Annotated in this window: 92 protein-coding genes (1 of these 92 cut by a window edge); 47 read left to right on the forward strand and 45 right to left on the reverse strand. The window is 62.6% G+C overall.

Features of this window, described 5'->3' with window-relative positions; all coding sequences use genetic code 11:
- From addA to J7392_RS07150, 7 genes are all read right to left on the reverse strand, one after another.
- Positions 1–3,344, reverse strand: partial view of a double-strand break repair helicase AddA gene (gene addA, locus J7392_RS07120; RefSeq protein ID WP_209216916.1) — the 5' portion only. It extends 28 nt beyond the left edge of the window; only the first 3,344 of its 3,372 coding nucleotides appear in the window; it begins with the start codon at positions 3,342–3,344; the stop codon falls past the left edge of the window.
- Positions 3,341–6,298, reverse strand: coding sequence for a double-strand break repair protein AddB (addB, locus tag J7392_RS07125; protein WP_209216917.1), 2,958 nt, complete (start codon positions 6,296–6,298; stop codon positions 3,341–3,343). The genes addA and addB overlap by 4 nt, the downstream gene beginning before the upstream one ends.
- Positions 6,291–6,983, reverse strand: a complete 693-nt coding sequence (locus J7392_RS07130) for a nucleotidyltransferase family protein (RefSeq protein WP_209216918.1) — start codon at positions 6,981–6,983, stop codon at positions 6,291–6,293. The genes addB and J7392_RS07130 overlap by 8 nt, the downstream gene beginning before the upstream one ends.
- Positions 6,956–7,969, reverse strand: a complete 1,014-nt coding sequence (locus tag J7392_RS07135) for a phosphotransferase (RefSeq protein ID WP_209216919.1) — start codon at positions 7,967–7,969, stop codon at positions 6,956–6,958. Before J7392_RS07135 ends, J7392_RS07130 begins: the two co-directional genes overlap by 28 nt.
- Positions 7,966–8,439, reverse strand: a complete 474-nt coding sequence (gene tsaE, locus J7392_RS07140) for a tRNA (adenosine(37)-N6)-threonylcarbamoyltransferase complex ATPase subunit type 1 TsaE (RefSeq protein WP_209216920.1) — start codon at positions 8,437–8,439, stop codon at positions 7,966–7,968. The genes J7392_RS07135 and tsaE overlap by 4 nt, the downstream gene beginning before the upstream one ends.
- Positions 8,440–8,495: 56 nt before the next feature.
- A complete protein-coding gene (locus J7392_RS07145; protein ID WP_209216921.1) occupies positions 8,496–10,022 on the reverse strand; it encodes a PAS-domain containing protein in 1,527 nt (508 codons plus the stop codon).
- Positions 10,023–10,107: 85 nt separating this feature from the next.
- Positions 10,108–11,499 (reverse strand): sensor histidine kinase RegB, encoded by a 1,392-nt coding sequence (locus J7392_RS07150; protein ID WP_209216922.1) that lies wholly within the window; start codon positions 11,497–11,499, stop codon positions 10,108–10,110.
- A gap of 99 nt (positions 11,500–11,598) precedes the next feature.
- Here J7392_RS07150 and J7392_RS07155 point away from each other — a divergent pair, with 99 nt between their 5' ends.
- A complete protein-coding gene (locus J7392_RS07155) occupies positions 11,599–12,213 on the forward strand; it encodes an SCO family protein (protein WP_209216923.1) in 615 nt (204 codons plus the stop codon).
- Between the two features lie 46 nt (positions 12,214–12,259).
- Positions 12,260–12,814 (forward strand): ActR/PrrA/RegA family redox response regulator transcription factor, encoded by a 555-nt coding sequence (locus J7392_RS07160; RefSeq protein ID WP_067268317.1) that lies wholly within the window; start codon positions 12,260–12,262, stop codon positions 12,812–12,814.
- Here J7392_RS07160 and J7392_RS07165 read toward each other — a convergent pair.
- The gene (locus J7392_RS07165; RefSeq protein ID WP_209216924.1) at positions 12,811–13,290 is read right to left on the reverse strand and encodes a GNAT family N-acetyltransferase; all 480 of its coding nucleotides are present in this window, start codon (positions 13,288–13,290) and stop codon (positions 12,811–12,813) included. The genes J7392_RS07160 and J7392_RS07165 overlap by 4 nt on opposite strands.
- A complete protein-coding gene (locus J7392_RS07170; protein WP_209216925.1) occupies positions 13,287–13,883 on the reverse strand; it encodes an HD family hydrolase in 597 nt (198 codons plus the stop codon). The genes J7392_RS07165 and J7392_RS07170 overlap by 4 nt, the downstream gene beginning before the upstream one ends.
- A gap of 75 nt (positions 13,884–13,958) precedes the next feature.
- Here J7392_RS07170 and J7392_RS07175 point away from each other — a divergent pair, with 75 nt between their 5' ends.
- The 4 genes from J7392_RS07175 (at position 13,959) to J7392_RS07190 (ending at position 17,369) form a co-directional block, all read left to right on the forward strand.
- Positions 13,959–14,261 carry an S-adenosyl-L-homocysteine hydrolase gene (locus J7392_RS07175; RefSeq protein ID WP_247744479.1) on the forward strand — a complete coding sequence of 101 codons (303 nt, stop codon included), beginning with the start codon at positions 13,959–13,961 and terminating at the stop codon, positions 14,259–14,261.
- A gap of 84 nt (positions 14,262–14,345) precedes the next feature.
- Positions 14,346–15,737: an adenosylhomocysteinase gene (gene ahcY, locus J7392_RS07180; RefSeq protein ID WP_209216926.1), complete on the forward strand. Its 1,392-nt coding sequence runs from the start codon at positions 14,346–14,348 to the stop codon at positions 15,735–15,737.
- A 206-nt stretch (positions 15,738–15,943) separates the two neighbouring features.
- A complete protein-coding gene (locus J7392_RS07185) occupies positions 15,944–16,855 on the forward strand; it encodes a PRC-barrel domain-containing protein (protein WP_209216927.1) in 912 nt (303 codons plus the stop codon).
- 172 nt (positions 16,856–17,027) lie between these two features.
- A complete protein-coding gene (locus tag J7392_RS07190; RefSeq protein WP_209216928.1) occupies positions 17,028–17,369 on the forward strand; it encodes a DUF2853 family protein in 342 nt (113 codons plus the stop codon).
- A 251-nt stretch (positions 17,370–17,620) separates the two neighbouring features.
- Here J7392_RS07190 and J7392_RS07195 read toward each other — a convergent pair whose 3' ends face one another.
- The 4 genes from J7392_RS07195 to tsaD are packed head-to-tail and all read right to left on the reverse strand — an operon-like array spanning position 17,621 to position 20,367.
- A complete protein-coding gene (locus J7392_RS07195) occupies positions 17,621–18,040 on the reverse strand; it encodes an EVE domain-containing protein (RefSeq protein ID WP_209216929.1) in 420 nt (139 codons plus the stop codon).
- Positions 18,040–18,312, reverse strand: coding sequence for a YciI family protein (locus tag J7392_RS07200; protein ID WP_067268301.1), 273 nt, complete (start codon positions 18,310–18,312; stop codon positions 18,040–18,042). The genes J7392_RS07195 and J7392_RS07200 overlap by 1 nt, the downstream gene beginning before the upstream one ends.
- 1 nt (position 18,313) lies before the next feature.
- Complete coding sequence (locus tag J7392_RS07205) at positions 18,314–19,267, reverse strand: NAD(P)H-dependent glycerol-3-phosphate dehydrogenase (RefSeq protein WP_209216930.1); 954 nt, start codon at positions 19,265–19,267, stop codon at positions 18,314–18,316.
- Positions 19,264–20,367, reverse strand: a complete 1,104-nt coding sequence (gene tsaD, locus J7392_RS07210; RefSeq protein WP_209216931.1) for a tRNA (adenosine(37)-N6)-threonylcarbamoyltransferase complex transferase subunit TsaD — start codon at positions 20,365–20,367, stop codon at positions 19,264–19,266. Before tsaD ends, J7392_RS07205 begins: the two co-directional genes overlap by 4 nt.
- 75 nt (positions 20,368–20,442) lie before the next feature.
- On the opposite strand from tsaD, the gene J7392_RS07215 reads away from it, so the two are divergent.
- The 3 genes from J7392_RS07215 (at position 20,443) to J7392_RS07225 (ending at position 24,309) form a co-directional block, all read left to right on the forward strand.
- Complete coding sequence (locus J7392_RS07215; RefSeq protein WP_209216932.1) at positions 20,443–21,141, forward strand: uroporphyrinogen-III synthase; 699 nt, start codon at positions 20,443–20,445, stop codon at positions 21,139–21,141.
- A 71-nt stretch (positions 21,142–21,212) separates the two neighbouring features.
- Entirely contained in the window at positions 21,213–22,793 is a 1,581-nt protein-coding gene (locus tag J7392_RS24190) for a hypothetical protein (protein ID WP_247744480.1), read from the forward strand.
- A gap of 10 nt (positions 22,794–22,803) precedes the next feature.
- Positions 22,804–24,309, forward strand: coding sequence for a heme biosynthesis HemY N-terminal domain-containing protein (locus tag J7392_RS07225; protein ID WP_209216933.1), 1,506 nt, complete (start codon positions 22,804–22,806; stop codon positions 24,307–24,309).
- On the opposite strand, the gene J7392_RS07230 is transcribed toward J7392_RS07225, so the two are convergent.
- The 5 genes from J7392_RS07230 to J7392_RS07250 all read right to left on the reverse strand — a co-directional run bounded on the left by J7392_RS07230 (position 24,299) and on the right by J7392_RS07250 (position 29,269).
- A complete protein-coding gene (locus J7392_RS07230; RefSeq protein WP_067268284.1) occupies positions 24,299–24,748 on the reverse strand; it encodes a GNAT family N-acetyltransferase in 450 nt (149 codons plus the stop codon). The genes J7392_RS07225 and J7392_RS07230 overlap by 11 nt on opposite strands.
- Positions 24,749–24,792: 44 nt before the next feature.
- On the reverse strand, positions 24,793–25,638 hold the full coding sequence (nadC, locus tag J7392_RS07235; RefSeq protein ID WP_209216934.1) for a carboxylating nicotinate-nucleotide diphosphorylase: 846 nt from the start codon (positions 25,636–25,638) through the stop codon (positions 24,793–24,795).
- A gap of 2 nt (positions 25,639–25,640) precedes the next feature.
- Complete coding sequence (locus J7392_RS07240; RefSeq protein WP_209216935.1) at positions 25,641–27,197, reverse strand: L-aspartate oxidase; 1,557 nt, start codon at positions 27,195–27,197, stop codon at positions 25,641–25,643.
- Between the two features lie 11 nt (positions 27,198–27,208).
- Positions 27,209–28,261: a quinolinate synthase NadA gene (gene nadA / locus J7392_RS07245; RefSeq protein WP_067268281.1), complete on the reverse strand. Its 1,053-nt coding sequence runs from the start codon at positions 28,259–28,261 to the stop codon at positions 27,209–27,211.
- A gap of 135 nt (positions 28,262–28,396) precedes the next feature.
- Positions 28,397–29,269 (reverse strand): MurR/RpiR family transcriptional regulator, encoded by an 873-nt coding sequence (locus J7392_RS07250; RefSeq protein ID WP_067268280.1) that lies wholly within the window; start codon positions 29,267–29,269, stop codon positions 28,397–28,399.
- Positions 29,270–29,389: 120 nt separating this feature from the next.
- Between J7392_RS07250 and J7392_RS07255 the strand changes: the two genes are divergently transcribed.
- Genes J7392_RS07255 through J7392_RS07285 form a run of 7 tightly spaced genes read left to right on the forward strand, consistent with a single transcriptional unit; the run spans position 29,390 to position 37,082 of the window.
- On the forward strand, positions 29,390–30,157 hold the full coding sequence (locus J7392_RS07255) for an N-formylglutamate amidohydrolase (RefSeq protein WP_348540688.1): 768 nt from the start codon (positions 29,390–29,392) through the stop codon (positions 30,155–30,157).
- Positions 30,154–30,720: a TRAP transporter small permease subunit gene (locus J7392_RS07260; protein WP_067268278.1), complete on the forward strand. Its 567-nt coding sequence runs from the start codon at positions 30,154–30,156 to the stop codon at positions 30,718–30,720. The genes J7392_RS07255 and J7392_RS07260 overlap by 4 nt, the downstream gene beginning before the upstream one ends.
- Entirely contained in the window at positions 30,720–32,045 is a 1,326-nt protein-coding gene (locus J7392_RS07265) for a TRAP transporter large permease subunit (RefSeq protein ID WP_209216937.1), read from the forward strand. Before J7392_RS07260 ends, J7392_RS07265 begins: the two co-directional genes overlap by 1 nt.
- Positions 32,046–32,095: 50 nt before the next feature.
- Positions 32,096–33,133 (forward strand): TRAP transporter substrate-binding protein, encoded by a 1,038-nt coding sequence (locus J7392_RS07270; RefSeq protein ID WP_136720278.1) that lies wholly within the window; start codon positions 32,096–32,098, stop codon positions 33,131–33,133.
- A 59-nt stretch (positions 33,134–33,192) separates the two neighbouring features.
- On the forward strand, positions 33,193–34,557 hold the full coding sequence (locus J7392_RS07275; RefSeq protein ID WP_209216938.1) for a glutamine synthetase family protein: 1,365 nt from the start codon (positions 33,193–33,195) through the stop codon (positions 34,555–34,557).
- A gap of 2 nt (positions 34,558–34,559) precedes the next feature.
- Positions 34,560–35,933 carry an aldehyde dehydrogenase family protein gene (locus J7392_RS07280; RefSeq protein WP_209216939.1) on the forward strand — a complete coding sequence of 458 codons (1,374 nt, stop codon included), beginning with the start codon at positions 34,560–34,562 and terminating at the stop codon, positions 35,931–35,933.
- 3 nt (positions 35,934–35,936) lie between these two features.
- On the forward strand, positions 35,937–37,082 hold the full coding sequence (locus J7392_RS07285; protein WP_209216940.1) for an iron-containing alcohol dehydrogenase: 1,146 nt from the start codon (positions 35,937–35,939) through the stop codon (positions 37,080–37,082).
- 58 nt (positions 37,083–37,140) lie between these two features.
- On the opposite strand, the gene J7392_RS07290 is transcribed toward J7392_RS07285, so the two are convergent.
- A complete protein-coding gene (locus J7392_RS07290; RefSeq protein ID WP_209216941.1) occupies positions 37,141–37,611 on the reverse strand; it encodes a c-type cytochrome in 471 nt (156 codons plus the stop codon).
- A gap of 195 nt (positions 37,612–37,806) precedes the next feature.
- Between J7392_RS07290 and idi the strand changes: the two genes are divergently transcribed.
- Positions 37,807–38,337, forward strand: a complete 531-nt coding sequence (gene idi, locus J7392_RS07295; protein WP_209216942.1) for an isopentenyl-diphosphate Delta-isomerase — start codon at positions 37,807–37,809, stop codon at positions 38,335–38,337.
- 18 nt (positions 38,338–38,355) lie between these two features.
- The gene (gene hemF / locus J7392_RS07300; RefSeq protein WP_209216943.1) at positions 38,356–39,237 is read left to right on the forward strand and encodes an oxygen-dependent coproporphyrinogen oxidase; all 882 of its coding nucleotides are present in this window, start codon (positions 38,356–38,358) and stop codon (positions 39,235–39,237) included.
- Between the two features lie 246 nt (positions 39,238–39,483).
- Here hemF and hemE read toward each other — a convergent pair whose 3' ends face one another.
- Positions 39,484–40,524: a uroporphyrinogen decarboxylase gene (gene hemE / locus J7392_RS07305; protein ID WP_209216944.1), complete on the reverse strand. Its 1,041-nt coding sequence runs from the start codon at positions 40,522–40,524 to the stop codon at positions 39,484–39,486.
- 84 nt (positions 40,525–40,608) lie between these two features.
- Between hemE and hemC the strand changes: the two genes are divergently transcribed.
- From hemC to J7392_RS07330, 5 genes are all read left to right on the forward strand, one after another.
- The gene (hemC, locus tag J7392_RS07310) at positions 40,609–41,556 is read left to right on the forward strand and encodes a hydroxymethylbilane synthase (protein ID WP_209216945.1); all 948 of its coding nucleotides are present in this window, start codon (positions 40,609–40,611) and stop codon (positions 41,554–41,556) included.
- A complete protein-coding gene (locus tag J7392_RS07315; RefSeq protein ID WP_209216946.1) occupies positions 41,553–42,485 on the forward strand; it encodes a LysR family transcriptional regulator in 933 nt (310 codons plus the stop codon). The genes hemC and J7392_RS07315 overlap by 4 nt, the downstream gene beginning before the upstream one ends.
- Positions 42,486–42,547: 62 nt before the next feature.
- Positions 42,548–44,623, forward strand: a complete 2,076-nt coding sequence (locus J7392_RS07320; RefSeq protein ID WP_209216947.1) for a hydantoinase/oxoprolinase family protein — start codon at positions 42,548–42,550, stop codon at positions 44,621–44,623.
- Positions 44,624–44,627: 4 nt separating this feature from the next.
- Positions 44,628–46,337: a hydantoinase B/oxoprolinase family protein gene (locus J7392_RS07325; protein WP_209216948.1), complete on the forward strand. Its 1,710-nt coding sequence runs from the start codon at positions 44,628–44,630 to the stop codon at positions 46,335–46,337.
- A gap of 98 nt (positions 46,338–46,435) precedes the next feature.
- Positions 46,436–47,125, forward strand: a complete 690-nt coding sequence (locus J7392_RS07330; protein WP_067628082.1) for a fumarylacetoacetate hydrolase family protein — start codon at positions 46,436–46,438, stop codon at positions 47,123–47,125.
- Positions 47,126–47,140: 15 nt separating this feature from the next.
- Here J7392_RS07330 and J7392_RS07335 read toward each other — a convergent pair whose 3' ends face one another.
- The 4 genes from J7392_RS07335 to gabT form a co-directional block, all read right to left on the reverse strand.
- Complete coding sequence (locus J7392_RS07335) at positions 47,141–48,508, reverse strand: tetratricopeptide repeat protein (protein WP_209216949.1); 1,368 nt, start codon at positions 48,506–48,508, stop codon at positions 47,141–47,143.
- Positions 48,505–49,314, reverse strand: coding sequence for an alpha/beta hydrolase (locus tag J7392_RS07340; protein ID WP_209216950.1), 810 nt, complete (start codon positions 49,312–49,314; stop codon positions 48,505–48,507). Before J7392_RS07340 ends, J7392_RS07335 begins: the two co-directional genes overlap by 4 nt.
- Complete coding sequence (locus J7392_RS07345) at positions 49,307–50,296, reverse strand: P1 family peptidase (RefSeq protein WP_209217003.1); 990 nt, start codon at positions 50,294–50,296, stop codon at positions 49,307–49,309. Before J7392_RS07345 ends, J7392_RS07340 begins: the two co-directional genes overlap by 8 nt.
- Positions 50,297–50,528: 232 nt before the next feature.
- Positions 50,529–51,929 carry a 4-aminobutyrate--2-oxoglutarate transaminase gene (gene gabT, locus J7392_RS07350; RefSeq protein WP_209216951.1) on the reverse strand — a complete coding sequence of 467 codons (1,401 nt, stop codon included), beginning with the start codon at positions 51,927–51,929 and terminating at the stop codon, positions 50,529–50,531.
- Between the two features lie 179 nt (positions 51,930–52,108).
- Between gabT and J7392_RS07355 the strand changes: the two genes are divergently transcribed.
- Complete coding sequence (locus tag J7392_RS07355; RefSeq protein WP_209216952.1) at positions 52,109–52,660, forward strand: cupin domain-containing protein; 552 nt, start codon at positions 52,109–52,111, stop codon at positions 52,658–52,660.
- Positions 52,661–52,731: 71 nt separating this feature from the next.
- On the opposite strand, the gene J7392_RS07360 is transcribed toward J7392_RS07355, so the two are convergent.
- The 4 genes from J7392_RS07360 to J7392_RS07375 all read right to left on the reverse strand — a co-directional run bounded on the left by J7392_RS07360 (position 52,732) and on the right by J7392_RS07375 (position 55,493).
- On the reverse strand, positions 52,732–52,899 hold the full coding sequence (locus J7392_RS07360) for a hypothetical protein (protein ID WP_209216953.1): 168 nt from the start codon (positions 52,897–52,899) through the stop codon (positions 52,732–52,734).
- A gap of 139 nt (positions 52,900–53,038) precedes the next feature.
- Positions 53,039–54,733 (reverse strand): histidine kinase dimerization/phosphoacceptor domain -containing protein, encoded by a 1,695-nt coding sequence (locus tag J7392_RS07365; protein ID WP_247744481.1) that lies wholly within the window; start codon positions 54,731–54,733, stop codon positions 53,039–53,041.
- Positions 54,734–54,765: 32 nt separating this feature from the next.
- A complete protein-coding gene (locus tag J7392_RS07370) occupies positions 54,766–55,323 on the reverse strand; it encodes an RNA polymerase sigma factor (protein ID WP_067264157.1) in 558 nt (185 codons plus the stop codon).
- Positions 55,323–55,493: a NepR family anti-sigma factor gene (locus J7392_RS07375; RefSeq protein ID WP_197470876.1), complete on the reverse strand. Its 171-nt coding sequence runs from the start codon at positions 55,491–55,493 to the stop codon at positions 55,323–55,325. The genes J7392_RS07370 and J7392_RS07375 overlap by 1 nt, the downstream gene beginning before the upstream one ends.
- 93 nt (positions 55,494–55,586) lie before the next feature.
- On the opposite strand from J7392_RS07375, the gene J7392_RS07380 reads away from it, so the two are divergent.
- The 3 genes from J7392_RS07380 to J7392_RS07390 all read left to right on the forward strand — a co-directional run bounded on the left by J7392_RS07380 (position 55,587) and on the right by J7392_RS07390 (position 57,159).
- Entirely contained in the window at positions 55,587–56,396 is an 810-nt protein-coding gene (locus J7392_RS07380; RefSeq protein ID WP_067264155.1) for a response regulator, read from the forward strand.
- A gap of 106 nt (positions 56,397–56,502) precedes the next feature.
- On the forward strand, positions 56,503–56,808 hold the full coding sequence (locus J7392_RS07385; RefSeq protein WP_209216955.1) for a DUF883 family protein: 306 nt from the start codon (positions 56,503–56,505) through the stop codon (positions 56,806–56,808).
- A complete protein-coding gene (locus J7392_RS07390) occupies positions 56,809–57,159 on the forward strand; it encodes a phage holin family protein (protein ID WP_209216956.1) in 351 nt (116 codons plus the stop codon).
- On the opposite strand, the gene J7392_RS07395 is transcribed toward J7392_RS07390, so the two are convergent.
- Positions 57,110–57,481 (reverse strand): hypothetical protein, encoded by a 372-nt coding sequence (locus tag J7392_RS07395; RefSeq protein ID WP_209216957.1) that lies wholly within the window; start codon positions 57,479–57,481, stop codon positions 57,110–57,112. The two genes, J7392_RS07390 and J7392_RS07395, sit on opposite strands and share 50 nt — an antisense overlap.
- A 90-nt stretch (positions 57,482–57,571) precedes the next feature.
- Between J7392_RS07395 and J7392_RS07400 the strand changes: the two genes are divergently transcribed.
- Positions 57,572–58,300: a Crp/Fnr family transcriptional regulator gene (locus J7392_RS07400; RefSeq protein WP_209216958.1), complete on the forward strand. Its 729-nt coding sequence runs from the start codon at positions 57,572–57,574 to the stop codon at positions 58,298–58,300.
- Between the two features lie 3 nt (positions 58,301–58,303).
- Here J7392_RS07400 and J7392_RS07405 read toward each other — a convergent pair whose 3' ends face one another.
- The 3 genes from J7392_RS07405 to J7392_RS07415 all read right to left on the reverse strand — a co-directional run bounded on the left by J7392_RS07405 (position 58,304) and on the right by J7392_RS07415 (position 61,556).
- Positions 58,304–59,233, reverse strand: coding sequence for a YihY/virulence factor BrkB family protein (locus J7392_RS07405; RefSeq protein ID WP_209216959.1), 930 nt, complete (start codon positions 59,231–59,233; stop codon positions 58,304–58,306).
- A 48-nt stretch (positions 59,234–59,281) separates the two neighbouring features.
- On the reverse strand, positions 59,282–60,127 hold the full coding sequence (locus tag J7392_RS07410; protein WP_209216960.1) for a formate/nitrite transporter family protein: 846 nt from the start codon (positions 60,125–60,127) through the stop codon (positions 59,282–59,284).
- 154 nt (positions 60,128–60,281) lie between these two features.
- On the reverse strand, positions 60,282–61,556 hold the full coding sequence (locus J7392_RS07415) for an Hsp70 family protein (protein WP_209216961.1): 1,275 nt from the start codon (positions 61,554–61,556) through the stop codon (positions 60,282–60,284).
- 159 nt (positions 61,557–61,715) lie between these two features.
- On the opposite strand from J7392_RS07415, the gene J7392_RS07420 reads away from it, so the two are divergent.
- Positions 61,716–63,200 carry an ABC transporter substrate-binding protein gene (locus J7392_RS07420; protein ID WP_209216962.1) on the forward strand — a complete coding sequence of 495 codons (1,485 nt, stop codon included), beginning with the start codon at positions 61,716–61,718 and terminating at the stop codon, positions 63,198–63,200.
- Between the two features lie 76 nt (positions 63,201–63,276).
- On the opposite strand, the gene J7392_RS07425 is transcribed toward J7392_RS07420, so the two are convergent.
- Positions 63,277–63,714: an HdeA/HdeB family chaperone gene (locus J7392_RS07425; RefSeq protein WP_209216963.1), complete on the reverse strand. Its 438-nt coding sequence runs from the start codon at positions 63,712–63,714 to the stop codon at positions 63,277–63,279.
- Positions 63,715–63,965: 251 nt separating this feature from the next.
- Here J7392_RS07425 and J7392_RS07430 point away from each other — a divergent pair, with 251 nt between their 5' ends.
- From J7392_RS07430 to J7392_RS07480, 11 genes are all read left to right on the forward strand, one after another.
- Entirely contained in the window at positions 63,966–64,913 is a 948-nt protein-coding gene (locus J7392_RS07430) for an ABC transporter permease (RefSeq protein WP_209217004.1), read from the forward strand.
- Positions 64,910–65,725, forward strand: a complete 816-nt coding sequence (locus J7392_RS07435) for an ABC transporter permease (protein ID WP_209216964.1) — start codon at positions 64,910–64,912, stop codon at positions 65,723–65,725. The genes J7392_RS07430 and J7392_RS07435 overlap by 4 nt, the downstream gene beginning before the upstream one ends.
- Positions 65,722–67,323, forward strand: a complete 1,602-nt coding sequence (locus tag J7392_RS07440) for a dipeptide ABC transporter ATP-binding protein (RefSeq protein ID WP_209216965.1) — start codon at positions 65,722–65,724, stop codon at positions 67,321–67,323. The genes J7392_RS07435 and J7392_RS07440 overlap by 4 nt, the downstream gene beginning before the upstream one ends.
- 233 nt (positions 67,324–67,556) lie before the next feature.
- Entirely contained in the window at positions 67,557–68,516 is a 960-nt protein-coding gene (locus J7392_RS07445; RefSeq protein ID WP_067940950.1) for a TAXI family TRAP transporter solute-binding subunit, read from the forward strand.
- Positions 68,517–68,620: 104 nt separating this feature from the next.
- The gene (locus tag J7392_RS07450) at positions 68,621–71,374 is read left to right on the forward strand and encodes a TRAP transporter permease (RefSeq protein ID WP_209216966.1); all 2,754 of its coding nucleotides are present in this window, start codon (positions 68,621–68,623) and stop codon (positions 71,372–71,374) included.
- A 12-nt stretch (positions 71,375–71,386) separates the two neighbouring features.
- Positions 71,387–71,818 (forward strand): universal stress protein, encoded by a 432-nt coding sequence (locus J7392_RS07455; protein ID WP_067268202.1) that lies wholly within the window; start codon positions 71,387–71,389, stop codon positions 71,816–71,818.
- A 67-nt stretch (positions 71,819–71,885) separates the two neighbouring features.
- Positions 71,886–72,968: a carbon-nitrogen hydrolase family protein gene (locus J7392_RS07460; RefSeq protein ID WP_136720276.1), complete on the forward strand. Its 1,083-nt coding sequence runs from the start codon at positions 71,886–71,888 to the stop codon at positions 72,966–72,968.
- Positions 72,969–73,034: 66 nt separating this feature from the next.
- A complete protein-coding gene (locus J7392_RS07465; RefSeq protein WP_209216967.1) occupies positions 73,035–75,770 on the forward strand; it encodes an ornithine decarboxylase in 2,736 nt (911 codons plus the stop codon).
- A gap of 17 nt (positions 75,771–75,787) precedes the next feature.
- Positions 75,788–77,245 (forward strand): biotin carboxylase, encoded by a 1,458-nt coding sequence (locus J7392_RS07470; RefSeq protein WP_209216968.1) that lies wholly within the window; start codon positions 75,788–75,790, stop codon positions 77,243–77,245.
- Positions 77,246–77,262: 17 nt separating this feature from the next.
- Positions 77,263–78,234 carry a C45 family peptidase gene (locus tag J7392_RS07475; protein ID WP_209216969.1) on the forward strand — a complete coding sequence of 324 codons (972 nt, stop codon included), beginning with the start codon at positions 77,263–77,265 and terminating at the stop codon, positions 78,232–78,234.
- Positions 78,231–79,334: a CaiB/BaiF CoA-transferase family protein gene (locus J7392_RS07480; RefSeq protein WP_209216970.1), complete on the forward strand. Its 1,104-nt coding sequence runs from the start codon at positions 78,231–78,233 to the stop codon at positions 79,332–79,334. Before J7392_RS07475 ends, J7392_RS07480 begins: the two co-directional genes overlap by 4 nt.
- Before the next feature lie 49 nt (positions 79,335–79,383).
- On the opposite strand, the gene J7392_RS07485 is transcribed toward J7392_RS07480, so the two are convergent.
- The gene (locus tag J7392_RS07485) at positions 79,384–79,944 is read right to left on the reverse strand and encodes a type 1 glutamine amidotransferase domain-containing protein (protein ID WP_209216971.1); all 561 of its coding nucleotides are present in this window, start codon (positions 79,942–79,944) and stop codon (positions 79,384–79,386) included.
- A 157-nt stretch (positions 79,945–80,101) separates the two neighbouring features.
- On the opposite strand from J7392_RS07485, the gene J7392_RS07490 reads away from it, so the two are divergent.
- The 7 genes from J7392_RS07490 (at position 80,102) to J7392_RS07520 (ending at position 89,019) form a co-directional block, all read left to right on the forward strand.
- Positions 80,102–80,749 carry a paraquat-inducible protein A gene (locus tag J7392_RS07490; protein WP_067268191.1) on the forward strand — a complete coding sequence of 216 codons (648 nt, stop codon included), beginning with the start codon at positions 80,102–80,104 and terminating at the stop codon, positions 80,747–80,749.
- Positions 80,707–81,366, forward strand: coding sequence for a paraquat-inducible protein A (locus J7392_RS07495; protein WP_209217005.1), 660 nt, complete (start codon positions 80,707–80,709; stop codon positions 81,364–81,366). Before J7392_RS07490 ends, J7392_RS07495 begins: the two co-directional genes overlap by 43 nt.
- Entirely contained in the window at positions 81,359–83,443 is a 2,085-nt protein-coding gene (locus J7392_RS07500) for an MlaD family protein (RefSeq protein WP_209216972.1), read from the forward strand. Before J7392_RS07495 ends, J7392_RS07500 begins: the two co-directional genes overlap by 8 nt.
- Positions 83,444–83,446: 3 nt before the next feature.
- Positions 83,447–84,013: an ABC-type transport auxiliary lipoprotein family protein gene (locus J7392_RS07505; protein ID WP_209216973.1), complete on the forward strand. Its 567-nt coding sequence runs from the start codon at positions 83,447–83,449 to the stop codon at positions 84,011–84,013.
- Between the two features lie 120 nt (positions 84,014–84,133).
- Positions 84,134–84,607 (forward strand): MarR family transcriptional regulator, encoded by a 474-nt coding sequence (locus tag J7392_RS07510; protein WP_209216974.1) that lies wholly within the window; start codon positions 84,134–84,136, stop codon positions 84,605–84,607.
- Between the two features lie 42 nt (positions 84,608–84,649).
- Complete coding sequence (locus J7392_RS07515) at positions 84,650–85,891, forward strand: efflux RND transporter periplasmic adaptor subunit (RefSeq protein ID WP_209216975.1); 1,242 nt, start codon at positions 84,650–84,652, stop codon at positions 85,889–85,891.
- On the forward strand, positions 85,888–89,019 hold the full coding sequence (locus tag J7392_RS07520) for an efflux RND transporter permease subunit (RefSeq protein ID WP_209216976.1): 3,132 nt from the start codon (positions 85,888–85,890) through the stop codon (positions 89,017–89,019). The genes J7392_RS07515 and J7392_RS07520 overlap by 4 nt, the downstream gene beginning before the upstream one ends.
- 37 nt (positions 89,020–89,056) lie before the next feature.
- On the opposite strand, the gene J7392_RS07525 is transcribed toward J7392_RS07520, so the two are convergent.
- From J7392_RS07525 to paaD, 11 genes are all read right to left on the reverse strand, one after another.
- On the reverse strand, positions 89,057–89,521 hold the full coding sequence (locus J7392_RS07525) for a PTS sugar transporter subunit IIA (RefSeq protein ID WP_067630567.1): 465 nt from the start codon (positions 89,519–89,521) through the stop codon (positions 89,057–89,059).
- 40 nt (positions 89,522–89,561) lie between these two features.
- A complete protein-coding gene (raiA, locus tag J7392_RS07530; protein WP_067267651.1) occupies positions 89,562–90,128 on the reverse strand; it encodes a ribosome-associated translation inhibitor RaiA in 567 nt (188 codons plus the stop codon).
- Between the two features lie 308 nt (positions 90,129–90,436).
- Positions 90,437–91,195 carry an LPS export ABC transporter ATP-binding protein gene (gene lptB / locus J7392_RS07535; RefSeq protein ID WP_136720275.1) on the reverse strand — a complete coding sequence of 253 codons (759 nt, stop codon included), beginning with the start codon at positions 91,193–91,195 and terminating at the stop codon, positions 90,437–90,439.
- Positions 91,192–91,686, reverse strand: coding sequence for a lipopolysaccharide transport periplasmic protein LptA (gene lptA / locus J7392_RS07540; protein ID WP_209216977.1), 495 nt, complete (start codon positions 91,684–91,686; stop codon positions 91,192–91,194). The genes lptB and lptA overlap by 4 nt, the downstream gene beginning before the upstream one ends.
- 5 nt (positions 91,687–91,691) lie before the next feature.
- Positions 91,692–92,300, reverse strand: coding sequence for an LPS export ABC transporter periplasmic protein LptC (lptC, locus tag J7392_RS07545; RefSeq protein WP_209216978.1), 609 nt, complete (start codon positions 92,298–92,300; stop codon positions 91,692–91,694).
- A 6-nt stretch (positions 92,301–92,306) separates the two neighbouring features.
- A complete protein-coding gene (locus tag J7392_RS07550) occupies positions 92,307–93,275 on the reverse strand; it encodes a KpsF/GutQ family sugar-phosphate isomerase (RefSeq protein ID WP_209216979.1) in 969 nt (322 codons plus the stop codon).
- A complete protein-coding gene (locus tag J7392_RS07555; RefSeq protein ID WP_209216980.1) occupies positions 93,272–93,886 on the reverse strand; it encodes a ribonuclease D in 615 nt (204 codons plus the stop codon). Before J7392_RS07555 ends, J7392_RS07550 begins: the two co-directional genes overlap by 4 nt.
- Before the next feature lie 54 nt (positions 93,887–93,940).
- Entirely contained in the window at positions 93,941–94,720 is a 780-nt protein-coding gene (locus J7392_RS07560; protein WP_209216981.1) for a PaaX family transcriptional regulator C-terminal domain-containing protein, read from the reverse strand.
- Positions 94,710–96,734: a phenylacetic acid degradation bifunctional protein PaaZ gene (gene paaZ, locus J7392_RS07565; protein ID WP_209216982.1), complete on the reverse strand. Its 2,025-nt coding sequence runs from the start codon at positions 96,732–96,734 to the stop codon at positions 94,710–94,712. The genes J7392_RS07560 and paaZ overlap by 11 nt, the downstream gene beginning before the upstream one ends.
- Before the next feature lie 10 nt (positions 96,735–96,744).
- Positions 96,745–97,809 carry a 2Fe-2S iron-sulfur cluster-binding protein gene (locus J7392_RS07570; protein WP_209216983.1) on the reverse strand — a complete coding sequence of 355 codons (1,065 nt, stop codon included), beginning with the start codon at positions 97,807–97,809 and terminating at the stop codon, positions 96,745–96,747.
- Between the two features lie 7 nt (positions 97,810–97,816).
- Positions 97,817–98,365, reverse strand: coding sequence for a 1,2-phenylacetyl-CoA epoxidase subunit PaaD (paaD, locus tag J7392_RS07575; RefSeq protein ID WP_209217006.1), 549 nt, complete (start codon positions 98,363–98,365; stop codon positions 97,817–97,819).
- Between the last annotated feature and the right edge of the window lie 4 nt (positions 98,366–98,369).

Raw genomic sequence — 98,369 nt, forward strand, 5'->3', positions numbered from 1 at the left:
TATGGCAGGGCGCGCAGGGCATTTGTCACGATATCGTTGGGTAACACCATAAGCGCGGGGGTGGCAGTCCATAGAATAGCCGTCTCGATCCGCCGTTCCGGGTAGATCTGGCGCAGCATATGAGCATAGGCCCCCATCTGGCGCAGCAGCCCGTCGGGGGAGGCGTCAGCCGAGCCGGGGACCACGCGGTTGGTCTTGAAATCGACAGCAAGGATGCGATCCTCGGCGATCACCAAACGGTCGATCGTGCCATGCAGGCGCTGGTCTCCAAGGCTACCGGTCACGGGCACTTCGGCGAGGGTTGTCTCGGCAAACAGCGGGGCGAGGGCAGGGGTGTTCAGCACTGCTTCCGCCTCATCTTCCGCGCGGGCGATCATCTCGGCGGGGTGTGTGCGGGCCAACCGCTCAAGAAAGATCTCCCGGGCATCCGCGCCCATCAGCGGCAGATGTTCCAGCAGCTCATGGACCAGCGTGCCATAGCTCAGCGCAGTGTCCATATCGAGCCCGGCTTCACCGGCAAGCGCCTTGGCCCCGCCGAGATCCGAGGGCGACAGGGTCTTATCCTCTCCCTTGGGGGAGGGGGCGGAGCGGGTGAAAACAGGGTCTAACCTGTGCGTTGTGACGGTTTTCTCAGGCGTCTCTATGATGTCGAGCGCATCCCAATCGCCCTGTTGATAGCGCAGCGTGCCATCGTCGCCCAAAGGCTCGGCGCGGAGCCGGGCCAGAGCGGACGCGGTGATTTGATACCAAGAGGATTCATCTTTCGACAATTCTCCCGCCGCGGCCACGATCAGCCATTTCTCGGCCCGTGTCATGGCGACATAGAACAGCCGAAGCCGTTCTTGTAGCGCGGCCTTTTTCATCTCGTCCAGCCGCGCGCGCATGGGCTGGGGCATGTCATCCGCCGGGGCTTTCCAAACGGGGGTGCCGTCAACGGTGATGATCTCATCCTTGATCGTCACATCGCGCCGCCCGGTGTCGGGCAGGATCACGATCGGCGCTTCCAGACCCTTGGCGCCATGCACCGTCATCACCCGGATCTGGTTCGACGCGCTGTCGATCTGACGTTTGATTTCCAGATCATCGGTCTGCATCCATTGCAGGAACCCGGTCAGGCTGGGCACCGTGCCGCGCTCGTAAGACAGCGCTTGGCTCAGCATCGCGTTGATCCCATCCTCGGCCTCTGGCCCCAGCCGCGCGAGCAGTTTGCGGCGCCCATCGTGGCGGGTGAGAATGCGTTCGATCAGATCGTAGGGGCGCAGGTAATCGACCTGCCCGCGCAGGTCGCGCAGCACGGCGAGGGTGGCAGCGTGGGCCTCGGTCTGGTTGCGCAGGGCTTGCCAGAGGTGATCCTCTTTGCGGTAATGGGCGAGGGAGAAAAGCTCTTGTTCCGACCAGCCGAAAAGCGGCGATTTCAGCGCGGTAGCAAGCGATAGGTCGTCGTCCGGCGTCGCAAGGAACGACAGGATCGCCGCCAGATCGCGCACCGCCAGTTCGGCCCCGACCTTGAGCCTGTCGGCCCCGGCGATGGGCAGTTCCGCCGCCTTGCAGGCGCGGATGATCTCGGAAAACAGGGCCGAGCGGCGCTGCACGAGGATCAGAAAATCCCCCGGTTGGATGCGCCGCCGTGCCAAGCCGCCCTTGCTGTCGTCGGGGAGGTAATGCTCCTCGGTCGTCAGCTCCTTGATGCGCCGCGCGATGCGTTCGGCCAGTTGCACCGTGTGATGCCGCGCGCTGCGCCGGTCGACGGGGTCGGTCCAATCGCCTTCCTCGTCAGGGCCCGCCTTTTCGATGAAGGGCCAAAGATCGACGCGGCCGGGCAGGCGATCTTTGAAGGCCATATGGCCGTCATTGGCGAAACCGATCTGGATCGCGGGGTCGAAAACCCCATCGACCGCTTGCAAAATCGCCGAAGAGGAGCGGAAGGAATAGGCAAGACTGCGGCGCTGGAAGAACTGCCCGGCCTCACCGATCTTTTGTTCGAATGTCGTGCCTTTGCGGTCCAGCTCTTCAGGGTCCGCGCCTTGAAAAGAGTAGATCGACTGCTTCTTGTCGCCCACGACGAAGAGCGTGCGATCCACCTCATTCCGCGCCCCGGCGCCGGAGTAAAATTCATCTGTCAGCCGTTCGATCACGTCCCATTGCCGGGGCGAGGTGTCCTGCGCCTCGTCGACAAGGATATGGTCGATGCCGCCGTCGATGCGGAACAGCACCCAAGCGGCCACGGCCTTGTCGGTCAGCAAGGCGCGGGCTTTGAGGATCAGATCGTCAAAGTCGAGCCAGCCGCGCTTTTGCTTCTCGTCTGCGTAGCGTTCCAGAAAACGGGCCGCGAAACGGTGGAGCACATAGGATTTGCGCGCCGCCTTCAGCGCCAGCCGCGCTTCGCGGGCATCTTCGACGCGCTGCATCAATTGCTCAAGCTTCGGCATCTGTTCGGCAATGACCTTTTGCGTCGGCTTGGTCGGGAAACTGCCGATCTTGGCGGTAAAGGGCGCCTTGGCGCCGCTGCCGGTCAGGAGGATGTTTTCAAGCTGGGGCAGGGCGGACAGATCATAGCGGTCAATCTCTTGCAGCGCCGCGCCCGCCTTGCCGTCATTGCCGCCTTTCGCCAGCAGATGGGGGATGATCTCGGCCATCATCGCCGCTTCGCTGCCGAGGAAGACCGAGGCCGCGATCTTGTCTTCGGTGAGGTCTTCGGGCTGGGCGAAAAGCGCTAGGATCTCGGGCCAAGAGCGGGGGGTGCTGAAGGCATCGCGTTGGCCCACGATGCTGCGGGTGAGGCTGGCGAAATCTTCGCCCGTGTAGTGCCGCGCGATCTCGGCGACCAGCGGGGCGTCTTCGCCTTCGGCCATCTCATCGACAATCTCGGCCCGCAGCAGATCGGCGGCGCGGTCTTCGATCTCGGTGAATTGCGGGCTGACCTGTGCCTCTAGCGGGAAGCGGCGCAGAAGGGCCGCGCAGAAAGAGTGGATGGTCTGAATTTTCAGCCCGCCGGGCGTCTCGATCGCGCGGGCAAAAAGGGTGCGGGCATTGCGCAGTTGCTCGGGCGTCAATTCGCCCTGAACGCCAAGATCGGCCAAGGCGCTGCGCAGTGCCGCGTCTTTCAGCATCGCCCATTCGCCCAAGCGTTTGAACAGGCGGTTCTGCATCTCCGAGGCAGCGGCTTTGGTATAGGTCAGGCAAAGGATGTGCTGCGGCTCCACGTCGTCGAGCAGCAGCCGCGCCACGCGGTCGGTCAGCACGCGGGTCTTGCCAGAGCCCGCATTCGCGGTCAGCCAAGTGGAGGCATCGGGCCGCGCCGCTTCGATCTGGGCGCGGGTGGCATCGTTGAAATCACGCATCATTCCAGATCCTCCGGGCGGGCAGAGCTGGTGCCATCCCACTCCCCGAACCGCGCCAGTTGGTCAAAGTTTCCGGCAAAGGCATCGCTTTGTACCATCCGCCGCGCGGTAAAGCCCTGCCCCTCATCGAGGTAGCGCGAGAGCAGCGCGTGCAGACCGGCCAGCACCTCTTGCGGGTTTTCCTCCTCCAGCGGGGCGGGGACCTCGACGGGTTTCGACCCTAGACCGATAAAGGCGGCATGGGCCACATGGGCCACGCCCACCTCGGGAAAACCGCCCCGTTCGACCATCGCCGCTTCAATCAAGAGTTGTTTGTCAAACAGCCGCTGCTCCTTTTTGCCGGGCGGCGTGCCGGTTTTGTAGTCGTAGATCAGCACATCGCCGTTATCGGTCTGGTCGATCCGGTCGGCAAAGCCGCTGAGGGTAAAGCCGAGGTCGGCAAAGGTGTAGCTGCCCCGCGCGCCCTGTTCAAAAGCGACGGGGCTGGAGAACTCGGCGCGTTGGCTTTCGCGGGCGATGAACCAATCCGCGATCCGGTCGATACGGGCCAGCCACATGGCGCGGGCGGCGGGCCAGGGGGCTTCTTCCTCCAGCACCTCGGCGGCCACTTGCATCAGCGTGTCGCGGGTCAGGCGCGCAGGATCGCGGGCCACGAGTTTGACGAAATCTTCCATGATGCGGTGCAGGACGATGCCGCGCACCGGCGCGTCGGGCGATTGCACCAGCGGGTTGATCGGGCGCAGTTTCAGGCTGTGTTTGGCATAGATCGCGTAAGGATCGCGGATCAGCGTCTTGATCTCGGTCACCGACAGCTTGCGGGGGCGCGCCGCGCGCGGTGGGCGGGGCGAGGGGCGCGTGGCCGGGGCGGTGCGCTCCACCGCTTCCAAGGCGCGCACCTGATCCAGCCAGCGGTTGCCGCGCTGCTGCATGGCCTTCCACGCCTCCGGCCCGCCGGTGTCGCTCAAGCCGCCCAGCAGGTTGCCCAAGCGGTTCAGCCAGCGTGATGGCACCATCTCGGCCTCGTCCGAGCGGATCGCGCGGGTGATCCAAACCTCGGGGCTGGCGATGGCCTGTTGATAGTCATGTGCCGACAGGCCGATGCGCCGTTCGGGCAGCAGCAGCCCGGCCTTCTCGCGCATTTGACGGTTGAGCCATGGATCGGGCGGCGGCGCTTCGGGCCATGTGCCTTCGTTCAAACCGCCAAGGATGACCAACTCGGCCCCCTGCACCCGCGCCTCCATCGTGCCCCAGATCATAATGTCGGGATGGGGGGTATCGGCCTCGCGCACCTCTTCTTGGGCCAAGAGCGCGCCCAAGAGATCAGAATAATCGGCGGCGTTCATCGCCCCGCCGTGGGCTGCATGTTCCGTGAGGTTCGCCATCACCGCCTCGGCCGCGATGCCCGCGCCTTGCTGCCAAAGCAGGTGGTCGGGATCGGCGGATTGCCCGGCGGCGATCCTTTCGGCCAGCGCCAGATGCGCGGCGACGCATTCGGGCAGGGGCCGCTCTCCGGGGGTGTCATGGCCGGGGAAAACCTCGCCCAGCCAAGCGACCCAATCGCGGAACCCGCTGGGGTCTTCCATCCGTTTCGCGGCGCGCTCTGCAATCTCGGCCAAGCCTTCGGCGTCGGGGTAGGGCAGCCCGTGGCGGCGGATCTCAGCCTCCAAGCGCTGGGTATAGAGCTGGTGGAAATTCCGCCCCGCGCCGCTGTGTGTTAGCGGGTGTTTCAGCAAGGTCAGCAGCGCTTCGGCATCCAGTTTCCGGACAAACAGCGCCGCCACATGGCGCAAGAACCGCCCCGGCGGGGAGAGTTGCAGCGGCATCCCGGCGCTGTCGTCGGGCAGAATGCCCCACCGGTCGAGCGCTGCGGTGACCTGCCGGGTGAGCATCCGGTCGGGGGTGATCAAGGCGGCTTTCACGCCATCCTCGGCAGCTTGGCGCAGGCGCAGCGCGATGGCCAACGCCTCAACCCGCGGGGTGGGCGCTTCGATCAGGGTAATGTCAGCGGTGGCATCTTGCAGGTCTTCCAGCTTCGGCCCTTCGTTCAGCCAAGCATGGGTGACGGGCGCAGGTCTAAGCGAGAGCGACACCAGCTTGTTGCGGGCGGTCGATACCGGGGGCATCTCGCACCACGGCGCGACCGCGCCACGCGCCACGCCGAGCATATTCATCAGCTTGCGGAAGCGGTATTGCGGGTGATCCTCGGCCAGAAGCGCTTGGTCCAACTCGTTCCAAACGGCGGTTGGCATCTCGAAATCGAATCCCGGCAGGATGATCGCGCCTTGCGGCAGGCGGGCCACGGCCTCCATCAACAGCGCGGTTGTCCCGCGCGACCCGGTGGACCCGGCAAGGATCACCGGGTGCTGCGGTGGCGCGTCTTGCCAGCGGGCGATGATCCGGGCGACCAGCTGCCGTCGCCGTGCCTCGGCATCCGGGTGGGTGGTGGTTTGGCCCAGATAGTCATGCGCGATGGCGAGGAACCGCTGCGCCCGCTCCCAATGGGCCGAGAGGTTGCCAACGTCCAGCCCGGCCACCGTCTCGGGCGAGACGCCTTCGCCCTGCATTTCGTCGATCAGCCCCGCCAGACTGTCCGACAGCGCATAAAGCGAGGCGCGCGGCGCCAGATCGGGTGCGGCATCCAGCAGGCGGGACACCAGTTGAATGAGTTCCAGCCGCCGTTGCAGCGGCGGTGTCGGGGCGGGCAGCGCGATGCCGGGGGCCAATGCATCAAGGTCGGTGATCAGCCGAATGCGCGGTAGAAATCCTGCCGGGCCCGCGTCGAAATCATGGCGCAGCCGACGCGCCATGCGGTTGGTGTTCACCAGCAACTCGACACGGGCCATCGCCTCGGGCGGGCCATTCTCCAACCGGTCGCACAGCCCGCGCACCAATCCGCGCGGGAAATCTACGCCGGGAGCAAGGCCAAAGACCCGGGGGCTGTCCTGCGGCTCAAACATTGGCACCTGCCAAAAGGCTTTCGGCAAGGGGGATGCCGCCCGGGTGCCCCACATCGCACCAGCGCCCGCTATAGGGCAGGCCAAACAGCGTCCCGCGTGCCAGCATCATGTCCCACAACAGGTTGAGCGAGAATGCCTTGGCTTCGATATCGGCCAACAGGTCGGTCTTGATGATCTGCACCCCGCCATAGACCTCGCCCGGCCCCCGTTGCAGGCGGCCATCCGCGGCGCGGGTAAAGTCGCCCGTGCCGCCATGGCCAAGGGTGTTTCCCAACGGCACGGTCATCAAAAGCGCGTCCATCCGCGCCGGATCCCATGCGTCGCGGAGCATTTCGAGCGGGTTCGCCCCGGCCCAAATTGCGTCACTGTTCATGGTGAAAACGGGCCCCGCGCCCAACAGCGGCAACGCGTTGCGCAGCCCGCCGCCGGTGTCGAGGATCTGGGGCGTTTCGATCACCGTTTGCACATCCTGCGCTTTCAGATGTGCCTCCAGCTGGTCGGGGAGGTAATGCAGGTTTGCCACGATCCGCGCAGGGGATAACCCGCGGGCAAGGTCGAGCGCATGGTCAATCAACGGGCGGCCCGCGACTGGCACCATGGGCTTCGGTTGGTTCTGGGTGAGATGTTTCATACGCGTGCCGAACCCGGCCGCGAACATCATGATGGCGTCGGGATTGTCGCGCATTGGCTTTTCAGTTGCTCCAGAAATTCGGGGGTCGGCGGGGGCAGCACGCTTGCGATTGCCTCTGCCACATCGGCAAGCGCGGGATGGCGCAGGTTATGTTGCAGATGCTGCCAGACGCGGGGGATCAGATCGACGTAATGCGGTTTGCCGTCGCGCAGACAGAGGCGCGCAAAGATCCCCAAGATGCGCAGATTGCGCTGGGCGCCAAGCAGTGCATAGGCGCGGCGGAAGGGGGTTTCCGCCTGTCCGGTTTGGGCAAGGTAATCATCAATGATCTGCGCCTCCACCGCCCGGGGCACATCGCGGCGGGCGTCTTGCAGGATCGAGACGAGATCATAGGCCGGGTGGCCCAGCAGCGCGTCTTGAAAATCCAGCAAACCGACCCGCGCCGCCCCTTCGCGCTCTGGCAGCCAAAGCAGGTTCTCGGCGTGATAATCGCGCAGTATCACGACCTTTAGGCTGTCATCTAACGCTGCGGCGAGGGGGCGGAAAACTTGCGCGAAAGCGGCGTTTGCGCTCTGCCCGCCTGTGGGCGCGTAAAAGTCGAAGGCGGGGGAGGCCATATCAGCCAGCCAATCGGCATCGCAAATCGGAAGATCCGGCAGGGGGGCGGCGTGCAGTTTGACCAATACGTCAGCAGCCGCGCGGTAGAGGGGGAGTTCCCGAGCCGGATCCGCCGCCATGAGCCGCGCAAAGAGGTCATCGCCAAGGTCTTCGATCAGCAGCAGACCATTGTCATTGTCCGCATGGTAAATCTCGGGCGCGCTGAGGCCACAGCCCGCCAGATGCGCGGCGACATGACGGAAGGGTCGCACGTCTTCACCGCGTTCCGGTGGGGCGTCCATCAGGATGGCGCGATCTCCCTCGGCTTTGCGCAGCCGGTCATAGCGCCGGTTAGAGGCATCGCCTGCCAGCAGCTTGCGGGAGGCTTCGGCCCAGCCCGCGGTTTGCAAAAAACCTTTGATCAATGCGGCGCGTTCGGTCATTTGCGCCACGCCGCCAGCTTCTCGGCCCAATCGCCGCCGGACCATTCTGCGGTCAGCCTGCGGCTGTCTTCTTCGGTGCCGGGGCTAAGGCTGATCTCTAGGGCATCGGCTGGGGCGAGCGGGCCCAGCCGATCCGGCCATTCCACCAAACAGATCGCATCGTGAAAGGCGTCGATCAGCCCGAGCTCTTCAATCTCATGGGTGGAAGTCAGCCGGTAGAGATCGGCGTGCCAGATCGCGCTGCTTGCCGTGTCATAGGTCTGCACCAAGGTGAAGGTGGGCGAGGGGATATCCTCGGGGTGGTCGAGCAATTCGGTGATCAGCGCGCGGGCGAAATGGGTCTTGCCCGCGCCGACATCGCCGCTAAGCAGGATGACATCGCCGGGAGACAGGCGCCGGGCCAGTTGCCGGGCGCGCCCAGCGGTGTCATCGGGGCCGCTGAGCAGGAAGGAAAGGGTATCGTCGGACATGCCCCATGCTTAGCGTCCCGACGCGCAGCCGCAAGATTAAAGCGGCTGGGAGCGACCTAGTTGGAGGGTTGCCGCCGGTCGCCCGCCGAAGGGGCGTTGGAAGGCTCCGACCGGCCCGCGCCGACGGGGATCGGGCGAAAGCGTATGAGCGTGGCACCGGATGCGATGGCCGAGACCTCGCAAGAAAGCGGCGCGCCCTGATGCGGGTAGATGGGCATGTTCCAGCCCGCGCGGTCGCCCCTGCCCATGACGAATTCCACAACATCGGGCCAGAGCGGATTGGCCGCCGACATTTCCTGCCAGACCCGGATCGTATCGTTGACGGTGATTTCGGCAAAGCTTTTGTCCGGGTCTTGTTTCCACCGGTCGCGATAGGCGGCGTTGCAGAAGGTCAGCACGCCGGAGGGGGAGAAGACGGCGAAACCATCTTCGAGCGTGTCGAGCAGGCTTTGGCTCTGTTCAAGTTCGGCCCGGAAATTGCGGGTTAGGGTCACCTCGGCGGTGATGTCTTCGATCAGAAAAGCGGTGGCGCCATCGGGGTGGGGCCGGCCCCGGATGCTGTAGGTCTGGCCGTTCTCCAGCGACCAAGTCTCTTGATAGCGGCCATCGGTTGCGGCGGCGATAACTTCGGCGATTTCGTGACGCCAATTCTTGTAATTCTTCGGCTCCGGCATGCGGCGGCTTTCGCGCAATTGGTCAAAGAAAGAGACCATCGTAGGCCGGGCGCTGAGAAAGGGGGCAGGCAGATCGGTCAGGTCGACCAGCGCGGGGTTGAACAGGGCCAATTGCCCGTTGCGGTCAAAAATCGCGAGCCCGATGGACAAATGCGCAAAGGTTTTGGCGAGGGTTTGGACAAAGTTGCGCTGCGCCTCTTCGGCGGCGACCACGGCGTTGATGCAGGTGGCGTGGTAGACCTGCACATTATCCTCGGTCGTGGTGGTGAGCGCGTACCAATCGGGCTTTTCCCCATCGCTACGCCGCAAGCAGACGCGGTTGGGATGGTCGGGCGAGGGGGTGCTGAACAAGGCGGCGCCGCCACAGTCCGGGTCAGGTTGGGCCTTGCGCTTCAGGGCCCCATAGGCCCGGTTGTGCCAGATGATCCGCCCGCCCGCGTCGGTCTGCCACACGGGGTTCGGGCTGGTTTCGCTGGCGCGGCGCAGGGCGGCGAGTTTCTGAAACGTCTCTTCCGTGATCTCTTCGGTCGCGCGGGTTTGGGGCAGGTGCAGCCAGCAGAGCGCGTCGCGCCAAGTGATGCGCAGCTCCGACGGGCTGTCGCCATCCTCTGCCCTGAGGGTCAGCTTGCCGTTGGCCCCATGCCGGGGCGTGCGGGGGAATTCGGGAAACCGTGACAGCAGCGCATCGCGAATATCCTCCCACTGGTGGTAGCCGGGGGCGAGGGCAAAGCGGGTCAGCGCATTGTCGGAGCCATGAACCAACTGCCCCTCTTCGAACAGCAGGCTCATGTCGTCGATGCCGGGGGGTGCCGCCGCCGGTCGCCCCGCAGGCGAGCCGAGCCACCAAAGAGCGGCCAGCGCGGTGACGGAGGCGGCGGCAAGCACGATGATGACATCCGGCAATGCCATGACGGAGACCCCTTTCGGCAAATGCGACGCCCTATTTTGAGCCCCAGTGGTTAACGGTGGGTTAACAAACGCGCCAATCCCGCCGTCAGGCCGTCAGACGCTGGTTCTCGCCCATCACGCTGTCATCGGGGCCAAGGTCCAGCAGGCGGCGTGGCCAGACGACTTCGACCACAGCGCCGCTGCCAGCAGGGGGCAGCCCGCGCAGCCAACCGCTGTCGGACCCATTGGCAAAGCGCAACCGCGCGCCCGAGCGTTCGAGGAAGGTTTTGGCGATGAACAGCCCCAGCCCCATGCCCTCATATTCAGGCCGCGCCGTCTCGTTCGATGCACCTCCTCGGCGGCGCAAAAACGGGTCGCCGATCCGGCCCAGATGCTGCGGCGGGAAGCCCGGCCCGTTGTCGATGATCCGCACCGAGATATCCTCGGCGGACCATTCGGTTTCGATCCAAACCGTGGTTTCGGCAAAATCCACGGCGTTCTGCACCAGATTGCGCAGCCCGTGGATGATCTCGGGCTTGCGCGGGATCGTCGGGGCGCGGGCCGGGTCTCGGGCCATCGGGTTGTCGGAAAACATCACCGTCTTGCCGCGCTCCAGATGCGGCTCGGCGGCCTCTTTCACCACGGCGGTCAGCTGCGCGCGCTGCATGTGCAGATCGTCTTTCCCGATGCGGCCCATGTCGCGCAGGATATCCCGGCAGCGGTCCGCCTGATCACGGATCAGCGCGGCATCTTCGGCCAGATCGGGGCGGTCTTCCAGATCGCCCAGCAGCTCGGTGCTGGCCAGTTTGATCGTGGCAAGCGGCGTTCCCAATTCATGGGCGGCGGCGGCAACGACGCCGCTGAGGTCCGAGAGTTTCTGCTCTCGTGCCAGCACCATTTGCGTGGCCGAGAGCGCGTCGGCCATGGAGTGGACTTCGGTCGTGACGCGCCGCGAATAGGCACTGGTAAAGACGATGGCGATCAGCAGCGCCGCCCAATGGCCAAAGACGAAGATGCCGGGCTGGCGCAGCACATCGCCCGATTGCGTCACCAACGGCAGATGCCACAGCGCCAGCACCGAGGCCGCGATAATCGCGGTGCCGCCCAGAACCAGTGTCGAGCGCAGGCTGAGCGCGGTGGCCGAGATCGTCACCGGGGCCAGCAGCAGAAGTGCAAAGGGATTGTGTAGCCCGCCGGTCAGCGCCAAAAGCGCGGTCAGTTGCAGCAGGTCGAAGAGCACCATGGCGAGGTTCTCGCGCTCCGACAGGCGTTTGTTCTGCGGAAAGACGAAGGCCGCGACAAGGTTGCCCACCACTGAGGCCCCGATCGTCAGGTAACATAGGCCAAAGGCCAGCTGCAGCCCAAGCGCCCATTGCGCCACGGTGACGGCGGTCAACTGTCCGGCGATGGCGAACCAGCGCAGCAGGATCATCGTGCGCAGGCGGATCCAACTGGCGCGGGTGCGCCCATCGAGGGGCCGGATATTTGCCTGCGTCATCTTAGCCCCATCACTTTATTGCGTCTTGCATCACCTGCCATCTAGCGTAGGTCTGCGGCGAAACACGATCAAGACCGGCCAGCACGGCGGAGGACTGACATGAAACGAATGATTGCATTTGGCGCAGCTGGGGTTGCGGCGGTATTTCTGGCCGGGACGGCTTTCATGGTGCTGCGGGGCGAGGACGATCCCTATGCCACTTGCCGGTCGAGCCAAGTGGCGGGCGGCGATATCGGCGGGCCGTTCGAACTGGTCAACAGCGCGGGCGAGACCGTGACCGATGCCGATGTCATCACCGAGCCTGCCCTGCTTTATTTCGGCTATACCTCCTGCCCCGATGTCTGCCCGCTGGACGTGGACCGCAACGCGGCGGCGACCGAAATTCTGGATGAGCGCGGCCAGAGCATCACGCCGGTCTTCATCACCGTTGACCCTGCGCGCGACACGCCCGAAGTGGTCGGTGATTTTGCCGAGGTGATGCACCCGCGCATGGTCGGGCTGACCGGCTCGCCCGAGCAGGTCAAAGCCGCCAGCCAAGCGTACCGCACCTATTACAAGGTTCACCCCGAAGATGAGAATGGCGAATACCTCGTCGATCACTCGACCTTCAGCTATCTGGTCATGCCCGAAGAAGGCGTTGTCGACTTTTTCCGCCGCGAAGTACGCCCCGAAGAGATGGCCGACAGCATCGGTTGTTTTCTGGATCAACGCTGAAATTGACCCGCCGCCTTGGCCGCCCCATATTAGCCTTTGAGAGGGGATGTTGATGCAGGATATTTCTGACTTAGGCGCGGACCGCAGCTTGCTTTTGGTCGATGACGATGAGCCGTTTCTGCGCCGCTTGGCCAAGGCGATGGAGAAACGCGGTTTTGAGGTGGAAACCGCAGGTTCGGTCGCGGCGGGCAAAGCCATCGCCACCGCGCGCCCCCCGGCCTTTGCCGTGGTCGATCTGCGGCTTCAGGATGGCAATGGGCTCGACGTGGTCGAAGTGCTGCGCGACAAACGCGCCGATGCGCGGGTCGTCGTGCTGACGGGCTATGGTGCGATTGCCACGGCAGTGGCGGCGGTGAAATCCGGGGCCACGGATTACCTTTCGAAACCCGCCGACGCCAATGACATTGTGAATGCGCTTTTGGCCACCGGAGGGGATCTGCCCGAACCGCCGGAAAACCCGATGAGCGCGGATCGCGTGCGGTGGGAGCATATCCAGCGGGTCTATGAACTCTGTGATCGCAACGTCTCGGAAACCGCGCGGCGGCTGAACATGCACCGGCGGACCTTGCAGCGCATCTTGGCAAAACGCTCGCCGCGCTAAAGCTCGAACCGTTTCCAGATTTTATCAACGCGGGTGCCATCGGCCAATGTGCAGTTTGGCAGCCGTCTGAAATCCTCGAACCCGCGGCTTTGGTAATAGGCCAACCCGCCTAGATTGTCGGCGCGGATGATCGCGTGGATATGGGCATAGCCTAGATCACGCGCGGCAGTCTTCGTCTGCTCGAACAGCGCCGAGCCGATGCCGAACCCTGTCTCGCCCACCCGCACGAAGGTCGCGACATCCACACCGCCTTCGGGCAGGTCTGGATGGGGCTCTATGTACTGAAAGCCTTTGATCTCTCCCCGCCCGTCTTCGGCCAGATGCCATGCGCTGTCGGGCGCGGCCATCCAACCTTGCAACTCGCGCGGGGTGACGGGAGTGACCATGGCGGTGGTGCCGCCCTTGGCGATGATCGCGTTCAGCAAGTCGGCCAAGGCGCGGGTATCAAGCGCCCCGGCACGGCGGACATGGATCACGCCATCTCGCGCAGCAGCGCCTCATGGCGTTGGGTAAACTCGGCCCGTACCTCGACCGGTGGGCGCAGCAGGATGCTCAGCCCCTCCATCAGCGCCGCGTCGGGGCGGCCAAAAAAGCGCGTCGCCTCGGTTTCGGAAAAGCCTGCGATCTGGCTGGCCTCCATCCAAGCACTTATGCGATCCGCCTTTTTGATCTGTTGCTTGACGCGCGCCGGCAAGCTGGCAGGCAGGCCAAACCGAACATGCACGGCAGTGGTCAGCCGGTCATCCAAGGCGCGATAGTCCGGCCCCACGGCAGCCTTCACGGGCGAGATCATGTCCCCGATCACATATTCCGGCGCATCATGCAGCAGCGCGGCCAAGCGCCATTTCGCAGGCGCACGGGGGGCGATCCGGGCAAATATCGTTTCCACCAATAGCGAATGTTCGGCCACCGAATAGGCATAGTCGCCCCGCGTCTGACCGTTCCACCGCGCGACAAAGGCCAAGCCATGGGCGATGTCTTCGATCTCGACATCGACCGGGGTGGGGTCGAGCAGATCAAGCCGTCGACCTGACAGCATCCTTTGCCATGCACGTAGTTTCTGCGCCATCCGCCGGAGTCCTTACCTCGTGATCCTTGGGAACAAATCCCTGTCAAACCTGTTCATCCCACGAAGGAGATAATCATGAAACCCGTTTTTTCCGGTACGATAGTTGCAGTTACCTTGGCCACCCTCGCCGGTGCTGCACAGGCAGAAGAAGTCTGCATGCCCGCCAAGGAAATGAAGTCTGCCCTGATTGATTGGTACGGCGAAGAGCCGGTGCCGGATCAGCGTGAGGACAACAGCCAGCTTTGGGCATCGGATCAGTCGGGGACATGGACCTTGGTCAAGACTTTGGCCGATGGCAATGCCTGCGTGCTGGCCCAAGGCGACGATTGGATGGCGGGTCTTTCGGGCGATAAGCAACTGGCCGCTCTTCTGGACTGACCCGGCGCGGCTTTCCCCCATTCACGTTGAGAATTCGCGGCGAAGGTGCTAACCGCCCTGCAACACTTCAAACAGGAGCGCCGCATGGCCCACGACTATATTGTTAAGGATATCAATCTGGCGGCCTACGGGCGCAAAGAGCTGGACATCGCCGAGACCGAGATGCCGGGCCTGATGGCGCTGCGCGATGAATACGGTGATAGCAAGCCGCTGAAAGGCGCGCGGATCGTCGGCTCTTTGCATATGACCATCCAGACCGCCGTTCTGATCGAAACGCTGGTCGCCCTTGGCGCCGATGTGCGTTGGGCGTCTTGCAACATCTTCTCGACCCAAGACCACGCGGCGGCGGCCATCGCCGAAGCGGGCGTGCCGGTCTTCGCCATCAAAGGCCAGTCGTTGGTTGAGCATTGGGATTACCTCGATAAATCCTTCATGTTCGCCGAAGGGCCGAACCTGATCCTCGACGATGGCGGCGATGCGACGCTCTATATCCTTCTCGGCGCGCGCGTGGAAAATGGCGAAGACGAGCTGATCGCCGTGCCGAAGTCCGAGGAAGAAGAGGCGATTTTCGCTCAGATCAAAAAGCGTATGGCCGAAAGCCCCGGCTGGTTCACCAAGATGCGCGAGCAGATCAAAGGCGTTTCCGAAGAGACCACCACCGGCGTGCACCGTCTCTATGATCTGGTGAAACAGGGCCAACTGCCCTTCCCCGCGATCAATGTGAACGACTCTGTCACCAAGTCGAAGTTCGACAACAAATACGGCTGTAAAGAGAGCCTCGTCGACGGTATCCGCCGCGCCACCGACACGATGATGGCCGGTAAGGTCGCTGTTGTGATGGGCTATGGCGATGTGGGCAAAGGCTCTGCCGCAAGCTTGCGCGGTGCGGGTGCCCGTGTGAAGGTGACCGAGGTCGACCCGATCTGCGCGCTGCAAGCCGCGATGGACGGTTTCGAAGTCGTGCTGCTGGAAGATGTGGTTGGCACCGCCGATATCTTCATCACCACCACTGGCAACAAAGACGTGATCCGCATCGAGCATATGCGCGAGATGAAAGACATGGCGATTGTTGGCAACATCGGCCATTTCGACAATGAAATCCAAGTTGCCGCGCTGAAGAACCACAAGTGGACCAACATCAAAGAACAGGTGGACATGATCGAGATGCCGAACGGCAATCGTCTGATCCTGCTCTCCGAAGGCCGTCTGCTGAACCTCGGCAATGCCACCGGGCACCCGTCCTTCGTGATGTCTGCTTCCTTTACCAACCAAGTGCTGGCGCAGATCGAACTGTGGGAAAACACCGACAAATACGAGAATGACGTCTACATCCTGCCCAAGCATCTGGATGAAAAAGTTGCCCGTCTGCACCTCGACCGGATCGGCGTAAAACTGTCGAAGCTGAACCCGGAGCAGGCTGCCTATATCGGCGTGACGCCCGAGGGGCCGTTCAAGCCCGAGCATTACCGCTACTAAGCCGCGAAGAGTTCCCTCTTTCAGCACGTTTCAGCGCCGTCCCGGAGATCACCGGGGCGGCGTTTTTCTATCAAGCGACTACGATATATAGGAAAATCGGATCAATCGGCGGATTCAAGCACATATCTGCCAGCGGCGGAGGACGGACGGAACATAGTCATTCGGGCGGTGTTTCATCCCCAGACCATTCAAAAGGAGTATCGAAAATGAAACGTACATTCCTGAAGTCCACCGTCGCCGCCCTTGCACTGACTGCAGGCACCGCGTTCGCACAAACCGCCGACACCGAAGCCGGTGCCGCGGCAGAAGCCGAAGCCTCAGTTTCGAGCGAAAGCGTTACCAACACCGCCAACGATCTGACCGCCACTGTTGAAAAACAGGCCGAGCAGACCGCCGAAATGTCGCGCGAGAATTCCGACGACTATGAGGGGACGAACGACCCCAACACCGCCGACGAAATCTTGACCGCCCCGACAGAGAGCGCCGAGTTCGAAGGTGACACCGAAGTCGACAACGAAGCAGAGTTGACCGCCGAAACCGATGGCGTGACGCCCAGCACCGATGCCGAAGCGGATCTGGCTGGAAACGCCGATTCAGAGTCGAATTCGACCCTCAGCACCGACACCAGCGGCACCGTCACCACCGAGACTGACACCGATCTGGCAGCCGACGAAGATGCCGATTTCGACAATGAAACCACCGCCGAGATCGAAGGCGAAGCCGAAACCGATCTGGATGAGAATGTCGCTTCCAACACCGAAGCGGACATGGAAACAGACGTGACACGCACCGACACCGGCATGAGCAACGCATTCTCCGGCATGGTCGTGGGTGATCTGGTCGGCCTGACCGTGGTCGAAGCCGATGGCGAGAGCATTGGTGATGTCGACTATGTCATCAAGACCGACGATGGCTATGCCGCCGTTGTTGGCGTGGGCGGCTTCCTCGGCCTTGGCGAACACACCGTCGCCGTACCGCTTGAGGAAATCTCCATGGCAGCCGAGAACGACCTGAAGCTGAGCTCCTGGACCAAAGCCGAGCTGGAAGCCCAGCCGGAAGTCGATGAAGGCAACATCGAAGGGCTGGAAGACGACGTCCGCCTTGACGACGCCTCCTAAGCGACAGCCAATATCCTGACTGAGAGGCGCCCAATTCGGGCGCCTCTTTTTCTGGCCGCTCCGGGGTCAGCCCACCGCCCCCGAAATAAATCTTTTGCAATACAGGGATATGGCCTTAGGCTCCGGTCTCAGGAACCCCTGACGGGCCGAAGACACTATTGGGAGAGATTTTATGGGCAAGCGTGACGAATGGATCGCCAAATACGCCGAAGACCTGAAGAACAAATGCGGCATGGAGCCGGATATGGACCTTTTGACCAAGGTGACCATCGGCTGCGGTCCGTCGATCTATAACGCCGACGCGCAGACGGTGTCTTCCAGCGATACGGCTGAGTTGAACACCGTAAAGGACAACTTCCTGATCAAGAAACTCGGCCTGCCGGATGATGAGCATCTCATGGGCGGCATTCAAAAAGTGATCGAGACCTATGGCCGGTCCGAACGGAACAAGTACCGCGCGGTGGTCTATTACATGCTGGTCAAACACTTCGGCAAAGAGTCTGTCTACGCCTGAAGGGCGGCGGGAAACCCTACTAAAACCTTACCTCAGACGCGCGCTTGGTTAAGCGCGCGTTTCGTTTTTGCGCGGGCTTTGACACAGTCGAAAGTTGAGTAAATCACCGGTTTCCGCTATCTCTCTTATATCGGCCAGAGCGGCTGGTAATAGGTACGAACATGTGTGGTGGTTATGGGAGCACATGGGGTGAGAAGGGTTCTGGCGGGGTGCCGGAACCCTTTTTCGTTTTTCCGATGGCCGCGCCGGTATTAGGGCGCGGTCTTGCCCAAGGCGCAGATAAGCTGCCATTCCGCTTCGGTCACGGGCTGCACGGATAGGCGCGAATTCTTCACCAGAACCATGTCCTCCAGCCTTGGGTCCGCTTTGATCGTATCCAAACTGACCGGCTGGTTGAACGACCGCACCGCTTTGATGTCCACACATTCCCAACGCGGGTCATCGGTGCTGCTGTCGGGGTGAGCCTCGGCGCAGACTTCGACGATGCCGACAATCTCACGGTCTTTCTGCGAGTGGTAAAAGAACCCGAGGTCGCCAACCTTCATCTCACGCATGAAATTGCGCGCTTGATAGTTCCGCACGCCGTCCCATTCCTCGCCCGCGTCGCCCTTGGCCTTTTGGTCGGCCCAGCTCCAAGTTGCGGGTTCGGATTTGAACAACCAATAGGCCATCAGCCGATCACCCGGTTCCAATGGGTCAGGGTCACGCTTTGGAACAAGCCGGCCTTGGCATAGGGGTCATTCGCGGCCCAATCCTCGGCCGCGGCCATATCAGGCACGTCCAGAATGATGAGCGAACCGATCATGCCGCCTTCGGCATCCAAAAGCGGGCCAGCCTGCGCCACGGCATCGCTGGATTTCAGATAGGCCAGATGGTCGGGCCGGTTTTCCTGACGGATCGGCAGGCCATCGGCTTTGTCATGGGCGATCAGGGCAACAAACATATCATTCTTCCTTTAGGGGGCGGGTCAGCAAAGATTTCATGGCACCAGCCACATCTAACTGGTTGTCGAGCAATCCGGCAACCGCGCGGGTGATCGGCATATCAAGCGCCGCTTCGCGCGCCAGCGCATCGACGGCGCGGGCGGTCGCGGCCCCTTCGACCGTGGTCGACGGGTCAAAAGGGGTGCCTTGGCCCAGGGATTGCCCCAAACGGTAGTTGCGCGATTGCTCGGAGGTGCAGGTCAGCGTGAGATCACCAAAGCCCGAAAGCCCGGCCAGCGTTGTCGGCTCGGCCTTCAGATGGGCGGCGAGGCGCTGCATTTCGGCATAGCCGCGGGTCATCAGCGCGGCGCGGGCGCTTTCGCCCAATCCGGCCCCTATCGCGGCCCCGCTGGCGATGGCGACGACATTCTTCAGCGCCCCGCCCAATTCCGCGCCGGTGGTATCCGTGGTGCGGTAAAGCCGCAGGTTCGCCGTGGTGAGTTCCGCTTGCAGCTGTTCGCCCGCCGCAGGGTCTGCACAGGCCAAGGTTAGCGCGGTGGGCAGGCCCCGTGCGATATCGGCGGCAAAGCTCGGCCCCGTCAGGATCGCGGCGGTGGCTTCGGGAATGGTTTCTTCGATCACGCTGACCGGCCCCACGCCGCTGCTGAGTTCGATGCCTTTGCAGCAGGCGACCAAATGTTTCCCGTGAAGCGCCGCGCGATGTTCCTTTAACACGCTGCGCAGCTTTTGCATCGGCACGGCCAGCAGAAGGGTCCCGGCCTCAGCCGCTTGGGCGAGGCTTTCGGTCACGCTGAGCCTATCGGGGAAAGGGCAGCCGGGCAGGCGTTTGGCGTTCTCGCGCCGCGCGGCCATGTCCCCCGCGTCACGCGCCCAGAGTGTTACCGGCCCTTTGCCCGCAAGCGAAATGGCCAGCGCCGTGCCGAACGCCCCTGCGCCGAGGACGGAAACGCTCATGCCTTGGCCCCCTTCTTGCCACTGCCCAGCATCGACGGGCGCGCCGTGTCCAGCGGCCAGCGGGGCCGCGCGGCAAGGGTTAGGTCATCGGCATCCCGCAGGGCGGCCTGCTCTCCCGCCGCGAAGGCGATCATCGCGGCGTTGTCAGTGCAAAGCGCCAAGGGCGGCGCCACAAAGGTGGCCTCTTGCGCTGCCGCAACAGTCTCTAACGCGGCGCGGATGGACTTGTTTGCCGCCACGCCCCCCGCCACGCAAAGGCTCCGCGCGCCCTGTGCCGGGTACTCTGCAAAGGCGCGGCGCGTTTTATGGGCGAGCACATCAACCACGGCGGCTTGGAACCCAGCCGCGAGGTCTGCTTGATCCTGTCGCGTCAGCCCGCCACGCTCTGCCACGCATTTGTCGCGGGCGCGCAGCACGGCGGTTTTCAAACCCGAGAAGGACATGTCGCAGCCCTCGCGATCCAGCAGGGGGCGCGGCAGGGCAAAGCGTTTCGCATCGCCCTCTTGAGCGCATTTTTCGATCGACGGTCCGCCCGGCTGGGGCAGGCCCAACAGCCGCGCGACCTTGTCAAATGCCTCCCCCGGGGCATCGTCGATCGTACCGCCGAGACGGTCGAAACTTTCCGGCCCGCGCACCAGTAGAAACTGACAATGTCCGCCCGAGACCAGAAGCATCAGATAGGGATAGGGCACATCATCGGTCAGCCGCGGGGTCAACGCGTGACCTGCGAGGTGGTTCACCCCGTAAAGCGGTTTGCCCGTCGCCGCCGAAAGCCCCTTGGCGCACATCACGCCCGACACCACGCCGCCGATCAGCCCCGGCCCGGCGGTCACCGCGATGGCGTCAATCTGCGGCAGGCCGATCCCAGCTTCGGCCAAGGCATCCTCGACACAGTGGTCCAATTTCTCGGCATGGGCGCGGGCGGCGATTTCGGGAACAACACCGCCAAAGTCGGCGTGCAGCTCGGTCTGGCCCGCCACGACCGAGGCCAGCACCCTGCCGCGCCCGTCCTCCTCCATGCGCACCACGGCGGCGGCGGTATCGTCGCAACTGCTTTCCAAACCAAGGATCAAGCGGGTCTGAGACTGGGTAGAGGGCATGGGGGCTTTCCGTTGCAAGGCACCTGTACCGCAGGTAACACCGCTCTCACGCGCAAACAATGCCGGAGCCTTGCGATGCCGCAGCCAAGATTGCTTCTGACACGACCCCAGCCCGGTGCCGCGCAGTTTCTGGATCGGCTCTCGCCTGCGCTGCGCGACGGGGCCGTGATCTCTCCGCTGATCGAGATTACCGCGACGGGTGAGCCTGTCGATCTTTCGCCCTATGCCGGGGTGATCTTTACCTCGGCCAATGCCGTGGCCCATGCGCCTCTGGGGGAGGGGCGGCCTGCCTATTGTGTCGGCCCGCAGACCACGGCGGCGGCGGGCAAAGCGGGCTGGCAGGCGCAGATGGTCGGGCTGGATGCCGAGGCGCTGATCGCGACCCTGTCGGAACGCCCTCGGATCGGCCCGCTCTTGCACCTTGCCGGGCGGCACCGGCGGGCAGATATTGCCGGAATTTTAAGCGCCGCAGGTCTGAAAGTGGAAACCGCCACGGTCTATGACCAGACCCTTCTGCCGCTCTCAACCGCCGCGCAGACCCTTCTAAAGGGCCCTAACCCTGTCATCGTGCCGCTGTTTTCCCCGCGCAGCGCACAGCATTTCGCCCGCGAAGCTCGCTCGACGGAACGGGTCATCGCCCTGTCGATCAGCCGCGCCGCCGCTCTGGCGCTTGAAGCTCTGCCGCTCTATGCGCATGATGTCGCCGCAGAACCCACCGGCGAGGCCATGGCAGAGGCCGTTGAAAAACTATTCCGCTGCACCACCTTGCCTTGAGGGGCATAGGTATGCCGGGTAAGCTCGCCATTGCGAGTGAATGACAGGTTCAGAATCGAAAGGCGTGAGGCGTGGCAAAACCCAAGAAGACGGTCAGCAAAAGCGAAGCGGACAAGACCACAGCCGATCAGACGCCTCCCGCGGCGGATAAGGCGACCACGGCAGAGAAGGCCGAGGCCGCGAAACCCAGCCAGACCGATGGTAAGGGGGCGGAGACGGCAAAACCCGATGCGCCGAAAACCGAGGATGCCAAGCCCGACGCGGCGAAAACCGAAACGGTCAAGGCCGACCTGTCGAAGACATCCAGCACCACGCCCACAACGGATAAAGCAACGGCGAAGCCCGCCGCAGCGGCCAAGCCGGACGACAAAGCCCCGGCCAAGTCCGAAAGCACTACACCGGCTAAAGACAAGCCCGAGAGTGCCACACCGGCGAAAGAGACGAAGCCCCAGACGGCTTCGCCCAAGGACGATCCCAAGACAAGCGCCACCAGCGCTGCACCCAAGGACAAACCGGCACCCAAAGACAAACCGGCCGCTGATCCCGCGCCCTCACGCGCCTCGGCGGCCGCGTCTAAGCCGAGCGGTAGCTCATCCAAACCCGCGCCGGAAAAGGCCGAAAAGCCAAGCGCTGCCACGTCCAAACCGACGTCCCCACCTGCATCGACCCCGGCCCCTGAGCCTGCCCCGAAAGAGCGCAAGCGCAGCGTGTTCTTCCCCATGCTGCTCGGCGGTGCCATCGCTGCGGGCCTCGGCTTTGCCGCATCGGAATATGACGTCTTGGGCACCCGCGCACAAAGCGCGGCGGAATTACAGAGTGCGATGGAAGCGCAGCAGGCCCGCATCGCAGAACTGGAAGCCCGCGTCGAAGCGCCTGCCACCCTGCCGGAAAGCCTGCCGCAGGTCGATGCGCTGCGCGAGGAACTGACCGGCAGCCGCGAGGCCCTCTCGGCGCTGCAAAGCCAATTGGCCGAGATCGACAGCCGCCTCACCACGGTTGAAAAGCAGCCCGCCACCGGCGGTGACAATCAAGTCGCGGTCGCGGCTTTTGAGCGTGAGATGGAAGCCCTGCGTGCCTCTGTCGCCGAACAGCGCAGCGAGATCGAGAGCCTGCTGGAAAACGCACAAACCGCTGAAGAGGCTACCGCCGCCGCCGCGGAAGCGGCCCGTGCCCAGACCGCGATGACCCAGATGAACGCTGCAATCAGCGCCGGTCGCCCCTTCGAAGCGCCGCTGGCCGAGTTGCAGCAGGCCGGGGTCGAGGACATACCCGAAACCCTGCGTGAAAGCGCCGCCGGCGGTGTTGTCACCCTCGCCAATCTCCAAGCGCGCTACCCCGATGCCGCGCGGCAGGCGCTGGCCACCGCCCGTGCCGCCGTGCCGGAAGAGGGTGAAGGCGGCTTTGGCAACTTCCTGAAACGCCAGCTCGGGGCCCGCTCGGTCGCGCCGCGCGAAGGGACGGATGCCGATGCTGTCCTGTCTCGCGCCGAAGCGGCGGTGCGCGATGGCCGTTTGACCGATGCGCTGGCCGAGATCGACACGCTGCCGGCCCCCGCGCAGGATGCGATGGCGGAATGGCTCGCCGATGCCCGCGCGCGTCAGGCGGCTGAAACCGCCGCCAATGAACTCTCCCAACGCCTGACGGCCAACTGAGGAACGAAAAATGCTCTGGTCTCTTATTAAAATCGTTCTTTTCGTCGTGCTGGTCGCCGCTCTGGCTTGGGGCGCAGGCTTTCTGTTGGAAAGCGAAGGTGGCATTCAACTGACCGTGGCGGGCACGGAATATACCCTCGGGCCGCTGCAATCGGTGATCGCCGTTTTGCTGCTGATGCTGGCGGTCTGGGTGCTGCTCAAGATCGTGTCGCTGCTCTCGGCGGTCTGGCATTTCCTGAATGGCGATGAGACGGCGCTGTCGCGCTACTTTGACCGCAACCGTGAGCGTAAGGGCTATGAAGCACTGTCGGACGGGTTGATGGCGCTGGCCAGCGGCGAGGGTCAGGTCGCGATGGCCAAGGCGGCCAAGGCCGACCGCTATCTCAAACGCCCGGCACTGACCAACCTGCTGACCGCGCAGGCGGCGGAGCTGGCGGGGGACCGTCGCAAGGCCGAACGGACCTATCGCAAGCTGGTCGAAGACGAAAAGACCCGTTTCGTCGGTGTGCGCGGCATCATGAAGCAGAAGCTGGCTGACGGAGATACCGAAACGGCGCTGAAACTGGCCGAGAAAGCCTTCGCGCTGAAGCCCAAACATGAGGAAACCGGCGACACCCTGCTGAAGTTGCAGGCCGAGAAACATGATTGGACCGGTGCGCGTGGCACTCTGCAGGCCAAGTATAAAAACGGCCATCTGCCGCGCGATGTGCACAAACGCCGCGACGCGGTTCTGGCGCTCTCCGAGGCGCGCGAGGTCATCGACGAGGGCAACAGTGTCGAAGCCCGCGAGGCCGCGATTGAAGCGAACCGCCTGTCGCCTGATCTGGTGCCCGCCGCCGTGATGGCCGCGCGCAGCTATATCGCGCAGGACAAGCCGCGCAATGCTTCCAAAGTGCTGCAAAAAGCGTGGAGCGTGCAACCGCACCCCGATCTTGCCGCCGCCTTTGCCGAGATTCAGCCGGATGAGACACCGCCCCAGCGGATCAAACGGTTCCGCGCGCTGACCAAATCTCAGCCAGACCATCCCGAGACCAAGATGCTTCTGGCCGAATTGCACATCGCCAACGAAGACTTCCCCGAAGCGCGCCGTGCGCTTGGGAATCTGGTCGAGACCGATCCCTCGGCCCGGTCCGTCACCCTGATGGCGGCGATCGAGCGGGGCGAGGGCGCGCCGGACACCGTGGTCAAAGGCTGGCTGACACGCGCACTGAACGTCTCACGCGGGCCGCAGTGGATTTGCGAGAACTGCCACCACATCCATGCCGAATGGGTGCCGATCTGCGAAAACTGCAAGAGCTTCGACACGCTGGAATGGAAGACGCCGCCGCTGTCGGAGGTGGCCATGCCGAGCGGTGTTCAGATGCTGCCGCTGATCGTGGGCGCGCCGGAAACGACCCCGACGGAAGGGGCGCTGAGCACGCGGACGGAGGATATCGAAGAAGCGGAACTGGTGACCGAACCGGAGAAGCCGACCGAGCCCGAGACGCCCAAGAAAGCGCCGGACCCTACAGCTTGATGTCGTAGGTGACCCAGTTGGTCCGGGTGGCCAGCCTGTCATAAACACCACGGCCGCGGTAGTTATCCTCGGCCGTGATCCAGCGGACGAGGCTCCAACCGCGTTTCTGGGCGATCTTCTTCACCTCTCCGATCAGCGCATCGGCAGCCCCACTGCCGCGGGCTTCAGGGGCCACGAAAAGATCGTCGAGGAAACAGCCCGTCGCCGCAGCAAGCGGGCGGGCGAAATGCCGGAAATGGGTCAGTCCGATCACCCGCCCTTCGGCATCTTCGCAGACCAGTCCTTCGACCTCGGTCAGCGGGTCATGCAGCCAAGACCAGACCCGCGCACGCATCTCCGGGGTCTGCTCGACTTTGTAGAATTCGGCATAGCCTTGATAAAGCCGCTCCCAATCGGCGCGGTCATGGTCTCTCACGGTTCGGATGGTAAGGTCGGACATGGCGGGCTCCCTTCGCTGGCTGCGCGATCTTTGCCCCAGTTGGTTCAGAAATCCAGCCCAAGGTCCAGCGTTGTCGCAGAATGTGTCAGCGCGCCCATAGAGATATAGTGCACCCCCGTTGCCGCGACCTCGGCAATGCGCGGCAGGGTCATGTTGCCCGAGGCCTCCAGCACGATGCGCCCCTGTGCCATGTCGACCGCCTGCGTGAGCGTCGGCGTGTCCATATTATCCAACAGAACCACATCCGCGCCGCCTTCGTCCAAGACCTCTTGAAGCTGCGCCAGCGTGTCGACCTCGATCTCGACTCGGATCATATGCGAGGCATTGGCCTTCACCGCCTGCAACACGGGCCGGATGCCCCCGGCGGCAGCGATGTGGTTGTCCTTGATCAGGATCGCGTCGGAGAGGGAGAAACGGTGGTTGAAGCCACCGCCATGCAGCACCGCCTGTTTCTCGACCATGCGCAGCCCCGGCGTGGTCTTGCGGGTGCAGGTGATCCGGGTCTCGGTCCCCTTCGTCTCGGCCACGCAGGCCGCTGTCAGGGTGGCGATGCCCGAGAGCCGCCCGGCAAAGTTCAGCGCCACACGTTCCGCCGAGAGGATCGCGGCGGCGGAGCCTTCGATCTCCATCAGCGTGTCGCCTTTGGCGATTTTGCTACCGTCCTCTTTCAGCGTGCGCACCTCAAGCGTCGGGTCGACAAGGTGGAAGGCCAGCCGCGCGATTTGCATGCCAGAAACGACCCCCTCGACGCGGGCGCGCAGCCGGGCGGTATAGGTCGTGCCCTCGGGGATCACGCTGCGGGTCGTGACGTCGCCATAGGTGCCGAGGTCTTCCATCAAGGCGGCACGGACCAACGGCTCAAGGATCAGGTCGGGCAGGGCGGTGGTCATCTTCAGGCGTCCTCGGGGTTGGAGCGGCGGGCGGTGGCCTCGGCCAATGTCATGAAACTGCGGGCGGCTTCGGGGAGCGTTTCGGGATAGTCCGTGCGGCAATGCGCGCCTCGGCTTTCGCGGCGGGCGAGGGCGGCGGCGGCGATCAGCGTCGCGGTGGCGGTCATGTTTTGCAACTGGGCGCAATCGGGTTGCGCCGCTTCAATCTCGGCGATGGCCGTTAAGGCGCGGTGCAAGCCTGCCGCATCCCGCAGCACGCCGACCTCTGCGGTCATGGTTTGGCGCAGGCGGGTGACGAGGGTCTCGTTCGGTGTCTCACCAGCAGGCAAATCCGGCAGCTGTACGGCGTCATCTTCGCCCGCTCCGCATTCCTCAATCATGTCCTGCGCCGCCCGGCGGGCAAAGACCAGCGCTTCGAGCAGCCCGTTTGATGCCAGACGGTTCGCGCCGTGCAGCCCGGTTGAAGACGCCTCTCCGCAGACCCAGAGCCCGGCGAGGCTAGAGCGGCCATGCGCATCCGTCGCGACGCCGCCCATATGGTAGTGCGCCGCGGCGGCGACGGGGATCGGTTGGATCACAGGGGCGATGCCGTTACGCGCACAGGCGGCTGCGACGGCGGGGTAGTCGGTCAGCACCGCCACGCCCAAGGCCGCGCGGGTGTCCAGCATGGGGCGCAGCCCCTCTTGGGTCTGGGCAAAGATGGCGCGGGCCACGACATCGCGCGGGGCAAGCTCGGCAAGGGGGTGAACCGCCTCCATAAAACGCGCGCCTTCGCGGTTGATCAGATGCGCCCCGGCCCCGCGCAGCGCTTCGGTCGCCAGGGGGGCGGGGTCTTCGCCGCAGTCGATGGCGGTGGGGTGAAACTGCACGAATTCCGCATCGGCGATGAGCGCGCCCGCCCGGGCGGCCATGCCGATCACCTGCCCGCGAATGCGGGCCGGGTTGGTGGTCAGCGCATAAAGCCCGCCAGACCCGCCGCCCGCCAGCAAGACCCCCGCGCCGCGCAGCATCACGGGGGCGGAGCCTTTGGGCCGTGCCAGTTCGATCTCGACCCCGGTGACCTTGGTACCGTCACTTTCCAAACCGCGGGCCAGCACCCCTTCGAGCACTTGGATCGACGGTGTTTCGCGCACCTTTTCGATCAGGGCGCGCATGATCTCGGCCCCCGCTTGATCGCCCTGCACGCGCACGACGCGGGCAAAGCTATGTGCGGCCTCGCGCGACATGACATAGCCGCCATCGGCGCTGCGGTCGAAGGCGGTGCCGAAATCGGTCAGGGCGAGGATATGGGTCCGGGCCTCATCCGTTACGGTGGCGGCGACGCGCGGCTCAACCGTGCCCGCCCCGGCTTTGATGGTGTCGAGCGCATGGGCCTCGGGGCTGTCGGCCTGCGCCATCGCGGCGGCCACGCCGCCCTGCGCCCAAGCGGAACTGGCCCCTGACCCCAAAGGATCGGGCGAGATCAGCAAAACCGGACGCGGCGAAAGACAAAGCGCGGCATAGAGCGCGCCCAGACCGGCCCCAACGATAATGATCCTGCCGGTTGTGATCTGCTCCACGCCCGCGCCCTTCAGAGGCCGAGTTCGCGGGAGAGGTCGATCATCCGTTGCACGGCCACCCGCGCCTTGCTGGCAACCTCGGCCTCTACTTCGACGGCGCCGGACATCGTGTGCAGCGACCAGAGCACCTTTTCCAGCGTGATCTTCTTCATGTAGGGGCACATGTTGCAAGGGCCGACGAAATCGACCTCGGGCAATTCGTCGGCGATGTTCGACGCCATGGAGCATTCGGTGACCAGCATCGCCTTGGCCGGTTTTTCGCGGTGCACATAGTCAAGGATCCCGCTGGTCGAGCCGGAGAAATCCGCCTCCGCCACCACGTCGGGCGGGCATTCGGGATGCGCGATGATGCGGGTGTCGGGGTTCCACTCGCGGTAGTCGGCGATGTCTTTCGCGGTATAGCGTTCGTGCACGATGCACGCGCCGTCCCACCAGACGATGCGCTTTTGCGGCACCTGTTTGGCGATGTTCTGCGCGAGGTATTTGTCCGGCGTCATGATGATCGTCTCGGCCTCAAGCGCAGCCACGATCTGCGCCGCGTTCGACGAGGTGCAGCAGATGTCCGACGCCGCCTTCACCTCAGCCGTAGTGTTGACGTAAGTGACAACCGGCGCGCCGGGGTACTGCGCGCGCATCTGTGCCACGCCCTCGGCGGTGATGCTTTCGGCCAGCGAGCAACCCGCTTCCATGTCGGGGATCAGCACGGTTTTCGCGGGGTTCAGGATTTTCGAGGTCTCGGCCATGAAATGCACGCCGCATTGAACGATGACATCGGCCTCAACCTCGGTCGCCTTGATGGCGAGTTGCAGGCTGTCGCCGACGAAATCCGCGATGCCATGGTAGATGTCGGGCGTCATGTAGTTATGCGCGAGGATGACCGCGTTGCGCTCTTTCTTGAGCTTGTTGATCGCGGCGACATAGGGCGCATGAATGGCCCAATCGGGGGGCGAGACGACACGGTCCATCTTGGCGTAGATATCGGCCATTTCAGCCGCCAGCGCTGGCGATGGCGCGAGGTCATAATGGCGCTCAAGCTCGCTGGGCGAAAAGATTTCATCACGCATGGTCGGTCCCCCTCCGGCCTTGGCGCGTGTCACGGCACCGCGCTGGACACCACACCCGGCGTGCTGGCCATAGACGACTGGCGGGGTTTGGGCAAGCCAATACCCTTTATGACAAGGCGTTGCTTGCTGGGGGCGTTAGGTGAATTTGCGGAACAAACGGGTCTGGTCGAACATGTCCTCCAGCCGTTCGGCCCGGTCCTTCGTATCGGCCCAGTTGATGTCCTGCATGGCCGAGATCACGCTTTCTACCAGTAGCAGCGTGGCCGCCGCGCTGTCCCAAGCTGAGGGCGCGACGATCCGGCTGGAGAAACAGATATCGGCAAGGCTATGCACCGGAGAGCGCCATTGATCGGTGAAGAGGATGATCTTGGCCCCCCGTGCATGGGCCATCTCCGCCAGTTTCAGCGTGTTGTTCTCATAGCGGCGCACGTCGAAAATGACGAAGACATCGCCTTCGCCCACGTCCAATAGGTAATGCGGCCAAGCGTTTGATGTAGATTGGATATGTGTCACCCGGGGGCGGATGATCTGGGCGTGGAGGAACAGATATTCGGCCATCACATGGGTAATGCGCCCGCCCACGATATAGAGCGGATGCGCAGTATCGGCGATCATGGCACAGGCGCGGTCGAAGGTGGCAGGCTCGATCTGGCCCAACGTGTGGCGGATGTTGTCAATCACCGCGTCGGTGAACCGGTTCAACACATGGCCCGAGGGCGCGCCTTCGGTCCAGTTGTCATGTTTGGCGATGGGGTTCTTGGCCTTGGCCTTGAGCTCTTCGCGCAGCTCGTTCTGAAACTCGGGATAGCCCTTGAAGCCCAGCTTTTGCACCATCCGCGCCACGGTAGGGGTCGAGACATTGGCATCCTTCGCCAGCGCCGTCAGCGGGCCGAGGCCGGAGGCGGGGTAGTTTTCCAGAATCGAATGGGCAAGTTGCCGTTCCGCACGGGTCAGCCGGTCCAACTCTTGCTGTATACGGTCGGAAATGGTCAGCGTCGGTTCAGCCATGGATGCCCCTCTTTTGACGAGTAATAACACAAACTGAACGGCGTTGTAATAAATTTGACATTATTCTGTTGACAGAAGCCCCCCGCCCGAATGAGGTTTGATCTAATTGAGGGGGACAGGGTGTCAGAACAGTCAGATCTTTCGAATGAAGCCGTCGAGGTGATCAATGCCGGGGCCAAGGCCCCGCTGGTGTTGGTCTGCGAACATGCGGCGCGTGAGATACCGGCCTGCTACGACGGTCTGGGGCTGGATGCCGCGGCCCGCGAAAGCCATGTGGCTTGGGATCCCGGTGCCTTGGGCGTGGCCCGGGCCATGGCGCAGGATCTGGATGCGGTGCTGGTGGCGGGGCGCGTCTCGCGGCTGGTCTACGACTGCAACCGCCCGCCCGAAGCCCCGGGCGCGATGCCAGCGCAGAGCGAGATTTTCGCGATCCCCGGCAATGCCACGCTTGATGAGGCTGGCCGGGCCGAGCGGGTGGCGCGCTATTACGAGCCATTCCGCAAGACTTTGGCGGCAACGATCAAACGGGTCGATGCGCCTGCGATTGTCACGGTGCATAGTTTTACGCCGATTTACCACGGCAAACCGCGCAGCGTTGAGATCGGCATTCTGCATGACAGCGACACGCGTCTTGCCGATGCGATGCTCGCGGTGGCGTCGGAGTTCACGGACCTCAATGTCGAGCGCAACGCGCCCTACGGCCCGCAGGACGGGGTGACCCATACACTGAAGGAGCATGGGCTTGCCCATGGTCATCCCCATGTCATGCTAGAGATCCGTAATGACCTCATCACGACCGAAGCCGAACAGCGGCAGATGGCCGAGATAATCAGCAATTGGCTCCGTGCCGCCATGGCTCGGCCCGAGATGGAGGAGGTCAAGCCATGAGGTTCATCCGGGGCTATATCCGAGGCATCGACGCGATGAACCGGCGGATCGGGCGGATCATGATGTATGGCATATTTGTCCTGATGGGAGTGCTGTTGTGGTCCACCGTCAGCAAAGCCTTCTTCGTCCCCTCGCTTTGGACGCTGGAAATGGCGCAGTTTGTCATGGTGGGCTATTACATCTTGGGCGGTCCCTATTCGATCCAACTGGGGTCGAACGTGCGGATGGACCTGCTCTACGGCGATTGGTCGCTGCGCCGCAAAGCGTGGTTTGACCTCTTTACCGTGTTCTTCCTGATCTTCTATCTCTGCGTGCTGCTCTATGGGGCGGTAAGCTCTACCGCCTATTCGCTGGGCTACTGGGGGACCGAGCCGTTCAGCTTTTTCGGTGGCTTGATCACCGGCAGCGAAGAGGTTGGCCATATGGAGCAATCCAGCTCCGCATGGCGCCCCTATCTCTGGCCGATCAAGGTCGTGATGATCGTCGGCATCTTTCTGATGCTGCTGCAATGTCTGTCCGAGCTCGCGAAAGACGTGCTGCGGCTCAAGGGTGAGGCCATCTGATGTCCTATGAAATGATTGCGACATTGATGTTCTCGTCAATGATGCTGATGCTACTGACCGGCCAGCGGGTGTTTGGCGCCATCGGCTTTATCGCCGTGGTTTCGGCGCTGCTGCTCTGGGGCGACAAGGGCGGCTATGACATCGGTTTCGCCGCCGCGATGAAGCTGATGAAATGGTATCCGCTGCTGACGCTGCCGATGTTCATCTTCATGGGCTATGTCCTCAGCGAAAGCCGCATCGCCGATGACCTTTACCGCATGTTCCACGTCTGGATGGGCGGGGTGCGCGGCGGGCTGGCGATTGGCACGATTGGCCTGATGGTGCTGATCTCGGCGATGAATGGGCTTAGCGTGGCGGGCATGGCGATCGGCTCGACCATCGCGCTGCCGGAACTGCTGAAACGCGGCTATGACAAAAGGATGGTCACGGGGGTGATCCAGGCGGGGTCGAGCCTTGGCATCCTCGTGCCGCCTTCGGTGGTGCTGGTGCTCTACGCGATGATCGCGCGGCAGCCGGTGGGGCAGTTGTGGCTTGCCGGGGTCATCCCGGGGTTGATGATGGCAGCGATGTTCATCGCCTATATCGTCATCCGCTGCCGGATGAATCCCGAACTTGGTCCCATACTCTCAGCCGAGGATCGCGACATTCCCCGTGCCGAGAAGCTGCGCCTTCTGCGGGCGGGCATCTTGCCGCTGGTGATCTTTGCGGTGATGATGGTGCCCTTCGTCAACGGTTGGACAAGCTTGGTCGAAAGCTCGGCCATCGGTGCTGCGGCGGCGTTCTTTGCTGCCGTTCTCAAGGGCCGCATGACCCGCGAGGTTTTCGAGAACTCCGTGCGCAACACCTTGGGCATCACCTGCATGTTCATGTGGATCATCCTCGCCGCCCTCGCCTTTGGCGCGGTCTTTGACGGGCTGGGCGCGGTGAAAGCGATTGAGAGCCTGTTCACCGAGAAGATGAACCTGAGCCCTTGGATGATCCTGATCATGATGCAACTCAGCTTCATCATCATGGGGACCTTTCTTGATGACACCGCGATGCTGGTCATCGTGGCGCCGCTCTATGTGCCACTCGTCGGTGCGCTGGGCTTTGATCTGATCTGGTATGGTATCCTGTACACGATCACCACGCAGATCGCCTATATGACCCCGCCGTTTGGCTATAACCTGTTCCTGATGCGCGCCATGGCTCCGCCGGAGATTACCCTGCGCGACATCTATGCTTCGATCACGCCCTTCGTGCTGGTGATGGTCTTGGCGCTGATACTTGTCATGGTCTTCCCGCAGATCGCGACCTGGCTGCCTGATTACATCTACGACAAATAACAACGAGAGCCGCGCAAAGACGGCCTGATATTTCAACAAAGGAGAGACGTATGACCACTCGCAGAAAGTTTCTATCCGGGGCCGCCGTCGCCGCCCCAGCGGCCCTTGCCGCGCCGTCCATTGTCCATGCCCAAGCGCCGATCAAATGGCGCATGCAGACCTATGCCGGTGCTGCCTTGGGTGAGCAGGTGACCAAACCTGCCGTCGATTACATCAACGCCGCCGCCAATGGCGAGATGGAGATCGAACTGTTCTACGCCGACCAGATCGTCCCCACCGGTGAGCTGTTCCAAGCCATGCAGCGCGGCACCATCGACATGGTGCATTCCGATGACGACTCCATGGCCTCGCCCACGCCGCTGCAGCAGTTCGGCGGCTACTTCCCCTTCGCCACCAAGCACATCCTCGACGTGCCGGTGCTGTTCAACCAGTACGGCTTGGCCGAAATCTGGAAAGAGGAATATGCCAAGGTCGGTGTTGAATGGCTGTCGGCTGCGGGCCAAGACCCCTGCAACTTCAACACCACCAAAGAGATCAAATCGGTCGCCGATCTGGACGGTCTGAAGCTCTACACCTTCCCCACCGCGGGCCGCTTCCTGTCGAAGTTCGGCGTGGTGCCGGTGAACATTCCCTACGAGGACGCTGAAGTCGCCGTGCAAACAGGCGAGCTCGACGGCATGGCGTGGTCCGGCATCACCGAGGACTACACCGTCGGCTGGGCCGATGTGACCGACTACTTCCTGACCAACAACATCTCGGGTGCTTGGATCGGGTCGTTCTTCGTCAACCAGCAGCAGTGGGCCGATCTGCCGGATCACCTCAAGCAGCTGGTCATGGCGGGGATCGAAGCGGGCCACACCTACCGCAACCAGTGGTACTGGGGCGGCGAGGCGCGTCTGCGGGCGCAGGGCGACAAGCTTAAGCTCAGCACCGTGCCTGCCGACGAATGGGCCGAGGTTGAAAACGCGGCCAAGGACTTCTGGACAGAGATCGCCGAAGAAGGCGAAGTGCACGCCAAGATCGTGCAAATCTTCCGTGACTATAACGAAGTCATCAACAAAGCCGGTCCGCCCTACACCAACGGCTGAACCGACAACCGGGGGCGCGCTGCCTGCGCCCCCGCCTTACCCCCTGAAGTGGACAGAACATGCCCGGCACACTGACATTCGACGCGCTGAAAAAACTGGTCAAAGAAGGATCCGTCGATACGGTTCTTGCGTGCCTTGTGGACATGCAAGGCCGGTTGATGGGCAAGCGCTTCCATGCCGTCAACTTCGTCGAGACCTCTTATAAAGAAACCCATTGCTGCAACTACCTGCTGGCTACCGACCTTGAGATGGCCACGCCCGAAGGCTTTGCCTCGACCTCGTGGGAGACGGGTTACGGCGACTATGTGATGCAGCCCGACCTCGACACGATCCGCCCGGTGCCGTGGCTGGAGGGAACGGTGATGGTGCTTTGCGACGTGCTGGATCACGACACGCATTCCCCGGTGCCGCATTCCCCGCGCGCCATGCTGAAGAAACAAATCGCCCGGCTGAAGGAACTGGGTTTCGACGCCATGATGGCGACCGAGCTGGAGTTCTTCCTTTTCGAGCAGAGCTTTGACGCGATCCGCAAGGGCGGCTACCGCGACCTCACGCCGATCAGCGGCTATAACGAGGACTACAACATCCTCCAGACCACCAAGGAAGAGAACGTCATGCGCCCGCTGCGCAACCATCTCTTCGCCGCCGGTCTGCCGATCGAGAACTCCAAGGGCGAGGCCGAAGCCGGTCAGGAAGAGCTCAACATCCGCTATTCAGAGGCGCTCGATTGCGCCGATTATCACACGATTGCCAAACATGCGGTCAAGGAGATCGCGTGGCAGCAGGGCCATGCGGCAAGCTTCCTGCCCAAGTGGCACAAGGACCGCGTCGGCTCTTCCAGCCACGTCCATCAGTCGCTGTGGAAAGACGGCGAAGCGGCTTTCTTTGACAGCGAGGGTGAGTTGGGCATGTCCGATCTGATGCGCCACTATATGGCCGGTCTGATCGCCTATGCGCCGGAATATACCTATTTCCTCGCCCCCTATGTGAACAGCTACAAGCGCTTCGCCAAAGGCACCTTCGCCCCGACCAAGACCGTCTGGTCCGTCGACAACCGCACCGCGGGGTTCCGCCTCTGCGGGGCAGGGACAAAGGGCGTGCGGGTCGAATGCCGTATTGGCGGATCGGACCTAAACCCTTATCTGGCGCAGACGGTCATGCTGGCTGCCGGAATCAAAGGGATCGAAGACAAGATGGAGCTTGCCCCGCCCACACGCGGCGATGCTTATGGCGAGTCCGACGCTGTCGATATCCCCCAGACCCTGCGGGCAGCAACCGAGACCCTGCGCGGCTCGACGTTCCTGCGCGAGGTCTTGGGCGACGATGTAGTGACCCATTACACCCGCGCGGCGGAATGGGAGCAGGAAGAATATGACCGGGTGGTGACCGATTGGGAAATCGCCCGCGGCTTTGAAAGGGCCTGAGAATGACGACGGTAAAATGTATCTCTCCGATTGACGGTTCGGTCTATGCGGAACGCGAAACCCTGAGCACGGAAGCAGCGCAAGACGCTGTCGCCCGCGCCCGCCGCGCGCAAAAGGCATGGGCCGCGCGCCCCTTGCAGGAGCGTGTCGATCTGGTGATGGCCGCGCTGAAAGAGATTGAGAATTCCACCGACCGGATGACCGAGGAACTGGCCCATCAGATGGGCCGCCCGGTGCGCTACGGCGGTGAGTTCGGCGGCTTGCAAGAACGCACCAGCCACATGGCCAAGATCGCCGCCGATGCGCTGGCGCCCAAGGTGATCGAGGACAGCGCCGCCTTCAGCCGCAAGATTATGCGTGAGCCGCACGGCGTGGTTTTCGTCGTGGCACCGTGGAACTACCCCTATATGACCGCGAACAACACCATCGCGCCTGCGTTGATCGCGGGCAATTCGGTGATCCTGAAGCACGCCTCGCAGACCATTCTGGTCGGTGAACACCTCGCCGATGCCTACCGCGCCGCGGGCGTGCCCGAGGATGTGTTTCAAAACGTCGTGCTGAGCCATGACACAACCTCGGCGTTGATCGCCGACAACGCCTTTGATTTCGTCAACTTCACCGGCTCTGTCGGCGGTGGTCAGGCGATGGAACGCGCCGCGGCGGGCACCTTTACAGGCGTGGCGACCGAACTGGGCGGCAAAGACCCCGCCTATGTCCGGGCCGATGCCAATCTCGACGCGGCAGTCGATGGTGTGATGGACGGCGCGATGTTCAACGCGGGCCAATGCTGCTGCGGGATCGAGCGGATCTATGTGCACGAAAGCCTCTATGACGCCTTTGTCGAAAAGGCCGTGGCATGGGTGAATAACCTCAACCTCGGCAATCCGCTGGATCAGGCCACGACGCTTGGGCCGATGGCCAACGTGCGTTTCGCCAATGAGGTCCGCGCGCAGATCGATGAGGCCGTGGCGGCAGGTGCCAAGGCGCACATCGATAGAATGCCCGCCGATGATGGCGGTGCCTATCTGACGCCGCAGGTGCTGACCGATGTGACCCATGAGATGCGCGTCATGCGTGACGAAAGCTTCGGCCCCGTTGTCGGCATCATGCCGGTCAAGGACGATGAAGAAGCCATTGCGTTGATGAACGACAGCCAATTCGGTCTGACCGCCGCGATCTTTACCGCCGATGCCGAGGCCGCCGAGGCCATCGGCCAGCGGTTGGAAACCGGCACCGTCTTCATGAACCGTGCCGACTATCTGGACCCGGCGCTGTGCTGGACCGGCTGCAAGCAAACCGGGCGCGGCGCGGGCCTGTCTGAACTGGGCTATCACGCGCTGACACGCCCCAAATCCTACCACCTCAAGAAAGCCTAAGACATGTCCCTGACTGCCAATTGGTCTTACCCCACCGCCATCCGCTTCGGCGCGGGCCGGATTAAAGAGATTGCCGAGGCCTGCGCCGCTGCGGGCATCAAGAAGCCGCTGTTGGTCACCGACAAGGGGCTGGCCTATCTGCCCATCACCCAGTCCACGCTGGACCTGATGGAGGCCGAAGGTCTGGGCCGCGCGATGTTCTCGGACGTGGACCCGAACCCGACCGAGATGAACGCCGAGGCGGGCATCAAGGTTTACCGCGACGGCGGCCATGACGGCGTGATCGCCTTTGGCGGTGGCTCCGGTCTCGATCTGGGCAAGGTCATCGCCTTCATGGCGGGCCAAACCCGCCCCCTGTGGGATTTCGAGGATATCGGCGATTGGTGGACCCGCGCCGATGCGGATGGCATCGCGCCCATCGTGGCCGTGCCGACGACCGCCGGCACAGGCTCGGAAGTGGGGCGTGCCAGCGTCATCACCAATTCCCAGACCCATGAGAAAAAGATCATCTTCCACCCCAAGATGCTCCCCGCTGTCGTGATCTGCGACCCAGAACTGACCGTCGGCATGCCGCCGATGATCACGGCAGGCACCGGGATGGACGCGTTCGCCCATTGTCTGGAAGCCTTCTGCTCGCCGCATTACCACCCGATGAGCCAAGGCATGGCGCTGGAAGGGATGCGTCTGGTCAAGGAATACCTGCCCCGCGCCTATGCCGATGGCAGCGACCTTGAGGCGCGCGGCCATATGATGTCCGCCGCTGCCATGGGCGCCACAGCGTTCCAAAAGGGTCTGGGCGCCATCCATGCCATCAGCCACCCGATCGGGGCGGTGCATCACACCCATCACGGCACCACCAACGCCGTGGTCATGCAGCCGGTTCTGCGCATGAACCGCCCCGCAATCGAAGAGCGGCTGGCCAAGGCGGCGGCCTATCTCGATATCGTGGGCGGCTTTGACGGGTTCTACGATTTCGTCGGCAAGCTGAACGAAGAGTTGAACATCCCCAGCTCGCTGACTGCCCTTGGGGTGACTGACCCGGACATTGAAGCGCTGGTGGCCTCGGCCCTGCAAGACCCCAGCTGCGGCGGCAACCCCATTGAGCTTACCAAAGAGAACGTCACGCAGCTGCTGCGCGACTGCTTCTGATCCGAAACAAAAAGGGGGGCCAGATGGCCCCCCTTTCGCATTGCGCTGAATGCGCGAATTACTCGGTCGCCTCTGCCGCCTCTTCGGTCTCGGTCACTTCCGGCCCGACGGAGACCAGATAGGCCCAAACGTCTTTCGCGTCTTCTTCGTCTCTCAGACGGTAAGACATTTTCGACTTGGCCCGTTTCGTATCAAGATACTCGGCCAAAAACCCCTTGGGGTCGGCGACGTAGCCTGTGAAACTCTCTTCGTCCCATGTCAGCCCGGCTTCGCCCGCAGCCACGATGGAATCGCCATAGCGGTAGTCTTCGACGGAACCCGCCACGCGGTTGTAGATCCCATAAAGGTTCGGCCCCGTACGGCCCCCTTTTTGGATATCGTTGCCCTCATCATCCGAGATCATGTGGCAGCTTTTGCATTTACGAAAGACCTTTTCCCCGGCTTCGGCGTCACCGGAGGCATGGCTTTCCGCCCAAAGGGGCGTGGCCCCGAGGCAGATGGCGAAGATCGACGCGATACGCATGTTCATTCTGAGTTCCTTTGTCAGTCTGACTTGAAACTAGCGTTTGGGGCGAAGGGGTAAAGGATGTTCACTGCGCCAAAAGGTAGCACGGGCGCAGGGCGGGTCGGTTAGCGGTTGAGACTAGGGGGAAATCCCCCGATAACTGCCGGTGAATTTCTTCTGCGCCGAGGGTGAGATGAACACAACGGTAAGCCGCATCTGATGGAGATCATGGTCCCCGCCTGGGTCGACGGCACCCTGCAACCGGTCGAAAAGCTCGCCGCGCATGAACGCGGTTTGCGGCATATGGCGGTTTCGGTCTTTGTCATCTCCGACGGCAAGCTGCTGATGCAGCAGCGCGCGCTTGGCAAATATCACACCCCCGGTCTCTGGGCGAACACCTGCTGCACGCATCCGCATTGGGGCGAGCCGCCCGAGGAATGCGCCGCGCGGCGTTTGGACGAAGAGTTGGGGATCACCGGGCTGGCCTTGCAGCATCGGGGTCGGGTCGAATACCGCGCCGATGTCGGCGGAGGGCTGATCGAACATGAGGTGGTCGAGGTCTATCTCGCCCATGCCGCGCCGGATCTGACGATCACGGAAAACCCTGACGAAGTGATGGCGACGCGCTGGATCACCCTTGGCGATCTACATGCCGACCTCGCGCAGCATCCCGATGACTATACGCCTTGGCTGCGGATTTACATGGCCGAACACGAAGGTCTGATCCTTGGCGGCGGGGCGATGGAATAACAGAAAGGCGGGCCAGAGATGACCGACGACATGCAAGACCAAAAGACACGTGCGGCGGATTGGTTCCGCAAGCTTCGCGATGACATCGTTCAGGCGTTCCACGACATCGAAGCGCGTCATGTGGGCGAGGAAGAGGCCGGGCGTTTCGTGGTCAGCAACACCACCCGCACTGCCCCCGATGGATCGGACGCCGGTGGCGGTGAGATGTCCGTCATGCGCGGGGGCCGTGTGTTCGAGAAGGTGGGCGTGAATATCTCCACCGTCTACGGCGAGTTGGGCGAGCGGGCGCAGGCCGCCATGGCCGCGCGCAAAGGGTTGCCCGGCATGGCCGAAGATCCGCGTTTCTGGGCCTCGGGCATCAGTCTGGTCGCGCATATGCAAAACCCACATGTGCCTGCGGTGCATATGAACACCCGCATGTTCTGGACCCCGCATGCATGGTGGTTCGGTGGCGGCGCGGATTTGAACCCTTGTATCGAGTATGACGAGGACACCGACCATTTCCATGCCGAGATGAAGGCCGCCTGCGACCCGCATGGGGCCACGCTATACGATGAGTTGAAGGCTTGGGCGGATGAGTATTTCTACATCCCCCATCGCAAACGCGCGCGGGGTGTGGGTGGCATCTTTTACGATGACCGCAACAGCGGCGATTGGGAGGCGGATTTCGCGCTGACACAGGATGTGGGCCGCGCGTTCCTGCCCGCCTATGTGCCCGTGGTCGACAAACGGCGCGAGATGCCGTGGGACATGGACGACAAGGACGTGCAACTGCGGCACCGGGGGATCTATGCTGAGTATAACCTTGTCTACGACCGGGGGACGAAGTTCGGGTTGGAGACGGGGCATGATCCGGATGCGGTGCTGATGAGCCTGCCGCCGATGGCGAAGTGGGTTTGAGGTAGCCACCCCGGCCCGGAATCAAGCCGTAGGCGCCGGGCCATCGCCTGCCCGCCCGCCACGCCAAAGGCGTGCCGCAATATTGAGGGCGCACCTTCGGTGCGACCGGGTAGGCGATTTGATATGGCTTGGCGTGACCTCGAGGGCGCACATCAAGGCTGATAGATAAAGTGGCTATAACAGCCGTCAGATCGCCCACCCGCGGGCAGGCGATGGCCCTCGATCTAAACTTTGGGCGTTGGCTTGTTACCCCCGCGTCCCGCGAACGGTATCAATCATCAACTGCACATTCTCCGGATCCGCATCCGGCGTGATCCCATGCCCCAGATTAAAGATATGCGGCCCCTTCGACAGCGCATCGCAAATCGCCCGGGTCTCCTGCACCAGCGCATCCCCACCCGTCACCATATGCGAGGACTTCAGGTTGCCCTGCACACAGCCATGCGGCTGCACATGTTCGGCCACCCACTCGGCGCTCACCCCGTCATCGACGGCGATGCAATCGGCCCCCGTGGCGGCATGTAGATTGGCGAAACGCGCCCCGGCTCCACGCGGGAAGGCGATCACCGGCACGCCCGGATGACGCGCCTTCAGCGCGCTGATGATCTGGCGCAGCGGCTCTGTCGAATAGCGGTCGAAATCCGTGCCTTCCAGCGATCCGGCCCAACTGTCGAAGAGCTTGACCACCTCGGCCCCCGCCTTGATCTGCATGTCGAGGTATTCGATCGTCGCCAGCGTGATCCGCTCCATCAGCGCATCGAACACCTCGGGGTTCTCGTCCTTCAGCGCGTGGGCTGGCCCCTGATCCGGCGTGCCTTTGCCCGCGATCATATAGGTCGCCACCGTCCAAGGCGCGCCTGCGAAACCGATGAGCGTCGTCTCTTCGGGCAGTTCGCGCGACAGGATGCGCACGGTCTCGTAAATCGGGGCGAGGTGGTCGTGAATGGCGTCCGCCGGTTTCAGCGCTTCCATCTCGGCCTTGGTGGTGATCGTCGACAGACGCGGCCCCTCACCGGTGACGAACCACAGATCGGCACCAAGCGCCTGCGGTACCAGCAGGATGTCGGCGAAAAGGATCGAAGCGTCGAAACCATAGCGGCGGATCGGCTGCAACGTCACCTCGGCGGCCAGTTCCGGGTTGTAGCACAGCGACAGGAAATCGCCTGCCTCGGCCCGGGTTGCGCGATACTCAGGCAGGTAGCGCCCGGCTTGCCGCATCATCCAGATCGGCGGTGTCGGCAGGGTTTCGCCCGCAAGGGCGCGCAGGATGGTCTTATTCGCAGTCATTATGGCGTTCCTATTTGTGGCAAACCCGTAGGTAGCGCAGGTACAGCAGTTGTCAGTTCATGTCGACGGGGGTAGGGATGCGTCATGACGTATCAGCTTCCCACCCCGGCCCGGCCTCTCAACATCGGCACACGCGGATCGCTTCTGGCGCTCGCGCAGGCGAATGAGGTGCGCGACCGGCTCGCCGCCGCCTTCGATCTCCCGTTCGAGGCTTTCACCATCGTCGTGATCAAGACCACGGGCGACAAGATCATCGACCGCCCGCTGAAAGAGATCGGCGGCAAGGGGCTGTTCACCCGCGAGATCGAGGCCGCGCTGCTGGACGGCTCCATCGACATCGCGGTGCATTCGATGAAGGACATGCCGACGCTGCAACCCGAGGGGCTGTTGATCGACACCTATCTGCCGCGCGAGGATTGCCGTGATGCTTTCATCTCGCCGCATCTCAAGTCCATCGCCGAGTTGCCCGAAGGCGCGGTCGTCGGCACCTCCAGCCTGCGCCGCCGCGCGCAGGTGAAACTGCGCCGCCCCGATCTGGAAGTCGTCGAGTTCCGCGGCAACTTGCAGACTCGTTTGAAAAAACTCGATGACGGTGTGGCCGAAGCGACCTTCCTCGCCATGGCAGGGTTGAACCGCTTGCAAATGGACGACGTGCCGCAGGCCGCCGTGCACCCCGACGACATGCTTCCCGCCATCGCGCAGGGGGCCATCGGGGTTGAGCGGCGCGAGGACGACAGCCGCGCCGCCGAGATGCTTTCGGCGATCCATGACCGCAAGACCGGGGAACAGCTTGCCGCCGAACGCGCGTTCCTCGCCACCCTCGATGGCTCTTGCGAGACGCCAATCGCCGGTCTGGCCGAACTCAACGGCACCGAGATGCGCCTGCGCGGGCAGGTGCTGCGCCCCGACGGGTCTGATGCCATCGGCGATGACGTGACCTGCGCCATTTCCGACGGCGCCGCGGCGGGCGAGGCGATGGCCCGCAAGCTTCTGGCCGAGGCCGGACCGGGTTTCTTTGACTGGCGCGAATGATCGGCAATCTCTTCACGCTGAAACAGCTTGAAGCGCTGATCTGGGTCGCAGGCCTAGGCAGTTTCCGCCGCGCCGCCGCGTATCTGAACACGACACAGCCCAATATCTCGGCCCGGATTTCCGGGCTGGAGGCAACCTTGGGCGTCACCCTGATGCAGCGCGATGCCGGGTCGATCCGGCTCACCGAAAAGGGCAGCGCGCTGCTGGCCCAAGCGCGCCGCGTGCTGCGCGAGGCCGAAGCACTGGTCGAGACCGCTGCGCGGCCCGACCTGATCGACGACAGCCTCCGCCTTGGCGTGACCGAAGTGGTTGCCAGCACATGGCTGCGCCCCTTTCTGCGCGCGCTGGCCGAGGTCTATCCCAATCTCACTGTCGAACTTACCGTCGATCTGTCGCGCGATCTGGATCAGGAGCTTGCCGCCCATGCGCTCGACCTGACCCTGCAAACCGCACCCTTCTCGACCCCGGCGAGCGGGCAGCTGGATCTGGCGACCTATGACTACATCTGGGTCGCCGCGCCGGAATTGGCCGCCCAGATCGGCCCCGCGCCCGACTTCGACGCCATGCTGCGCCATCCGGTGCTAGGCCATGCGCGCCATACCCAGGCCCATTCCGATCTGATCGGCCATTTCGACGGCACGACCGCCCCCAAGGCCCGTTTGGTGCCCTCCAGCAGCCTGTCGGCGGCGATGAACATGGTGCTCGACGGGATGGGCGTGGCGGTGATGCCGCGTGTGATGGTGGCAGGCGCGTTGGCCGAGGGGGCGCTGCGGATTCTGCCCGCCACGTGGCACCCGCGCCCGCTGCAAGTTGCCGCGCGTTATCACGCGGATCGCACCCCCGCCTATGTCGCCCGCGCCGCCGAACTGGCCCGCGACTGCGCCCGGAGCTTCGATGTCGAGGATCGAAAAAACCTTTCACACCCATAGAATATAATAATTTGCAACAATGCTGCGCCCGCTCCTATCCTGCGCTCAAACAGGAGTGAGACATGGCATCAACCATCCGACTGGGCGTAGACATCGGCGGCACCTTCACCGACGTGGTGCTGGAAAAGGGCGGCGAGAGTTTCTCAACCAAGGTGCTGACCACCTATGCCGCGCCCGAGAACGCGATCATCGACGGGATGCATCAGGTCTGCGCCAAGGCCGGGATCACGCCCGCCGACCTCACCCAGATCATTCACGGCACCACGCTGGCGACCAACGCGCTGATCGAACGGCGCGGGGCCAAGACCGCGCTGATCACCACCCAAGGCTTCCGTGACGTGATCGAGATGCGGACCGAAAGCCGGTTTGAGCAGTATGATCTAAACCTCAACCTCCCCGAACCGCTGCTACCGCGCCAGATGCGCTACACGGTGGAGGAGCGTGTCGATGCCACCGGGGCGGTTCTGCACCCGCTCGACCGCGCCGAGGTCGAGGCGCTGGCGGACCGCATCGCCGAGGCGGGTTATGAAAGCGTCGCGGTCGGGCTGATCCATAGCTATCTGAACGACGCACATGAGCGCATGGTCCGCGAGGTGTTGGAAGAGAAGCTGCCCGGCGTTATGGTGTCGATCTCCTCCGAGGTCTCGCCGCAGATGCGCGAGTACGAGCGGTTCAACACCGTCGTCGCCAATGCCTATATCAAGCCGCTGATGAAGAGTTACCTCGGACGGCTCGAAGGGCGCCTGCAGGAGGAGGGTGTCTCCTGCAACATCTTCCTCATGCATTCGGGCGGCGGCATCATCTCGATTGAAAGCGCTGCCGAATTCCCGGTGCGGCTGGTGGAGTCGGGCCCGGCAGGCGGGGCGGTCTTTGCCGCCAATATCGCCGCGCGCTATGGGCTCGACAAAGTGCTGAGCTTTGACATGGGCGGCACCACAGCCAAGATTTGTCTGATCAAGAACCAGACGCCCAAGACCAGCCGGGTCTTTGAGGTGGCGCGGACCTATCGCTTCAAGAAAGGCTCCGGCATGCCGATCTCGATTCCGGTGATCGACATGGTCGAGATTGGCGCGGGCGGCGGCAGCCTCGCCCATGTGGATGCCATGCGGCAGATCCGGGTGGGGCCGGAAAGCGCGGGCTCCGAGCCTGGGCCGGCCTGTTACGGGCGCGGTGGGGAGAAGCCCGCGGTGACCGATGCCGACCTCGTACTGGGCAAGCTCGACCCCGACAATTTCGCGGGCGGTTCGATCCGGCTCGAAACAGCCAATTCCGAGACTGCATTGAGCCAAGTTATCGGGCAGGAGCTCGACATGGACGCTGCCACCGCCGCCTTCGGTCTGGCCGAGGTGGTGGACGAGAACATGGCCAATGCCGCGCGGGTGCATGCGGTGGAGAACGGCGAAGACCTCAGCGATTACACGATGATCGCCTTCGGCGGCGCGGCCCCGCTACATGCCGGGCGGCTCTGCGAGAAGCTGGGTGTCGAGCGTCTGTTGGTGCCGCCCGGTGCCGGGGTCGGCTCGGCCATCGGTTTCCTCCGCGCGCCCTTCAGCTTCGAGGCCAACCGCTCGGTCTATATGAAGCTGTCGGACTTCGACGCGACCCGCATCAAGGCGCTGCTGGCGGAACTGCGGGACGAGGCCACGGGCTTTGTCCGCAATTGCGATGCCGGGGCCGAGATCCTGTCGGAATACAAGGTCTACATGCGGTACAGCGGACAGGGCTGGGAGATCCCAATCGTGCTGGACGAAGCGGACGCGCTGAACCCCGATGCCGCGCGTTTCGAGGCCTTGTTCGAGGCCGATTACGCCAAGCTTTTCGGCCGTACCGTCGAGGGCTTGGACATCGAGATCACGGTTTGGTCGGTCAATGCTACCACTCCGCCCGAAGAGGTCGCGCGCACGGCGGAACAGTCCCCGGGTGCGGCGGCGGATGTGGCTCTAACACGGCGCATTTTCGACCCGGCGCTTTCTGAGTACTGCGAAGCCGACGTCGTGTTGCGCGGTCAGATGGCCCCGGGCCAGACCGCCGAAGGCCCCGCCGCCATCACCGAGGATGAGACGACAATCATCCTGCCCGCCTCGCGCCGGGCGATCTGCCAGCCCGACGGCTGCATCGACATCACCGTGAAAGGGTAAGCCCATGGCACAGACACATTCCAACGTCGCCTATCAGGTCATGTGGAACCGCCTTATCTCGGTGGTCGAAGAACAGGCGCAGGCTTTGGTGCGCACCGCCTTCTCGACCTCGGTGCGCGAGGCGGGGGACCTTTCGGCAGGCGTCTATGACACCGACGGTCAGATGCTGGCGCAGGCGGTCACCGGCACGCCGGGCCACGTCAACGCCATGGCCGACGCGGTGGCGCATTTCATCCGCCGCATCGGGCGGCAGAACATCCTCGAGGGCGACGTCTATATCACCAACGACCCTTGGGAAGGCACCGGGCATCTACACGACATCACCATGGTCACGCCGTCGTTTCACCGCGGCAAGCTGGTGGGGTTCTTTGCCTGCACCGCCCATATTGTCGACATTGGCGGCCGCGGGTTCGGCGCCGATGCGGCAAGTGTCTACGAGGAAGGGCTCTACCTGCCGATCATGAAATTCGCCGATGCGGGCAAGGTCGACGAGACGCTGGTGCGGATCATCCGCGGCAACGTGCGCGAGCCGGACCAGCTGATTGGCGACATCTACGCGCTGACCACCTGCAACGAGATCGGCCACCGCCGGCTGGTTAATATGATGGAGGAGTTCGCGCTCGACGATCTCACCGGCATCGCCGGTTTCATTTTAGACAATTCCCGCCGCGCCACCTTGGAACGCATCGCCGCCCTGCCGCGCCAGCAGGCAACCGGCGAGATGACCATTGACGGGTTCGACACGCCGATCACGCTGAAGGTCACCGTGAGCATTGCCGAGGATCACATCCTATCGGATTTCAACGGCACGTCAGGGATCGACAAGAAGGGCATCAACTGCCCGCTGGTCTATACCAAGGCCTATGCCTGCTACGCCTTGAAATGCGCCATCGCGCCGGAGATCCCGAACAACGCCGCTTCGCTGGAGCCGTTCCGGATCACCGCGCCCGAAGATACCATCGTCAACGCCGTGCACCCCGCCCCGGTGGCGCTGCGGCATATCGTGGGTCACTTCGTGCCCGACACGGTCTATGCGGCGCTGGATCAGATCCTGCCGAACCTCGTTCCAGCGGAGGGGGCGGGGTGTCTGTGTAACTTCCAGGTCAGCCTGCGGCCCCGCACCGATGCGAAAGCGCCCGCAGGCGCGCGCCGGGCCGAGGTTCTCACCTTCAACTCCGGCGGCTCGGGCGCGCGACCCGAACATGACGGGCTCAATGCCACGGCCTTCCCCTCGGGCGTGATGACCATGCCGGTGGAGGCCACGGAACACGCCGGTCCCGTCGTCATCTGGCGCAAGGAATTGCGCCCCGATAGCGGCGGCGCGGGCCGCCAGCGCGGCGGGCTGGGGCAATACATGGAGGTCGGTGCGCGCGAAGGGCATGAGTTCGACATGCAGGCGATGTTCGACCGCGTCGACCACCCGGCGCGCGGTCGGCAGGGCGGCAAGCCCGGCGCGCCCACCACCATCGCCCGCGATGACGGCACGCCGATGCGCGGCAAGGGCAAACAGTTCGTCCCGCATGGGGCGAAGGTGATGATGGCCTTCCCGGGTGGTGCCGGCTACGGCCCCGCCGAGGAACGCCCCAAGGAGTTGGTGAAACGCGACCTTCTGCGCGGCTACATCAGCGCCGAGGTGGCGGCGGCGGACTATGGTCTGAGCGCCGAGGACATAGCCGAGGTGCAAGAGGCCATCCGCAAAGGCGCCGAACTGTGAAAGAGTGGCCGCTCAAAGGCTTATAAGCGTGAGGGGTCATTGACTGTTACAAAGCGCGGGTGTTCCTTGGCGGCATTATGCCAAAAGGAACACCCGTGATGTATGTGATTGATCCCCCCAAGCAAAGCAGCCTTGCCGTTCAAGGCACCAGCGACCGTTTCCCGGTGCGCCGTGTCTTTTGCGTGGGCCGCAACTATGAGGCGCATGTGCTTGAGATGGGCAATGACATGCGCGACCCGCCGTTCTTTTTCACCAAACCCGCCGATGCCACGCTGGATACCCCCTGCACCGTGCCCTATCCGCCGCTGACGGAGGATTTCCACTTCGAGGCAGAGCTTGTCATCGCCATCGGCAAGGGCGGCGCGAATATCGCGGAGGCCGATGTGATGGATCACATTTGGGGCGCCTCGGTGGGCATTGATTTCACCCGCCGCGATCTTCAGGCGCAGGCCAAGAAGATGGGCCGCCCGTGGGACTGGTCCAAGGCCTTTGACAACTCCGCGCCCATCGCGCCGATCCTGCCCATAGCCGATGTCCCCTCGGTCGAGAAGGGCCGCCTTTGGCTTGCCGTGAATGGCGAGATGAAGCAGGAGGCCGATCTGTCGCAGATGATCTGGTCGGTGCGGGAGCATACCGCCACGCTGTCGCAGGCCGTGACCTTGGCACCGGGTGACATCATCATGACCGGCACGCCTGCCGGTGTCGCGGCGGTGCAGCCCGGCGATGTGATCACCGGGGGGGTCGACGGCATCTCCGAGTTCGAAGTCACCGTCGGCCCGCGCGCCTAAAGCGCGCGGCTCGGTCTAGGCCCCGGCCAGCGTGCGCTCTGCCCGCGCGCGGGCTTGGGCCGCCAGATCGGGCAGGCCGGTCTTTTCATAGACCTCGCCCAGCATCAGGTTCAGCGGCACGCCATCGGGGTCATAGGTCCGGCGCATCTCAAGCACCTGCTGCGCGGCAGAGGCCCGGCCATCGCGCACCAGCGCGTCGAGGTGGATTTGCTCGAACAGGTCCCGCTGCGCATGGCTGCCGCCACATTCGGCCATGCGGGGCAGGGCCGTGCCAAGCTCGCGGATCGCCGTGGCCCACTCCCACTTGGCATGGGCGGCGATGCCACGGGCGGCGGGCAGTGCGACTTCGGCCCATGCGGCGTGGTCATGGGCGGCAGTCTCACTCGCGCAGGCATTGATCGCGGTGAGCATCTCTGCCGCCTCGGGCCGCCCGGTGCGGCAAAGGGCATAGAGATATTGCAACGTCAGGAAGGGGCTCACCGTATCCGCCCCCCGCGCCGCCACATGGTCGGCCACATCGCCCCAACGGTCGCCCACATCGACGCCCGCGAATTCCATCCGCGCCAGCAGGGACACGGCGCCGACTTGGTCTTGGGAATAGTCCTTCTCCAGCCCCCAGATATGCTGGTCATAGGCGGCGCGCACATCGTTGTGACGGCCCTGCGAGAGGTAGAACAGCGCCAGATGCCACCAATTGTGGCTCCGCATGAAGGAGTTCAGATCGCTCCACGTCTCGGCCACGCTTTCCATGAAACGCGCGCCTTCGGCGACACGGCCTTGCGTTAGCATCACATGGGCCAGCGCGTGATGCGCCCAAGGCTCATCATGGCGCAATTCCATCGCCCGGCGGGCAGCAGCCTCGGCCCGGTCGAGCAGATGGCATTGCTCATAACCAAAGGCGATCATGCCGTGGGTATAGGCGATGTCTTCGGCCTCGGGCAGGGATTTTAACGCTAGGCGCAACATGCCTGCGGCATCGCCGGTGTTGAACAGGTGGTATTGCGCCAGCTTCAGCATTGCCAGATCGCGCGGCCATTTATCGGTGATGGCATCACAGGCGGCGACGAGGGCGGGCACATCGCCGTCGATCCAATGCCCAACGGCGCGGATCACTTCTTGTTCGCGAGCATTGGCGCCGGGGGCTGCCTTGGCGCGGTCCAGATAGGGGCGGGCCTTCTCAGGGGCGATGGGGTGTTCGAGGAACATCCACAAGAGCGCCGCATAGGCATTGACCAGCGGGCCATCGGGGTCGGCATCGGCGGCGGCAATGATGCCCGCGGCCTTGGGTTGGTAGGACAGGAAGCCGTGGATGAAGTCATTGACCGCCTGCAAGGTTTCCGGGCGGTCGGTAGAGGTTTCCAATCCGTAAAGGTCTTGTGTCATCTCGGGTCTCCGGCGGTGTCGTGGAATTGGCGCAGGTGGTGGGCGATGGCCTCGGCGGCGTCCCAATGGATCGAATGGCCCGCCTCGGGCAGGGTGGTCTGGGTCACATTTGGGATCTCCGCAAAAGCCTCCTCGGCGGCGGCGCGGGGGATCAGCAGGTCTTCGGCCCCGTGGAGCACTTGGGTCGGGCAGGTCAGATCAGCGGGCCGCACCGTGGGGCGGAACCCGCGCAGCGCTTCGAGTTGATGGGCCATGGCATCCGCGCTCTGCGCATGGGGATAGGCCAGTGCTGCGGCGAGGGCGGCCTCGGTATTGTCAGGATCAGTGAAGAAACCGGGGGCAAAAATCCAAGGGTAGAGCGCGCGCAGCCAAAGCTGCTCCCCTTCCGGCGCGCGGCGCACGGCGAGCAGCGCATCGAAGACTGCCATGGTCCGGGGGGCGCGAACCGGGGCGGAGGCGAGGATGCTCAACGCTTGGATGCGACCCGGCGCGAGGCCAAAAAGCTCCATCGCCATCAGCCCGCCCATCGAATGGCCGACGACGTGAAAGGTATCATGCCCCAGATGATCCATCAGCGGCAGCGCATCCCGCGCCATCTGCGCGACGGAGGTTTCGGCATCCCAAGGGGTCGTGCGCCCGGTGCTGCGGTTGTCGGGCCGGATCAGGGTGAAGTGATCGGAAAGCAAAGGGGCCAGTGCGCCCCAACTCGCGCTGTCGCTCAGCATCCCGGCCAGCATCAAAAGCGGCGGGCCGCGCCCGTCGACCTCATAATGAAGTGAAATATCGGAGAGGGGCAGATCAGGCATTCAGGGTGCTCCAACAAGGCAAAAGATCCCCATCGTCGGGGGTGGCCGCATAGATGGCGCGGGCGATGGCGCGCGACAGGCAGAGCGCCGCGGCATGGCCGATCATCGCCACATCCCCCGCAGGTCGCGCCGCGGTCGAGAGGGAGAAGACCAGATCGCCGTCATTGGGCATATGCGCAGGCACCACGGCGCGGGCGATGCCGTCATGGGCCGCCACGGCGACGCGCTGGCATTCGGCCTTGGTCAGCGTGGCATCGGTGGCGACGATGGCGATGGTGGTATTGGCGCGGGCCGACATGGCCGCCATCTTGCGGCTCTCGAAGCTCAGCCCCAACCCGGTGGATGGGTCCGGCCCCAGCCCGCCGAACTCTCCGTCGATCTCAAAGGGGGCGGCGTGGAAGTAGCGGTCACCGGGGGTGGTGACGGCGCCCACCGGATTGGCCCCGACAAGCGCGCCGACCGTGCTGCCATCGGGCAATTGCAAACTGGCGGAGCCGAGGCCCCCTTTGACCATCGCGCTTAGCGCGCCGGTGCCCGCACCGACCGAGCCGATTTGAAAATCTTCGCCCGCCGCTTCCAAGGCTTGGCGGCCAAGATCGGCATAGGGGTTCTGCGCCCAATCCTTATCGCCGCCGTTCAGCAGATCGAAGAGGATCGCGCCGGGCACCAGCGGGATCAGCGCGTCCCCCACGCGAAAGCCGCGGCCCTGTGCGCGCAGGGCATCGACCACGCCCGAACAGGCATCCAGCCCATAGGCAGAGCCGCCCGAGAGCACCAGCGCATCGACCGCCGCGACGGTCTTGTCGGGGGCCAGCAGGTCTGTCTCGCGCGTGCCGGGCGCGCCGCCCATGACGTGGACAGAGGCGGTGAAAGGCGCGTCGCCGATCAGCACGGTGCTGCCGGATTTCAGCCGCGCATTCTGCGCATTGCCCACCTTCAGCCCCGTCACATCGGTGATCAGGTTACGCGGGCCGGGACGCATCGGCGCGTTCATGGCAGGCTCTTCACGTGAAACATCCCCGCAAGGGTGCGCATGGGGCAGGGGGCTAACAAGGGCATCGTCACTCCGGCGTTGATTTCGGGCGGAGTTTGCGCGCTTGCTCGGCGGATGCCAAGGGCCGAGGTGGGACAAGATGCCCCCGCCGGAGGCACGCCATAAAAATGGGCGCGCAGGTTGCCCCGCGCGCCCGATCCATCCGGTGTGACCGTTTGGTTTACTTCTGCTCTTCAGCCACAGCGGCGGCGACGGCCTCTTCAAAGATGGCGAGCCCCTCTTCGACGATGGCGTCGGAGGCTGTCAGCGGGACCATCACGCGCACAGCATTGCCATACATGCCACAGCTCAGCAGCAGCAGGCCGCGCTTCAGCGCATGGGCGATGACCCGTTTGGTGAAATCGGCGTCGGGCTTTGCGCTGTCGAAGTCGGTCACGAATTCAACGGCGACCATCGCGCCAAGGCCGCGGATGTCCCAGAACCGGAAGGGCGCGGAACGCTCGCCAATCTCGGCAAAGCGGGCTTTGAGGGTTTCGCCCATCGCGGTCGAGCGGGCCAGCAGACCTTCGTCTTCGATCGCCTCGATGGCTGCCAGTGCCGCCGCGCAGGCCACAGGGTTGCCGCCATAGGTGCCGCCCAAGCCGCCGGGGGCCATCGCGTCCATCACATCGGCGCGGCCGATGACACCCGCCAGCGGATAGCCACCTGCCATGGATTTCGCCACGGTGATCAGGTCTGGCACCACGCCGGAATGCTCGATCGCGAACCATGTGCCGGTGCGGCCAAAGCCCGCCTGCACCTCGTCTGCGATCAAAAGAATGCCATGCTGGTCACAGATCGCGCGCAGCTCTTGCATCATCTCGAAAGGTACGGGGGTGTAGCCGCCTTCGCCAAGAACCGGTTCGATGATGATCGCGGCAACACGCTCGGGCTGGGCATCGGTGAGGAAGAGGTTCTTCAGCCCGGTCAGCGCGTCCTGCACGGTGATCCCGTCGCGCACAGAAGGGAAAGGCGCGCGGAAGACATCCGCGGGGAAGGGGCCGACATCTTTCTTATAGGGCGTGACCTTGCCGGTCATGCCAAGCGTCAGCAGGGTGCGGCCGTGGTAGCCGCCGGTAAAGGCGATGACGCCCGGGCGTCCGGTGGCAGCGCGGGCGATTTTCACCGCGTTCTCAACGGCTTCGGCACCAGTGGTGACCAGGAGCGTCTTCTTGGGCGCGTCACCGGGGGCGAGCGCATTCAGCTTCTCGGCCAGGTCGACGTAAGGCCCGTAGGGCACGACCTGAAAGCTGGTGTGGGTGTAGTGATCTTCCTGCGCCTTGGCGGCCTCGACCACCTTGGGGTGACGGTGCCCGGTGTTCAGCACGCCGATGCCGCCGACGAAGTCGATGTAGCGGTTGCCCTCCACGTCCCACAGCTCGGCGTTCTCGGCATATTTCGCGTAGATCGGTGCGGCGGAGGCGACGCCGCGCGGCACGGCGGCATCGCGGCGCGCGATGAGGTCGGCGTTGGTCTGACCGTCGGGCTGGGTCGCGGGGTTGGTTTCGACCACGGAGATCTGCGGCGCGGCTTTGGCCTTGGCCGCGGATTTCCGGGGTGATTTCTTGACGGTGCTGGACATGGAACAGATACCTTATTGCGAAAGAGAGGGGCAGTGACGTGTCGTTTAAAAAATCCATATTCCGTTTAATATAATTGTCAATCGCGATCACAGCCTCTATCTAACAATTCCCGTGACCCCCGGTTGACCCAAGGCCGTGCCCCGTGGCGGCGGCGCGGGGGCCTACAAAGGACAAGCCATTGAACGTCGGCGATAAACTCAGAGCGATCCGCAAGAAACATGGGCTCTCTCAACGGGAGCTTGCGGCCAAGGCCGGGCTGACCAATGGCACGATATCGCTGATCGAAAAGAACCGAACCAGCCCCTCGGTAGCCTCACTCAAAAGCCTGTTGGACGCGATTCCCATCAGCATGGCCGAGTTTTTCGCCATTTTGGAAGAAGACGACAGCGCCAAAGTCTTCTACCGCGCGGAAGAGTTGACCGAGATTTCACCGAGCCATCAGGGCGGCGTATCCCTGCGCCAGTTGGGCAGTGCCGCACATCACGCGCTTCAGGTGTTGCATGAAACCTATGAGCCCGGCGCCGATACCGGACCTGAGTTTCTGAGCCATGAGGGCGAAGAGGCGGGGGTCGTGGTGCGCGGGAGCATCGAAGTGACGGTGGATGGCGCGGTCAGCCTGCTTCATGCCGGGGATGGATATCTGTTCGACAGCCGCCTGCCGCATCGGTTCCGCAACACCGGGTCCGAGAGTTGTGAGATCGTCAGCGCCTGTACCCCGCCCAGTTTTTAAAAAAAGGTGCCCCATAAATATCGACCGCCCCGAGCATTCTGCTCGGGGCGGTCGATAGGGGGTGTCAGGTCTTAGTAGTCTGACCGGTAGTTCGACCTTTGGGCCTCCGGTTGCTGTTTTTCGCGCCCGGTGCGGTCCTCATCCGGGTGAAGTTCCCTTCGGCCCGTGGTGAGGGCAAGGATGATGACCGCCGCTAAGGTCAGGATGGTCAGACCGCCGAGAAAAAGCTCCGTGGTCATCTCCGTGTTCCTTTTTAGCACTGCGTTTCAGGTGCTCAACCGCGCGCAGGCCAAAGGGTTCCGACAAATTTTTCGCCTATGATGAGTCTGTGATCGCTCCGCCACGTTTCGGGCCAGATTCCATTGGGGCTTTGGCGCCTCAGTAATCGTAGATCATTTTACTGTCGGTCGGGACGTGGAAGTTCACTCTGATCTGATAGATGTCGTCGTTGGTTTCCACCTCGACCTGGCCGTTCAACTGGCGGGTAAAGGCGAGGATCAGACGCGAGCCTAGCCCGGTGCCGGATTTCACCTCTTCGGGGTTGCCGATGGTGTTGCGCACTTCGAGCATCGCCTGCTCTGGCCCGGTTTGGATCAGTTTAAGCGAAATAAAGCCTTTGCCATGTTCGACCGTCGAGACGTATTTAAGCGCATTGGTCAGCGCCTCAGAAACCAGCAGGGTCAGCGGCGCGGCATCGTCGGCGTCGATCTTGATCGGCTCGAAGGACTGTTCCACCTTCACGCCAGAGCCGGAAGGCAAGCCGACAGAAAGCATCTGGCCCACAATCTCACGCAGCAACTCGCTGGCATTGACGCGGACCAGATCGTCATTCTGATAGAGGTTCTTATGCACCGTGGCGAGGCTGAGGATACGGTCTTGCAGCCTGCGCAACACGAAACGCGCATCTTCGCTTTTGGCCTGCCGGATCTGCATGTTCATGATCGAAGAGATCAGTTGCAGGTTGTTTTTGACCCGGTGGTGCACCTCTTTCAGCAAGATGTTTTTCTGCCGAAGGCTGTCTTCCAATGTCGCCTCGTCCCGCAGGATGGATTCCGCCATGCCAACAAAAGCAGCCTCCATCTCGACCAATTCAGTGGGAACCGAGGGGCCGAGTGTCCCACGCGGCAGGGTGCGGTTCAGCGCGAAGCGCCGCATCTGCCGCCCGAGTTTACGGATATGGTTGATCGCCAGACGGTTCAGCGCCCAGAAGGCCACGATAAGGCTCGCCAGCCACATGACGATGGGCAAAAGCGCGCTGAGGCGGGTCGAAACGCCGGTGTCCAAAAACGGGGTGTTGCTGGGCCAAACGCTAAGCGCGAAGACCGTGTCGGGCACGATCGGGACGATCACATAGGCGCGTTCTTGGCCGTCGGAATTTTGCGAAAGAAAGACATTGGGCTCTTTGGTGGTCAAGAGCGACAGGGCGACATCGCTGGGATATTCTGTCTTGGCCACCTCTAGCCCGTTTTCGGTGGTAAGGATATGACCCATCTTATTGAGGGTCATCATCGCAACGCTGCTGTGTTTGCTCTTGGGCTCGCGGATCGCGTTGATCGCATCCTCGGGGATGCTGAGTGCCATGAAGCCGATCAACTCGCGCTCTTCGTAGACCGGCGCGTTGATCAGCGTGACCACTTGATTGCTGACCGCCCCCTGCAACACTGGCATCGCGCGGCGGACCGGGTTTTCCAGCAGGGTCTGGAAATTCTCATCCTGCGAAAAGTCATGATCCTGCCCCGTGGAGGAGCAGGTCATTTGTCCGTCTAGCCCGATGAAACCCACAAGCGAATAGATGTCTGACGCCTGTTTGTATTCCCTAAGGAAAGCCGTGCATTCCTCGGGATCTTCCCGCCTGAGCCGCACGATGGCGGTGAGCGCTTCTGCCGCGCCAAAGGCCTCTTGGATTACCCGGCGTTCCGCCGCAGAGGCTTGTTCCGTCACGGCGATCAGCGATAGCTCCGCGCTTTGGCGGCTTTGATCCGCGATCTGCCGTGTCTGTACAACCGCGATCAGCCCGATGGGCAAAAGCGCGAGAGACAGAAACAGCAGGATACGGATCGTCAGCCCACGCATCAGATCACCGCTGAAGAAGCCAGATGTCATATTTAGAAAGAGGAAACTTTAGATGCGGATAGGACAGACATTGTTGCGTCATCGGTCATTTCAAGCGACTCGTCGTCATGGTGACCCAGCAGTTCGGCAAGGCGGGCACGCGCCCGGTTGGTGCGGCTTTTGATGGTGCCAACAGCGACCCCACACATTTCCGCAGCCTCTTCGTAAGAGAAACCGGAGGCCCCGACAAGAAGCAGTGCTTCTCGTTGTTCGTCCTTCAAAAGGGCCAGTGCCTTGCGGAAGTCGGTCATCTGCATGTGGCCATCGTGCGCGGGCTTTTCGGCCAGCCCATCGGTCAGCACGCCATCCACGTCCGAGACTTCGCGCTTCGCCTTGCGGCGCGAGGAATAATAGGTGTTACGCAGGATCGTGAAGAGCCAAGCACGCATATTCGTGCCTTCTTGGAACTTTTCGATGTTGGTCCACGCCTTGACCAAGGTATCCTGCACCATGTCGTCTGCCGTGGCACCATTGCGTGTCAGGCTGATGGCAAAGGCCCGCATGGCCGGCAGATGTTCTACCAGCTCGTCGCGCGGATCGGGACGGGTCATTATGACGTTCCTTTTTCTGAATCCTGTTCCTTCAACTTCTGAAGCAGATCCTTGAAACGATCAGGGATGCCTTCTTCGAGCGTCTCATCGAAGACCCGTTTGAGGTTGTCGTCGATGACGCGCTCGCGCTCGTCCTTGTTTCCTGAATTCACTAACATCACCTCTGGCATCGTCGTCTCGTTTGAATAATTATGCATGCATACTGGAACCAAACACAATGTCGACGTGTTTGGTTCCAAGAAAAGTAAAAAGGATTCGACTAGATGAACGATGCGACACAAAAGACCAGCATCAGCGATGAACTGGGAGCCAACATCCCCTACCTTCGCCGGTTCGCGCGGGCGATGACAGGCAGCCAGACCAGTGGCGACACCTTTGCCGCGGCAGCCCTCGAAGCCATCTTGGTTGATCGCTCGGTGCTCGATGGAGTAGATACAAAGACGGGTCTTTTCAAGGTTTTGTACGGTATTTGGGCCAGCGCAGGTGCCCCGGTGGAAGAGGGCGAAAGCGGCCCACGGGCCAAGGCACAGCGCCATCTTTCCAGCCTCACGAACAACAGCCGTGAAGCGCTTTTGTTGCACACGATCGAAGGCTTCTCTCACGGGGAAATCGCCAAGATCATCGGTGTGGATGAGGCCGAAGCGGGTGAGTTGATCCAGATCGCCCATCGCGAAATGGCCGACAGCACCTCGGGTTCGGTGATGATCATCGAAGACGAAGCCATCATCGCGATGGACATTGAATCCATCGTGGCCGAGATGGGCCACCGGGTGACCGGCATCGCCCGCACCCGCGAAGAGGCGGTGAAACTGGGCAAGGCCGATGTGCCGGACCTGATCCTCGCCGATATCCAGCTGGCCGACAACTCATCGGGCATCGACGCGGTGAACGACCTGCTGAACGAGCTGGGCATGCGTCCGGTGATCTTCATCACGGCCTTCCCCGAGCGTCTGCTGACCGGCGACAAGCCCGAGCCTGCCTTCCTGATTTCCAAACCCTATTCGGTGGATCAGGTCGTCTCGGCCGTGTCGCAAGCGATGTTCTTTTCCTCCACGGAAACGCTCAACGCCTGAAGCTGAGCCGCGAAAACAGGGTTCCCCGCGCGCAACGTCGCGTAGGGAACCCTTTGCATTAAAAGCATGTGCCGCCTAACATCACCCAAACATTCAGGAGGCCCGCATGGCCAAGACCACAACCGCTGCCGCAAAAGAGGTGACGATTGACGATCTTTCGGATCAGATCGCACTTCTCAAAAAAGACATCGCATCGCTGACCGAAACCCTGGACGACTATGGCAAGGCCAAGTCGGAAGAGATGCGCGACAATGCCCGAAATGCGGCGAATGATTTCGCCGATACGGGGCGTCTCAAGGCGATGGAAGTTCAGCAACAGGCCGAGGAATTCCTCAAGGCCCAGCCCGGAACCGCTTTGGGGATTGCCGCAGGCATCGGCTTCCTCGTCGGTCTTGTGACGGCCCGCCGCTAAATGCTGTCTTCGGTGATGCAACATCTGCGCGGCTCCCTGCGACGGGCGCTGCGCACTGCCATGCTCAGCGCCGGGGCCGCGCTTTTTCTGCTGATCGGCCTGCTGTTTCTCACGCTGGCGGCGTGGCTTTACCTCATCACCGTCACCACAGCGCTCACCGCCGCGCTGATCCTCGGCGCGGTTTATTTCGGGATGGGCTTTTTCTTGCTCGCCATCGCCGGGTCAGATGGTGAGGCCGCGGCGCAGCCGTCCCGGCAAGAAGACCCCGCCGCTTCCGATCATGATGGCCTGAAGAACCTGGTCATGGCATTTCTGGCTGGCATAACCGCGGGTCAGAAAGCGCGCCGTTAACAGCGGCCAGCAGGTTGCTGCTGGAAAACGGGCGGGTGATGAATTTCAGCCGCTCGCCCACCTTTGCCAGCCGTGGTGTATCGTTCATGATGCAGATGATCGGAAACCACTCCTGCAAGTTCGACAGTTCCGACAAATGCTGATGCAACTGTTCGCGCCGCAGCGACAGGACCGCGAATTTGATGCCATTGATGTTGTCCACCAAAGCGCTGAGATCAAACGTCTCAAGAACACTAATTTGAGATTGCGGAAACGCGGCAGAAAGCGTTTCATTTATGTCTGAACAGACCAATGGGTCCGGTTCGTAGATCAAGATCGACATGGTCTTCCCCCGGGTAAGCAAAGTCGTCGGTGTAGGGGGTGCGCAAAACGCGCGCATTAAACTAAGACATATGAAGGCTAATTTTATCTAATGACGACACAATGCCGCTATTGCCCCCTTCGGCGCAAGGACGCCTTCCTGCCGATGTCGAAAGAAGAAGTGAGCTTCATGGAGAAGTTCAAGTCGGGTGAGCTGACCGTCGAACCGGGCACGCCGATCCTGCTGGAAGGGTCAAACTCGCCCCAGCTTTACACGGCGCTCACCGGAATGGGCATCCGCGACAAGACGCTGGAGAACGGCAGCCGGCAGGTCATCAGCTTTGTCTTCCCCGGCGATTTCATCGGGCTACAGGCAGGCATCATGGGCGAAATGGGCCATTCCGTCGAAGCCCGGACCCATATGCGGCTCTGCGTTTTTAACCGCAGTGAGTTCTGGAATTTCTTCAAATCCCACCCCGAACGCGCCTTTGACATTACTTGGCTGGCCGCCATCGAAGAGCATTTCATGGGCGAAGTCCTCGCAACCATCGGCCAACGCAGCGCGATGCAGGCCATCGCTTGGGCGATGGTCAAGATTTTCGAACGCGGCCAGTCGCTCGGGATGGTCACCCACAACCAGATGCTGCTGCCCTATTCGCAACGCGATCTGGCCGATGCGCTTGGCCTCTCGGTGGTGCACACCAACAAGACCCTCGGCGCCCTGAAAGAACGTCAGTTGCTGTCATGGTCCGACAGGGTGCTGCAAATCAACGATCTCGCCGCCTTGGCGAAAGAGGGGATGACCGATCCGGAAAGCCGCCAAAAACGCCCGCTGCTCTAACCGTCAGTCCTGCGCAACATCGATATAGGTATCCGCCGCTTCCGCCCCGCGTTGCCCGCGCGGCTTGGCCGGGCCAACGGTGCTGTCAGGCTGCGTCCGCCGCTCCACCTGCGCGTTCAACGCGGCCCCAAACAAGATCAGAAAGCTGCTGATCCAAAGCCAGATTAACATCGCGATCACCGCCCCGATCGAGCCATAGACCTGATTGTAATTGCCGAAATTGGCCACATAATAGGAAAAACCGATGGAAAGCACCGCCCAAGACAGCACCGCCAAAATAGCCCCGCTGCTGAGCCACGGCAGCCGCGCCGCCCGCCGGTTTGGGCCAAAGCGGTAAAGCACCCCAACCCCGGCAAACAAAACCACCGTTGCCACGGTCCAACGCAAAAGGTCGGCCACCGCATTGCCAAAGGGGCCAAGCGGGATGAAGGCCAGAATGATCGGCGCGATCACCACCGCCAGCAGCGCCACGATGCCCACCGCCACAAGGCTCACCGTCAGAAGCAGGGCATGAAGGTAGTGTTTCGCGGCATTGCGGTTGCGCTCGTTGTAAACGGCGTTCAATCCGATCACCATCGCCCCCACCCCGGCCCGGGCGGACCAAAGCGCCACCAGCAATGACACGATACCGGCCCAACCTAATGTATCGGCCCGCGCGGTGACCAAGCCGGTCACCTGCGTATTGATGATGTCATAGACATCATCCGGCAGCAGCCCGCGCACTTCCTCCAATTGGGCGACGACGACGACAGGGTCGGAAATCAGCCCCAAAAGCGCGATCAATGCCGCCAGCGCCGGAAACAGCGACAACATGGCAAAAAACGCCACCCCGGCCGAGATCAGCGCAAGGTTGTCCTCCGCCGCCTGCTTCAGACTCGCTTTGAAAGCGTCCCAATAGATCGCCGGTCGGGTCGGGGGTCTGCGCAACACCAATGCCATTCCTCTCAATTCGGCCCCGACCTTGATCGGGACCGCTTTGCCTCAACTGTCCTCCACATCGTCGCGGACCTGACCCCAAGCAACAAGGGTGAATACCACCGTGCCGCCAATGATGTTGCCCACAAGCACCGGCAGGAAGAAGCCAAAGATCGCCTGACCGACCCCCAAGCCGCCATGCAAAAGCAGCGCCGCCATCTCGACCGACCCGGCGACAATATGGGTGAAATCCCCCGCCGCGATCAGCCATGTAAAGGTCAGGATCAGGAAAAACGCCGCCTCATCCGCCTGCGGAAGCATCCAAACGATCAGCGCCACGATCACGCCCGCTGGAATGCCCCGCCAGAATGCCTCCGACACCCCCATCCCGGTGGCATGTTCCGAAAGGCTGATAATGGCGGGCAGAATGTTTTCTGGAATCGCAGGCGTATAGATAAATAGCGCCGCCGCCGCAAAGGCCCCGACGACATTCGCCCCCAATACAACACCCCAAAGCCGCAACAGGCTGCACAAAACACCCAAGCTGCGCTCCTGCATCAATGGCAAGACGGTGGTAATGGTGTTCTCGGTAAACAATTGCATCCGGCCCATGATGACCGCGATGAAACCCAAGGAATAGCCAAGGTTCTCCAGCAGGAACCGCCACTCCGCATCCGGCAGATAGGTCCGGAAAATCGCCTCGCCCAAGACAGAAAGACTGATCAGCATCCCCGCGGAAATCCCCGACCAGATCAGCGAACGGTTGGTTCGATTCAACTCGTCGCGCCCCTCGCGCCGGATTACCTCATAGATCAGCTTGGGCGACAGCGCCGCCGCATTACTGACAGAGCGTTCTTCCGCCTCCTCCTGCACAGCAGAGGTCGGGGGTTTCTTCTGGATCAGTGGGGCCATGCGCGTTCTTCCTAAAGACTACGGACATGATGAACATAGCCCGCCGCGGCCTCCTGCACAGTAAAAAGACCGCAGTCCCACGCCGCACCACCAGCGGCCCTGTCGAGCCTCCCCCCTTCACCTTCATCCTTTCTCAAATACCGATCCCGCACTCTCAACCTGCCGGATCAGCCGCGTTCACCCCACCGGCCCGCAAGGCCAACCCCTCAACAATCGCCGTCAGGGCCGCCCCCCGATGCAGTTCCGCCCGTGGAAACCGCGCCCGCATCTCGTCTTCGACCACCGCCATCAGGCTCGACCCGCCGACAAAGATCAGCCGGTCCACTGCCTCGGGCGCGAGCCCTGCCTTCTGCGCCGTCGCCTCTGCCGCATCCCCCATCTGCACGGCGAGTTTCGACAGCCGCTTGCGCATCCAATCGCGGGGCAGGGGCAAGGTCGCGCGGGGTTTGAGCATCGACACATCGATCACCGGATCAGCATCCCCCGCGCCCCCCGCACCATTGGCGCGGATTTTCCCCGCTTCGACAGCAAAGGCGAGGTCATGACCAAGCTCTTCATCAAGCACTTTGACCAATCGGGCCAAGCGCTTGGGGTGCTCGGCAAATTTATGCAGTTCCGCAGCCGCCTTGCGGGTGTCAGCGCCGTAGAGGAACGGAATTTTTGCCCAAGTCGCCAGATCGTTAAAGATCGCATTGGGCGCGATATGGGTGTCATCCCCGAAAGCGTGGCGAATTTCGCTGCCCATGCCAAGCTGCGGCATCACCCGCCCGATCGACAGGGACCGGTCGAAATCGGTCCCGCCCAGCCGAATGCCGTGGCTTTCTAGAATGTCGATCTCATCATTCCCGCGCTGCCGGAACAGCGTGAAATCCGAGGTGCCGCCGCCGATATCGATGACCAGCCCCAGATCCCCGGGACGCAAGGCCGCGCGATTGGCAATCGCGGCGGCTTCGGGTTCGTTCATAAAGTCCACATGATCGAAACCCGCCCGACCATAGGCCTCGCGCAGGTCTGTCAGAGCTTGTGCATCGCGAGCATCATCGGCGGAATGAAAGCGCACCGGACGGCCCGAGAGCGCCCCGTCGAAGTGCAGTCCCGTGGCGGCCTCGGCCTGCGTTTTGACCCGTGCCAGAAACCGCGCAACGATGTCGATAAAGTCGAGCCTTTCGCCCAAGAGCACCCTTCGTTCGCGCATCAGCCGGGTGCCAAGCAGGCTTTTCAACCCGCGCATATAACGGCCCTCGGCCCCGGCCAGCAGCGCGTCGGATGCCGCGGCACCGATCCGCATCTCCCGCGCCTCGAAATCAAAGAAGACCGCCGTCGGAAGGGTCTGCGCCTCGGCCTCCAGCGGGATCAGACGCGGCGCGCCGTCGACGGCAATGCCCGCCGCGGTGTTGGAGGTTCCGAAATCAATCCCCAGCGTGGCCATGATGTTCTCCTGATGCCTTTTCACGGTCGCCCCGATGCGCGGCGCGCCCGTGCAAAACACCCGCGATACCCTTCTCACGCGCGCTTGGCAACGAAGGCTGGCGTGCCGCGTGGCTTTTGGCTAGCCTCGCAAAAAAATACACCAATATGGGAGACTTTCATGAACCGTTTGAACCGTTTGATGACCGGTGTGGCCAGCGCCGCATTGGTCGCTGCCGCCACGACGGCCCTTGCCAAGGATGACATCACCGTCGCCATGCAGCTTGAGCCGCCGCACCTCGATCCGACCTCCGCCGCTGCGGGCGCCATCGACTCGGTGCTATATACCAATGTTTTCGAAGGGCTGACCCGCTTCATGGGCGACGGCTCTGTGGTGCCGGGGCTGGCAGAATCCTGGGAGATTTCCGAAGACGGGCTGACCTATACCTTCAAGCTGCGTGAGGGGGTTACTTTTCACGATGGCACCACGATGGATGCCGAGGATGTGAAATTCACCCTCGACCGGATTAATGCCGAAGACAGCGCCAACGCGCAAAAGGCACTTTATTCCGCGATTTCCGAGGTGAATGTCATCGACCCGCAGACCGTTGAGGTCAAACTGAGCGAGCCGAACGGCAACATGCTTTTCAACCTCGCTTGGGGCGATGCGGTGATCGTGGCGCCGGAATCGGTCGAGACGATCAAACAGACCCCAATCGGCACCGGCGCTTTCAAATTTGAGAACTGGAACCAAGGCGACAAGATCACCCTGACCCGGAATGAAGACTATTGGGGCGAAGCGCCCGCGCTGGCCAGCGCGACCTTCAAATTCATCTCGGACCCGACAGCGGCTTTCGCCTCCGTCATGGCTGAAGATGTCGATGTTTTCACCGGCTTCCCCGCGCCTGAGAATATCCCCCAGTTCGAAGCCGACCCGCGGTTTCAGGTTCTGATCGGCTCGACCGAAGGCGAAACGATCCTGTCGATCAACAACCAGCGCGAGCCTTTCGATAACGTCAAAGTGCGTGAGGCCGTGGCCCATGCCATCGACCGGCAGGCGATCATCGACGGTGCGATGTTTGGCTATGGCACGCCCATCGGCACCCATTTCGCACCGCATAACCCGGACTACGTCGACCTGACAGAGATGAGCGGCTACGATCCCGAAAAGTCCAAGGCGCTGCTGGCCGAGGCCGGTTTCCCCGATGGGTTCGAGACGACATTGCACCTGCCGCCCCCCTCCTACGCCCGCCGTGGGGGTGAGATCATCGCCGCGCAGCTGGCCGAGGTTGGCATCAAGGCGCAGATCACCAATGTCGAATGGGCGCAGTGGTTGGAAACCGTGTTCAAGGGTAAGGATTTCGGCCTGTCGATCGTCAGCCACACCGAGCCGATGGACATCAACATCTATGCCAACCCGGACTATTACTTCCAGTATGACAATGCCGAGTTCCAGTCCCTGATGACCGAGTTCAACAAGACCGCCGACCCCGCCGCGCGGAGCGAGATGCTGGCCAAGGCGCAGCGCATCATCGCCGAAGACTATGTGAACGGTTACCTGTTCCAGCTCGCCTTCCCGACGATTGCCAAGGCTGGTGTCGAAGGGCTTTGGGTGAACGCACCTACACAAGCAACCGACCTAACCGGCGTCAGCTGGGCGGAGTGATCTGAAAGGATCATGTTGAGACACTAAAAAGGGCGCGCCGTGAGGCGCGCCCTTTGCAATTAGATGCGAAGACCTATTAGTCTTTGCCACGCATGCCAGCAGCGGCTTCGCTTACCAGCGCGTCGGGGTTCTGGTTGCAGACGACCATGAAGTCTTCCATTTCCTGCTGCATGTCCGTGTCGGCCATCACGTCGGCGTCTTCGGAATCTTCAACGGCTTTGGTGTTGTCGATCAGGGAATCTTCGGCCTCTTCGGAATCTGTCGCTTCTTCAGCGGAGATGTCGCTCGGTTCGGAACCGTCGCTCTTGGTTTCGGTGATCAGGGAGCCACCGTGGCCGCCATCTTCCAGCTCGGCAATTGCCATGGAAGCGACTTTCATTTTGTCGTCATCGCTCAGTTCTTGGTACTGGGCGCAGGTCATGGTGGCCATGTCCATGTGAGCAGCGGCGAAGGCGGGTGCGGAAACGGTGCCCAGAAGGCCGGCGATCGCAAGTGTTTTCAAAGTCGTTTTCATTTTCATTCTCCAGTTTTGTCTGTTCTCCCGAAAACAACACCGCATAACCGATATGGTTCCAGCGCATAGCATTAAGCCCCGCGAAAACCGTGCCTAAAGCGTCTAAGGGCATGCATTGAATGGATTCTTTCGGGAACCATTCGGGGCGCAGCCGGCCGAACATCCAAAAAATGATCATTTTTTTCTTTCTCGCGCGGGAAACTGCACGCAGGCTCTGGACCCTCCCGAGCGTGCCGCCTAACCTCCGCGCTATGTTGCGCTATGCGTTGAAAAGATTTCTCTCCTTGCTCATCAGTCTCGCGGTTGCGTCGCTGGTGATTTTCATGGTGATCGAGGTCGCCCCCGGCGATCCGGCCTCCTTTATGCTGGGCTTGAACGCCCAGCCCGAAACACTGGCCGCGCTGCGCAGTGAACTGGGGCTCGATCAGTCCCGGCCAGAGCGTTATCTGGAATGGGTCGGTGGCATGTTGCAGGGGGATTTCGGCACCTCCTACACCTATCGCACCCCGGTGACCGAGATGATCGGCGACCGGCTTTGGGTCTCTGTGCCCTTGGCGCTCTATGCGCTTTTCCTCTCTGTCATCGTGGCCTTTCCGGCGGGCATCTATGCCGCCTCGCGCCGCGGTCGGGCGGGGGATGTGGGCGTGATGGGGGCGACGCAATTGGGTGTGGCGGTGCCGAACTTCTGGTTCGCCATGATCCTCGTGCTGATCTTTTCGATCAATCTGCGCTGGTTTTCGGCAGGCGGTTTCGTCGGTTGGGACAAGGGGCTTTTCGCCGGGCTGCACGCGCTGACCCTACCTGCCATCGCGCTGGCCTTGCCGCAGGCGGCGATCCTTGCGCGTGTCATGCGCTCGGCGCTGCTGGATGTCTTGGGCGAAGATTTCATGCGCACCGCGCGGGCCAAGGGGCTGACCGCGCGGCAGGCGCTTTGGCGTCACGGTCTGCGCAATGCCCTGATCCCGGTGCTGACGATCATCGGCCTGCAGTTCTCTTTCCTGTTGGCCGGGTCGATCATCATTGAGCAGGTCTTTTACCTACCCGGCCTTGGGCGGCTGGTGTTTCAGTCGATTTCGGCGCGGGATTTGATCGTGGTCGAATCGGTGGTGATGCTCTTGGTCTTTTCGGTGATCTTGGTGAATTTCCTTGTCGATCTGGCCTATGCCGCCGTCGATCCCCGGCTGAGGGCACGCACATGAACCGCAACCTGCTGCTTGGGGCCGCGCTGACCTCGATCTTTCTGCTGGCGGCGCTGATCTCCTTTGTCTGGACGCCCTATGACTATGCCGGGCTCGACATCACCAACAAACTGCACAGCCCTTCGCTGGCGCATCCGATGGGCACCGATCACTTTGGCCGAGACATCCTCAGCATGATCATGGTCGGCGCGCGGACCTCTATCGCCGTGGCGTTGGTGGCGGTGGGCATCGGCATGGGCGCGGGCGTGCCGCTGGGGCTTTGGGCCGCAGCGCGGCGCGGGAGCCTCGTGGATGAGGTCATCATGCGCGGCAATGATCTGGTCTTTGCCTTTCCGGCCATTGTCATCGCCATTCTGATCACGGCGGTCTTTGGCGCCGGGGCGATCAATGCGATCATTGCCATCGGCATCTTTAACATCCCCGTTTTCGCCCGGATCACACGCGGGGCGGCGCTGTCTTTGTGGCAGCGTGAATTCATCCTCGCCGCGCGGGTCGCGGGCAAATCCGCCGCGCGGATCTCGGCTGAGCATATCCTGCCCAACGTTGCCAATCTGCTGATCGTGCAGGGGACCATCCAATTCTCTCTGGGTATCCTTGCCGAAGCGGGGCTGAGCTACGTGGGCCTTGGCGCGCAACCCCCGGTGCCATCTTGGGGGCGGATGCTGGCGGATGCACAAACCATGGTCAGCATCGCGCCGCATATGGCCCTGATGCCGGGTTTCGCGATCATCCTGACAGTTCTGGGGCTGAACTTGATGGGCGACGGGCTGCGCGATCTGCTTGATCCGCGGCTGAGGGTGGCACGCACATGACGCTTCTGACTGTCTCCAATCTCTCGCTGTCGATCCACGGGCTGCGCATCCTCGACGGGGTGACCTTCTCTGTCGCGCCGGGCGAAATCGTGGCCGTGACCGGGGAAAGCGGATCGGGCAAGTCGATGACCGCGCTGGCGGCAATGCAACTGCTGCCCAAGGGGGCCACGACCACCGGTCATATCATGCTGGGCGATGATGATCTGAGCCAGATGAGCGAAGCGGCCCTGTGCGGCGTGCGGGGCAATGACATCGGCATGGTGTTTCAAGAGCCGATGACCGCGCTGAATCCGGTGCAGACCATTGGCCGCCAAGTGGCCGAAACCATCCGCGTGCATGAACCCGGCGTGTCGCGGGCCGAGGCGGAGGCCCGCGCCGCCGATACGCTGACCCGCGTCGGCCTGCCTCAAGACCGCTTCCCCCTGTCGCGCTATCCGCATGAGCTGAGCGGCGGGCAGCGCCAGCGGGTGGTGATCGCCATCGCCATTGCCCTGCGCCCCCGCCTGCTGATCGCCGATGAGCCGACCACCGCGCTGGACGTCACCACGCAGGCACAAATCCTTACCCTGCTGACCCGTCTGGCTCGCGAAGACGGCATGGGGCTGTTGATGATCACCCATGATCTTGCCGTCGTGGCGGATATGGCCGACCGCATCATCGTCATGCGCAAGGGTCAGATCGTCGAGCAGGGGGAAACCCAAACCCTGCTGCATGACATGCGCCACCCCTATACCAAGATGCTTTTCGACGCCTCCCGCCATGAGGTGAACCTGCCCAAGCCGCCCGCGCCCCAACCGCTGTTGGAGGTCAAGGGCGTCTGTCGTGATTACCATCTGCCGCGCAAAACGCTGTTCGGTGCGCCGGGCAGGTTCCGCGCGCTGGACAACCTCAGCTTTACCCTGAACCGGGGGGAGCGGTTGGGCTTGGTGGGCGAATCCGGTTGCGGCAAATCGACCCTGACGCGGGCGATTTTGGGTCTGGAGCAGGTGCAAGAGGGCAGCATTACCGTCGATGGTCAACCGGTCTTTACCGGGACAAAGCCGAACCTTGCGGTGCGCCGCAAGATGCAGGTGGTGTTCCAAGACCCTTTCGGCAGCTTCAACCCGCGCCACCGCGTTGATCGGTTGGTGACCGAGCCTTTCCACCTGCTCGACAGCCCGCCGCAGGGGGCGGAGCGGACCCGCGCGATTGACGAGGCGCTCACTGCCGTGGGGTTGCGCCCCGCAGATGCGCGCAAGTACATTCACGAATTCTCGGGCGGGCAGCGCCAGCGGATCGCCATTGCCCGCGCGCTGATCATCCGGCCAGAGCTGATCCTTTTCGACGAGGCGGTCAGCGCGCTGGATGTGTCGGTCCGGGCGCAAATCCTTGATCTGCTGGCCGAGCTTTGCAGCCATTATGACCTGACCTATCTCTTTATCTCGCACGACCTATCGGTGGTGCGCACGGTGACGGACCGGGTGCTGGTGATGCAGTCCGGCAAGATCGTAGAGGCCGGAGAGACAACGCAAGTCTTTGACGCGCCGCAGCATGAATATACCAAATCACTCATCGCCGCCGCGCCGGTTCTGCCGGATTTGCCCCAGCGTGTAGGGTAGGCTTTTGGGGCCGGGGTGCGCCATGAAAGGGAGTTGCATTGATCGCGATGGCAATCCGACCTAACCTGAATTCGGGGATTCCCGCCACAAGGGCATGTCTGCTTGGGCCCTGAACGGCGCGTTAGAAATTTCCCTGCCCAGTCAATTGCCTAAAGGCTGCGGCGCTCTACTTGTGCATGCAATGGTGTCCGCCTAAAGGGTGGTCCACCAAATATAACAATGGGAGACATCTTATGAAAATGTTCAAAATGCTCGCGATGACCGGCGCCATGGTGGCCGGCACTGCGGCCATGGCGCAGGAAAAGTTCATCACTATCGGCACCGGTGGCCAGACGGGCGTTTACTTTGTCGTCGGTCAGTCGATCTGCCGTCTGGTGAACCGCGGCACCGCGGATCACAACCTGAAATGCACCGCCCCCTCCACCGGCGGGTCGATCGCCAACATCAACGCGATCAAAGCGGGCGACATGGACATGGGCGTGGCCCAGTCCGACTGGCAGTTCCACGCCTACAACGGCTCCTCCCAGTTTGAGGGTGACAAGTTCGACAACCTGCGCGCGGTCTTCTCCGTGCATGGTGAGCCCTTCAACGTCATCGCCCGTGCCGACAGCGGCATCGAGTCCTTCGACGACCTCAAAGGCAAGCGCGTGAACATTGGCAACCCCGGTTCCGGTCAGCGCGCCACCATGGAAGTCGTGATGGACGCCAAAGGCTGGACGCTGGACGATTTCGCACTGGCGTCCGAACTGAAGCCGGCCGAGCAGGCCGCCGCTCTGGGCGACAACAAAGTGGATGCGATCATCTACACCGTGGGCCACCCCAACGGTTCGATCCAAGAAGCCGTGTCGACCATCGACGCCAAGCTGATCCCCGTGGATGGTGATGCGATCCAAGGTCTGATCGACGACAACCCCTATTATGCCGAGGCCACCGTGCCGGGCGGCATGTACAAAGGCACCGACAGCGACATCAAAACCTTCGGCGTGAAAGCGACGTTTGTGACATCCGCTGATGTGGATGACGATGTGGTCTATCAGGTCGTGAAAGCCGTGTTTGACAACTTCGACCGTTTCAAGCGTCTGCACCCGGCGTTCGAGAACCTGACCCAAGAAGAGATGATCTCGGGCGGTCTGTCTGCGCCGCTGCACCCCGGTGCAGAGAAATATTACAAAGAGCAAGGTTGGATCGAGTAATCTATCCGTGACATGATAGCTCTGGCGGCGGTACGCTGCCGTCAGAGACCCGAAGAAAAACAATATGCGCATCCGCCCCAAGGTGGAGCCGACAGGGGGACGATATGTCTGAGAAGGACCAGCAAAAGGCGGCGGCTGTCGAAACCGCCGCAACCGGTGACCGGGGCGGACTGAGCCAAGCGGAACTGGACGAACTTGTCGCTTCTTCTGACACGGGCGGTCGTGCTGTCAGCGGGTTGATGGGCACTTTGCTGCTGTTGGTGGCATTGGCTTGGTCCCTTTTCCAACTCTACATCGCCTCGCCCATCGGCCTTTTCAACGATACGCTGGCCCGCTCCATTCACCTCGGCTTTGCCGTATTCCTTGGCATCATGGTGTTTCCCGCCACGCGCACCAGTTTTCAGGTGGCGCTTGGCGTCATCGTTCCCATCGTTCTTGCCGCGCTCTTTATGGTCAGTACGAAGGATTCCACCGCGGTCTGGTGGATCCCGATCCCGGCGGCCTTTGTGGTCGCGACCGTGCTGCTCGGCTCGCCCAAGAACCGCATTCCGATCTGGGAATGGGCCTTGGCCATCGTCGGCACCTTTTGTGCGCTCTACCTCTTTATCTTTTACCGTGACATCGCCAACCGCGTCGGTGCACCAATCCTGCCAGACTATATCGCAGGTGTTACCGGCCTGTTAATCCTGCTCGAAGCCACCCGCCGCGCCCTTGGGCCTGCGCTGATGATCGTGGCGAGCGTCTTTCTTTTCTACACCGTGCTTGGCCCCTATATGCCCAGCATCATCGCGCATAAGGGCAACAGCCTTTCGGAGATCGTGAACCACCAGTGGATCACGACCGAAGGCGTCTTTGGCATCGCGCTTGGCGTGTCGACCTCCTTCGTCTTTCTCTTCGTGCTTTTCGGCTCGCTTTTGGACCGTGCGGGTGCGGGCAACTACTTCATTCAAGTCGCCTTCAGCCTCATGGGCCATATGCGCGGCGGCCCGGCGAAAGCGGCGGTCGTGGCCTCGGCGATGACCGGCCTGATCTCGGGCTCCTCGATCGCAAACGTGGTGACCACCGGCACCTTCACCATCCCGCTGATGAAGAAGGTGGGCTTCAACTCCGAGAAGGCTGGCGCGGTCGAGGTGGCTTCGTCGGTCAACGGCCAGATCATGCCGCCCGTCATGGGGGCTGCGGCCTTCCTGATGGTCGAATACGTCGGCATTCCCTATTTCGACGTGGTCAAACACGCCTTCCTGCCTGCGGTGATCTCTTATATCGCGCTGGTCTACATCGTGCATCTTGAGGCGATGAAAGCCGGGATGCAGGGTCTGCCGCGTGCCTATACGCCCAAGCCGCTGGTGCAGCAGCTTATCGGCATCGCCTTTGCGATCATCGCGATCTGCGCGCTGTCCTTTGCGGTTTACTACCTGATGGGCTGGATCCGCCCGGCCTTCCCCGAAACGGCGGGCTATATCATCTTTGTCTTCCTCACGGCGGTCTATGTTGGCCTGCTTTATGTGGCGAGCAAGGAAGAACCGCTTGAGATGGAAGACCCCAACGCCGAGGTGACGACCCTGCCGATGCCGGGGCCGACTGCGCGGTCCGGTCTGCATTTCATCCTGCCTGTCGTGGTGCTGGTCTGGGCGCTGATGGTCGACCGCCTGTCGCCCGGCCTCTCGGCCTTTTGGGCGGCGGCCTATATGATCTTTATCCTACTGACGCAGCGCCCGCTGATGGCGATGTTCCGGGGTGAGAGCCAGTTCCTGAATGATGTCAAAGCCGGGTTCCTTGACCTGATCGACGGTCTGGTCACCGGCGCGCGCAACATGATCGGTATCGGCATCGCCACCGCCACGGCGGGCATCATCGTCGGCGCGGTCAGCCAGACCGGTGTCGGCTCGGCGCTGGCGGATGTGGTCGAAGTGCTCTCGGGCGGCAATATCCTTGCCATCCTGTTCCTGACTGCGGTGCTGTCGCTGATCCTTGGAATGGGCCTGCCCACCACGGCGAACTATATCGTTGTCTCGGCGCTCCTGGCGCCGGTGATTGTGACGCTGGGCCAGCAGAACGGGCTGATCGTGCCGCTGATCGCGGTGCATCTCTTCGTCTTCTACTTCGGTATCATGGCCGATGTGACCCCGCCGGTGGGTCTGGCGAGCTTTGCCGCCGCCGCTGTCTCGGGCGGTGATCCGATCCGCACCGGTCTGGTCGCTTTCTTCTACTCCCTGCGCACTGCGGCGCTGCCGTTCCTGTTTATCTTCAACACGGAATTGCTGCTGATCGGGGTCACATGGGGGCAGGGGCTGTTCATCTTTGTGGTGGCTACCGTGGCCATGCTGCTTTTCGCGGCGGCGACCCAAGGTTTCTTTCTGGCCCGCAACCGTTTCTATGAAACCATCGCGCTGCTGCTCATCGCCTTTACCCTGTTCCGCCCGGGCTTTTGGATGGACATGATCTATCCCCCCTATAGCGAGGAAGCCCCGACCGAGATCGTTCAGGCTGCTGAAGAAACCCCCGCGGGTGAACGGCTGCGGCTGCGCATCTCGGGCGTGAATGATCTGGGCGATCCGTTGGAGTTCGTGGCCCTGCTGCCCATCGGCGAAGGTGAGACCGGGGCCGAGAAGCTGGAGGCCGCGGGTCTCATGTTCCGCGAGGATGGCGACAAGATGATCATCGACGATGTCCTCTATGACAGCCCGGCGCAGGGCGCGGGCCTCGATTGGGATCAAGAGGTGCTGCGGGTGCTGAAACCGATGCCACAACCCAGCAAGTACTGGATGTTCATCCCCGCCCTGCTACTTCTGGCGCTGGTGGTGTTCTTGCAACGGGGCCGTGCCGCGCAGGCCCCCCGTAAGCCCGCGACAGCCTGAGGAGGGCGCATCATGTTCGATAACATCCTGCTGACCGTTGATCTGAGCGACCCGAAATCATGGGAAAAGGCGTTGCCGCAGGCGATTGATATGATCCGCCTCTCCAAAGGCACGCTGCATATCCTCTCGGTCGTGCCGGACATGGGCACACCGCTGGTCGAAGGGTTCTTTCCCGCAGATTACGAGAAACAGGCCACGGGCCGCGCGGCCAAGGCGCTTGAACAGCTGGTCGAGCGTGAGGTGCCTGATGACGTAAAGGTGAAGCAGCACCTGAAATTCGGCAAGATCCACCGTGAGGCGCTGAAAACGATAAAGAAATCAAACGCCGATCTGGTGGTCATGGGGTCCGAGCACCCCGACAGCCTGCGCGAATTCCTCGTCGGCTCCAACGCCGACCGCATTGTGCGTCGTTCCCCTGTTTCCGTTCTGGTCGTGAGGGCGTAAGACACGTGCGTCGCGGAGATAGGCAAGGAAATGGTCCATTGCGCCGCGTAGTTCGGAGTATTCACGCATGACCCCTTTCGCGATTGCCGGCGTGCAGATGTACGTCAATGCCTTGCAGCCCAATGTCGAGGGCATGATCCAGCGGCTCGACATTCTGATGGCGCGTTTCCCTTGGACGCAGATGGTGCTGTTCTCCGAACTGGCACCTTTCGGCCCGCTTGACCGGTTTGCCCTGCCGCCCGAGAATGAGACGATCGAACAGTTTCAGGCCGCCGCGCGGCGGCATCGGGTCTGGCTGATCCCCGGTTCGATGTTCCTCAAGCATCCCGAGGATGGCCGCGTGTATAACACCTCGGTCGTAATCAACCCCGAAGGCGAAGTGGTGCGCCGCTATGCCAAGATGTTCCCCTTCCGGCCCTATGAGGCCGGGATCGCGGCGGGCAATGAATTCTGTATTTTCGATGTGCCGGATGTGGGCCGCTTTGGCCTGTCGATCTGCTATGACATGTGGTTCCCCGAAACGACGCGGCAGTTGACCTCGCAAGGGGTCGAGGTGCTGCTGCACCCGGTGCTGACCGGCACCACCGACCGCGATGCGGAACTTGCCATCGCGCGCGCCACGGCGGCGCAGTTCCAGTGCTATATCTTCGACGTGAATGGCCTTGGCGCCGGGGGCGTGGGCCGCTCCTGCGTGGTCGATCCGACTTCGATGGTGCTGCACCAATCGGCGGGGCAAGAGGATATGTTCCCGATTGAGATCGACCTCAACATGGTGCGTCGCCAGCGTGAGACGGGGATGAAGGGGCTGGGCCAACTGCTCAAATCCTTCCGCGACCGCCCGACAGACTTCCCGGTCTATGACCGTGACAGCGGCGCGGATGCCTTCCTGCACACCCTTGGCCCGCTTGAAATCCCGCAACAGGGCAGCCGCGCGGGGCTGCATGTCGATGTGCCCGCCCAGCAGGTGCCTGCCGAAATCCCGACCTATAAGGGCAAGAACGGTTTCCCGCCTGAGCCGCTTGCCAGCCCCACCGCCGGGACGGCGCCCGAGGTGGCCCAGACACCGGCGCCCGTGGCCCCGGCTGCGGGCACGCCCGACCCACAGACAACGCCTGACACACCCGGGCAGAACGACAATACCAGCGGCTAGGCCGGGGTTAGGTTCGCGCAAAGCGCTACCTGACGCATCGGTCGGCCCTCCAGCAGAGGACGACTGATGCATTCTATGAACGACTATTCCTCGGCCATTCAACTGCGGTCGGATCGGTGGAGCGCCCTGCGCGCCGCCGCCGCCGCCATGTCGCGCGATCCGAAAGGCAAGAGCGCGGCGCAGGGGCGCAAGGAAATCGAGGCGCTGTTTGAGTCACTGGCCCTGATCGAGCCCTATTGGGCCTTTCCGGGCATGTCCGCCTTTGACCACATGCGTCGCCAGTTCGCCCATGGCAATTTCGAGGATCTGGCTTTTGCTGTGAACCGGGTAACCCGGGCGCTGACCACCGGCGCTTACCGCCGCCGCACCATCCCGTTGGAACGCGACAGTCTGGATCAGGACGAGCATGACGACGAGGCGATGCTGCCGCCCGAGGCGCGGGCGCTGGCGAAACCCTATTTCGAAGTGCTGATCGTCGACAATGTGAACGAACAGCAGGAACGCTGGCTGCGCAGCAATGTCACCCGCATGCGCCGGACGGAAGACCCGTTCATCTACGAAGCCGTCGTGGTGCCCAGCCTCGAAGACGCGCTGATCGCGGTGATGTTCAACCACAATATCCAAGCCATCGTCGTCCGCCCCGGGCTCACGTTAAAATCGAAAGTCGATCAACAGATCCTGACCCGCTACCTCGCCCGCGCGGGCGGGCAGGATGAGATCGACGCGCTTCAGCCCGAGAGCTATGGCCCAGAGCTTTGCCGCATGATCGCCAAGGTCCGGCCCGAGCTTGATGCCTATCTGGTCACCGAACGCTCGGTCGAGGATATCGCCGGGCTCGATCTGGGGATTTGTCGGCGGGTCTTCTACAATCAGGAAGACTTCATGGAGCTGCACCTCAACATCCTGCGCGGGGTGCAGGCGCGCAACAAGTCGCCCTTCTTCACCGCGCTGGTGGAATATTCCAAACAGCCCACCGGTGTCTTCCACGCCATGCCGATCAGCCGCGGCAAGTCGATCACGCGCAGCCACTGGATTCAGGACATGGGGGCGTTCTACGGGCCGAATATTTTCCTTGCAGAGACCTCGGCGACCTCGGGCGGGCTCGACAGCCTGCTAGAGCCGCATGGGCCGATCAAAGAGGCGCAGGAACTCGCAAGCCGCGCTTTCGGTTCTAAACAGACGTTTTTCGCCACCAACGGCACGTCGACCTGCAACAAGATCGTGGTGCAGGCGCTGGTGCGGCCCGGCGACATCGTGTTGGTCGACCGTGATTGTCACAAGTCGCACCATTACGGGATGGTGCTGGCAGGCGCGCAGGTCAGCTACCTCGACAGCTATCCGCTCAACGAATACTCGATGTACGGCGCGGTGCCGCTGCGCGAGATCAAGGAGCGGCTCTTGGAGCTGAAGGCGGCGGGCAAGCTTGACCGGGTGCGGATGCTCTTGCTGACCAACTGCACCTTCGACGGGCTGGTCTACAACGTCGAGCGGGTGATGGAGGAATGTCTGGCGATCAAGCCCGACCTCATCTTCCTTTGGGACGAGGCATGGTTCGCTTTTGCCCGGTTTAGTCCCACATATCGCCAGCGCACCGCGATGAACGCGGCCAATACCCTGCGGGCGAAGTTCAAGTCCGAGGCCCATGCAGCCGCCTATGAGGCCCAGCAAAAGACCCTGAAAGACGCGGATGATGAGACCCTGCTCAACACCCGGCTGATCCCCCCGCCGCAGGCGCGGGTGCGGGCCTATGCCACGCAATCGACCCACAAGACGCTGACCTCACTGCGGCAGGGCTCGATGATCCATGTCAACGATCAGGATTTCAAAGGCGAGGTCGAGCAGAGCTTTCACGAAGCCTATATGACCCACACTTCGACCTCGCCGAACTACCAGATCATCGCCTCGCTCGACGTGGGGCGGCGTCAGGTCGAACTCGAAGGGTTCGAGTTTGTCCAACGGCAGGTCGAAGCGGCGATGTCGATGCGCCGTGCCATCAGCGAACACCCGCTCTTACGCAAGTATTTCAAAGTGCTCTCCGCCGGGGACATGATCCCCGAACAGCACCGCGAAAGCGGCGTCACCAGCTATTATGACGTTGAGCAGGGTTGGACAGACATGTGGGATTGTTGGGAGCAGGATGAATTCGTGCTCGACGCGACCCGCGTGACCCTCGCCGTGGGCGGCACGGGCTGGGATGGCGATACCTTCAAGACCCAGATCCTGATGGACAAATACGGCATCCAGATCAACAAGACCTCGCGCAATACCGTGCTGTTCATGACCAACATCGGCACCACGCGCTCTTCGGTCGCCTATCTGATCGAAGTGCTGGTGGAGATTGCCAAATCTCTCGATGATCTTTTGGACGATGCCAGCCGGATGGAGCGGCTGTCATTTGACCGGCGCGTCACCAATCTGATGGAGAACTACCCGCCGCTGCCGGATTTCAGTTGCTTCCACGAAGCCTTCCGCGCGGCCGACACGCCCGAGGGCGACATTCGCACGCCCTTCTTCCTCGCCTATGATGAGAAAAACTGTGACTACCTCGACCTGAACGGATCCTTGCAAGAGGTGATGGACGCGGGCGACACGGTGGTCTCGGCCAGCTTCATCATCCCCTACCCGCCCGGCTTTCCGATCCTCGTCCCCGGACAGGTCGTCAGTCAGGAAATTCTCGACTTCATGCGCGCGCTCGATGTCAGCGAGATCCACGGATACCGGCCCGATCTGGGCCTGCGCGTCTTTACCGCGGAGGCATTGAAACGCGTGCGCCGCAAAGACCTTTCTTCTTCACCCGTTTGACCAAAAGGACCTACGACATGGCAAAAATTCTCAAGAATATCTCCGAAATCCGCCGGTTCTTTCACCGAAACGAGGACCCGGTCTATTTCATCTCGGCCACCAACTTCAATCTGCTGGGCCTCGATGAATGGGTTAAGAATTTCAAGTACATCTGCTACATCGACTGCTACGGCGGCAAGCATCCCAACGTCTTTTGCCCCTCGGAACAGCCCCATGCGGAGTTCCAGAGCATCGAGGACATCAACAACTACCTGCTGCAGCACAAGGAGGTCATCGACTTCATCAAGCGCCGCGGGGGCAAGCCCAAATTCGTCTTTCTGATGTTCGACGAAGAGACCGAGCGGCTGAGCAAGGAGCTGGGCGCCGAGGTCTGGTTCCCCAAGGCCAAGCTGCGCCAGTCGATGGACAACAAGATCGAGACGGTGCGCATCGGCAACAAGGCCGGCGTGCCTTCCGTGCCCAACACGCTGAGCGAGGTGGAAAGCTACGAGCACCTCCGCGAGATTTGCGAGAAGGCCGATCTGGGCCATGACCTCGTGCTGCAATCGGCCTATGGCGACAGTGGGCATACCACCTTCTTCATCAAGTCCGAAGCCGACTTCCGCCGCCACGAGAGCGAGATCGTGGGCGAGGGCGAGATTAAGATCATGAAGCGGATCGACTGTCGCGGTGCCGCGATCGAGGCCTGCGCCACCAAGGAAGGCACCATCGTCGGCCCGCTAATGACCGAACTGGTCGGCTTCAAGGAATTGACCCCCTACCGCGGTGGCTGGTGCGGGAACGAGATCCTCGCCACCGCCTTCCCGCCCAAGGTCCGCGAGAAGGCGCGCGATCTGACCTTCAAGTTCGGCGAGCAGTTGCGGAAAGAGGGCTATCGCGGCTATTTCGAGCTCGACTTCCTTATCGACAAGAAGACCGGCGACCTGTGGTTGGGGGAGTTGAACCCGCGGATCACCGGGGCAAGCTCGATGACCAACCACGCCGCCTTCGCCCATGCCGACGCGCCGCTGTTCCTGTTCCACCTGCTGGAGTTCAGCCGCAAGAAATTCACCCTCGACGTGGATGAGCTGAACGCCCGTTGGGCCGATCCGGACAATATCGACGGCTGGAGCCAGATGGTCATCAAACACACCGAAGACAGTGTCGACATCTGCACCGAAGCGCCCGAGACCGGGATCTATAAGATGAAGGAGGACGGCACCGTCGTCTTTGACCGTTTCGACTATCACCGCCGCGCGGTCGAGAGCGAGAACGAGGCCTTCTTCCTGCGCATCCTGCAACCGGGTGACTATCGCTACGAGGGCGCGGATATTGGCATCCTCGTGACGCGGGGCCGGTCGATGACGAAGTCTTTCCAGTTGAACGAACGCGCGAAAAAGTGGATTCATGGGATCAAACGCAGCGTGGATGGCAAACCCTTGCCCACCGCCTCGGCCGGTCCAGAGCTTTCTGATCCGGCATTCAAGATCCTGTAACGAGTTGAAAGGCCGCGATGTACTGGCGCGCATTGTCCGAAGACCAGCCCGGCCCCAAATGGGCCGGTCTCTTCGCGGCCTATTGGCCTGATTATCACGCATGGTGGTTGAAGGAGGGAGAGGCCGCGCGCCCGACCTATGCCCAATGCCGCCGTGCGCTGGCCCAGCATATGCCCGAGATGCTGCCGCTTTATGACCAGCTTTGCAGTCTTGCGGGCGGCGGCGACCACGCGGCGCGCTTCCTTAGTTTCTATTGCCCGCCGCCCTATCTCTCGGCCTGTTCGCAGGCGATCTGGGCGGGGAAAGAGCCGGTCATGGTGCGCAACTATGACTATAACCCCAATGCCTTTGACGCGATGGTGCTGCGCACCGGCTGGCAGGGGCGGCAGGTCATGGGCACCTCCGACGGGCTTTGGGGGCTGGTCGACGGGGTGAATGATGCAGGGCTGTCGATCTCGCTCACCTTTGGCGGGCGGCGTGTGGTGGGCGAAGGCTTCGGCGTGCCGTTGATCCTGCGCTATGTCTTGCAGACCTGCGAAACCGCGCAGGAGGCGGGCGAGGTGCTGGCGCGGGTGCCCACGCATATGAGCTACAACGTCACCGTACTCGACCGAAAGCGCAGTTACCTGACCGCCATGATGGCCCCCGATCGCCCCGCTGTCATAACCCGCGCCGCGGTGGCGACCAATCATCAAGAGAATGTGGAGTGGATCAGCCACGCCCGCTTTACCGCCACGGTCGAGCGGGAGCGCTACCTGTTGCAACGTCTGCGTCTGCACCGCGACCCGGAGGAGAAGTTCATCGGCGCCTTCCTCAAGCCGCCGCTTTATTCCACGGCCTTCAACGCGGGGTTCGGCACGCTTTATACCGCTGTCTACCGTCCGCGCAAACGCGAGATGGAGTTGCGCTGGCCCGGCACGACATGGGCGCTGTCGCTGTCGGATTTCACCGAAGGGGCGCGGCAGGTCTTGGTGCCGGGGGCAGCATGAGCGGGGCGGCGCGCAAAGGGCCGCTGTCCTCGCTCAGGGTGGTGGAGTTTTCCGGCCTTGGCCCCGCGCCGCTGGCGGGGCAACTGCTGGCCGATCTAGGCGCGGATGTCATCACGGTCGACCGCAAAGCCGCCCCGGCGGACCCGTCGGACATCAACCGGCGCGGCAAGCGGTCGGTGGTGTTGAACTTGAAAACCGCCGAAGGGATCGCCGCGGCGAAGGCGCTGATCGCCTCTGCCGATGTGCTGATCGAAGGGTTTCGCCCCGGCGTGATGGAACGTTTGGGCCTTGGCCCCGACGACTGCCCCGAGGCTCTGATCTATGGCCGCATGACCGGCTGGGGCCAGACCGGCCCATGGGCGCAGACGGCGGGGCATGACATCAATTATCTGGCTCTAACAGGGGCACTTCATGCCATGGGCCGCGCCGATGCGCCCCCGGTGCCGCCCTTGAACATGGTGGCGGATTACGGCGGCGGGACGATGTTCTTGCTGTTCGGCATCCTTGCGGCTGTGATCGAACGCGGGGTGACCGGCAGGGGACAAGTCGTCGATGCCGCGATGGTCGATGGGGTGCCTGCAATGATGGGGCTGATCCATGGCATGCTGGCCCAAGGCGCATGGACCGAAGAACGTGCCGCCAATTGGCTCGACGGGGCCGCGCCGTTTTACCGTTGCTACACCTGTGCGGATGGGAAATTCATCTCGGTCGGGGCTTTGGAGCCGCAGTTCTACGCGATCCTGTTAGAGAAGTTGGGCCTGCCTGCGGCGCTTGCCGAGAGCCAGAACGACAGGACGACATGGGACGAACGGATTGCTGAGTTCTCCGCGATTTTTGCCACCCGCGCGCGGGACGACTGGGCGGCGCATTTCGACGGCTCAGATGCCTGCGTGGCGCCGGTGCTGAGCTTTTCCGAAGCGCCGGATCATCCGCAGATGGCGGCGCGGGGCAATGTGGTGAGGGTCGATGGCGTGCTTCAATCAGGCCAAGCGCCGCGGTTTGACGGTGCCGCGCCGCAAATGCCCAGCCCCCCACGGGCCATCGGCGCGGATACCGATGCGGTGCTGGCGGAGCTTGACCTGCCGCGCGACCGCGCATGAAAACCCCCGGCCAAAGGACCGGGGGTAAATCTCGTTACAGAGGCAAGGCTCAGGCCGCTTTGCGGTCGTGTTTGCCCTCTTCGATTTCCTCGACGATCTTGGCGACGAAAGCGTCGAGATCCTCGGGCGAGCGGCTGGTCACGATGCCTTGGTCGGCCACCACTTCGCTGTCTTCGTAATGCGCACCGGCATTCTTCACATCCGTCGCGATGGAGGGGAAGGAGGTCGCCTTGCGGCCCTTGATGATGCCCGCCTCGATCAGCAGCCACGGGGCGTGGCAGATAGCGGCGACGGTTTTGCCGCTGTCGTGGAACTTGCGGATCAGAGCCACCGCGTCTTCGTTGGCGCGCAGCAGGTCGGGGTTGATCTGGCCACCGGGCAGCACGATGCCTTGGTAGTCGTCGACATTCACGTCCCGAAGGGCGAGGTCTGCGGGCACGGTGTTGCCCCAGTCATCTTCATCCCAACCCTTGATCTCATTGCCGTCGGGCGTGGCCACATGGACGGTGGCGCCGCGGTCGCGCAGATCGTTCAGGGGTTTTTCCAGTTCGGACTGCTCAAAGCCATCGGTGGCGAGGATCAGGATCTTTGCATTGGTGATATCGGTCATTGCTTTCTCCTTTGTCATTTCTGCTAGACCAACGGTCTGCATGGCCGCCTGTTCCCCTCACATTCGCGCGAGGGCGATGATCCGCCGGTGCAGATGCGCCACAGGGCGGTGAATATTTGTTGATACGTCAAAGGGCGGCATCATATATGCGTTCAGAATGGATCGCCCCGACACCCCCCTTGCCGAATTGCCCATGGACGAATTGATCGTCTGTCCGCAATGCGACGCCGTCTATCGGCTGCGCCGCCCCGCCCATGGGGAGCGGGCGAGTTGTGAGCGGTGCCATACTGCTCTGATCACGCCCCGCAGGAACGCCGGGTTGCAGATCATCGCCGTGGCGGTGGCGGTCATGGTGTTGATCATCGGGGCGGCGGTCTTTCCCTTCCTCACCATCGACGCGGCGGGGGCCAGCAACGCGGTATCGGTGCTGGATGCAGCGCTTGCCTTTTCCGGCGGGCCGATGATCCTCTTGTCGCTGGCCACGGCGGCGTTGATCTTTTTCATCCCGCTCTTGCGGGTGCTGCTGACGCTCTATGTGCTGATCCCCGTGGTGCTGGATCGCCCGCCCGCGCGGCATGCCGTCGCCGCCTTTCGCCTGTCGGAGGAACTGCGCCCTTGGTCGATGGCCGAGGTTTTTGCCATCGGCTGTGCCGTGGCATTGGTCAAAGTGGCCGATCTGGCCGATGTGGGCTTTGGCCCTGCGTTTTACATGTTCGGCGCGCTGGTGATCCTCGTCATCGCGCAGGACAGATTCTTATGCAAATGGTCCGTATGGAACTCTCTGGAACATCCCAAGACATCGTGAGCGCACGGGAGTTGGGCATCGTGGCCTGCACCCGCTGTAACAAGCCCGCGCCGATGGGCACAAAGCTTTGCAGCCGTTGTGGCAGCAAGCTGGTCTCGCGCGATCGGATGAGCCTTCAGCGTGTCTGGGCGTTCTGGACGGTGGGGCTGATGTGCTACATCCCCGCGAATACCTATCCGATGCTTAAAACCCGCACGCTGTTTCAGGTCGAGGAAAGCACGATCATCGGCGGCGCGGTGGAACTGGCGCAATATGGCAACTGGGGGATCGCCCTGATCATCCTCTTCGCCTCTGTCGCCATTCCGTTGGCCAAATTCATGGCCGTGGCCTTTCTTGCGATCAGCGTCAAACGGCGCTCGGTCACCTCGCAGCGCCAGCGGCATTACCTTTACGAAGTGGTTGAGTACATCGGGCGCTGGTCGATGATCGATATCTTTGTGGTTGCGATTTTGTCGTCTCTGGTGCAACTCAAGACACTGGCCGCCATCAATCCCGGTACCGCGAGCATCTTTTTTGCCCTCTCCGTGATCTTTACCATGCTGGCGGCACAAGCGTTCGACACCCGCATGATCTGGGACGCTCAGACCAAGGACGAGGGCCTGAAAACCAATGACTAAGACGCCTCCCGACGTACCGATTTCCCCGACCCGCAAGATGTTTCTCAGCGGGGCCTCGGTGATCTGGATCATCCCGATCCTCGCCCTGATCGTGGCGCTTTTCGTGGCCTATCGGTCTTACAGCGAACGCGGCCCGGTGATCGTCGTAGAATTCGAAGAGGGCGCGGGTATCTCTGCCGGAGAGACTGAATTGCGCTTTCGCGATGTGACGGTCGGGGTGGTCGAGAAGGTCGGCTTCACCTCGGGTTTGGACCGGGTGACGGCGCATATCCGCGTCGACAAGGACGTGGCGCCTTATATCGACAATGGCGCGGTCTTCTGGGTCGTGCAGCCCGAGGTTACCGCACAGGGCATTACCGGTCTCAGCACGGTGCTGAGCGGTGTCTATATCGAAGGGTCGTGGGACCAACAGGTCGGCCCGGCAGCAGAGCGCTTTCAGGGATCGTCGACCGAGCCGTTGATCCGCGGCGGCCAAGGCGGGCTTGAGATTGCCTTCCGCTCCACCGCGAACGGGCATCTGACCGACAATGCGCCGATCCTTTACAAGGGCATCGAAGTGGGCCGCGTCGGCTATGCCAAGATCGCCCCGCGCGGCAACTACGCCATTGTCGAGGCGCTGATTTTCGAAGAGCACCGCCAGCTGATCAATGAATCCACCCGCTTTTGGGATGCATCGGGCTTTAGCGTCAACATTGGCCCCGCGGGGGCCGAGATCGACTTTTCCTCGTTGGCGACCCTCGTTGGCGGCGGCATCACCTTTGACACTTTCGTCTCGGGCGGCGCGCAGGTGTCTGACGGCACGGTGTTTGAGATTTACCCCGACAAGGAAACCGCGCGGAACTCTGTCTTTAACGCCTCCGAGGTCGATCCGCTGAAGCTGAGCGTCGTGTTCGACGACAATATCTCGGGTCTGATCGTCGGCGCCCCGGTCGAGATGAGCGGGCTGGAGATCGGTGAGGTCGAGACCCTCTCGGGGCTGGTGGATTTCGAACGGTTCGGCGATAGCCGCGTCCGGCTGAATGCCATCCTGTCGATCCAACCGGCGCATTTGGGGATGCAGGACGATGTGACCGCCGAAGCCGCTTTGGCTTTCCTGAAGGAACGTGTGGAAGACGGGCTGCGCGCGCGGCTTGCCTCGGCCAGCCTGCTGACCGGTGGTTTGAAGGTTGAGTTCGTGGCCGTCGAAGACGCGCCCGAGGCCTCGTTGAACGAGACGGAGAATGGCCTTGCTTTGATGCCGACCACGGAAAGCGATGTCTCCGATGCGGCGGCCACGGTCGAAGGGGTCTTTACCCGGATCAACAGCCTGCCGATCGAAGAATTGCTCAACAGCGCGATCACCTTTCTCAATTCGGCTGAGGCTTTCGTGTCGGACGAAGACCTGCGCGAAACCCCGCAGGACGTGCGCACCCTTTTGGGTGAATTGACCGGGCTGGTCTCCTCCGAAGAGGTCAAGAACGTGCCTGTGGCCCTGAACGGCACGCTGGTGCGGATCGAAGAATTGGTGGCCCAGCTTGAGGAAGAGCGGATTGCCGAACGGCTTTCCACCGCGCTTGAGGGCGCGTCGGATGCGGCCAATGCGGTGTCCTCCTCGGTCGAAGGCGTGCCGGAGTTGGTGGAGCGCATTCAGGCGGTGGCGGCCAAGGCCGAAACGCTTGAGGTCGAAGAACTGCTCGTCGCACTCACCGACCTCACCGAATCCGCCGATGCGGTGATCGGCACCGAAGATGCGGTGGCCCTGCCGGGCGCATTGAAACGCGCCTTGGACGAATTGAACGCCACGTTGGAAGAGCTGCGCGAAGGCGGCGCGGTCGAGAATGTGAACCGCACCTTGGCCTCGGCCCGCAACGCCGCGGACAATATCGCCGTCTCGGCCCGCGATCTGCCGCAGGTGGTCGAGCGTTTGACCGCGCTATTTGCCCAAGCCAGCCGCACCATCGAAGGCTATAATCAAGGTGAACAACTCAGCCGCAGCGCCGAACGCACCCTGCGCGACATTCAGAAAGCCGCCGATGCCCTTGCATCTTTGGCGCGGACAATCGAACGTAACCCCAATTCTCTATTGCTGGGACGGTAACGCATGACATTTGCAAGACCCTTGATCACCCTCGGCCTGCTGGCAGCCTTGGCCGCTTGTGGCGGCACGGCTGAACGTTTCCCCGTCCGCGCCCCGGCGGTGACAGAGAAGACCTCCATCGCCTTCAGCTCTGTCGAAGTGCGCGACGTGTCTTTGCCGACCTATGCCGCCGCCGAAGAGATTTCGGTGCAAATGGCCGATGGCCGTCTGGTCAGTTCGACCGATGTGCTTTGGGCCGATGCGCCCGAACGGGCCGTGGCGCTGGAGCTTAGCCAGAACCTTGCGCGGATGACGGGGCGGCGCATCGCGTCTGAACCTTGGCCGTTCGAGGCCTTCCCCGATGCCAGCCTCGAAGTGCGCTTTGCCGAACTGGTGGCCACCGAAGCGGGGGAGTTCCGCGCCTCCGGTCAGTATTTCGTGGCCGTCCGCGATGACCGGCGGGAGCGGTCGGGCCTGTTTGACCTCAGCGTGCCGTTCAATCCCGAAGGTGGCGCAAACGCCATCGCCGCGGCGCGGGGGCAACTCGTCCTTGATCTGGCCCGCTATATCGCCCGGAACGGGTTGAAGTAGGGCCAAACGCCGGGGCTACCGGCGACGCGCGTTGTTCCGTCTGTTCGGAAAATTCTGAATAGTCTTGATTTGTGCCCCGCCTTGTCTATCTACCGTCAACGCGCCTGCCGTGGACGGGGAATGATGGATAGCACTGACCAGATCGACCAAGTCCGCGATGACTTCATCACCCGCATGGGCGTCGTCGCCATGGGCGAGGGGTTGCCGCGCATGGCGGGGCAGGTCTTTGCAATGCTGGTTTTCGAGGGCGAGCCGATCGCCTTTGGCGCGCTGTCGCGCCGCCTTTCCGTCAGCCGCGCCACGATCAGCACCTCCATTCGCCTGCTCGAAGAGCGGGGCTTGATCCGGCGTGTGAACAAGACGGGCGACCGGCAGGATTACTTCCAACTCGCCGATGACGCCTATGCCGCGATGACGAAATATGCGCTGGCAGGGACCCGCCACGCCAAATCCGAGATTAACGATACGATCAGCAAGCTGCCCGAGGAGGCCGAAGGGGTGCGCCAAAGGCTCGATACTTTCGCCGCCTTCTATGACACGATCAGCGCCGCGCTTGATGACGTAGCAACCCGGGTGAGCAAGCCCAAGAATTGACGCGCGGCCCGATCACGGGGTCGCGGTGATGGAGTTCGATCAATGAGTGACACATCTCAAGAGCGCCAGACGCTTTCATTCGACAGCGATGCCGGCTCGAAACGGTCGAAGTTCATCGCCGGTGGGATCGCGCTGTTGATCGCTCTTTGGATGGGCAGCGGCTATATCATCCCCTCCGAAGAGACCGAAGAAGCTGCGCCTGCCCCCATTTCCCCCGAAGCGGTGACAGTGGCCGTGCGCGGCTCTCAGGCGGACAGCGTGACGCAGGTCTTCGTGGCCGAAGGGCAGGCCCTGCCGGATCGCGATACGATGGTCCGCGCCGAAGCGGGTGGGGAGATTGCCGAGGTTTTGGTCGCCAAGGGCGATGCGGTCGAAGCAGGCGCGTTGATCGCGCGGCTCAGCACCACGGCGCGCGATTCCGATCTGGCCCGCGCGCGTGAGGAATTGAGCCGCGCACAGCGCGAATACGACAACGCCCAAGCCCTGCTAGACCGGGGTGTCTCGACCGTGGACCGCGTGAGCCAAGCCCGCGCGACGTTGGCCGCCGCCCAAGCCTCGGTCACCGCCGCCGAAGAGGCGCTGAACAACACCGAAATCCGCGCCCCCTTTCCCGGGCGGCTAGAGATGCTCGATATTTCAGCGGGAGAGTTCGTCTCGACCGGTGAGGAAATCGCGCGTTTGGTCGACAACACGCCACTGACGATCCAAGTGCAGGTGCCCCAGCAGTCGCTTAAAGATATTGAAGAGGGGCAGGAGGCCCAGGTTGTCTTCATCACCGGGACAGAGGTGCAGGGCGAGGTGCAATTCGTCTCAAGCAGTGCGAGCGCCGAAACCCGGACCTTTACTGCCGAAGTCAGGGTCGAAAACGCTGATGGTGCGATCCCCGCGGGCATTTCGGCCCGCGTGCGCATCCCCACGGGCGAGACCCGCGCGCATTTCGTCTCTCCGGCGATCCTATCCTTGGACACCAATGGCACCTTGGGCGTCAAAACGGTGAACGATGAGGATAAGGTTGTCTTTAACAAGATCGCCATCGTGCGCGCCCAGACCGATGGCATCTGGATCGCGGGCCTGCCGGATGAGGCCCAGATCATCACCATCGGACAGGGCTTCGTCAACGACGGCGAAACGGTCAACCCGCAGCCCGAAACCGGTGGCGACAATGAAGGGGAAGCGCAGCCCATGACGGGTGTGCCCGAGATTGACGAGTTGGAAGACCAGCCAAGCGGCGACGGCCAGATCACCGGCAGCGCCGAAGCCGCCCAGCCGGAGCAAGTGGAATGAACACGCTGATCGACGCCGCTTTCAGCCGCGCCCGCGTGGTGATCCTGAGCTTGGTGATGATCTTGGCGGTAGGGGCCTATGCCTATGTCGGCATCCCCAAGGAAAGCTCGCCCGAGATTCCGATCCCGACGCTCTATGTCTCCACCTCTCTCGAAGGCATCTCGCCCGAGGACAGCGAGCGGCTGCTCGTTGAGCCGCTTGAGACCGAACTCAGCGCGATCACCGGGTTGAAACAGATCACTTCGAACGGGGCCGAGGGCCATGCCTCGGTGCAATTGGAGTTCGAGCCGGGGTTCGATTCAGATGAGGCGCTCGACAAGGTGCGCGAGGGCGTGGATCGTGCCAAGTCGGACCTGCCCGAAGACGCCACCGATCCGGTCGTGACCGAGATCAACACGGCGCTTTTCCCGATCCTGACCGCAATCCTATCCGGACCGGTGCCGGAACGGACGCTCAACTCCATTTCCGAAGAGTTGAAGGACGCGATCGAAGGGTTGTCCGGCGTGCTTGAAGTCGATGTCGGGGGGGAGCGGACCGAGCTTTTGGAGGTGTTGATCGACCCTACGGTCTTTGAGACCTACAACATCTCTTTCGAAGAGCTGATCAGCCAGATCAACCGCAACAACCGCCTGATCGCGGCGGGGGCGATTGAAAGCGGCGCGGGGCGGCTGGTGCTCAAGGTGCCGGGGCTGATCGAGAATGTCGAAGACGTTATGTCGCTGCCGATCAAGGTGCGCGGCGATACGGTTGTGACCTTTGCCGATGTCGCCACGATCCGCCGAACCTTCAAAGACCCGACTGGCTTCGCCCGCATTGATGGCCAGCCCGCGCTGGCGCTTGAGATCAAGAAACGCTCGGGCGCGAATATCATCGAGACGGTCGCGGCGGTGCGCGAATTGATTGACGAGATGCGCGCGGAATGGCCCGACAGCATCACCGTCAAATACACCCAAGACGAATCCGAGCAGGTCGAAGACATGCTCAGCGATCTTGAGGCCAATGTTATCGCGGCGGTGATCCTTGTGATGATCGTGATCGTCTGGGCTTTGGGCGTCCGCTCGGCCCTCCTAGTGGGCTTGGCGATTCCGGGCGCCTTCTTGGCCGGGGTCACGGCGCTTTGGGTCATGGGCTATACGATGAACCTCGTCGTGTTGTTTTCGCTGATCCTTGTGGTGGGTATGCTGGTGGACGGGGCCATCGTGACCACCGAACTGGCCGACCGCCGTCTGCAAGAGGGGCATTCGCCCCGCGCCGCCTATGCCCATGCCGCCAAACGCATGGCATGGCCGATCATCGCCTCCACGGCGACGACGCTCAGCGTGTTCTTCCCGCTGCTGTTCTGGACCGGCACGGTGGGGGAGTTCATGAAGTTCCTGCCCATCACGGTGATCCTGACCCTGACCGCATCGCTTTTCATGGCGCTGGTTTTCATCCCCGTGGTTGGCGGGATCATCGGCAAACGGCCCCCGCAATCCGCTAAGGATAAGGCCACGCTCTATGCCGCCGAACAGGGGGATCCGCGTGACTTGAAGGGCTTCACCGGCGGCTATGTCAAACTGCTGCAATTCGCCATTCTGCGGCCATGGATGACGCTGATCCTTGCCATTGCCATGCTGATGGGTGGCTTCACCGCCTATGCGCAATTTGGCAACGGGATCACCTTTTTCCCCGATGTAGAGCCTGATTTTGCGCAGGTGCAGGTGCGTGCGCGGGACAATTTCTCGATCTACGAACAAGACGCGCTGGTGCGGCAGGTCGAGCAACGCCTCTTTGCCTATGACGAGATCGCCAGCGTCTATGCCCGCACCGGCAGCAGCAACCGCGACAGTGCCGATCTGATCGGCACCATTCAGGTTGAGTTCACCGAGTGGGACGAACGCCGCCCCGCCGCCATCATTGGCGAGGAAATCCGGACCGAGATGGCGGCCATTCCGGGGATCGACGTGCAGGTGCAGACCGCATCGAACGGCCCCTCGGCGGGCAAGCCCGTCAATCTGCGGATCGAGGCGCATGACCCGCAGGTGCAGCAGCAGGTGGTGGATCAGATCCGCGAGAAGATGGCCGATATCGGCGGTTTCACCGATGTGACCGACTCGCGCCCCCTGCCGGGGGTGGAATGGCGCATCGCCGTGAACCGGTCCGAGGCCGCCCGGTTCGGGGCCGATATCTCGACCCTGGGGCAGGCGGTGCAACTGCTGACGCGGGGCATCACGGTCGCGGATTACCGGCCCGACGATGCCGAAGGCTCCATCGACATCAACGTGCGCTTCCCATCGGATGAGCGCACGCTGGAAGAGTTGCAATCGCTTCGGGTGCCGACCTCAGCGGGGCTGGTGCCGATCTCGAACTTTGTGACCTTTGAGCCAAGCCCCCGCACCGGTACGATCACGCGGGTGGATCAAGAGCGGGTGGTGACAATTGAGGCTAACGTCGCACCGGGCGTTCTGGTGAACGACCAAACCGTCGCCCTGCGCAGCGCGATTGACGCGATGGACCTGCCGCCGGGTGTCGAGGCCTCCTTCGCCGGAGAGGCGGAGGACCAGCAGGAATCGATGATCTTCCTCGCGGGGGCGTTTATTACCGCGATTTTCCTGATGTTCGTGATCCTCGTGATCCAGTTCAACAGCTTCTACCAAGCCTTTGTCGTCATGTCGGCCATCGTGTTTTCGATTGCCGGGGTGCTGTTCGGCCTGTTGATCACCGGGCGGCCCTTTGGGGTGGTCATGGGGGGGATCGGTGTGATCGCCTTGGCGGGGATCGTGGTGAACAACAATATCGTTTTGATCGACACCTATAATGACCTCAAAAAAGCGGGGCTGTCGCCGCTTGAGGCCGCGCTGCGCACCGGGGCGCAGCGTTTGCGTCCGGTGGTGCTGACCTCGGTCACCACGGCGCTTGGCCTGATGCCCATGGTGATCGGCCTCAACATCAACTTTTTCACCCGTGAGATCGTCTATGGCGCGCCCTCTACCCAATGGTGGACCGAGCTGAGTTCGGCCATCGCGGGCGGTCTGGTGGTGGCCACGGTGCTGACGCTGGTGGTGACACCGGCGATGCTGATGTTGGGAGAGAAGAAAGCGAAACGCGCCGAGCCGACCCCGAAAGAGCCGGAACCGGTCGCGATCTAAGCCAAGGTCAGGCGGCCCAAGATCAGGCGGCCAAAGATTAGGCGGCCTTGTCGGCCTTGTCCTCGGTCAGGATGGTGTAAAGCGTGGCCGGGTCGGGGTTCGACCGCAGCTTGGTGCAGATGCTGGTGTCGCGCAGCGTGCGGGCCACCAGTGCCAGCGCCTTGAGGTGCTCCACCCCCGCATCTTCGGGGGCGAAGAGGGCAAAGGCCACATCGACTGGCTGGCGATCGACCGAAGAGAAATCAATCGGTTTGTCCAACAGCACGAAAGCACCGACAACCTTGTCGATCCCGTCCATTCGCGCATGGGGCAGGGCGACGCCGTGGCCGACACCGGTCGGCCCGAGGGTTTCGCGCGTCATCAGCGCATCCACCACTTGGCCGGCCGGCAGCCCATAGGCTTGCTGGGCGAGTTCGCCGATATCCTGCATCAGACGCTTCTTGCTCGAAGCCGAAGTCAAAACCTTCACGGCCTCTGGCTTGAGGAGTTTGCCGAAATCCATTCCGCTCGCCCTGCTCTTTGGCGGATATTACCGCCGTGGGTTACGAAGGGTCGATCCAGCCGATGTTGCCGTCTTCGCGGCGGTACACGACATTCATCCCTTCCTGGCCTTCCTTGCGAAACAATAGCACCGGATCGCCCGACAATTCCATCTGCATCACCGCTTCGCCGACAGACAAAGTTGGCACCTTCGTCTGCATCTCTGCAATGATCATGGGTTGGAGGGTATCAGGTTCCTGCGCATCTGAATCGCTGTCTGACGCGAGGATATAGGAGGACGCCCCCAGAAGTTCAACCGGTTCGGCGCGTTCTTTGTGATGGTCCTTCAGGCGGCGCTTATAGCGGCGCAGCTGTTTCTCCATCTTTTCGCAGCAGCTGTCGAAGGCGGCGTAGATCTCTGTCGCCTTGGCCTTGGCCGAGGCATTGAGACCGGTGGAAAGATGCACGGTCGCCTCGCAGGCAAATTCGTGGCCCGTTTTGGAAAACACCACCATCGCATCTGTCGGGCGTTCGGCATATTTGCTGACCGCCTCGTCCAGTTCGGTCCGGACATGTGTCCGAAGCGCGTCGCCAATGTCGATCTGTTTGCCACTGATCTGATACCGCATATCGTCTCCTTGTCTTTCTTGTTCCGAACATTGCCAAACGGTCCACATGCGTGGAGCGCGACAACTTTCAGATATGGAGGAATGGCGCTGCGACCAGGATGATTTTGACCGTTCCTTCGCGGGAAGGGCGATGCAGGATCAAACAGGAACGCGATGTCACCATAGCTCAATGAGGCCGCGTTTCGGTTTGAAAGTCAATGGCGCCAATGCGCGCGCCATCCTTTTATCGCTACAATCAGAGCGGTTTTCCGCATCGTGCGAGCAAGGCTTCGCCGAGGGCTGGAAGACCCGGAAAAACGCGCTAAGTCTTAGGAAATACGGAAGTTATCGCCAAGATAGACGCGGCGCACATTCTCGTTTTGTACAACTTCTTCGGGCGTTCCGGACATCAGAACTTTGCCCTCATGCAGGATATAGGCGCGATCTACGATCTCTAGGGTTTCGCGCACATTGTGGTCGGTGATCAGCACCCCGATGCCGCGCTTCTTGAGGTCGGCAACCAGTTGCCGAATGTCCCCGACCGAGATCGGATCGACCCCGGCAAAGGGTTCATCAAGCAGCAGATAGTTCGGGTTGGCGGCCAGACAGCGGGCGATTTCCACCCGGCGTCGTTCCCCGCCCGATAGCGCCAGCGCAGGCGCGCGGCGCAGGTGTTCGATGGAAAATTCGGTCAGCAACTCTTCCAGCCGCTCGCGGCGCTGGTGGCGGTGTTTGACCCGGATATCGAGGATTGCGCTGATGTTGTCCTGCACCGACAGCCCGCGAAAAATGCTCATCTCTTGCGGCAGATAGCCGATGCCAAGCTGCGCGCGGCGGTACATGGGCAGGGTGGTCACATCTTTGCCGTCCACGGTGACGCGCCCGCCTTCGGGCGTGACCAGACCGGCCACCGCGTAGAAAGTCGTCGTCTTGCCTGAGCCGTTCGGTCCCAAAAGCGCCACGACCTCGCCCCGGTCGAGCGCCATCGAAAAGTCGCGGATCACCGCTTTCTTGCGGTAAGACTTGCGCAGATGCTGAATGCGCAGGCCGGAATCGCCCCCGGCGACTTTCAGTTCAGGCGGCATCAGTTGTCGCTGCCGGGCTGCAAAATGGTCTTCACGCCACCCGACATCTGCGCCGTGCCGTCGTTCAGGTTCACCGTCATTTCCTGCGCGCTCAGCGCACTGGGGCCTTGGGTCATCAGCACATCGCCGCGCATCACCAAGGTGCCAGCGTCGATGTCGTAATCGGCGCGCTGCGATTCAGCGGCGTCCTCACCCGCGACCAAGACCACGCCGCCGGTCGCCTCCAGCTTGGCAATGCCCTGATCCGAGGCGCGATAGACGACCTCGACCTTACCGGCAGAAAGGGTCATTTCACCCTGAGAAATCAATACATTGCCCGTGAAAACGGCGGTGCCCGTTGCATTGTCGACCGACAGGTTATCGGCGGTCACTTCGACGGGTTGGCTGGTGTCTTGCTCAAGCGCCCCGAAGGCGACATTGGCAGATTGTGCAGAGACAGGGGCGGCCTGCAGCGCGAAAAACAGCGGCAGCATCAAAATAAACAAGTGTCTCAAGGCAGTTACTCTTTCGTTGCTTGCGGCGTGTATATCAGTTTCACACCCTTTGTGAAAAGCAATTGCGATCCGGCGCTGTTCTGCCGGTTGGTGATGGCCATGCTTCCGGCGGTGATCTCGCCCGCGGGGCTGGTGGCGCGCACCGGGCCGGGCGACTGCAGGTCCAGCGTGGTGAGGTTCGAGATCATCCGCTCGGACAGGATTTCGTAGCCGGTTGAGGTGCTAACCCGCACATCGCCCGCCAGTTCCGCTTCCTCTGCCCCAGTGTCGAACCGCCCGCTGTTGGAGTGCAGCGTGATTTTGGAGCCGCCCTCTAGGTCCAGCGTGGCCTCGATCTCTTCGGCCTCATTTGTGCCCGTCTCCCCGCCTGGGGTGGTCAGCTTTTCGGCAGAGAAAGAGATCAGATCGCCATCCGCCGTGGTGCCGGAATAGAAAGGGCCGGTGATCTGCTGGTCGCGCAGCCGTTCCTGAACCTCTTTGTCCGCGAAAGGGATCACGGCCTGCGGTTCAATCGCGCGCGACAGCAGAAACAGGGTCGATAGCAGCGCCAGCGCGATCAGCGGAAAGAGCACTTTCAGCCACGACACGACGCGAGAGTGGCGATCCCCCTTCATGCGGCGTCACCCCAGCCCGACGCGCAGGCAGTCGTGGATATGCAGCAGCCCGATGGGCGATTTGCCGTCGTTCTGCGCGGGGTCGGTCACGATAAGACAGGTGATCTTACGGCTGTTCATCACGCCCACGGCCTTTTCGGCCAATTCGTCGGGGGTAATGGTCACGGGCGCGGGGGTCATGACATCGCGGGCGGTCATGGTCATCAAGCCATCCAAATGCCGGGCGAGGTCACCCATGGTGATGATCCCGGCCAGCGCGCCTTCCGCATCGGTGACGCAGACCACGCCAAAGCCCTTGCGGCTGATCTCGCTCAGCGCCTCGGGCATCGGGGCGTCGGCGGTGACCAGCGGCAGCTTATCGCCCACATGCATCAGATCGGCCACGCGGCTCAGCCTTGCACCCAGCTTGCCGCCGGGGTGGAAGTCGCGAAAATGCTCGGCGGTGAAGGCGCGGTTCTCCATCAACGCCACGGCCACGGCATCGCCCATCGCCAGCGTCAGCGTGGTCGAGGTGGTGGGCACCACGCCGGTGCCGCAAGCTTCTGCCGTGCGGGGCAGTTCGAGCACCACGTCGCTATGGCGGCCAAGGCTGCTTTCGGGGCGGCTGGTGATGCCGATGAGCGGAATGGCGTAGCGGCGCGAATAGGCGATGAGGTTGGCAAGCTCCGGCGCTTCGCCCGAGTTGGAAATCGCCAGCACCACATCGGCGGCGGTGATCATGCCCAGATCGCCGTGGCTCGCCTCGGCCGGGTGGACGAATTGCGCGGGCGTGCCGGTGGAGGCCAGCGTCGCCGCGATCTTGTTGCCGATATGGCCCGACTTGCCGATGCCGGTGACAATCACGCGGCCCTTGCAGGTGCGCATCAGGTCAACCGCGGCGCGAAAGCGGTCATCGAGGCTGTCGGCCAAGAGCGTCAGCGCGTCGGCTTCGCAGCGGATCACCCGGCGGGCGGTGTCGAGGAAAGGTGTGTTCATGCGTGTGCGAAGATGTCCGTGTCCGGCCATCCCTCCAGATCCAGCCGGGCGCGCATGGGCAGGAAATCGAAACAGGCCTGCGCCATGTCCATCCGACCTTCGCGTATCAGGCGTTTGTTAAGTTCATCGCGCAGACGGTGCAGATAGAGCACATCCGACGCGGCATAGTCGATCTGCGCTTGGGTCAGCTCTTCGGCCCCCCAATCGCTGGATTGCTGCTGTTTCGAGATATCGACGCTCAGAAGTTCTTGGCAAAGCTTCGCCAGCCCGTGCCGGTCGGTATAGGTGCGCACCAGTCGGCTGGCGATCTTGGTGCAATAGACCGGCGTTGCGGTGGCGCCAAAGGTATTGCGCATCGCGGCAATGTCGAAGCGGCCATAGTGGAACAGCTTCAGCACATGAGGGTTCTCCAGCAGCGCGCAGAGGTTCGGCGCCTCGGTCTGGCCCTTGGCGACCTGCACCAGATGCGCGTGACCATCGCCGCCCGAAAGCTGCACGACACAGAGCCGGTCGCGTTGCGGATGCAGCCCCATCGTTTCGCAATCAATCGCGACCATCGGCCCAAGGTCGAGGTCATCCGGCAGGTCGTTCTGATAGAGGAAATTTGTCATGAGCACGTCTATATCCTGCTTGTCCGGCATGGGAAAGCGGGGCTTTGCGCCGCGTCAGGCGGTGGCCAGATCCTGCAATGCGGGGCGCGGGTAGCGGCGCAACAGCCGGTCAACCAGCAGATGGCAGCGGTAGCCGGGCCACTCGGGACGGATCAGCCCGCCGGGCAGAGCAGGATGCTTTAGCACCAATCGCCGCCAATTGTGCACGATCAGGCAGCGCAAGACCGCGACGTCCAAGGGGGTGAGTTGCTCTGGCGCGGGAAGCTCGGCATCCAAGGCCGTGAGCGCGGCCAAGAGCGCGTCATAGTCGCCCTCAAGCGCGGCGGGTTCCACTGCGCGGCGCAGCCACTCGGGCGGTGGCGTGCCGGGCAGGGCAAGGCATCCCGTGGGGGCTGCGCTCTCGGCGCGCCCGACATAGGCGCGGGGCAGGGCGGCGATAAACCCCGCCTCTCGCAAGGCGCTGTCGGTCTCGCGCCCGTTCTCCTCGGTCACGACCATCTGCCAAGGTTCGGACAGGTCTGGGGGCGCGGCGTAGATGCGCGGACTGGCGGCTGCGCTTTCCGCGCGGCCTTGGACGGTCAGGCTGTGCTGGCTGATCCGCCCCACCTTGTGCGACTGTAGCCAGCCGTCATTGCGCAGCCGATGCAGCGCCACGCGGCTTGCCTCGGGCCGCACGTCGAGCGCGGCCATGATCTGCGACAGCACCGGCCCGTCGATCGCGTCGCCCTGTCCCTGTGCCAGATCGCCGAAGAGGCTGACCATCAGCGACCAGACCCGCTGACCGCCAAGGCCAGCGAGTGCGGCGACGACCGAGGGGGCGTGGTCAGACGGCATTCATCGTCAGCAGGTCGTATTCGGCGACCGCTTCCTCACGCTGGTTGGTGAGGGTCACATGCCAGCGCACCTCGCCGTATTCCTCGTTGCGCGGCGTCTTGTGCTTGACCGAGAGCCGCACCTTGATGCTGTCGCCCGCCGAGACCGGTTCAAGGAAGCGCAGGTTGTCGAGGCCGGTGTTGGCCAGCACCGGACCGGGGTCGGGCTGCACGAAAAGCCCTGCGGCAAAGCTGAGCAGCAGGTAGCCATGCGCCACGCGCCCCGGGAAGAAGGGGTTCGCGGCGGCGGCCTCGTCATCCATGTGGGCATAGAAGGTGTCGCCGGTGAAATGGGCGAAGGTCTCGATATCCTCAAGCGTGACCTCGCGGCTGGGCGAATGGAAGGTCTCGCCCAGATCGAGCTCGGTGAAGCGGCGGGTGAAGGGATGTGCGCGGTCGGTGATCTCCTCGGCGCCGGGCACCCATTGCTTGCCGATGGCGGTGAGGATGTCGGGGCTGCCCTGCACGGCGGTGCGCTGCATGTAATGCATCACGCCGCGCACGCCGCCCAACTCCTCGCCGCCGCCCGCGCGGCCCGGGCCGCCATGCACCATATGCGGCAGCGGAGAGCCGTGGCCCGTGGCCTCAGCCATAGATTTGCGGTTGTTAAAGTAGAGCCGCCCGTGGAAGGCGGCGGAACCCATGGTCAACTCGCGCGCGACTTCGCTGTCGTTGGTGATGATCGACGCCACCAAAGAGCCTTGGCCGCGGTTCAGAAGCGTGCTCGCATGGGCCAGATCGCGGTAGGGCATGAGGGTTGAGACGGGGCCGAAAGCCTCGGTGTCATGCACGCGCTCGGCACTGTCGGGATCGGCGCAGTGGAACAGCATCGGCGGCAGGAAGGCGCCCTTGTCGCGGTCGGCACCCTTCACGGTGAAGTTGTCGGGATCGCCGAAGACCCGCTCGGCCTCGGCGCTCAGCAGCCCGACCTTTTCCAGCACGTCGCGTTTCTGACCGTTGGAGACCAGCGCGCCCATGCGCGTGTCTTCGGCCCGCGGATCGCCAATGGTGGTCTTGGCGAGGCGCTCGGACAGCGCGGCGATCACCGCGTCGACCTGCGCCTGCGGCACCATGATGCGGCGAATGGCGGTGCATTTCTGCCCCGCCTTGGCGGTCATCTCGCGCTGCACTTCCTTCACGAAAAGGTCGAACTCTGGCGTGCCCGGCACGGCATCGGGGCCGAGGACGGAGGCGTTGAGGCTGTCCTGCTCGGAGGTGAAGCGCACAGAATTTTCCATGAGCTTCGGATTGCCGCGCAGCTTCAGCGCGGTGTTGGCTGAGCCGGTGAAGGCCACGGCATCCTGACAGCCAAGCAGATCGAGCATATCGCCCAAGCCGCCGCTCACGAATTGCAAAGCACCCTTGGGCAGCAGCCCGCTGTCGAGCATCAGCCGCACGCAATGCTCGGTCACGTAGCAGGTGGCGGTGGCCGGTTTCACGATCGCGGGCACGCCGGCCAGCAGCGTCGGCGCCAGTTTCTCCAGCATGCCCCAGACCGGGAAGTTGAAGGCGTTGATATGCACCGCGACGCCTTGCAGCGGGGTGCAGATGTGCCGCCCCATGAACTGCCCCTCGCGGCCCAGTTGCTCGGGCGCGCCGTCGAGGTAGACATGGGCGTCCGGCATCTCGCGCCGGCCTTTGGAGGCGAAGACCATCATCGTGCCAATGCCGCCATCCACGTCGATCTTGTGGTCCGAGAGCGTGGCGCCGGTGTCGTAGCTCAGGTCATAGAGCGCCTGTTTGTGCTCCATCAAATGCAGCGCCAGCGCCTTCAGCATGCGCGCGCGGTCGTGGAAGGTCATGGCGCGCAAGGCGGGGCCGCCATGCTCGCGGGCGAAGCCCAGCATGGCGCCCGCGTCCAGCGCGTCGTTGCCCGCCTGCGCGATCACCTCGCCGGTAATGGCGCTGGCGATGTTGCGTGCGCCGGTCCCGGGGGCCAGCCATTCGCCGGCGGCGTAACTGTGAATATCGCGCATGTCGGCTCCTTCAGTGGGTGTCGTAGTCGATGGTGAGTTTGTCGCTCAGCGGGTAGGACTGGCAGGTCAGCACGTAGCCGCGTTCGACCTCGTAATCCTCCAGTGCGTGGTTCGAGATCATCTCGACCTCGCCTTCCAGCACCTTGCCCATGCAGGTCGAACAGACCCCGGCCTTGCAGGAAAACGGTGCTTCCTGTCCGTTTTCAAGCGCCGCTTCCAGCACCGATTGGCCCTTCTGCATGGTGAAACTGCGCCGCGCGCCGTCGATGATGACGGTGATTTCGGTGCCGCTCTGGCCCTCGCTGCGCTTGGCCATTTCCTGTTTGGCCAGACGGCCCTGCTGGCTTTCGCTGAAGAGTTCAAATTTGATCTGTTCGTCGGTCAGCCCGTTGGTCTTCAGCGCCTCGGCAATCGCCAGCATCATCGGTTCGGGGCCGCAGATGAAGGCGGTGTCGATGTTGTCGATCTGAATCCAATGTTTAAACAGCGCATCGCATTTCGCTTGATCGATACGGCCCTCAAACAACTCCATATCCTGACCGGATTCGAGGATGTGGATCACCGTCAGGCGGCCCATGTAGCGGTTTTTCAGATCCTCCAGCTCCTCGCGGAACATGATCGTGTTCACCGCGCGGTTTGCATAGACCAGCGTGAAGGTGGACTTCGGCTCGCGTTTCAGCACCGTCTTCAGGATCGACAGCACCGGGGTGATGCCCGAGCCGCCCGCGAAGCCGAGGTAGTTCTTGGCGACCTCCGGTTCGATCGGGGTGAAGAACTTGCCCTGCGGCGGCATGGCGTGCAGCACGTCGCCGACCTTAAGCTCGGTATTGGCATAGGTCGAGAAGGCCCCGCCATCGACGCGCTTGATCCCGACTTTCAACTCGCCGTCATCCAGCCCTGCGCAGATCGAGTAGTTGCGGCGCAGCTCGGTGCCGTCGAATTCCTGCTTGAAGGTCAGGTACTGGCCTTGGGTGAAGGCGAAGGCGTCGGGGTCTTCCGGCTTCAGCGTCAGCACCACGGCATCGCGGATGGTGTGATGAATGTCGGTGACGGTGAGGGGGTGGAATTGGCTCATCGGGGCCTCAGATACATTTGAAATAGTCGAAGGGTTCACGGCATTCGGTGCAGCGCCACTGCGCCTTGCAGGGGGTCGAGCCGAATTGGCTGATCCGCTCCACCGCTTTCGATTTGCAGCGCGGACAGTGCTGCGGCCCGCCGGCGGGGCGCGGCGGCGCGATGCCGTAGGCTTCAAGCTTGGCGCGGCCAGTGTCACTCATCCATTCGCTAGTCCAAGGCGGGGAGAGCTGGCGTTTCAGCTCCAGCTTCTCGATCCCGTGGCCGTGCAGCGCCATCTCGATGTCGAGGTTGATGATGCTGGTGGCCGGGCAGCCCGAATAGGTCGGCGTAATGGTGACGACCAGCGTGTTGCCGTGCCATGCCACATCGCGGATGATGCCCAGATCGGTGAGGGAGATCGCCGGGATCTCGGGGTCCGGGATCGCGGAGAGCCACGCCCAGACCGTCTCGACCGACGGCTTCTCGCCGCGGGCGGGGCCGCGCGGGGCGGTCTCGCGCACCACCCCCGGCACCGGCGCGGGGGCGGGCCGGCTGTGGGGGGCGGGTTTCACCATGTGG

Origin of the sequence: Sulfitobacter sp. R18_1, from assembly GCF_017743915.1 — a bacterium.
Lineage (GTDB): Bacteria > Pseudomonadota > Alphaproteobacteria > Rhodobacterales > Rhodobacteraceae > Sulfitobacter > Sulfitobacter faviae.

Excerpts from the sequence above, each read along its gene's own strand:
- addB (WP_209216917.1), bottom strand. The coding sequence starts at position 6,298 with ATGTTTGAGCCGCAGGACAGCCCCCGGGTCTTTGGCCTTGCTCCCGGC.
- J7392_RS07130 (WP_209216918.1), bottom strand. The coding sequence starts at position 6,983 with ATGCGCGACAATCCCGACGCCATCATGATGTTCGCGGCCGGGTTCGGC.
- J7392_RS07135 (WP_209216919.1), bottom strand. The coding sequence starts at position 7,969 with ATGACCGAACGCGCCGCATTGATCAAAGGTTTTTTGCAAACCGCGGGC.
- tsaE (WP_209216920.1), bottom strand. The coding sequence starts at position 8,439 with ATGTCCGACGATACCCTTTCCTTCCTGCTCAGCGGCCCCGATGACACC.
- J7392_RS07145 (WP_209216921.1), bottom strand. The coding sequence starts at position 10,022 with ATGGCATTGCCGGATGTCATCATCGTGCTTGCCGCCGCCTCCGTCACC.
- J7392_RS07150 (WP_209216922.1), bottom strand. The coding sequence starts at position 11,499 with ATGACGCAGGCAAATATCCGGCCCCTCGATGGGCGCACCCGCGCCAGT.
- J7392_RS07155 (WP_209216923.1), top strand. The coding sequence starts at position 11,599 with ATGAAACGAATGATTGCATTTGGCGCAGCTGGGGTTGCGGCGGTATTT.
- J7392_RS07160 (WP_067268317.1), top strand. The coding sequence starts at position 12,260 with ATGTTGATGCAGGATATTTCTGACTTAGGCGCGGACCGCAGCTTGCTT.
- J7392_RS07170 (WP_209216925.1), bottom strand. The coding sequence starts at position 13,883 with ATGGCGCAGAAACTACGTGCATGGCAAAGGATGCTGTCAGGTCGACGG.
- J7392_RS07175 (WP_247744479.1), top strand. The coding sequence starts at position 13,959 with ATGAAACCCGTTTTTTCCGGTACGATAGTTGCAGTTACCTTGGCCACC.
- ahcY (WP_209216926.1), top strand. The coding sequence starts at position 14,346 with ATGGCCCACGACTATATTGTTAAGGATATCAATCTGGCGGCCTACGGG.
- J7392_RS07185 (WP_209216927.1), top strand. The coding sequence starts at position 15,944 with ATGAAACGTACATTCCTGAAGTCCACCGTCGCCGCCCTTGCACTGACT.
- J7392_RS07190 (WP_209216928.1), top strand. The coding sequence starts at position 17,028 with ATGGGCAAGCGTGACGAATGGATCGCCAAATACGCCGAAGACCTGAAG.
- J7392_RS07195 (WP_209216929.1), bottom strand. The coding sequence starts at position 18,040 with ATGGCCTATTGGTTGTTCAAATCCGAACCCGCAACTTGGAGCTGGGCC.
- J7392_RS07200 (WP_067268301.1), bottom strand. The coding sequence starts at position 18,312 with ATGTTTGTTGCCCTGATCGCCCATGACAAAGCCGATGGCCTGCCGATC.
- J7392_RS07205 (WP_209216930.1), bottom strand. The coding sequence starts at position 19,267 with ATGAGCGTTTCCGTCCTCGGCGCAGGGGCGTTCGGCACGGCGCTGGCC.
- tsaD (WP_209216931.1), bottom strand. The coding sequence starts at position 20,367 with ATGCCCTCTACCCAGTCTCAGACCCGCTTGATCCTTGGTTTGGAAAGC.
- J7392_RS07215 (WP_209216932.1), top strand. The coding sequence starts at position 20,443 with ATGCCGCAGCCAAGATTGCTTCTGACACGACCCCAGCCCGGTGCCGCG.
- J7392_RS07225 (WP_209216933.1), top strand. The coding sequence starts at position 22,804 with ATGCTCTGGTCTCTTATTAAAATCGTTCTTTTCGTCGTGCTGGTCGCC.
- J7392_RS07230 (WP_067268284.1), bottom strand. The coding sequence starts at position 24,748 with ATGTCCGACCTTACCATCCGAACCGTGAGAGACCATGACCGCGCCGAT.
- nadC (WP_209216934.1), bottom strand. The coding sequence starts at position 25,638 with ATGACCACCGCCCTGCCCGACCTGATCCTTGAGCCGTTGGTCCGTGCC.
- nadA (WP_067268281.1), bottom strand. The coding sequence starts at position 28,261 with ATGCGTGATGAAATCTTTTCGCCCAGCGAGCTTGAGCGCCATTATGAC.
- J7392_RS07250 (WP_067268280.1), bottom strand. The coding sequence starts at position 29,269 with ATGGCTGAACCGACGCTGACCATTTCCGACCGTATACAGCAAGAGTTG.
- J7392_RS07260 (WP_067268278.1), top strand. The coding sequence starts at position 30,154 with ATGAGGTTCATCCGGGGCTATATCCGAGGCATCGACGCGATGAACCGG.
- J7392_RS07265 (WP_209216937.1), top strand. The coding sequence starts at position 30,720 with ATGTCCTATGAAATGATTGCGACATTGATGTTCTCGTCAATGATGCTG.
- J7392_RS07270 (WP_136720278.1), top strand. The coding sequence starts at position 32,096 with ATGACCACTCGCAGAAAGTTTCTATCCGGGGCCGCCGTCGCCGCCCCA.
- J7392_RS07275 (WP_209216938.1), top strand. The coding sequence starts at position 33,193 with ATGCCCGGCACACTGACATTCGACGCGCTGAAAAAACTGGTCAAAGAA.
- J7392_RS07280 (WP_209216939.1), top strand. The coding sequence starts at position 34,560 with ATGACGACGGTAAAATGTATCTCTCCGATTGACGGTTCGGTCTATGCG.
- J7392_RS07285 (WP_209216940.1), top strand. The coding sequence starts at position 35,937 with ATGTCCCTGACTGCCAATTGGTCTTACCCCACCGCCATCCGCTTCGGC.
- J7392_RS07290 (WP_209216941.1), bottom strand. The coding sequence starts at position 37,611 with ATGAACATGCGTATCGCGTCGATCTTCGCCATCTGCCTCGGGGCCACG.
- idi (WP_209216942.1), top strand. The coding sequence starts at position 37,807 with ATGGAGATCATGGTCCCCGCCTGGGTCGACGGCACCCTGCAACCGGTC.
- hemF (WP_209216943.1), top strand. The coding sequence starts at position 38,356 with ATGACCGACGACATGCAAGACCAAAAGACACGTGCGGCGGATTGGTTC.
- hemE (WP_209216944.1), bottom strand. The coding sequence starts at position 40,524 with ATGACTGCGAATAAGACCATCCTGCGCGCCCTTGCGGGCGAAACCCTG.
- hemC (WP_209216945.1), top strand. The coding sequence starts at position 40,609 with ATGACGTATCAGCTTCCCACCCCGGCCCGGCCTCTCAACATCGGCACA.
- J7392_RS07315 (WP_209216946.1), top strand. The coding sequence starts at position 41,553 with ATGATCGGCAATCTCTTCACGCTGAAACAGCTTGAAGCGCTGATCTGG.
- J7392_RS07320 (WP_209216947.1), top strand. The coding sequence starts at position 42,548 with ATGGCATCAACCATCCGACTGGGCGTAGACATCGGCGGCACCTTCACC.
- J7392_RS07325 (WP_209216948.1), top strand. The coding sequence starts at position 44,628 with ATGGCACAGACACATTCCAACGTCGCCTATCAGGTCATGTGGAACCGC.
- J7392_RS07330 (WP_067628082.1), top strand. The coding sequence starts at position 46,436 with ATGTATGTGATTGATCCCCCCAAGCAAAGCAGCCTTGCCGTTCAAGGC.
- J7392_RS07335 (WP_209216949.1), bottom strand. The coding sequence starts at position 48,508 with ATGACACAAGACCTTTACGGATTGGAAACCTCTACCGACCGCCCGGAA.
- J7392_RS07340 (WP_209216950.1), bottom strand. The coding sequence starts at position 49,314 with ATGCCTGATCTGCCCCTCTCCGATATTTCACTTCATTATGAGGTCGAC.
- J7392_RS07345 (WP_209217003.1), bottom strand. The coding sequence starts at position 50,296 with ATGCGTCCCGGCCCGCGTAACCTGATCACCGATGTGACGGGGCTGAAG.
- gabT (WP_209216951.1), bottom strand. The coding sequence starts at position 51,929 with ATGTCCAGCACCGTCAAGAAATCACCCCGGAAATCCGCGGCCAAGGCC.
- J7392_RS07360 (WP_209216953.1), bottom strand. The coding sequence starts at position 52,899 with ATGACCACGGAGCTTTTTCTCGGCGGTCTGACCATCCTGACCTTAGCG.
- J7392_RS07365 (WP_247744481.1), bottom strand. The coding sequence starts at position 54,733 with ATGCGTGGGCTGACGATCCGTATCCTGCTGTTTCTGTCTCTCGCGCTT.
- J7392_RS07370 (WP_067264157.1), bottom strand. The coding sequence starts at position 55,323 with ATGACCCGTCCCGATCCGCGCGACGAGCTGGTAGAACATCTGCCGGCC.
- J7392_RS07375 (WP_197470876.1), bottom strand. The coding sequence starts at position 55,493 with ATGCCAGAGGTGATGTTAGTGAATTCAGGAAACAAGGACGAGCGCGAG.
- J7392_RS07380 (WP_067264155.1), top strand. The coding sequence starts at position 55,587 with ATGAACGATGCGACACAAAAGACCAGCATCAGCGATGAACTGGGAGCC.
- J7392_RS07385 (WP_209216955.1), top strand. The coding sequence starts at position 56,503 with ATGGCCAAGACCACAACCGCTGCCGCAAAAGAGGTGACGATTGACGAT.
- J7392_RS07390 (WP_209216956.1), top strand. The coding sequence starts at position 56,809 with ATGCTGTCTTCGGTGATGCAACATCTGCGCGGCTCCCTGCGACGGGCG.
- J7392_RS07395 (WP_209216957.1), bottom strand. The coding sequence starts at position 57,481 with ATGTCGATCTTGATCTACGAACCGGACCCATTGGTCTGTTCAGACATA.
- J7392_RS07400 (WP_209216958.1), top strand. The coding sequence starts at position 57,572 with ATGACGACACAATGCCGCTATTGCCCCCTTCGGCGCAAGGACGCCTTC.
- J7392_RS07410 (WP_209216960.1), bottom strand. The coding sequence starts at position 60,127 with ATGGCCCCACTGATCCAGAAGAAACCCCCGACCTCTGCTGTGCAGGAG.
- J7392_RS07415 (WP_209216961.1), bottom strand. The coding sequence starts at position 61,556 with ATGGCCACGCTGGGGATTGATTTCGGAACCTCCAACACCGCGGCGGGC.
- J7392_RS07420 (WP_209216962.1), top strand. The coding sequence starts at position 61,716 with ATGAACCGTTTGAACCGTTTGATGACCGGTGTGGCCAGCGCCGCATTG.
- J7392_RS07425 (WP_209216963.1), bottom strand. The coding sequence starts at position 63,714 with ATGAAAACGACTTTGAAAACACTTGCGATCGCCGGCCTTCTGGGCACC.
- J7392_RS07430 (WP_209217004.1), top strand. The coding sequence starts at position 63,966 with ATGTTGCGCTATGCGTTGAAAAGATTTCTCTCCTTGCTCATCAGTCTC.
- J7392_RS07435 (WP_209216964.1), top strand. The coding sequence starts at position 64,910 with ATGAACCGCAACCTGCTGCTTGGGGCCGCGCTGACCTCGATCTTTCTG.
- J7392_RS07440 (WP_209216965.1), top strand. The coding sequence starts at position 65,722 with ATGACGCTTCTGACTGTCTCCAATCTCTCGCTGTCGATCCACGGGCTG.
- J7392_RS07445 (WP_067940950.1), top strand. The coding sequence starts at position 67,557 with ATGAAAATGTTCAAAATGCTCGCGATGACCGGCGCCATGGTGGCCGGC.
- J7392_RS07450 (WP_209216966.1), top strand. The coding sequence starts at position 68,621 with ATGTCTGAGAAGGACCAGCAAAAGGCGGCGGCTGTCGAAACCGCCGCA.
- J7392_RS07455 (WP_067268202.1), top strand. The coding sequence starts at position 71,387 with ATGTTCGATAACATCCTGCTGACCGTTGATCTGAGCGACCCGAAATCA.
- J7392_RS07460 (WP_136720276.1), top strand. The coding sequence starts at position 71,886 with ATGACCCCTTTCGCGATTGCCGGCGTGCAGATGTACGTCAATGCCTTG.
- J7392_RS07465 (WP_209216967.1), top strand. The coding sequence starts at position 73,035 with ATGCATTCTATGAACGACTATTCCTCGGCCATTCAACTGCGGTCGGAT.
- J7392_RS07470 (WP_209216968.1), top strand. The coding sequence starts at position 75,788 with ATGGCAAAAATTCTCAAGAATATCTCCGAAATCCGCCGGTTCTTTCAC.
- J7392_RS07475 (WP_209216969.1), top strand. The coding sequence starts at position 77,263 with ATGTACTGGCGCGCATTGTCCGAAGACCAGCCCGGCCCCAAATGGGCC.
- J7392_RS07480 (WP_209216970.1), top strand. The coding sequence starts at position 78,231 with ATGAGCGGGGCGGCGCGCAAAGGGCCGCTGTCCTCGCTCAGGGTGGTG.
- J7392_RS07485 (WP_209216971.1), bottom strand. The coding sequence starts at position 79,944 with ATGACCGATATCACCAATGCAAAGATCCTGATCCTCGCCACCGATGGC.
- J7392_RS07490 (WP_067268191.1), top strand. The coding sequence starts at position 80,102 with ATGGATCGCCCCGACACCCCCCTTGCCGAATTGCCCATGGACGAATTG.
- J7392_RS07495 (WP_209217005.1), top strand. The coding sequence starts at position 80,707 with ATGGTCCGTATGGAACTCTCTGGAACATCCCAAGACATCGTGAGCGCA.
- J7392_RS07500 (WP_209216972.1), top strand. The coding sequence starts at position 81,359 with ATGACTAAGACGCCTCCCGACGTACCGATTTCCCCGACCCGCAAGATG.
- J7392_RS07505 (WP_209216973.1), top strand. The coding sequence starts at position 83,447 with ATGACATTTGCAAGACCCTTGATCACCCTCGGCCTGCTGGCAGCCTTG.
- J7392_RS07510 (WP_209216974.1), top strand. The coding sequence starts at position 84,134 with ATGATGGATAGCACTGACCAGATCGACCAAGTCCGCGATGACTTCATC.
- J7392_RS07515 (WP_209216975.1), top strand. The coding sequence starts at position 84,650 with ATGAGTGACACATCTCAAGAGCGCCAGACGCTTTCATTCGACAGCGAT.
- J7392_RS07520 (WP_209216976.1), top strand. The coding sequence starts at position 85,888 with ATGAACACGCTGATCGACGCCGCTTTCAGCCGCGCCCGCGTGGTGATC.
- J7392_RS07525 (WP_067630567.1), bottom strand. The coding sequence starts at position 89,521 with ATGGATTTCGGCAAACTCCTCAAGCCAGAGGCCGTGAAGGTTTTGACT.
- raiA (WP_067267651.1), bottom strand. The coding sequence starts at position 90,128 with ATGCGGTATCAGATCAGTGGCAAACAGATCGACATTGGCGACGCGCTT.
- lptC (WP_209216978.1), bottom strand. The coding sequence starts at position 92,300 with ATGAAGGGGGATCGCCACTCTCGCGTCGTGTCGTGGCTGAAAGTGCTC.
- J7392_RS07550 (WP_209216979.1), bottom strand. The coding sequence starts at position 93,275 with ATGAACACACCTTTCCTCGACACCGCCCGCCGGGTGATCCGCTGCGAA.
- J7392_RS07555 (WP_209216980.1), bottom strand. The coding sequence starts at position 93,886 with ATGACAAATTTCCTCTATCAGAACGACCTGCCGGATGACCTCGACCTT.
- J7392_RS07560 (WP_209216981.1), bottom strand. The coding sequence starts at position 94,720 with ATGCCGTCTGACCACGCCCCCTCGGTCGTCGCCGCACTCGCTGGCCTT.
- paaZ (WP_209216982.1), bottom strand. The coding sequence starts at position 96,734 with ATGCGCGATATTCACAGTTACGCCGCCGGCGAATGGCTGGCCCCCGGG.
- J7392_RS07570 (WP_209216983.1), bottom strand. The coding sequence starts at position 97,809 with ATGAGCCAATTCCACCCCCTCACCGTCACCGACATTCATCACACCATC.
- paaD (WP_209217006.1), bottom strand. The coding sequence starts at position 98,365 with ATGGTGAAACCCGCCCCCCACAGCCGGCCCGCCCCCGCGCCGGTGCCG.